Genomic DNA, 113,388 nt, shown 5'->3' with positions numbered 1-113,388 from the left:
CCGGCCGACCGGCGGCACCCCGGACGACGTTCCGCTGACCCCGCGCGAACTGGAGGTCCTGCGCCTCATCGCGGACGGCTTCTCCAACAGCGAGATCGCGGTGACCCTCCTGATCAGTCCGGAGACCGTCAAGACCTTCGTGTCACGCATCCTCGCCAAACTCGGGCTCCGCGACCGCGTCCAGGCAGTCGTCTACGCCTACCGGCAGGGTCTGGTGACCTGAATTCGCCCCTTGTGGGGCTCCCCTCAGTGCGCCACCATGCGCATGTCAAAACCGGAAGAACTTCGGTCGCAGAGGCTTCCCACGCTCTGCGCAGGTCACTTGAGGGGACCCCCACATGAAAAAGCCTCTCGTCGGTGCGCTCTTCGCGGTGCTGCTCCTCGGAGCCGGCACCGCGCCCGCGGCAGCGGCCACAAGCCACGACGCGGCAGTGCCCAGCACGGTCAAGGCGGCATCGGCCGCCGCGAGCCGCACCGCGGCGGACGCGGCGTCATCCGGCCACGCGGCCGTCCGGGCGAAGGTCAGGCCCAAGGCCGTCAACTTCGCCGGGACCGTGGCGCTCAGCAACTGCTCGGGATCGGTCGTGCGCACGCCCGGATCCCAGGCGGGCGACCCCGCGCTCGTGCTCTCCAACGGGCACTGCATGGAGTCCGGATTCCCGGGCCCGGGCGAGGTCGTGTTCAACCAGCCGTCCACCCGCAGCTTCACCCTGCTCAACGCCTCGGGCAGCGGCGTCGGAACCGTCCGGGCGAGCAAGATCGCGTACGGGACGATGACGGACACCGACATCTCGGTGTACCAACTCACCTCCACGTACGCCCAGATCGAGAGCACCTACGGCATCAAGGCGCTGGAGCTCAACACGGCGCACCCGGTGCAGGGCACCGCGATCACCGTCGTGTCCGGGTACTGGAAGCGCACGTACAGCTGCAACGTCGACGGGTTCGTCTACCGCCTCAAGGAGGGGGAGTGGACCTGGAAGGACTCGGTCCGCTACACCTCCGCCTGCCAGACCATCGGCGGTACGTCCGGCTCGCCGGTGATCGACAACGCCACCGGCAAGGTCGTCGCCGTCAACAACACCGGTAACGAGGACGGGCAGGAGTGCACGGACAACAACCCGTGCGAGGTCGACGAGAACGGGCAGGTGACGGTCCGCGAGGGCATCAACTACGCCCAGGAGACCTACGGCATCGTGCCGTGCATCGGCACCGGCAACGTCTTCGACCTCGACCGTGAAGGGTGTGCGCTCCCCAAGCCGTGACGCGGACGGTGGGCAGGGGCGGGGCGGTTCGTCCTCCCGCCCCTGCCCACCGGCCCGGGGTCAGATCCTGCGCCGGCGGGCGTTCGCCCAGGAGAACAGGCCGAACGCCATCAGGCCCACGGCGATCAGGGCCAGCAGCCAGGGACCGGCCGGGGTCGTGGCGAAGGACCGCAGGGTGTCGTCCATCCCCTTGGCCTCGCCCGAGCGGGCCTTCACCGCCGCGGCCACGGCGAAGCCGCCCGCGACCGCGAAGACGAGCCCTCGCGACACACCGCCGAAGACCCCGGTGATGTCCACGGCGCGCCGCTCCGCGGGCGACATCTCGCCCATCCGCAGATGCTTGTGGAACTTACGGAGTGCCGCCCGGCCGGCAATCCACAGGCCGGCGCCGGCGATGACCGCGCCGGCCGCCCCCACCAGCCAGCGCCCGCCCGACATCCCGAGCACCTCCGCCGTGACGTCCTTCGACTGCGAGTCGCCGGAACCGCTGCCGCTGCCCCGGTCGCCCGCCGCGAACATCAGGACCGAGTACGACACGAAGGCGTAGAAGACGGCGCGTCCCGCCGAGGCCAGGCGCTTGGTCGCCTTGCGCCCGTCCGGGCCCGCGGCCCCGAACGCCGCCTCGGACAGCCGCCACAGGGCCATGCCGGCCAGGGCGACCCCCAGGACCCACAGCAGGACCGAACCGAAGGGCTTCTGCGCGATCTCCGCGAGCGCCCCACCGCGGTCCGCCTGCTTCTCGCCGCTCCCGCCCCCGCCGAACGCGATACGCAGCGCGAGGACGCCGACCAGGACATAGATCACTCCGCGGGCGACGAATCCCGCCCGGCCGCCTGCCTCGACGGCCGAACTGTCACCCGCCCGTCTTGCCTTTCCGTGACTTCTCCGGGCTGTCGCAGAGATATTCATGTCCAGCCGGTTGCCCCGGCCGCGAGACGGGAAACTACCGGGCCCCGGCAGTCGCCGTGCTGCCGGACCGTACCGAGCGGCCGGCCAGCACCTGTGTCCGCTTCCCGTCCTCGATGACGAAACGGCCGTCGATCAGTACGTGCGGAATGCCGGCCGGCAGGGTGCGGGGTTCCTCGAACGTCGAGCCCGCCGCCACCGTCGCCGGGTCGAAGAGCACCAGGTCGGCGCGGTAGCCCTCGCGTACGTACCCGCGGTCGGCCAGCCGCAGCCGGGCCGCCGGGCGCGAGGTGAGATGGGCGACGCACTCCTCCAGGGAGAGGATGCCCAACTCCCTCACGTACCGGCCGAGATACTGCGGGAACGTGCCGTACGCCCGGGGGTGCGGCTTGTCGCCCTGGAGGATGCCGTCGCTGCCGCCGGTGTGGACGCGGTGGCGCATGATCTGCCGGACGTTCTCCTCGTGGCCCACGTGCTGGAGGATCGTCGTCCCCAGCCGGTCGTCCACGAGCAGCCGCCGCGCGGTCACCCAGGGCTCCTCGCCCCGCAGACGCGCGGACTCGGCCACCGTACGGCCGACGTACGCGGCGAGGTCCGGCACGCTGACGCCGGAGATCTCGATGGTGTCCCACTCCATCGGTACCCCGTGGCAGCCGTCCGATCCCACGACCTCCAGGTCATGGCGGATCCTCGCCGCCGTGGTGTCGTCGGCCAGCCGCGTCAGAATCGACTCGGGGCCGCCCTCGCTCGCCCAGCTGGGCAGCATGGCGACCAGGGTGGTACAGCCCGGGGTGTACGGGTAGGTGTCCAGGGAGATGTCGGCGCCCGCGTCGACCGCGCCGTCGAGCAGGGCGAGCAGCTCAGGGGCGCGGCCCTCGTTCACACCGAAGTTCATGGTGGCGTGGGCGAGGTGGAGGGAGCAGCCCGCGGCGCGGGTGAGCCGCACCATCTCCTCGTACGCCTCCAGAGCTCCGGCGCCGTACGAGCGGTGGTGCGGGCAGTAGTAGCCGCCGTGCTCGGCCACCACCCGGCACAGGGCGGTGAGTTCGGCGTCGTCCGCGTACATGCCGGGGGTGTAGGTGAGGCCCGATGACATGCCGACGGCTCCCTCCGACATGCCCTGGGCGACGAGCTGCCTCATCCGGGTCAGCTCGGCGTCGGTGGCGGGCCGGTCGTCCCAGCCGACCGCGTACATCCGGACGGTGCCCTGCGGGATCAGATAGGCGGCGTTCACCGCGATGCCCCGGCCGCCGAAGTTGCCGTCGAGCCGGTCGAGGTACTCGCCGACGGTGCGCCAGTCGAAGTCGATGTCACTCCCGTCGCCGTTCCAGCCGGTGATGGAGCGGCGGACCTCGGCGAGGGTGCGGTCGTCGACGGGGGCGTACGACAGGCCGTCCTGGCCGAGCACTTCGAGGGTGACGCCCTGCGCCGCCTTCGCGCTGTGGTCGGGGTCGCGCAGCAGCGCGAGGTCGCTGTGGGCGTGCATGTCGACGAAGCCGGGGGAGAGGGCGAGACCGTCGGCGTCCAGGGTGCGGGCCGCGGTGGGGCGGGGGCCGGGGGATCCCTCGCGGTGGATCTCCGCGATACGGCCGTCGGAGAGGGCCACATCGGCGCGGTAGGAGGGGGTGGCGGTGCCGTCGATGACGCGGGCGTCGCGGATGACCAGGTCCATGGGGGGTGTGCCTTTCAGGGCCGGCCGGGGGACTGCCCCGGCCCGCGCTCATCGGTGGGGCTCAGAAGAAGGTGCGGATGTAGTCCGTGACCGTCCCGTCCGCCGCTACGAGCGGGATCAGCTGCCACTTGTCGAAGCTCGTGCAGGGGTGCGAGAGCCCCATCCCCACCCAGTCCCCGACCTCCAGCTCGGCCGCCCCGTCCGTCCGCACCCACGCGTGCTGGTCCGACAGGCCGGTGACCTCGATCCCCGTCGCCTCCCGCAGCGAGCCGTCGCGCCCGGACCGCACGACCTGCGCCTGGGGCAGGTCGAGGTCGTAGGCGGCGTCCCGCTTGCCCGCGTTCAGGAACGCCTGCTCGCCGGTGGGGCGCGACACGACCTGGGCCCAGAGCCGGAAGGCGGGCTCCAGCGCGCCCTCCTCGGGGACCCGGTTGAAGGGGGTGAGGTGGCGGTAGTGCCCGTCGTCGTGCGAGACGTACGCCCCCGAGCGGAGCAGCTTCAGTACGGGGGAGGAGAGTTCGGGGATATCGGCGAACACGTCCGCGACCGCGTCGAACCACGCGCTGCCGCCCGCACTGATCACGATCGGCTCACCGGCGTCCACGGCGGCGAACCGCCCCGCCGCGTCGAAGTCCGCGGCGAGCGCGACGAGCCGTCGCAGCCAGGCCCGGACGCGCTCGCCGGTCGCGTCCGGCACCTCGCCCTCGTAACCGGCCACGCCCACCAGACGCAGCGTCCCCGCGTCGGCCACCGCGTCGGCGACGGCGGCGCAGTCGGCCTCGGTACGGGCACCGGTGCGGGCGCCGTCGCCCGCGCCGAGCTCCACGACGACGTCCACGGGGCGGGAGGCGCCGGCCTCGCTCAGGGCCCGGTCCATCAGCTCGACGCCGCGCGCCGAGTCGACGTAACAGATGAAGCGGAACTCCGGGTCGGCGTTCAGTTCGCCCGCGAGCCAGGCCAGCGCCGCCGCGTCGACGAGCTCGTTGGCGAGGAAGATCCGCTGGATCCCGAACGCCCGGTAGACGCGCGCCTGGTGCGGGACCGCCGCGGTGATGCCCCACGCGCCGTGCTCCAGCTGGCGGGCGAACAACTGCGGGGACATCGAGGTCTTGCCGTGCGGCGCGAAGGCGAGGCCGTGGCGCTCCGCGTACGTCTCCAGGAGCGCGAGGTTGTGTGCGACGGACTCGGCCGACAGGGCGAGCACCGGGGTGGTGAACCCGCCGGTGAAGAGGTTGCGCCGCTCGGCGGCCAGGTCGCCGACGGTCAGGCCTTCCGCGTCGGGCGGGAGCGCCTTGAACCGGTGGTCGACCCGCTCGTCGGCGAGTCCGGTCAGGCCGGCGAGTCCGGCGACGGGGCGTTCGTCGGCCATGGGGGTGCCTCCTCGATCGAAGTCATGCGGTAGGTGACGATCAGCGTTGCAACATATGCAACACCCATTGCGTATATCGCTCAGGGCTGTCTAACATCCGAGCCGACGCCCGGTCAATGGTGAGACCCGGCGCCGCCCGCCCGATCCCGAGGAGCCCCGAGTGTCCGGAACCCCGGCCAGGACCGATGCCGAAACGGCCACCGATGTCGTGTGCCTCGGCGAGTCCATGGTGACGTTCCTCCCCTCACGGCCCGGGCGCCTCGCCGACGTCCCCTCCTTCGGCCGCGGCATCGGCGGCGCCGAGTCCAACGTGGCCTGCGCCCTCGCCGGGGCCGGGCACCGCGCGGCCTGGGTGAGCCGGGTCGGCGCGGACGGCTTCGGCGACCACCTCGTCGACGCGATCTCCGCGTACGGAGTCGACACCTCCGCCGTGCGGCGCGACCCGGACCGGCCCACGGGCATCTACTTCCGTACGGCGACGGACCGCGGCACCGACGTCCACGAGGTGGCGTACTACCGGGCCGGGTCCGCGGCCTCGGCCATGTCGCCCGCGAACGTCACGTACGAGGCGCTGCTCACCGGCCGGGTCCTGCACCTTTCCGGCATCACGGCAGCGCTCTCCGCCGACTGCCTGGCCCTGCTGCACGAACTGACGGCCCCGCGCCCCGGGCGCCCGCTCGTCTCCTTCGACGTCAACCACCGCCCGGGCCTCTGGCGCGACGCCGACGCGTCCCCCGGCGTCCTGCTGGACCTGGCCCGCCGCGCCGACCTCGTCTTCGTCGGCGAGGACGAGGCGGAGGAGGCGTGGGGGCTGAAGGGCGCCGCCGCGATCCGCGAGGCGCTGCCGGAACCGGCGGTGCTGGTCGTGAAGCGGGGCTCGGAGGGCGCGACGGTGTTCTCCGCAGGGCCGGACCCGGCCGGCACCGTCACCGACGTCCCCGCCCTCCGCGTCGACGTCGTCGCCCCCGTCGGGGCCGGTGACGCCTTCGCCGCCGGGTTCCTCTCCGCCACCCTGCGCGGGCTGCCCGTCCGCGACCGGGCCCGGCACGGGCACCTGATGGCCGCCGCCGTCCTCACCGTCCCCGGCGACCTCACCGACCCGCCCGCCCGCGACCGGGCGGACCGCCTCGTGGCCCTCGACGACACCGACTGGGGGAGACTGCGTCTCGGCCCCGGGTGGACGGGGGACGACACGGAGGTACGTACGACATGAGCGAGCGCAGCGAGCGATTCGACAAGAGGGGCGTCACCGGCGAAGGCCGGGCCGAGGGCCGCGAGGCACGCGCATGAGTCAGACCGTCGACCGGGCGCTGAGCATCCTGCCGCTGCTCGCCCAGGGACCCGCCGACCTCGGACAGGTCGCCGAGCGGCTCGGCGTCCACAAGTCCACGGCCCTGCGCCTCCTCCGTACGCTTCATGAGCACGGGCTCGTCTACCGCCAGCAGGACCAGCGCTACCGCCTCGGCGCTCGGCTCTTCGCGCTCGCCCAGGAGGCCGTCGAGAACCTCGACGTACGGGAGATCGCCCACGCGCACCTCGTCGAGCTCAACGCGAACTGCGGCCACACCGTCCACCTCGCCGTGTACGAGGAGAACGAGGTCCTCTACATCGACAAGGTCGAGAGCCGCTACCCGGTCCGGATGTACTCCCGCATCGGCAAGCCCGTCGCGATCACCGTCGCCGCCGTGGCCAAACTCCTGCTCGCCGACCTCTCCGAGACCGAGCGGCGCTCCCTCGCGGAGAAGCTCGACTACCCCATGTACACGTCCCGTTCGACCCCCGGCCCCGGCGCCTTCCTCAAGGAACTCGCCACCGTGCGCGAACAGGGATGGGCCACCGACCTCGGCGGCCACGAGGAGTCCATCAACTGCGTCGGCGCCCCCATTCGCGGCGCCGACGGGCGCGTCGTCGCCGCGATGTCGGTCTCCGCACCGAACGTGGTCGTCACGGCCGAGGAACTCCTCACCCTGCTCCCCCTGGTCCGTCGCACCGCCGACACCATCAGCCGGGAGTACTCCGGCACCAACCGACCCAAGAAAGTCTGATCAGCGATGACCGACAGCACCGACAAGACCGTGAAGACCCCGCTCACCCCGAGCACCCACACCGCCCCGCCCGCGAAGTTCTCGCACGGTGTGCGGAAGGGGAACATCCTCCAGGTCGCCGGCCAGGTCGGCTTCCTGCCCGCCGTCGAGGGCCAGGCCCCCACCCCGGCCGGTCCCACCCTGCGCGAGCAGACCCTCCAGACCTTCGCCAACGTCAAGGCGATCCTGGAGGAGGGCGGCGCGAGCTGGGACGACGTGATGATGATGCGCGTCTACCTCACGGACGTGGACCACTTCGCGGAGATGAACGAGATCTACAACACCTACTTCGGCGAGCAGAACCTCAAGGAGGCCCCCGCCGCCCGCACGACGGTCTACGTCGGCCTGCCCAAGGGGCTGCTCATCGAGATCGACGCCCTCGCGGTCCTCGGCTGAGCCTGATCCCCTTGCCGCACCCGCACCACCGCACCACGCACGGCACGGCGCCCCGCCCCACCGGGGCGCCCTGTCGCGCTCCCCCCTACCCACCCATCCCCATGGACGACAACGGAGTTACCCATGCAGCTCGCCGCCAGCCCCCCACCGGTCGAGACGCCACCCCACACCGGTGGACTCCTCCTCCTCATAGACGGGACGGCCGGTCTGCTGACCGTCGCCGTCCTCGGCATCGCGCTCCTCCTCTTCCTGATCATCAAGGTCAGGCTCCAGCCGTTCGTCGCCCTGCTCGCCGTCTCCATAGCCGTCGGCCTGGGCGCAGGGCTCTCCGTCACCGAGCTCTTCGGCACGGTGCAGAAGTCCGCCGCCGTCTCCGTCATCGAGTCCGGCATGGGCGGCATCCTCGGCCATGTCGCGATCATCATCGGCCTCGGTACGATGCTCGGCGCGATCCTCGAAGTCTCCGGCGGAGCAGAGGTGTTGAGCGCCCGTCTGCTGAACCTCTTCGGTGAGAAGCGCGCCCCGCTCGCCATGGGCCTGACCGGTCTGATCTTCGGTATCCCGGTCTTCTTCGACGTCGGCATCTTCGTCCTCGCACCGATCGTGTACGCGGCAGCCAAGCGCTCCGGCAAGTCGATCCTCCTCTACGCGATGCCGCTCCTCGCGGGCCTGTCCATGACGCACGCGTTCCTGCCGCCGCACCCCGGCCCGGTCGCCGCCGCCGGCCTCTTCCACGTCTCCCTGGGCTGGGTCATCCTGATGGGCGCCGTCGTCGGCATCCCGTCCGTCCTGGCCGCCTGGGGCTACGCCGCCTGGATCGGCAAGCGGATCTTCGTCGAGGTCCCGCAGGACATGGTCGAGGCCGCCGAGGAGGCGAAGGCCGCCGTCGTGGCTGAGCAGCGGGCCGCCGGGGTCACCCCGCACGAGGCCCCCGTCGCGCTCTCCACCGTCCTCGCGATCATCGGCACCCCGCTCGTGCTGATCCTCGCCGCGACGTTCTCCTCCATCGCGCTCGACCCCTCGACGCCCCGCTCGGTCATCGAGTTCTTCGGTAACCCGTTCGTCGCCCTGACGATCGCGCTGCTGCTCGCCTACTACCTGCTCGGCATCCGGCGCGGCTGGTCCCGCAAGTTCCTGGAGTCCGTGTCGACCTCGTCCCTCAAGCCGGTCGGCAACATCCTGCTCGTCGTCGGCGCGGGCGGCATCTTCGGCGCCGTGCTCAAGGCCAGCGGCATCGCGGACGCGCTCGCCGACACGTTCAACGATGTCGGCCTGCCCGTCATCCTGCTCGCCTGGCTCATCTCGGCGGTCCTGCGCATCGCCCAGGGATCGGCGACGGTCGCCATCGTCACCACCGCCGGCATCGTGGTCCCGCTCGTCGAGGACCAGGACTTCTCACAGCCGCACCTGGCGCTGATCATCATGGCGATCTCGGCCGGTTCGATCATCGCCTCGCACGTCAACGACGGCGGCTTCTGGATGGTGTCGAAGTACTTCGGCATCTCCGAGCGCGACACCCTGAAGTCCTGGACGGTCCTGGAGACGGTCCTGTCGGTCGCGGGCTTCGTGGTGGCGGCGCTGCTGAGCCTGGTGATCTAGGACCTCTCGTCCGGATCACGCCGGGCTCGCGGGGTCCGAACGAAAGACCCCAGGGCCCGCACTCGTATCCCTGCCGGTACGGGCAGGGTTCAGGCCGCCGAAGCGCAGATGATGCTCCGGCCCTTGTTCACCTGCCAGTACCAGAACTTCTCACCGCGCCCCGACGGACAGGTCCAGTTCTGGCCCGCCGTCGGAGCCCGGTAGAACCCGGTGATGCGCAGGATCGACTGGCCGGCCTTGGGCACGGTCGACGCGTTGCAGCGCCAGACCACGGTCAGGTCGGCGTTGGTGGCCCCGTTCACGTCCGCGGGGAAGCACTGGCCCACCTGGTAGACCCGGTCGAGGCAGAGCGTCCGGTCGACCCCGTCGTCACCGGATCTGCTCCACCAGGTGAAGCCCGCACCCGTGTCGCAGGAACTGGAGCCACCGGACCGGGTGCTGACACGGTTGACGCGCATGTACGCGTTCGAGGCGCTGCAGCTCACCCGGATCGGGCTGCTGGCGCTCATGTCGTCGTGTCCGTCGTTGTACACGTCGAGGCAGTCGCCGGCGTGCACGGCGGCGAAGGCACGGTCGGTGGCATCCGGGGTGGGGGTCGGCGTGGGAGTGGGCGTGGGGGTGGGCGTCGGATCGTCCGCTGTGTCGCTGTCGCTGTCGGAGTCGTAGCTGCTGTCGCTGTGGGAATCGGTGTCGGTGTCCGAGCCGGAGTCGTCCGTACGGGTGTCGCTGCCGTTGTCGGACCATGCCGAGCCGCTGCTGCCCGAGCTGGACGAACTGCCGCTGCCGCCCTTTCCGTTGCCCGTCGTCTCCCAGGGCTGCCAGACCAGCAGCGCGATGACGACGGCCACGGCTGCCAGCCAGCCCAGTGCGGAGGAGTTCCCCGAGGAGCCGGTCCGAGGAGGCGTCGGACGCGTCGTCGGACCGGGCGGCCGGGGCGGCCCGGCCGGGGCGGTGCTGGGTGAGGTCGTGCGCGCCCGGGCGGCCCGGGCCGCCCGGCGGGCAGCCTCCTGCTCGGCCCGCTCCCTCGCCGCGCGCTCGGCCGCCTCCCGTGCGGCACGCTCCCGCTCGGACTGCTCCCGCGCCGCCTGCTCGCGCTGGACCCGTTCCCGTTCGGCCAGCCTCCGCGCACGCTCCTGCTCGGCACGCGCGTGTTCCTGCGCCGCGCGCTCCCGTTCGCGGCGGGCGCGCTCGGCCTCCGCGCGCTGCGCCACCTGCCGCTCGGCCTCCAGGCGCGCCGCCTCGACACGCTCCCGTTCGGCGCGCTCCTGCTCGGCCTGCTCCGCGCGCTGCCGCTCCGCCAGTTCCGCGAGGGCCGCCATCTCCCGCCGGGTCCGCTCGCGGCGGTCACGGTCGCGGGCCGCGCGGGCCCGGCGCTCCGGCGGGTAGACCAGGGTCGGGGGAGGGGGCGGCACCGCGTTCGTGCGCTGGACGAGTGTCGGGGCCGCCGGGTTCACCGTCGGCGGCCTCGTCCGGCTCGCCCTCCCCGCCTGACCCGCCTGACCCGTGTGACCTGTGTGATCCGTCCTGTTCGTCCGGTGGTCGTTCGCGAGTGCCAGGCCCTGGGCCGCGTACGCCCCGATCAGCGCCGTCCACCGCGGCGGCAGCCACCGGGTGCCGCTGTGGGAGGCCGGCAGATGGGCCTGGGCCGCGCGGAAGCGGGCGAGCAGGTCGGCGGGCTCGGGGCGTCGCTCCGGGTCGACCGACAGACAGGGCCGGATCGTCGCGACGAGCTCCTTCGGCAGTCCGGCGAGGTCGAGTTCGCCGCGCTGGACACGGGCCAGCAGCCGCAGGGTGTCGCCGTCGGCGGCGTAGGGCGGCCGCCCGGTGGCGAGCAGGAACAGGGTCGCGCCGAGCGAGTAGACGTCGGACGCGGCGGTGGACTCCTCGCCGCGCGCCTGCTCGGGCGAGGTGAACGCGATCGTGCCGAGGGTGAGCCCGGTGAGCGTGAGGTCGCTGGCGTGCGAGATGCCGAAGTCGATGACCCGGGGGCCGTCCAGCGGCAGCAGCACGTTCTGCGGCTTCACATCGCGGTGGACGATGCCCACCCCGTGCAGCGTGACCAGGGCCTCCGCCGTGCCGGCGGCGATCCACCGTACGGCCGAAGCGGGCAACACCCCGCAGCTGCGTACCAGTTCGGAGAGCGGGGGTGCGGCTATGTAGTCGATGGCCATCCACGGCCGCTCCGCCGCCGGGTCGGCGTCGCGCACCCGCGCCGTGTAGGCGCTGGCCACCCGTTGCGCGACCGCCACCTCGCGCGCGAAGCGCCGCCGGTCGACATCGCTGACGTTGCCCTCGGCCAGCAGCGTCTTCACGGCGACGAGACCCCGCTCGCCCCGATCGCCGCCGCGGGCGAGATAGATCCGCCCCATGCCGCCGGACGCGAGCCGTCCGATCAGCCGGTACGGTCCGAGCGTCGCCGGATCGTCCCCTCCCAGCGCCTGAACCCGCGCCCCGGCCATGTCACTCCCCCTGTCGCACCCCCACCGAGCCCCCCAACCGTGCCACGAGGCTGCCCGAACAGCCATGGAATGCGGCAACTCCCTGACACTCTGTTGCGGGTCCGGTACATGCCCGGGACGCCGGTCGGACCCCGCACATGCAGCAGCGCCACCGGGGGAGCGGCGGCGCTGCTGGTCAGTGATGCGTCAGGCGCAACAGGGGCTGTTCAGACGGGAGTTACGGAAGGCCGTGGACGTGCGGGCCGACCGCGTTCGACCAGGCGTTGCCCGACGTGGCGTCCCAGTTGGTCGACCAGGTCATCGCGCCGCGCAGGCCCGGGTAGGTCCTCGACGGCTTGAAGGAACCGCAGCCGGTGCCCTTCGCGAGGCAGTCCAGGGCCGCGTTCACGACCGAGGGGGCCACGTATCCGCTGCCCGCGCCCCTGGTGGAGGCGGGGACACCGAGGCCGACCTGCGACGGGTCGAGGCCGCCCTCCAGCTGGATGCACGCCAGCGCGGTGAGGAAGTCCACCGAGCCCTGCGAGTAGACCTTGCCGTCGCAGCCGAGCATCGAACCGCTGTTGTAGTACTGCATGTTGACGACGGTCAGGATGTCCTTGATGTTCAGCGCCGTCTTGAAGTACTCACCCGAGGTGGACTGCATGTCGATGGTCTGCGGAGCCATCGTGATGACGAGGCCGGAGCCCGCCTTCTGCGACAGTGAGCGCAACGCCTTCGTCATGTAGGTGGAGTTGAGGCCGTTCTCCAGGTCGATGTCGACGCCGTTGAAGCCGTACTCCTGGATGAGGGAGTAGAGCGAGTTGGCGAAGTTGGTGGCGGAGGCGTCGCTGTTGACCGAGACGGACCCCTTCTCACCGCCGACCGAGATGATGACGTTCTTGCCGGCCGTCTGCTTCGCCTTGATGTCGGCCTTGAACTGGTCGACGGTGTAGCCGTTCAGGCCCGCCGAGTCCAGGTTGAAGGTCACGGCGCCGGGCGTGGTCGTGGCGTCGGCGAAGGAGACCGCGATGATGTCGTAGTTCGCGGGTACGTCGCTGAGCTTCTGCACGGTCGCGCCGTTGTTGAAGTTCTGCCAGTAGCCGGTGACCGCGTGCTTGGGCACGGAGGTCCCGGGGTTGGGCTCGCCGCCGCCGGACTTGGCCGTGCGGCCGCTGACGGTGGCGGACTTCACGGACTCGCCGGCCGCGTTGGTCGCGGTCACGGAGAACTGGTACGCCGTGTCGGCCGCCAGCCCCGTGATCGTCGCCGAGGTCCCGGTGGCGGTGGTGGCCTTGGCGCCGTCCCTGTAGACGGTGTAGCCGGTCGCGCCGGACACCGCGTTCCAGGACAGGGCGAGGGAGGAGGGTGTGGCCGTGCCGACGGCGAGACCGGCGGGGGCCGCGGGGATCGTCGGACCCGGGTCGGTACCACCGCCGCCGTCGGGCCCGCTGACCGAGACGTCGTCGACGACATAGGCCGCCTGCCCGTACCAGCCGTGCGTGTACACGGTGACGGAGGTGGGGCTGGGTCCGGTCTTGAAGCTGGTGGAGAGCTGGGTCCAGCTGCTGGAGCCGGGGGTCCAGGTCGATACGTCGGTGGTGCCCGTTCCGCTCGCGCCCAGGTAGGCGTACCCGCCCTGGACCCAGGAGCTGAGGGCGTACGTCGAGTTCGGCTTCACGGCGACGGTCTGCGTGCACTTGGCGTTGTCCTGGCCGGCCGGGGTCGCCTTGAGGGCCGCGGTACCGCCGTGCACGGGGGAGGAGACGGTGGCGCCGGAACCGCCGGAGCAGGTCCAGCCGGCGAGGCCGGACTCGAACCCGGCGTTCTTGGCGACGTTGACGTCGGCGGCCTCGGCGCTGCTGACGAGACCGGTGAGGGTCAGCGCGCCGGCGGCGACGACGGCCATGGCGGAACCGAGGAGCGGGCGGGTGTGACGTCTTCTGTGGCTGGTGGCGGGGGAACGTTCCACTTGCTGCCTCCGTGGGGGAGTCGGGGATGGCGGGGAAGCGACACGGGATGCCGGGGGTGCGGCACAGAGAGTGCTGGGGTGTGGAATCGAGGAACGGTGGCCACCGCTGGGCGATAAAACTGGTCCAGACCAATCGAGTTGTCAAGACCTCTGGCAGCGACCGGTCGCAAAGAGCGTCGTGATGGCGTTGGTGAGACCGTCGCGAAGGGCGTCGCGAAACGGCGGGGAGGCCGTCGCGAAGCCTGGCCCTGCGGGGGAACGAGGGGGAGCTGCGCATCTCGGTTCGTTCGCTCACGCGAAGGGTCGATCCATCGGTGCGGGCGCGTGTGCCGGTCGGATGCCGCCGTAGGGGCATGGCCGCACAGGACATGCGATCAGCGCGCATCTGCGGGCCGGAACGTTGCCCCACGCCGAGCCGGAGGCGGATGAGGAGCAGGCGCGACGAGTGAGCGCGGTCGACGGTGAGGTGGTCCGCGGATCGCGAACCTTAACGGCCGGGGCGCCCGGCGGCCGACGTGACGGCCCACCGTGGCGTGGTCCTGGCTCAGCGAGAGGTTGCCGGCAGAGCGGCGAGCTCCCCTCCTTCGCGCCCCGGCCGGACAGGGGCCTCCGCCGACGCCCAGTACACCCGGCTCAAGACCGCGGCGTTCCGCCGCCCTGCCAGGCGGGCCAAGCCATGCGGTGGCACCGCGACTTGAGCACGGCAACGCCTTGGAGCGAGCGCATCCATCTGATCGTCGGCGGGAGCGTACAGCCACCGCATCATCCAGGCGCGCATCCATCTGGTTCTACGCGACCGTACCGCCCGGACCGACTGTCGCCGGTCCGGGCGGGTACGCGGGTCACCTGCGGGGCGAGGACTCAGGACCCCGCGGGCCACAGAGTGGTGCCGGGAGCGAGGGCGCCGGTGCCGTCCCCCCGATACAGGCTGAAGTTGTGCTTGGGGAACATGACCGGGCCCGTCAGGTACCAGTAGGCGACCAGGTCGCCCTTGCCGTCACCGTCGAAGTCACCACCGGCGATGGCTTCCATGCCCTTCCAGCTGTTGTCGTGCCACATCTGCCGGGCCGGGGCGAAGGAACCGCTCGCGTTGCCGGCATACAGGTCGAGCCTTCCGGTGGCATTGACCGCCGCGATGTCGTCCCTGCCGTCGGCGTTGAAGTCCGCGGTGGCGAAGAGTGTCTTGGCGCCCCACGTACTGTCGGGCCATACCGCCCGCTTGCTACCGGTGAGAGCGCCGTTGGCACCGGTGGTGTAGGCGTACAGCGAACCGTCCTCCCAGACGGAGACCAGGCCGTCGCGCCCCGAGGCGTCGGCCTTGTAGCGGGCGATGTGCCGCACGGTCTTCCAGCTGGTGTCCTTCCACATCGGGATTCGGGCGCCGAGGTAACCGCTCGCGGAGCCGGGGTAGAGGTAGAACTGACCGTCGCTCGACATCGCGGCCACATCGCCATGGCCGTCACCGTTGAAATCACCCCCGATGATCCTGGAGAAGGTGCCCCAACTCCCGTCCTTCCACAGGGGCCGGCCGTATTCGAGGGTCCCGTCGGGGCCGGTGTAGAACGCGTGCAGGGTGCCGTTGGTCAGCACTACGGCGACATCGGTGCGGCCGTCACCGTTGAAGTCGGCGGAGGTGACGGTCTTGGTGGTCAAATGGGTCACGTTGGTCAGGCGGGTCTGCCGTATCCAGGAGTCGACGTTGTCGACGCGGGTGTCTACGGCACCGTCACGGGTTTCGTCGGAGTTGTAGCAGCCGGCCCCCCAGGACCGGGAGTGAATGCCCACCAGCTCCGGTGTGCCGTCCGCCTTCATGCGGAAGGTGGGGCCACCGGCGTCGCCCTTGCAGATGCCCGCGGTCTCCGGTGCCGTGCCGCTCAGGGAGAGGGTGGTCTCGTCGACGGCTGTGAGGGTCGGCGTGGCGGTGTGAGCGGCGTCCGTCACCCATTGCGTCTTCGTACGTCCGTAGCCGGTGACCCGGATGTCCTCACCAGCCGTCACAGGGGTGGAGGCGACCGCGATCGGGGCGACCTGAAACGCGGGGTCGATGTCGAAGGGAAACACCGAGTCCAGGCGGACCATGACCAGGTCACGGTCCGGGTGGGGAACGAGTTTGTCGGCCGTGACCGTGGTGGGCAGGGTCGGCGGCCCACCCGCAGTGACCGTTATTCCGTCCGGCACGTATCCGGATGGAATCTGGCCGGTCCCGTCGGCGAAACAGCTGGCGGCTGTCAGGACCCACACCGGGTCCACCAGCGCTCCCGAGCAGCTGCGCTCGCCGTTCGCGATGTCGAGCTTGACGGTGAAGGCGTAGTCACCCGTCTTGACCGTGTCGCCACTGATCGCGACCGCGGGGGCGGAGGAGAGCAGGCAGGCGGCCACAGAGGTCGCGAGCAGGCCGATCGTCCACGAGGTACGCGGATTTCTTTTGGGCACGATTTTCCTTGACTGATTCAGAAGGCGAGGGGCCGCGCAGGACAGATGTGCGCGCCGGTGCGGCAAGCGGGCAGTCGGGAGCGCGGCGTTCCCGGGATCGCTAGGTGCGTTCGGGGTCAGCCGGTGACGCGGATCTCGACGAGCACGGACTGGGCGCCGCCGACGGTGCCCTCGCCGACGGACTCGAAGCCGCCTTCGGGCAGGTCGATCGTGGCCGTCTGACCATTGGCGGTGAGGTCGGCGCTGATGGGGTGGTCCGCGGCTTCCAGAGCGAACACCCGGGGAAGCGAGAGCGTGATGAAGCCCGTTGCGGCCGTGGCCCGGAAGCAGTAGGTGCCGGCCCGGCCCACCGTGTCGTCCTTGACGGTCAGGACTCTGATCTGCTCGGCCGCCGGGTCGCAATCGGCCAGCAGGACATGCCCGTCGCCCTTCTTCAGCTCGATGCCCTTGGTCGCGAGGATGTTCGCGGCGCCGGGGTACGAGAAGTCCTCCACGGCGGACGGCGGTGTTTCCGCGGTGGCCTGCTGGGCGGGCTCATCGGCGGCAGAGGCCAAGGGTATTCCGACCCCCGCCACAAGTATCCCCACGGCTGCGGCAATCAGTGTTCTACGGGTGCGATGAGCCACGGCGAGTCCTTCCGGGCATGGCGCCTGCGCATCCGGAGGCCCCCGCCAAGATGTAATGATCAGGAAAAGATGTCGCTGGATGTTAAACGGCACCTTTAAGCCCGTCAAGGGCTGTCTGAAAACCCCCGGTTGGCGTGACTTCACCCGTGTCGGCTGTAGCTTTCCCGCCAGTTCGGCGGAATCCGGTCATGCGAAGCGACCTCTGGCGGGAGGAACAAAAGCCGCCCACCGGAATTTTCCTCAAGAAAACTCCGTGTGGAGGAAATACAACCGGCTTGTAAATAGCGGCAGTTATCATCACCGCGCCAGGATTCATCGCGTGCCAATACGAGTTGACGTGGAGACAAAACGCGTGAAATTGAAACGACGATTGCATGGGCCGGGTGGCGCAAGGAGAGCAGTGCGCGCGATGCGCGCACTGAGCTTCACCCTGTTGCCGCTCGCTCTGGTGGTGGGTCTGCTCGGGTCTTCACCGGCGGCAGCCGAGGACGTTCCGCCGGAGATCGTCCCGGGCACCATGTTGGTGGTGCCCACCGACCGGGGCATGGTCGTGGAGCTCTGGAAGTCGGGTGGGCCCGGTGTCAAGGCCGCCGCCGAAGCCGCGTTGACGGGAACCGACGCCGATGTGCAGACGTTCCTGAACGCCTTCTCGGACCTGGACTTCCAGGACAACAGGGTCCTGACGGCCCAACTTGCCGGCGTCGGCGGCACCCAGCTCCTGTCGGCCGCCCGCACGGCGCTCGCCGGGACGCCCGAGGAGCTGGACGACTTCCTGGCGGACGGCTGGCAGTCCCCGCTGGAGCAGGACCAGCGGGTGCTCGTGGCACAGGTCATGAGTGCGGGCGGCCCCGGTGTCCAGGAGGCAGGGCGGGCCGCGCTGAACGGCACGGCCGAGGATGTGAAGGCATTCCTGGACTCCGGCCAGTACAGCCAGCGTGAACAGGACAACCGGGTCCAGTTGGTGCAGCTCATGAGTGCGGGCGGGCCTGCCGTGCAAGCGGCCGGGCGGCTGGCGCTGGGCGGGACCGCGCAGGACATCGCGGAGTTCCTGGAAGTGGGCCAGTTCGTGGCGCGCTCGCGGGACCAGGAGCATGCCACGGTTGCCCAGTTGGCGGCGCAGGCGCAGAAGGCCGGGCGCCAGGCGGCCAGTGAGACGGCAGCCGCCAAGGAGGCGTCGGCGCAGGCGGTCGAGGCAGCCAAGCTGGCGAAGGAAGCGGCTCAGCTGGCTGCTGCGGAGGCGGAAGCGGCCAAGAACGACACGGAAAAGGCCGCACAGGCCGCGGGGCGTGCGTCCAAGGCCGCGTCCCAGGCCGCGGCTGCCGCGCAGAAGGCGATCAACGCGGCCAATGCCGCGAGCAACTCGGCGCGGATCGCGGCGAGTGCGGCGTCGCAGGCGGCGGCTGCCGCCGCTGGCGCGGCGCAGGCTGCGGCGAAGGCGCGCGGTGCGGCGGCGGACGCGGCTGTGGACGCGGGCAACGCGGCAGCGGCGCGTAAGGCGGCGGAGGACGCGCGTGGTGCCGCCAAGGGCGCGAACCTGGCGGCTGACGCGGCCGATCAGGCGGTGCTGGCAGCCACGGCGGCCGGGGATGCGGCGGCTTCTGCCGCAGGTGCCGGGGCGAACGCGAACCTTGCCGCGGACGCCGCGGTGGAGGCGAGCGGGTACGCCGGGCAGAGCAGCACGCAGGCCGCGGAGGCGCGAGCCGCGGCTGCGGCCGCACGTCGGCATGCCAGTGAGGCGAACCGTGCCGCAGGTGCCGCGGAGGCCCTGGCCCGTAAGGCCGCGACGGCGGCAGGGGAGGCGCGTGACGCGGCCAGGTCGGCCGCGACGCATGCGAACAACGCGGCGGAGGCGGCCGATGATGCCGCCGACCACGCAGGAGAGGCCGCCACGGCGGCGGCGAAGTCGACCGCGCACGCGAACGCGGCAACCACGGCCGCGAATGTGGCGTCCACCATGGCCGCCAAGGCCGAGGACGTGTACACGCTGGCCCGTGAGGTCGAGGCGGAGGAGCTGCTGGGCCGTACCAATGCGGGTATCGAGCGGGCCAAGGACGCCAAGGCCGAGGAAGAGGCACGACGGGCCGAGCAGACCCGTGTGGACCAGGAGAGCATGGACCGCGAGGCCGAGGCCCAACGCCTGGCCACCGCGGCCGCCCAGCCCGAGGCCGACCTCGCGGCCATCGCCGCCGACGGCCGCGAACTGGCCATGCTGACGATGTCGGGGGGCACCCCTTGGGGGCGGGCCGCCGCCGAGTCCGCGCTCACCGGCACGGATGAGGTGGTCATCGAATACCTGCGTAACGGATGGCGGCTGGCCGCGGAGCAGGACGACCGCGCCCATGCGGAGCGGCTTGCCGAAGACAGCTCCATCAAGGCGGTACGGGACGCTGCGGAGGTGGCCCTGGACGGGGGCGCCGCCGAGATCACGGCGTTTTTGACGCAAGGTCAGTACGAGGCGGGTGAGGAGGACTTCCGGCTCGCCATCGCCCAGGCCGTCTCCGTGGGCGGGCCCGAGGTCCAGCGGACGGGACGGGCCGCGATGTCGGCCGGGACGATCGCCGCCTACCGCACGTTCCTGACGAGCACGCTGGCCACGGCGCGCGGTGAGGACGAGCGGGTACGTGCCGCACAGCTGATCAGCAGTGGTGGTCCCGAGGTGAGGTCTGCGGCACGGATCGCCCTGGAGGGCTCGACGCAGATGCTGCACGCGTTCATCGAGTCGGGCCAGCACATGGCCCAGCGCAAGGACCTTCTCGCCGCGACCCACCTCGCGCTGATGCAGGAACTGATCTCGGAGGCGGCGAAGATCGCCGCGCTCGCGCAGAAGGACGCGGCCACCGCGCAGAAGGTGGCTGCCCTCGCCCGCAAGGCCGCCGCCGATGCGGACAAGTACGCGAAGCAGGCCCAGGATTCGGCCGACGACGCCGAGACCTATGCCGACCAGGCCGCGCAGCACGCCAAGGACGCCGAGACCTCGGCCGCCGCCGCGGCAGCGTCCGCGAAGACCGCCCGCACTGCGGCGGACAACGCGGACCGTGACGCCGACAACGCGGCCGCATCCGCCGCCACCGCCACCGTCTCCGCCGAGAACGCCCAGGCATCCGCCGCCCAGGCATGGTTCGACTCCGATCAGGCCCGCGCCTCGGCCATCGCAGCCGGCAAGGACTCCGCGGCGGCTCTCGCAGCAGCGACAGAAGCCTTCACCATCTCCGTGCAGAAGCGGAAAGAGGAGGAGGAGGCCCGACGCAGGGCTCTGCTCGAGGTCAAGGAGGCCGCGGAGAACGACCCGGGGGCGCAGGCTCGCAAGCTGTACCGATGCGGCGCTCTGGATCCCACCTGCGAGATGACCGACAATCCCGTCCGCTGGTGCGTGCAGAAGGCACTCCTGTGCCAGATCATCTCCGTGGGCCCCGCCTTCAACGACGCCATGCAGCAACTGTGGCAGGTCACCGCAACGCTCACGGGGCTCACCCAACTCGAGAACTGCGCCATCAAGAAGGACCTCTGGGCCTGCGCTGAACTCACGACAGACGTCATCGTCCAGTCCAAACTGAAACTGCTGACCCGGTCGTACGAGGCACTGCGCAACCTCAAGCGTGGTTGCAAAACCGTCGACAAAGCAGGCTTCGGCACGCTCCGGATCCTCGACCTGCCACCGCCCGCTTCGGCCGGGTGCGGCACCTTCTGGATGGAGTCGAACAGGGCCGCGCACCACTACATGAGGAAGGACACCAAGGGGGTCATGCACGCCGAGGCCTTCGGAGTGTCCGGCGACTACAGTCTGGCGAACGCGGAGAAGTTCCTCAAAGCTATCGAACGGCTGGTGACGAATCCAGGCACCCGCAGGATCGAGGGGACGTTCCGGAAAAAGCCCGCCACCCACTTCGTCGACGAAACCGGCCTGCATGTCTCGTTCGCCCGGAGCGGGCCGGATGTGGGCATGTATCTCGGCGGCTGGCGATCAGACGGCGATCAGCTCCTGTATTTGCTGCGGGACGGAGTACTGTAATGCCGGACAATCGCCGCGAGAAGGCCCGAATTCGGGAAGGTGCGGCATGAGGATCGAGTTGTCGCAGGACCAGGCGCTGGTCCTGTCCGACTGGATGGACCGGGTTCTGCACACGAAGGAGTTCGCGGCTCAAGTCGACGACCGGGCGGTATGGTCCGCTTTGTTCGTCATCAGCGGAGCCCTTGAGACGTCCTTGCCGGCCATCTTCGCCGCCGACTACGGCGAGCAGTTGGAGGCGGCGCGTGAGCGGTTGCTCCCTCAATTGGGTGACTTCGGGAAGTAGCACCGTGCGCTGAGCGCGCGCGGTGACGAGCGGCCGCCGGCCTTCTGCCGGCGGCCGCTGCGTTGGCCGGTCCGGGTGTCTTCGGCATCCGTCAGGGGACATTGCGCGATCAGGCTGCCCATGCCCCTGACCATGTGCGGGACCGCACGCGCTGCGGAGGCGACTCCCCGTGACCCCGTGTGGGCCCGGGGGCCCCAATCCGGGCCCATAGTTCACGCTGGGCCCATCAGGGGTACCGGAGGCGGCCGCGGGGGTGCGCTCCCACGCCTCTGACGTGCGCCGAAGTGGAAAAGGATCATGAATTGTCTCGGTACCCACAACTTAGTCGCCGAATGGTACGGAATTTAACTACCAGTCACTTGGGGTGATTTGTCAGGCGAACGCCCTGTGCGGACTTCGTGAGCCCTGCCTCACTGGGCCCCCAAAGGTGTTCTCTGCCTCCCCGGACGTGGATAAAGTGCTGAGGCAGGAGCGCCCGAGTAAGGAGCACCTGGCAGGAGCGATTGCGGCCGGCGGTACGCGGCGGCCGGAGCCGAACGGGGAACAGCGTGCCGACAGCAATAGCAGTGACCAGTGCTGACCTCGTGCTGCCTCCGACCGACCAGCAGACGCCCACGGCGGTGGTCCTGAGGGCGCCCGACGAGCAGCCGCTCGACCAGGCGCTGAGTGACATGCATCTGCTCCTGGAGCAGCACGGCTATGTCATCGCGGTCTATCCCGCCAGCATTCCGGTCGCCCATGAGCGTCGGCTGCACATGATCCGCTCGATGCTGGAAAGTGACCGCATTGCGCTGATCAAGGCCGATCTGCCCCCCTTGGGGGTGGCGGTACTGGTGCGTCAATTGCGGCAGTTGTCCATCTGTGACTTCAGTGCCGGAGTCGTCGCCTCGGCTGCGAGGCTGCTCTCGCACTACATCCACGCCGGGGCGCTGCTGAACTCGGTCACCAAGCTCGACCGCGTGCCCGTCAGCCTGAAGGCCCACGCGAAGTCATGGGTCCCCGGTTCGCAGTTCGGTGTGCTGGCCAATCCGAACCCCCAGCTGATCAAGATCGGCTCGGGAGACCTCACCGGCCCCGAGTTCTCCACCCATCTGCTCGTTGCCAAGGGGCAGTTGCAGTCCGACTGGGTGGCGTCCACGATCGCTCCGGCCTGGCAGGTGCAGGCCGTGCAGGAAGTCGCCTTGCCCGCGGATTCGCCCACTTGGTGGGGTACTCCGAAAATGATCGAATTCGCCGCCTTTCTGCCCGATATTTCACTGATTTATCAGCTGGTTTCTTCGGTTCGCAGGGAGGTCTGCACCTGGTGCGGAAATGAACTGATCGGCGACCGCTGCGGCCTGTGCTCGGCCCCGTTGAAACCGCCGGAGAACCAAACGCACGGTTCCGGTGTCCTGAACCAAGGAACACCCATGCACCACGGGTCGTGAGCCACCGCGACGGCGGTGTGCCGCTGCTGCACCCACAGCCCGGCGAACCGCGCACGGCACCGGCCCGCTTCCGTACGGGCGGACGCCGCAGCGTGACCCGCCTCGGCCCGACCCCGCTCCGCCCCTCTGTCCGCTCATCGGCCCACGTCTCTCAACGAGGTTGCTCCGCTCATGAACTCACGGCAACGCCGCGGCGTCATCCTTCTTCTTCTCTCGATCCTCTGTGCCTTCGGTGCGTTCGCCGGCGTGCTCTCGGTGATCAGTGATGTGAACTCGAAGGTAGGGCCGGAGGTGACTGCCTACCAGGTCAAATCGAACATAGCCCCCTACCGGCCGCTGGACCCCGGGCAGTTCGAGAAGGTCTCGATGCCGAAGCGCTGGCTCTCCAAGAACGCCGTCACCGACCTCTCGGTGCTGGACGGCAAGATCGCCGTCACCAACCTCCGCGCGGGTTCGCTGCTCCAGGAGGACATGCTCGTCAAGCGCCCGGCGCTGGAGAGCGGGCAGCAGGAGATCGCCATCATGATCGACGCCGCGACCGGCGTCGCCGGCAAGATCCGGCCGGGCAACCTGGTCAACATCTACGCGACCTTCGGCGGCCAGAACGACAAGGAACAGCCCACCTCGCGCGTCATCGTTCCCAACGCCAAGGTCATCGACGTCGGCCAGCTGACCTCCCTCGACCCGAAGGAGGACTCCCGCAGCGGCCCGACCGAGGCCGTGCCGATCACCTTCGCCCTGGACACCACCGACGCACAGCGCGTCGCCTACGCCGAGTCCTTCGCCGAGCACGTCCGACTGGCCCTGCTGCCCGACGACAGCCCGACCACCCTGCGTCCGGGCGAGGGCAGCTACAACCTCGACGAAGACAAGAACAAGTGAGGACTGGATGAGCACACGAATCCTCCCGGCTGTCGGCGACGCCGACGCCGCCCGATCCATCACCACACTGCTCAGCCAGCTCCCCGACGCGGAGCCGGCCGGACCCCTGGGTGACTCCACCGCGCTGCTCGACACCCTGGCCCGGCTCGCCGCCGAGTCACTGGACGAGCTGCCCGAGGTCGTGCTGGTGCACGAGCGGATCGGTCCGGTTCCAGCCCTTGAGCTGATCCGGGAGGTGGCCCTGCGCTTTCCGGCGGTCGGGGTCGTGCTCGTCACCGCCGACGCGAGCCCCGGGCTCTACTCGGCAGCCATGGACTCCGGCGCCCGCGGCCTGGTCGGCCTGCCCCTCTCGTACGAGGAGCTGGCCCAGCGCGTCCAGGCCGCCGCCGGCTGGTCCGTCGGGGTCCGCCGCCACCTGGGAGCGGGCGCCGAGGTCTTCACCGGCCCCGGCGGCACGGTCGTCACGGTCAGTGGTGCGAAGGGTGGCGTCGGCGCGACGGTGACCGCCGTGCAGCTGGCCCTGGCGGCCCAGGCCTCCGGCCACACGGTCGCCCTGGTCGACATGGACCTGCAGTCCGGCGACATCGCCTCGTTCCTGGACGTACAGTTCCGCCGCTCCATCGTCGACCTGGCCGCGATCAACGACATCTCGCCCCGCGTGCTGTCCGACGCCGTGTTCAGCCACAGCAGCGGGCTCGCCCTGCTGCTGGCACCCGGCGAGGGCGAACGGGGCGAGGAGGTCAGCGACCGGGCCGCCCGGCAGATCGTCAGCGCACTGCGTTCGCGGTACGAGATCGTGGTCATCGACGGCGGCAGCCAGATGAACGGCGCCAATGCCGCAGCCATCGAGATGGCCGACATCGCCCTGCTGGTCACGACACCCGACGTGGTCGCGGTACGCGGAGCGAAGCGCATCGTACGGATGTGGGACCGCCTCCAGATCCGTAAGGCGGAGGAGACGACGACGCTCGTCAACCGCTACAGCCGCAACACCGAGATCCAGCCTCCGCTGATCCAGAAGATCACGGGAACCCGGATCGCGGGAACGGCGATTCCCGCCAACTTCAAGGAACTTCAGGGCGCGGTCGACGCGGGCCGCATGCACGAACTCGACTCGAAGAGCGTCGTCAAGCAGGCGCTCTGGGCCCTGGCGGGCGAACTCGGTCTGGTGAAGGTTCCCGCCGGGGCGGAAGGCAGTGGCAAGTACAAAAACGACCGGGGTTCGATCGGGCGCTCGCGCAGGCGGGGCGATTCCGCGGGCCGTGGCAAAACCGACTGAGGGGGCAGGTTGATCCATGGTGACCACCGAGAGGGCGGAAACCCGGATAGGCAGGAGGCGTGACCGCGACCGCGGACAGACCGCGATCGAGTTCGTCGGGGTTACGCCACTGATCATCCTGATGCTCATCGCGCTGTGGCAGTGCGCGCTGTTCGGCTACACGTTCATCCTGGCCGGGAATGCGGCGGATGTGGCGGCGCGGGCCGGTAACGGATCGCAGTGGAGGCCGACGGCTGCGTGCGAGGAGGCCGGTAGGGAGGATCTGCCGAGCGCCTGGCAGGGCAAGGCCCATTTCGACTGCGGCGGGTACGAACCCGGCCTGTACAAGGTGAAGGTCGACCTCACCGTGCCCGTCCTGGTGCCTGGAGTACTCGACTGGGGGCCGACGGTCACCGGCGAAGCCGCCTCGGCGAAGGAGGGCTGATTCATGACGGGGAAGAAGCGAAGGTCTGCTCGCGACCGCGGGCAGGTCGCCTTCGAGTACATGGGGTTCGTCCCGCTGCTGCTGCTGGTAGGCCTCTGCGCCATCCAGCTGGGCATCGCCGCATACGCGGTGAACCAGGCAGGCACCGGAGCCCGGGCGGCGGCGCGTACGGCCAGCCACGACTTTCCGGAGACTGCGCCGAGGGTGGCAGGTCACCGGGCCATGAGCGACTGGATCACCACGAAGGGCGAAGCGTACTTCACGGATTCGCCCGGCTTGAAGACCGTGACCTACACCGCCCACGTCAAGATCCCTTCGATCATTCCGTGGGTCGACGACTTCGGTACCGCCACCCGCAGTTCCACCATGCCCCGCGAATAGCGAGGGAAGCCTCCCCACTCACACCCACCAGACCGGCAAGCCGGACCGAGGAGTCAGCACCATGAGCCTGCGGGCACGCATCACCGCCCCCGAGGAGCAAGCCGGGGGGCGGGAAGACGGCCACATGGTCGCCTCCTACCGGGCCAAGCTGCTTGAGGAGATCGACCTCGCGGAGATGTCCTCGCTGGCCGCCGCCGACCGGCGGGCCCGCCTGGAGCGCGTACTCGGGCACATCATCAGCCGCGAAGGCCCGGTCCTCTCGACCGTCGAACGGTCGCAGCTGATCCGCCGGGTCGTCGACGAGGCCCTCGGCCTCGGCATCCTGGAACCGCTGCTCGAAGACGCGTCCATCACCGAAATCATGGTGAACGGCCCCGACCAGATCTTCGTCGAGCGCAGCGGCAAGGTCGAACAGCTCCCGATGCGCTTCGGCTCGCACGAACAGCTGATGCAGACCATCGAGCGCATCGTCTCGACCGTCAACCGGCGCGTGGACGAATCGAACCCGATGGTGGACGCCCGCCTTCCCAGCGGCGAGCGTGTCAACGTGATCATCCCGCCGCTCGCGCTGACCGGCGCCACGCTCACGATCCGACGGTTCCCGAGGGCCTTCACCCTCCAGGAGATGATCAACTTCGGCTCGCTCGACGAGCAGATGCTGATCCTGCTCTCCGGGCTCGTCCAGGCGAAACTCAACATCATCGTCTCCGGCGCCACCGGTACCGGCAAGACGACCCTGCTCAACGCGCTCTCCGGGCTGATCCCCAACAACGAGCGCATCATCACCATCGAGGACTCCGCCGAACTCCAGCTCCAGCAGAACCACGTCATCCGGCTGGAGTCCCGGCCGGCCAACGTGGAGGGCAAGGGCCAGATCTCGATTCGCGACCTGGTCCGCAACTCCCTGCGTATGCGCCCCGACCGCATCGTCGTCGGTGAGGTCCGTGGCGGCGAGTCGCTCGACATGCTCCAGGCGATGTCCACCGGTCACGACGGTTCCCTCGCCACCGTCCACGCCAACAACGCCGAGGACGCGCTGATGCGTCTGCAGACGCTGGCCTCCATGTCCGAGATCAAGATTCCCTTCGAGGCCCTGCACGACCAGATCAACAGCGCCGTCGACGTGATCGTCCAGCTCACCCGGCACGCGGACGGTGGCCGAAAGATCACCGAGATCGCGATCCTCGACTCGCACGGCCGCGACAACTACCGCATCGTCAGCGTCGCCCGCTTCATTCCCCAGCCGATGGCCGCCGACGGGCGGATCTACGGCCAGTTCCAGTACCTTCCGCTCCCGCGCAAGATCGCCGAACGCCTCTACATGGCCAGCCAGCCCATTCCCCAGGCCTTCGGCGTCGCCTCGTCCGACGAACAGCTCGCCACCCGAGAGGCCAAGTAGGTACCGCGCCATGACCAATCTCCCCCTCCTCACGATCGGCGTCACGCTCGTCTGCGGCGTGCTCGGCGTCATGGGTCTGCACGCGTACGCCGGCGGCAAGGCCGACCGCGACGCCCTTGTCGACCGCCTCTCGCACACCGGCCAGATACAGGCCGCAGGACGCCACCGCCGTTTCCAGGGCGTCGACCGCAGGCTTCGTAAGACCGGGCTGGGCCGCAAGATCGAGCTCAAACTGGCCGCCACCGGCCTGGAGATCACGCCCGGCGAGTTCTTCGTCTACGCGCTGATCGCCATGGCGGGCCTCTGGATGGCCGCCTCGTCGATCCTGGCCTCCTTCTTCGGCCCGGTCGCCGCACTGGTCGGGCTCTGGGGCACCAACGCCTTCCTGAACTACCAGCGGACCAAGCGCACCGAGCGCTTCATCAACCAGCTCCCCGAGCTCTCCCGCATCCTCGCCAACGCCACCCAGGCCGGGCTCGCCCTGCGTACCGCGCTCTCCATGGCGGCGGACGAGCTGGAGGACCCCGCCGGTGAGGAACTCGCCCGGGTCGCCCGCCGTCTCAGTGTCGGTGAATCGCTCGACGACGCCATGAGCGAGCTGACCGAGCGGCTGCCGTCACGTGAACTCGTCGTGCTGGTCACGACCCTCGTTCTCTCCAACCGGGCCGGCGGTACGGTCGTCAGCTCCCTGCGCAACCTCACCGAGACGCTGGAGGAACGCAAGGAGACGCGTCGTGAGGTCAAGACGCAGCTCTCGCAGGTCACCGTCACGGCCTACGCGGTCCCAGGCTTCGGTATCGGCGCCATGCTCCTGATGAACGCCGTGATGCCGGGCGCTCTCGACCGCATGACCGGTGCGTTCATCGGCCAGGTCGCCGTCATCGTCTCGCTGGTCCTGTACGCGATCGGATTCATCGTGATCCGGCGCCTGTCCCGTATCGACGTCTGAGGGGAGGAGCGGACATGGACTTGTTGCTCGCACTCGTTGTAGGTCTTGCCGTGTACGGAGTGATCGCCGGCATCCGGATGTACCGTGCCGACGCCAAGCTGCCCGGGGACCTGGCCATCGCCCTGGAGGTCGGCTCCAGCCGTACCAGCGCGGTCGGCTCCGGCATCGACCGCATGGGCATGCGGTGGGCCCCTGCGGTGCTCAGGATGATGGGTCCCAAGGCCGTCAACAAGAAGCGCCACCAGATCGACATGGCGGGCAACCCCGGCGGACTCACCATCGACCGGTACGCCGCCCGGCGTGCGGTCTACGGTGCCCTCGGCGCGTTCGGCGCCCTGTCGATGCTCATGCGCGGCCAGGTCTTCGTCGCCATCCTGCTCATCGCGTTCGGCGCCTTCTGGGTGGAGGTCGGCATCTGGTCGGCCGTCCGCGTCCGCAAGGAGCACATCGAACGTACGCTCCCCGACTTCCTCGACGTCCTCGCGGTCGTCGTCTCGGCGGGACTCGGCTTCCGTCAGGCGCTGGAGCGTGTTGCTGAGAAGTACGAAGGCCCCTGGGCCGACGAACTCCGGATCACCCTCCGACAGATGGACATGGGCGTCAGTAGGCGGCAGGCGTTCGAGGAACTGCGCAAGCGCAACGACTCGGAGCAGGTCGCCATGTTCGTGACCACGCTCCAGCAGGGCGAGGAACTGGGTGCGCCGATCGTCGAGACGCTGATCCAGATCGCCAACGACATGCGCCGCACCGACGCGCAGAACGCACGACGGAAGGCGGCCAAGGCGGTTCCAAAGGCCACCTTCGCGGTCACCTCGTTCCTGCTTCCGGGAACGCTGGTCATGCTGACGGTCGGATTCGTCTACGGGGCCAACGTCGACTTCTCGTTCATGAAGTGATGATCCTGCATGCCGAGGATGATGAGAATGACGAGCCCGAGGAGGTGACAGGCGCATGGCATTTCAACTGAGCGACTCTCAACCAGGGTTGACGAGCGAAGTACGCCAGGCGCTCGCGAACCCGGGCGCGCAGCCGGCCTTCGCGATCCAGCTCAACGCGCTCCAGGCCATGTGCCGCCAGGTCTTCGGATTCCGCCTGGCGATGACCGCGATAGCGACACCGTTCGCGATCGACCGCACAGCGCCAGGCCTCGCCACCTGGCTGATCGGTGCGGCCATCCTCGTCACCTTCATGGGCTCCTACGTCCTCTTCCGGGACTGGGAGCGCTTCGGCCCGCTGTTTCTTCGCCACCCCTGGCTGCTCGGCGTCGATGCCGTTTTCGGTGCACTTCTGCTGATCACGGCCACGCCGGAATCCACCTTGGCGTACGTTACGGTCTGCACCCCGCTGCTCGCAGGGCTTGTTTATGGGTGGCGGGGCGCGGCAGTCTTCGCCGCTCTTCAAACGTTGATCATCTTTGGTGTGTACGGCACCGACGACCAGTTGCAAGCCAGCGAGGCCACAGCTCTGCTTCTCCCCGGCTTCTGCGTGATCGCCGGTGCGGTCGGCGTCACCTTGCGAAACTTGCTGCTTCGCTTCGGCACGGCGAGTCAAGCGCTCACGGAAACCCGCGCACGCCTCGCCGTGAGTGAAGCCATTGAGGGCGAACGCACCCGCCTGGCCAGGGAGATGCACGACTCCGTCGCCAAGACCCTGCACGGCCTGGCCATGGCTGCCGACGGCTTGGCGAGTTCCTCGGACCGGATGGACCCACTGACCGTCAAGCACCAGGCCGAGCTCGTCGCCCGATCCGCCCGCCGCGCGGCGGCGGAGTCGCGCGAGCTGCTGTCGGACCTGCGACGCGAGTCGGGACTCGACGGCGGAATCGACGTCGTAGCGGAACTGCGGGCACGGGCAGACGACTTCACGCGACGCCACGGCCTCACCGCGAGCTTCCGGCTGCTCAACGAGATTCCGGTCCCGACCGTGCCCCAGGTCGTGGCGCGGCAACTGCTCACCATCGCTTCCGAGGCGATGGAGAACGCCAACCGGCACGCGCACCCCACCTACCTCGTCGTCCTCGCCGGAGTGAAGGGCGACGTTCTGAGGATCAGCGTGTACGACGACGGGCGCGGTCTGCCCGCCGGTGTCACCCTCGACGACCTCAGACGCGCCGGCCACTTCGGACTCGTCGGCATGGTCGAACGCGCCGCGTCCATCGGGGCCCGCATCCGCATCGGCAAGGGCAAGGCGGTCACCGGCACGGAAGTCCGCCTGGAACTGCCCATGGCCGCCCTGTCCCAAGCACCACCCGCTCCACCGCTCGACTGACCCGCTCCCCACCCGTCCCCACAGATACATGAGAGGAGGTCGCAGAATGTCGGACGACGTCTCCCGTGCCTCGGGCCAGAACTGGGCCGCACAGCACCACGCCTCCCAGCACACGTCCTCGCATGGCACACCGGTCACTTCCGAATCCAGCTCTCCAGGGTTCCCCGTTCCTCAGCAGGCCGCGGCATCCGGAACCATGCCCGCCTTCCCCCCTGCCCCCGGCCTTCCCGCCCCAGGTCCGATGAGGGTCGTCATCGCCGACGACAACCCCGTGGTCCGGGCCGGGCTCGGCGCCCTGCTCTCCGGCCGCAACGACATCCAGGTCGTCGCCGAGGCCGCGGACGGCCGTCAGGCCTACGACATGGCCGTCCAGCACCGCCCGGATGTCGTGTTGCTCGACGTCCGTATGCCGGGGGTGGACGGCATCTCCGCGCTGCCGCACCTGGTCCAGGTCGCACCGGTGATGATGCTGACCTACAGCCGCGAGAGCGAGATCGTCCACGAGGCGCTGCGGCTGGGGGCGGGCGGGTACCTGGTGCACGGCGAGTTCACCGCCGACCAGTTGGTGCAGGCCGTACGCGACACGCAGAGTGGCCGGGCCCACTTCACCGCCACGGCGGCGAACGCGCTCCTGGCTCATATGCGCCAGGGTCCCGGGCCGCGGGGTGCGGCTCTGCCGGAGGGTCTGGGCACGGCCCTGACCTCGGGTGTTCCGTATCGCCAGCCCGGCTATGACGGCCGCCTCCCTGGTTCGCCACAGCAACACGATGCGTATGCACATCCGCCGATGCCCATGGCACCCTCTCAACAGGCCCCATCCGGGCCGCGAATGACTGTTTCTCCGCAAGGTCTTTCGCATTTGCAACCGAATGTGGGACAGTCTTCCGTAGCTGGGAGGCCGGGTGTGCCTCCTGACAGGCAGCAGTACGGGCTGAGCTCGAGGGAGGTGGAGGTCATGGAACTGATCGCGTCCGGCATGAGTAACCAGCAGATCGCCGCCACCTGCTTCATCAGCGAGAAGACGGTCAAGAACCACATCAACCGCATCTTCACCAAGCTGCACAGTGGCAGCCGCAGCGAGGCGATTGCTCGCTGGCTCGGCACGGCATCGCCTGCCGGACCTGCTGCACGGGGGGACAAGTAGTCATGGCTGATCGGGGGATCGAGCGAAGCGTGGCGAGTCAGGGCCTGGGGGCCCAGTCCCGGGCACGCAGGGCCCAACTGCTGGATTGGGCCCGGGAATGGGTCCTGGGACCCTCTGGTGGGCATGGTGTTCCGCCGTATGTTTCTCGTATCGCAAACGGCACCGGCCAGGAGGAAGCCGGTAACGGGAGCGAGAACAAGGGAACTTGCGAGTCGGCCGGCAGTCGGTCGGCCGAATCTGGAGGGGAACACCATGTCGAGCATCACCCTGAAGACCGCCGTCCGCGTCAACGGCTGGGCCAACACCGCCGTCTCCAAGATCCAGAAGCGCTACGAGACCGCGGACCGCGGCCAGACGGCCTTCGAGTACCTCGGCATCATCCTGGTGGTCGTCGCGATCATCGGTGGCATGGTGGCCGCGGGCATCGGCGGCGCGATCACGGACCGCATCACCGGTCTGGTTGGCTCCATCACCGCCGGCTAGTGGAACTGCCCAACCGCCGCGACGCAGGGCAGGCCTTCCCCATCTACATTGTGATGGTGGCGGGCCTGCTCTTCCTCGCGTTCGCGTTCTTTGCTGTCGGTCAGGCTTCTGCTACGCGCAACGGCGCTCAGGGCGCCGCAGATGCTGCCGCGCTTGCTGCCGCGCAGGAAGCCCGGGACGGGTTGACACCGCCGCTTCTCCAGGCGCTTCGGGAGCCAAACGGCCTGAACGAGTTCCTGGCGACCTACCAGTACTTCCAGGCGGGGCGCGGGCAAGCCATGCAGCTTGCATCTGACAACCGTTCGAACGTCATTGACTTCTATTGGCGGCCAGGCTATTGGCAGGACAAGGTCACAGCCAGGATCGAAACTCGCTACACCGTGGGGGATTCGGTCATCCCTGGCACGGAGAACAAGCGAGCCACGGCCACGGCGACCGCAGTGATCGAGTTCCGGTGCAGCCCCAAGGTCAAGGGTGTTCCGGCTACCGGACCCGGCGATGATGACGGGGCCGAGGAGGGCGGTGAAGCTAGTCTGCCCATAGTCACCCTCGATTGCGACGGACGGGACGTCCCGATCGACCTGGGCGCTAGCGACCCCCTGGCCGGCCTGAGCAAGTTGATCTTTGCCGTGCACTTGATCGACGACTGACAGCGAACGACGAGTAAAGGAATCTGAACCCATGAGCATTCGGCGCACCGCGAAGTCCCGAAGGGTGGCGGCAGCTGCCTCGATGGTGGCTGCTTTGGCCCTTGTCGTCACTGGTTGCGGTGGCGACGACGGAGGGAAAGGGAGCGACGACGCCGGAGCGTCGTCTTCCGCGAAGCCCTCTGAGGGAGACAAAGGGGCGCAGGAAGACACTGCTGCCGGGGACAAGGTGGACCCGAATGTGAAGCTCGCGGAAGTCAAGGGTCAAGGAGGGGTCACGCTCGTTGTCAATCAGGTGCAGCGTGACTCCGGAGGCTTCATCACGGTGCAGGGCGAGATCAAGAATGATAGTGACCAGGCGAGAAATTCCGGAGGGTGGGCTGGCTCCGAGATGCAGATCATCAATAAGAACCCCAATTCGATCGCTGGCGCAGCCTTGATCGACAAGGCCGGGAAGAAGCGCTACTACATTCTCCGGGACACTGAAGGGCGATGCCTTTGCACTACGGGAATTGTCCCGATCCAGCCAGGGAAGTCGACGCCAGTGTTCATGCAGTTCCCGGCGCCGCCTAGCAGTACTTCGGAAGTTGACTTCTTCCTGCCGACGTTTGCCACCACCACGCTGAAGATCTCTGGGTGATGGCCGTCATGAACAATCTGCGCACACGGCGCCGCCCAGGCCATCTCGCAGGGCGGTCCCTCGCCGTAGCAGTACTACTGGCCGGCACCACGGTCTTCGGCGCGACGACAGCCCTGGCGGACGACGGTCCCAGCGTCCCACCAGGCACCGAAGCGTCGTCCGAGCCACCCGTCAAACTGGACAGCAGCGACCCCGACCTCAGGATGCCCGAGGGCGGCACCCTCGCCCCGGGCAAGGTTCTCGACATCATCCAGGTCGTCGAGGACGAGGGCGGCGAGGAGCGACGCGAGGACACGAACGCGGACATCAAGTTCGCGCTCCAGGCCGAGGTTCTGTTCGGCAAGGACAGCGCCAAGCTGAGCTCCGCCGCCAACTCCCGAATCGCCGCGATCGGCGCCGAGATCAAGAAGCAGAACGCCACCAAGGTGCGCGTCTTCGGCTTCACCGACAACCTCGGCTCCTCTGCTCACGGCGACGTGCTCTCCAAGCAGCGCGCCAACGCGGTGCAGTCGGTTCTGGTGAAGTCCACGGGCTCAACTGTCACCTTCGAGATCCGCGGCTACGGCGAGCAGTACCCGATCGCCGACAACAGCACCGAAGAGGGCCGCAAGAAGAACCGTCGCGTGGAGGTGTCCTTCCCCCGCGGGGAGGGCTGATCAGCGCCTCGGCACGGCTTGCCGCGCTCGACCTCACGGCCGATGCCGTATGCACCCCGCATACGGCATCGGCCGTGAGCCGTGCGAGGCAGCGAGCCTGTCAGGGCCCTGGCGCTGCCACCCGGAAGCCGGACTGAGGGCGTGACAGGCCGCCCTTCAGGCCATCCCTGCGCGCATTACGAAGGCTGAACGAGCCCGGACTTGCCGTAGATGCTCGCCACACGCTCGCCTGGCTCTCCCGACGCGAAGCCCATGCCGATACTGAATACGCCGGGCCGGGTGGGGTCCGGAACGCGAACCCCGAGGCCTTCGGGTTCGCGATAGTCCAGTGTGTAAGCGGCCGCGGTGAAGGCGGGATTGACGTTCTGATTGAAGGGCGTGGGTGGCGCGGGTTCGAAGGCTCCTGTGGTGAGGTTCACCGAGCTGATGAACGTGTTGCCGACGCCGGGCTTGGAGATCACGACCTCCTGGTCATTGATCTCTTCCTTGGAGCCGTAGCTGTTGCCGTGCAGCATGTAGAGGTATTGACCCACGACCGCGTAACCCTGCAGGAACGGGTGGCCGTACGTGGTGAGCGGCCAGCCGGGGACGGAGGCGAGGCTCCGCTCGCTGACGCTCGCGAGCGGCTCGCTCCAGATGTTGAGGCGAGCCAGATCAAGGTCGTGGACCTGGAACTTCATCACGCCATCCGTGTCGCGGAAGCGGATGGCGAGTCGACCGTAGACCGGGTCGACGCTGGCGGTGTAGGTCGTGGTGCCCGGGACCGGGGTGTACTTGGCGAGCGTGGACGAGCTGGAGTCGAGTACCTGGCCGTCGACGAAGGGGAACCGGGCCAGACGATTGCCGCGGCTGGATATCTTGGTCTTGTCCGTCGGGTCCACTACCTCTTGACCGTCGACTTCCGTCCACAGATAGGCCGTGCTGCCGACCGGTTCGACGCCGATGCTCATGCCGTGCCCGAAGTTGCGCAGGTACATGTAGCCGAGCGTGTTGCCGGACGTGTCCCACTTGGTGAGGGTCAGGTCGCCACGCCGATTTCGATCGGCACTGCTGACCACGGCGGACTCGCCTGCGAGTCTCAAACCTCCCTGCGTCACCTGCGCCAGGTAGATGTGGCCGTTGGCGTTGTCGTAGCCGAACGACTGGAGGATGGTGGTGTCACGGGTGGGCTTCTGGCGTATCCAGTTCTCCGACGCACTGTTCAGGTCGAGCCGGGGGGAAGGTACCAACAGGGCGGAGCCCGGGGCCGGATAGGTGGCAGCCGAGGCTGCGCCGGTGCCGAGAGATACGGTCGCCGCGGTAAGTGCGCCGGCACCGCTCCAAGTGAGTAAGGAGCGGCGGCTGGGGCTTGAGGATCTCTCTTGACTCATGGGGCCTCATCTAAGCGGCAGGCGAGACAGCACTCAACCCTGCCGGCCTCGGAGAAGGCCTCGGGAAATCCCTCGGGAACGCCCCTTCCAGCAGCACCGTCGCATCCGGACACTGCTCCGCCACAGCCCCCGGTGAGCTGACCATAGGGTCCGTTCAGAGGGCGTAGCCGGCCGCGTGCGTCGTGGTGCGGTGCGGCAGTCGCGGCAGTGTCCGGGGTGGGCAGCGCGGAAGGCGCGGTCGCAGGTGTCGCAGTTCTGGAGCGGCAATACCGGAGCGCCGGAGCACCGGAGCGCCGCAATGCCTAAGGGCTGTCCCGCAATTCCTGGTGGATCAGCGCGCGGCGTCAGATGCGGTGCATCGCAAGGCGGAGAGGCGCCCGCATACTGGATGTATTCGGGCGTTTCGACAACGCGGCGAGGTGCCGTAGCTGTCGTCGTGCGCCCGCCAGGAATTGCGGGACAGCCCTTAGGGGCGGCGACGGCGTCGTCGAAGCAAAGGCGTTCCAGCAGGATCCTCGCTTCATTCCTGCGAGGATCGCGAAGGCCAAGAAGGCGTACGACGGGACGTATCAGTGAACTACAACTTCCTCACCGTCAGCCGGCCGGAGCCGCACGCGATGGGGCGCGCACTGGCCGAGGCCGTGGGCGTGGAGCTGTCCCAGGTCGACGTGGCCCATCTGGACGCGGACCCGGATGCACGGAACTGGGGAGCGGCAGTGCTCTGCGCGTACGAGCCGGTCCTGGGGGACCTGGCGCTGTCGTGGGAGGTCTTCGTCACGGATGGCGTACCGGATCCGCCGGCAGAGGTGACCGCGGCGGAGCGGGTCGCGAGGGCGACGGGGACGACGGTGCTCTGCCCGGCTGTGGGACTGGGGCTCCCTTCGACGCACTGGGCCGTGACGCCCGAGGGGCAGCGGACGCTTGTGCGCGAGTACGAGACGGAAGGCCCGGAACCGGTGTGCAGCGTCGAGGTCGTCGAGGAGCCGGTGTTCGACTTCCCGGGGGCCCAGGTCAGGCTTCTCCCCGAGGTGTACGGGGCGGACGGGTACACGTACCCCATCACCGACGCCTTCGTGGCAGCCACGGACCCGGGCCGGGAGGCCGAGCCGCAGAGCATGGCCAACCGGGCCCGCGAGACGCTGTCCGTCTGGGAGGAGTTCGCGCGGCGAGCGGCGGCCGACTGGGCACCGTTGGGGCGTTATCCCGAGGAGTCGTACGTGGACGACCTGCGGGCGAGGGACCGGCTCACCGACCGGTTGCGCGTGGCAGACCCTGCACTGCGCGGGCCCCTGGCCCGGGCGGTGGACGAGATCGACGCGATCTACCGTGTCCATACGGACGCCGACGACGGGGCGTTCCTGGGACGACTGACGCGCTCCGGCTCGGCGGTGAAGGACCGGGGATGGTGGTGGCAGCGGCGGCCGCGGCGCGTGCCGTGGGTCCGATAGCGGCGCCGGGTGCGCCGGCCCACTCGGCGATGGGCCGACAGCCTTCGCGCGGCAGCCCGCACGGCAGCCCGCACGGCAGGCCGAGCGCCAACTCCGCTACCCGGAGCCAGGGTTCGTCCCATACGGCCCGCCCAAGGGCGTCTTCCAAGCACACGGCGTCGACGCCCCGCTCGACGACATCGCCCGCGGGCCGGCGTCGGCAACGCCACGATGTATCGGCACTTCCCGACACGCCGTGAACTGATCATCGCCGTCTACTCCGGGGAAGTGACCGAGCTCTGCGCGCCGAGCCGGTCCCTGCCGGCCGAGGATCTCCCCGGCGACGCCCTCTTCGTGGTCCGCAGCTGGGCGAGGTGGTTCCGCGCCGGGTGCCGAAGCCGGGCGGGCGATGCGTCCCGCCGGCCGTCGCGATCGTCCCGGCGACCTTGGGCGGCCTCTTCTTGACGGCGCTCGGCATCCACTGGCTGGACCGGGTCACTACCGTCGGCAGGGCCGCCTGGCCGTACGGCGAGGGCTGGGATGTCCTCGCGATGACGATGAGCGGGCTGATGAACCTGTGGGGACCACTGCTTCTGATCCTCACGTATGCGTACTGCCGGCGCCGCCGGACCTGATCCGATCCCGTTGCTGACCACCCACGGGACCTTGAGGCCACGAACGGGCCATGGCAGGCTCATGCCGCATGATCGATGAATTCGCCAAGGACAATCTGCACGGGAGACTGCGGCGGGACCGCGAGGCGCTGCTCTGGAAACTCGACGGCCTGTCCGAATACGACGCCCGCCGACCTCTGACGGCGACCGGGACCAACCTCCTCGGCCTGGTCAAACACGTGGCGACCGTCGAGGCCAGGTACTTCGGCGAGGTCTTCGACCGCCCTTCCCCGGAACCGCTGTGCCGGTGGCAGGACTCCGACGGAAGCGATCAGTGGGCGGCGGAGGACGAGACCCGCGATCAGATCGTCGGGTTCTACCGGCGTACGTGGGAACACTCGGACGCGACGATCAACGAGCTTGCCCTCGACGCCCCCGGACACGTGCCGTGGTGGCCGGAGCCTTATCTCAACACGAACCTGTTCGCCGTCATGACCCATGTCCTCAGCGAGTCCGTCCGGCATGCCGGGCACGCCGACATCCTGCGCGAGGGCCTCGACGGCCGGACCGGGTTGCGCGCCGAGCACGAGAGGCAGATCGACGAGGAAGCCCGTGCGGCCCATCGCGCGAAGATCGAGCAGGCCGCCAGGTCGGCCGCCGGTTCGGCCGCACCGATCGGGGTGGAGAGCTCCTGACGAAATCCCGCGCCAGAGGGCAGCGAAGGTCTGGGGGCGCGGGCTCCGCGTCGGGGCCATGCCCGAGGACACCTGGTGCCATCACGTACTCCCCGATGCCGCCCGGGACGGACCCGTGATCGGTATCAACTGGAGCGGGCCACGCCTGGTCGGCTGGAGCTTCACCCCCAGCGAAGTCCTCAACCGGCTGACGGCCCCGTCTTCCGCGCCCCGTCACTCGATCACGGACTGACGTCAGGACATGAGCACGGCGGGGTTTCCCTCGCTCCAGATGTTGGTGATCCTGCGGTGGGTGAAACGCCAGCCGTCCGGGGTGCGACGCAGCCGGTCGTCGTAGCGGCCCCCGCCGAGGAACTTCTCGCCGTCGGGCACGCCATGGCGGACATGCTGGGCCTGGTAGTAGCAGGTGTGCTCGGCCTCGTCACCGTGCACTGCGGCGACATGGTTGCCGTTCAGGTGCTGGGTGGCGTCGATTCGCTCCAGGCCGGTCCTGATCCTGGCAACGATCGCCTCGGGCCCGCAGAGCCGTTCTCCCGAACCGCTGTACTCCCAGCAGGCGTCGTCCGTGAACAGCGCGCCCAGCGCCTCCCAGTCCCGGGTGTCCAGTGCCGTCGCGTACGCCACGACGGCATCCGCGATCGCAGCGCGGTCTGTGAGTTCCTGGAGCATCGAGCCGCCTTCCGGGTTGGTGCACGATTTGATACCGAGTACATGATTGGTAACGGTCGGGCCCGGCGGAAGAAGGCACTTTCATGTCCCAGAGTCACATCGATGTGTCAGTCCTGGCCAGCGAGGCGTGCCCGGTCTCGGAGGTCCTCGATCACGTCTCCGGGAAGTGGAGCATCGGCATTCTGGTGGCCGCTGCGCAGGGCCCGGTTCGGTTCACGGAGCTGGAACGTTCGATCAGAGGGATCAGCAGGCGCATGCTCACGCTCAATCTGCGCAAGCTGGAGCGTGACGGCTTGCTCGTACGCACCGTCCATCCGGTCGTCCCGCCCAAGGTCGAGTACGCGCTGACGGACATGGCCCAGGAGCTCCACCAATCGCTGCTGGAGCTCACCGACTGGGCCAAGCGCCACGGCGGCGCGGTCGCCGCAGCCCAGGCCGCCTACGACCGCGAACACAACGGCTGACGGCCGCTACCCGGAACAGGCCGGGCGGGTGGTCCAGCCTCAGCGGCAGCCCTTGCTCAACCTATCGACTTTCGATAGATTCCCATCGTAAGTCGATGGAAGGGTGGGTCATGGGCAAGCTGACAGTGGGTGCCTTGCGCGTCGTGCTCGTGGTGGTGCTGGCCGGCACCGTGTTCGTACAGGCCGGGATGGTGTGGGTGCTGGTCAGTGGCAATGACCCGGAGGACGGTTCGCTGCCGCTGACCCCGCTGCGGGTGTGCACGATCCTGGGCATGGTGGCGGTCCAGGTCGCCCTGGTCTGCGTCTGGCGGCTGGTGACGATGGTGCGCCGCGGGACCGTGTTCTCCCGCACGGCCTTCCGGTACGTGGACGTCATGATCGGCGCGATCGTGGCGGCTGCCCTCGTGTGGTTCACGGTCACGGCCGTCAACGCGCCGGGCCAGCGGGAGGATCCGGGTGTCACCGTCATCATGGGCGGGGTCGGTGTGGCCATCCTGGGGGTCGCGCTCATCGTGCACGTGCTGCGCACGCTGCTCGCCCAGGCCCTCGCGCGCGATGTCGAAGCGTCGCAGATGCAGGCCGAGTTGGACGAGGTGATCTGATGCCGATCACGGTCGACATCGACGTGATGCTGGCGCGGCGAAAGATGTCCGTGGGCGAGCTCGCGGACCGCGTGGGAATCACGCCCGCCAACCTGGCGGTACTCAAGAACGGCCGCGCCAAGGCGGTGCGCTTCGCGACGCTCGCCGCGCTCTGCGAGGTGCTCGAATGCCAGCCGGGCGACCTGCTGCGCTGGGAGGCCGCCGAGGACACCGCGGGCGGATGACGCGCCCCGGAGCGGGCGTGACGGCGTCGCCGTGTATCCGTGCCCGGTTGTATCCGTACCCGGGACCAGCAGGTCAGGGTGACCAAGAGCGCGAGGGGAAATCCGTTCAAGCGTTCGGGGAGCAGCCGCGGTGGCTGATCCCCGAACGGAGGCAACGGCCCTTGCCTGAAGCGGGTGAGAGCGGCGCCAGGTTCCTCTGCCTGAGGCGCGGAGGCGGATGACGTCTACATGATCGGCTCCAGGGCGAATTTGACGTTGTCACCGCCGGCCACCGGTGTGTGGCAGCCGCCGTTCGTGATCAGTACGCCGTTGACGTAGATGTTCCACTGGTGAGTGCTGTCCGCCTCGTCGACATCGATGGCGGTCACGATGAAGTCCTTGAGACCCTCGTCGTAGTTGCTCTGCACGTTGAACTCGAACTTGTCGGAGGCGTCGACCAGGGCGGTGATCGGCGTCGAGCTGTTGGAGCCTGCGTCGCAGAGGGTGCCGTCGAAGACCGGACGGGGCCCGGTGGTGATGGGGATGGTGCCCGCGAAGTCCCTCCCGGCGACTTCGAGGGTGACCTGCGTGCTCTCGGCTGCGGCCGGCGAAGCAGCCCCGAAGGTGAGAGAGAAGGCGAGTGCGGCCGCCCCGAGGGCGGACTTGCGGAGCAGGAACCGTGACGTCATGCGAAGACTCCCGACGAAGACGAACGTGATCAACGGGCCAACGAACGCGCATCGCACAGGTTGCGGCGGACGCGCCGCCGGGTCAGAGACCGCACTGCGGCGAACACCCAGGTGAGCGGCCTCGTTCGAGGACCGTTTCGACATCAGCTCTGCCGCGGTGCCGACAGCCAGGGATGAGGCCGGCCGGCAATCCGGTACCCGGCTGTCAGTGGTGACCGTCACCATGGAGCCATGACCCACGCGGACCTCAACCCCGGCACGGTCTGGCGCCTCCACCATGGTGACCAGGAGATCGCCCGGCTGAGCGTGACCGGAGCAGACATGCCATGGACGCACGCAGACATCGAAGAGCTACCGGGCTTCGCGGAGTTCCGCCCCGTCTTCATGGAGCAGGAACAGGCCGCCGACGCCGAGGACTGGGAACGGCTGGAGAACTGCTTCGAACGGATCCGCAGTGCGCTGACCATGACATTCCCCGACGGCACTCCGGTCGCCGAGTTCTGGCTACGCGTCCACGGCGACGGCACCGCCGGCTGGCGCTGGTACGGCGAACCGTTCGACCAGGTGAGTCCATGACTCTGATCAAGGGCCGGGCGGTGGAAGGCTTCTGGGTCGACACCTCGTACCACCTGGACGTGAAGGACTTCTGACCCGGCCGTACGTGCCCGGCACCGCGACGGGCGACTCGGTGCCGGGCACGTACGCTGTCGCAGCGGATGGTCGGCCTTGCCGGCCTTGGTGTCGCGGATCAGCTGCTGGAGCGGCTCACGGCTGTCGGTGAGACAGCGGTCCTCGGAGCCGGCGACAGCGATGCAGCTGGTGCCGTCCGTATCCGTTGCCGGCCTGAAGCAGTTGTCCCTCAGCTTCACCCTCCCCGGCGACATTCGCGGCGCACGCATCGCCCGTACGGCAACCGCCGCCGCACTGGACGCGCACGGCCTTGCCGCGATGTGGCTCCTGGCCGCGGTCGTCGACGGCTGGGGCGGGGAACGGGGCGGGTGCGATGCGGCGGCCCGCAGCATGGCACCAGGTCCTGGGCCGCTCTCCCGCGGTGAGGTGGGACCGGGCGGGCACGGGGCGCTGCCCCTGGTTTTCCCGACGGGGCCTTTCCTCCCGCATCGTCGGGCCTCAGCCTTGGTGACGAGGGCCGTCCGGCGACGGCCGGGAATATGGGTGACGTGATGTACGCGAGGCTGCCGCAGGCGCAGAGCCCGCTCCCCGAACGGGCAGCAGGGACGAGCAGGCGGCCCTCGGAACCGGTTCGCCGGCTGGCCTCCCTGCAACGCGGCATCGGCAATGCGGCGGTCACCCGCGCGCTGGCCGGCACCCCCGTGCAGCGCTACACCGAGCCGGACGCAGAGCGGGACATCGCAGACACCGCGTCGTACGACCGGATCTCGCAGAACGGCATGATCGCGGTCTCCGGCCGCCAGGAGGCCTACGCGGACGCCGCGTTGATCGCATCGGCGAGTGGGGCACTGGCCGCGTCGGAACGGGTCCGCATCCGCCTCGAAGCGGGCCGCTCGGTGGTGATCGCGGGCCGGGTGCTGCACCGGGTGCTGCCCGTCTTCGCCTCGACAGCGGCGGCCGAAGCCGCACAGGCGAACAGCGCACACGAGCCCATCGCGGGCGAGAGCGCGGAGGTCAGGGGGACGAAGCTCGATTCCTACCGGCGGAGCGTGGTTCAGCCGCCCGCCGCTCTCGGGCTGCTCCTCCAGGACGTCGCCAGGCTGGCGGGCAAGGGCCGTCCCGGCGACGGGAGCGTCAACGGCGTGCACCAACGGCTGCTCGCACTCGCGATGGAGAACCAGGGCGCGACGTGGGCCGCCGCGAACGTCCCGTTGAACCCGTTGCTCGACCCGGTCGAGTACCTGAAGACGGCGGGGCGGCTCATCGGCGTGATCGTGATGGAGTACGCGGGCTCCCGGGAGCCGGAGAGCGTGATGCGGGAGCTCCTCATCACGATGCCCAACGACTGCCAGGCCGCCGCGCAGAGGCTGCTCGGCACCAGGATGGGCGAGCTTCAGCAAGCACGGGCCGAACCCGGCGTCGGCCAGAACCACTACGTGAACCTGAGTGACGCGCCCGGTCGGTGGAACAACCATTTCGGCGCAGTGATCATGAGGGACGGCGACGACACCCTCACCTTCGAGGCGGCGGCGGACAGCACCAGCCGTATCGGCGAAGGAAAGTCCCTCGGCTACTTCGCGCTGTACGGGAAGCACGGTACCTCGCAGTCCTTCGACGAGGACCTCCGCCGGCAGAACGCCGCGACCTGAGCCTCGCGCCCCCATCACAGGATCGGCTCGACCTCGACGACCAAGGCCTCGGCGAGGAAGAGGAAGTCCGGGCGGAGGTACGGCCGGTCGGGGTGTGCAGGACGACCGGGGGCGCCCCAGGCACCCGGGTGATCGGCTGCCAGTCTCCTTGCCGTAGCCAACGGGTCGACCGACACCGTGTCCAGCCGGCTTCGATGGCCCGGGCGGAGGAGGGGGCTTCCTCCCCCAGGGCGAGGGCGGCCAACTGCTGTGTGCTCTGCTGCGTTCATGGAGCCACGCTCCCCAGTCGGCGCGGAGGTGGCGGGCCTGTGGACGAGTCCGTCGGCAACCAGGTGGAGTGCCCCGCGCGTCAGTCCTTGCGTGGGCGACGCGGTGACCACAACCGGCTTCCGGATACCAGTACTTGGCGCATTGACTGCGATTGCGGGGCTCGTAACGGCCGAGCGGTAGCCTGTCGAACGCAAGTTTGATGGGGCCTCTTGTGCGAACTGCCGGAACGGCAGCGATGAACCGATGAGTTGGGGGACTTCTCGTGTCTGGCGTCAGTGGCATCGCGTTCTCAGGTGGAGCGGGCGGAATCGGCGCAGCCATAGCCGCCGGCCCGGGGCGGCAGCCGCTTCCGGCGGCCCTTCGGGTGGTGCTGCTGCTGACCCGGGCGCTCTTCGTGCTCGCTGTCGTCGGCGGCATCGGCGTCCTGACCGTGGCGTCCTCGGTCAACGCGGTCGACGGCCAGTTGTTCGGGCTGCTGTTGTACGCGGCTCTGCCGAGCGTCATCGGGTTCGTGCTGTCGCTGTACGTGCGGACCGGCGGCACCGGGGTCCGGCGCGGTCTCCTGGCCGTACACGTCTGGTTCGTGCTCGGCGCGCTCGCGACGCTCGGCGGGGACGGCGGCGGGCGCGGGATCACCCAGCTGGTGATCCCGGTCGCTGTCATCGTGGCGCTGTTCCGGGCAAGCTCACGCGACTGGTTCGAACTCCCCCTGGACCAGAGGCTGTCGCCCCGCCCCTTCAGCGTCTCGCGGATGATCAAGTGGCGCCGGGACGGCGGGCAGACGGCCATGGAGTATCTGGGCCTCGTCCTGGTGGTGGTGGCCCTCATCGGCGGTCTGGTGGCGACCGGTATCGGTGCCGGGATCACCGGGGGAATCCAGAGTGCGATCTGCTCGCTGACCGGCAGCGCCTGCCCCGCACCCGGCACCGAGGTGGTGGCCGGTGACGACGGGGGCGCCGACGGGGCTGCCGACGGCGGAACGGGCGGTTCGACCGGCGGTGCCGATTCGGCCGGGGGCACGGATTCGAATGGCGCGGTGACCTCGGGCGGCAGCGATGCCGCAGGGGGATCGGGCGGTACGGAGACCGGGGGCACCGGGGGCGCCGGCGGCACGGACAGCTCAGGCGGCACGGACAGCTCAGGCGGCACGGACAGCTCTGGCGGTTCGGACGGTTCTGACGGCACGGGCGGGACCGGCGGCACGGGCGGGACCGGCGGCAGCGGCGGTACAAGCAGCTCCGGCGGCGCCAGCACCACCGGCGGTACCGGCACCGTCTCTCAGGACGACGAGGTCGACGACGGCGGCGACGACTTCGACCCCACCGCCGGCCCGGACGCCGACTACGGCGACTACGACGGCACCGAGGGCGAGAAGAAGGACGAGGGCTGCACATCCGGAGTCGGGGCGTTCTTCTCCTGCGTCGGGCATCAGACCGGTGGCTTCTTCAAGGGCCTCGGCGCGGACGGCTTCTGGGGAGATGTCACCGGAACCGTGGACACGGTCTTCCACCCGATCAAGGCGTGGAACGGCATCAAGGACTACGGCAAGAGCCTCGGGGATCAGTGGACCAAGGACTCCGAAGGCGCCGGTGACAAGTGGTCCAAGGGCGACTACCTCGGTGCTGCCTGGGACTGGACCAAGGCGTCCGGGTCCACGGGGCTCAAGGTCGCGGACGACATGTTCATCGGCGACGAAGTCCGCGACATGTGGAAGGAGGGCAACGAGGGCCAGGCGATCGGCACCGGCCTCTGGAACATCGGCTCTCTCTTCATCCCCGGCTACGGCGAAGCCAAGCTGATCGGCAAGTTCGGGAAGCTGGGCAAGCTCGGGAAGCTCGGCAAGCTGGGGGAACTGGCCCAGAAGGCCTCGGAAGCCGCAGCGAAGGCCAAGAAGCTGGCCAAGGCCGGCGACGTGGAGGGTGCGGAGAAGGCCGCGAAGGAGGCGCGGGAACACGCCGACGAGGCCGGGGAGAAGGTCAGGAACAAGGGGTGCCCGGTCGGCCTGGCGCCCTTCGGGCCCAGGCAGCCGGTCGCGGGGGCGATGAGCGCGGCCTCCCTGCGGACGGATGCGGGTGCCGGCCTCGTACGGACCGGCCACGGCGTGGCGGCCGCGGCCACCGCCTCCCTCGTACGGTCTTCGCCCCGAGCCGTGCCCGCCGGATTCCGCGCCGAGGGCGGCGACTGCGAGGCGACACCCGAAGAGGTCGAAGCCGCCCAGAAGGCGGACAAGGACGCGGACGACGCGGAGAAGGCGGCCAAGCAGGCCAAGCGCGAGGCGGAGAGGAAGCGCCTGGCGAAGATGGCGAAGCCTTCCTGGTACGACAAGCTCACGAACCCGCGTGCAGGCACGAAGGACCTGGGCGACGGGAAGTGGAAGGCGAAGAACCCCGCCACCTACGCCTATCCGCAGGAGATGGGTGCCCGCTACCAGGAACAGATCTCCGGGGTGCGGCGTGGCAAGGAGTACGAGGTCCCGCTCAACGAGCTGGAGGGCAAACCGGTCGAGTTCGACGGCTGGGACTCCGCGAAGCAGACCTTCATCGAGACGAAGTGGGGCTATCGCGGCCCGCGGTTCTACAACGAGGCGACCGGCAACCTCACCACGCTGGCCGGCAACCGCTGGGCGGCCCAGGCGACTCGGCAGCTCGACGCGGCACGGGGCAAGCCGCTCGTCTGGCACTTCGCGGACCCCGATGTGGCGAGGGCCGCCCAGGACATGTTCGACGACAGAGGCCTCGACGTCACGGTGGTCCACACGCCGGAGGTGCCGTGAGGCGAAGGCCGCCCGCGCGGCGAGTCCGCCGCAGTCCGCGGCCCGCCTGGGACACGGTCGGCGACGGAGCGGGCTCGACACTACTGTGATGCACACTCCGAGGACGCCGTGAACGGAACGAGCCGGCCCGGCCGATGAGAGGAGAACGAGGTGCTGAGCGTTGTGGTCCATGCGCTGTGGGGTGTCCGGGCGGAGGATCCCGGGCAGCTCGCGGAGCGCTGGGTGGGGGTCCTGGACGGGTTGGCGGAGTTCGGATCCGGTGACTGCACGACCTGGCGTGGGGCGGAGTCGGAGGACGACCTGTCCGCGGCGCCGGTGGAACGGGTCGCGTCCGGCGTACGGGCGTACGTGGAACAGACCAACACCGAGCCCGACGCGCCCTACATCGGCTACACCTCCTCCCTCTGGTCCGGGCGCCTCGAAACGGTGAAGGTGACCGTGGGGATCAATGCGGGAGGGTCCGCGAACCGGGTGCCCGACTCCTGCGTCGTGGCACTCGAGTCGACGGCCGCGCCGGGTTCCGTCGAGCTGATCAACCGGTCGTCGGACGTGCTGCGCCTCCTCGCCGGATGCTGGGGGCCCGACTGGGGAGAGGCCTACAGCAGGGAGGAGTTCCGAGCCGTGAAGGCGGAGTTCGGGCTCCGTGCCACGGCTCCGCGGGGCGGCCGGTCCGTGTACCTGTCGCCCGGCCGTGCGGCCCTCGCTCCCGAGGGGCTGCCGGGGACGTACACGCGCACCGCGGCGGATGGTCTGCTCATCGACCTCACGCGGGGCGGTACGGCCGAGCCGACCGTCGAGGCGATCGTCGAGGCGAACCGGAAGCTGCGCGCCGCCGGAGCCCTCGAACCGCTGCCCGTCCCGTTCGACCGCGACACGTTCTGACCCAGGTGGTGGAGGGAGATGCGGCCGCTCCCGGGTCGCTCCCGCGGCGCTTCCGGGGCGTTTCCGGGGCGCGAAGGCGCGCACATCGGATCTCCACTCCGTGCCACCCGGGGGGCTTGGCGTGGCGCGGTGCTGCCCGGGCGTCCCGGAAGGCCGTTGATCCCGAGGCGAGACGGTAGGCAGGCCGGACCGGTGTTGCCTCGAACCTGGCGGAATATACCGGGAGATGTACCGCGACCAGCACGGCGCCGCCGACTCAGGCGGGCTCCCTGCGGCCCGGGGGGAATTCGTTGCCGTCGAGGTCGGAGACCGTCGCGAACCAGGACGTGGCCCAGACGGTGAGACAGTCGGTCTCGTGCACCGTCTCGAACGGGTGGCCGTCCCACGTTCCGTACGAGGTGACGTACGCGGCTTCCCCGGGCTTCAGCCAGTAGTCCTGCCCGAACGGCTCGAGCCACAGCTGCAGAAGCTCCTTGCCGTCGTTCTGCACCAGGAGCGGCACCGGGTTCCCCAGCCGCTGGATCGCCTCGAAGCCAAAGTCCCCGGCCTCGGGCATGTTCGTCTTCAGCGGACCGATGATCCGGTCGATGTCCGCCCGCTGAACCGAGTCCTGTTCGTCCACGTGAGCATGGTGACACCGCCGCGCGGCCGAGAACAGCCCGGCCAGGCATGAGGGCCGGCCCGCAGTTCCTGGCGGGCGCACGACGACAGCTACGGCACCTCTCCCTAGTAGCCTCAAGGGCACGGGGGGACCCCCTCCGTTGTCGAAACGCCCGAATATATCCAGTATGCGGGCGCCTCTCAGCCTTGCGACGCACCGCATCTGACGCCGCGCGCTGATCCACCAGGAATTGCGGGTCAGCCCCTATCCCTCCAGTTCCGGGATGGGCTGATCGGTGACGACCGCCGTAAGGATCATCGAGGCGTCGCCGTCGCACTGGCTGACGGAGATGCCGAGCCATCGCTGTCCGGCCGCCGCACCCGGGGCCGAAGGGTCGACCGGCCCCCACACCGCGAGGTCGCCGAGGAGGTCGTTGTCGCACAGGGTCCGGAACAGCGGCGGCATGGGTTCATTCGCGATCTTGCGGTTGATCGGCACCCGCATGCCGGCCCGCCGGTGCGGCCCCCATCGCCGTTCCAACTCGACGACCAGGCCGGCCAGATTGCCCTCGCCGGCCTCCGAGGCCGCGTCCCACTCGGAGCCGTGGAGGCCGGTGAAGCTGTCGCTCTCCCAGAGCGGTGCGATCAGGAGCCCTCGTCCCTTGATCAGGCTCCACTCCTCGGTGACCGGCAACCATTCATACGCCGTCGGCCCTGCCTCGGGCAGGGGGCGGGCCAGCAGCTCATCGATCTCGGAGGCGGCCCGAGCGACCTCGAACGCTTCGCCGCCCCGGGACGTCATGCTCACGGTGTGGCTCTTTCCGTCAGGCGGGGGAGGGGCTGGAAGAACTGGAAAGCGCCTTGTCCTCCGGTGCGTCCAGCATGCCAACGCCGCTCACACTGCCGAAGTCGGGGTGAGGTGTGTGCGCATAGGGTGTCGACATGTCGCTGAGCCGCATAGTCCTCTCGTCCGGCCGTTTGATCGAGCTCACCGAGCTGCGGATGTCTTCGACCTACGGGGGGATGCTGGAGGGTTACCCGTGCAGGCCCGTCAATGCCATGAAGATCAGCGGCCTCCAGCGGCAGGCGGAGCGCGCGTTCCCCTCCACGCCGGTCCATCTGGTTCCGCCTTCCTATGAGTACCCGGACCGGACCGCCCGCGCCTTCGGCCCTGTTGAAGTACTGCCTTCCGTGGCCTGTATGGGCGCCTTCCGCTCTACGCCGGTCGCTCCTGAGCTCGAACAGGTCCTGCACCGATCCGCCCTGACTGTGGTCTGGTTCCAGACGGTCCCGGACGTCCCGTCGGGCGAGGACGCCGACCCTGCGCTGCGCGGCATTCTCTGGGAAGAGCTGGCCCGGGACCACGAGCTCTAGAAAGGGGCGCCGCTCACTGCCACTCGGCGATGTCCGCAGCACCGCGAGCCGTTCCCGGGACGGGACGCCGACATTGTCACGGCAGCGCTACCACCTGGCACGGCGCGACGATTCCGGCCTGGCGCTGGATAGCTTGAGCCCGCAATCGCCGGAGATCTGAAGGGATTCTCATGAGGTTCAAGCGTCTCGGCCGGATGGGTGCCACGGGCGGACTGGTGGCAGCCGCCCTCGCCACCTCGATCGTCGTCACCCCGTCGTCGGCCTCAGCGGCCGACGACGGCTGGCTGTGTTACGGCAAGGAGGTCAAGCGGTGCGCGATGGTCTACTGGGACAACTCGAACAGGACCTTCCGGGCCAAGGCGAAGATCACTGATGTCGCCGGCGGCGGGAACTACTCCGTCAAGGTCACCAACGTGAAGCTGGAGCGCTATCCGGCCGGCAAGCGGGTGACCATGCACACCACGAAGGACTACGACGGATGGCACAGCACCGAGGACTCGGCCGCCACCAGCAGCGTCAGCGCCTGTAAGTACCCGCACGACAGCTGGCGCGTACTGGCGACGTTCAGCTGGCGGAAGGGCACAGCCTCGGAGGACAAGGCCTGGCGCCCCGACATGTCATGGGTTGGCTGCTGACCCGATCGAGGCGCTGATCGTCCCGTACCGACGCGGTGTCCGCCCCGTACCGACCGGTGCGGGGCGGACACCGCGTCGTCCTGGTCCGCTGTTCACGCGTGGGGCGAACGCACAGCCGCGCGAAACTGCTTGCCGGCGATGTCAGTGCCCGGTGATAGGAAGACGGGATGCCTCAAATACCCGCCTTCGAAGAACTGGTGGTCCTGGTCGAGGACCGCTCCGCTGCTCTGCGCGGCTGCGTTGCGGGCCCCCCTGATCTGGATGCCCGCGTTCCCAGCTGCCCCGACTGGTCGCTCCGCGACCTCGTCGAGCACCTCACCGAGGTACAACGCTTCTGGGCGGCGGCCGTATCGGCAGGCCCGAGCGAGAAGCCCCCGGCACCGGCGCCGGCGCCGGTCGATGAGACGTCGCCGACCGGCCTGCTGGAGCGATCGGCCGCAGCCACCCGAGAACTGGTCGCCGCCCTTCGCGCCGCCGGCCCAGGAAGGGGCTGCTGGGCCTGGTGGGGAGACTCCGACGTGCCGATGACCAGCGGTGCCGTGGCCCGTCACCAGGTCCAGGAGGCCGCTGTCCACGCCTTCGACGCCCAGCTGGCCACCGGAACTCCCCAGTCGGTCCCTGCGGTTGTGGCACTCGACGGCATTGCCGAGTTCATCGGGATCAGCCATGGCACGGCCGGCCCCTGGCCGCACGAGCCGGCCCGGATCGGTCTGCACGCCGCCGAAGGCGAGTCGTGGGTACTCGACCTGACGGCATCCGGATCACATGTCCTCGACGGCCGGCCCGAGTCGGCCACCGGCCTGCACGGTCCGGCAAGCGACCTGCTGCTCACGCTCCATGGCCGTCTCTCCCCGGACCGCCTGCGGATCCAGGGTGACCGCGCCGTGCTGGAGAACCTCCTGAGCTGGCCCGACCTGGGCTGATCTCCCGGCCCGGGGCGTCGCCGGGGCGTCGAATGAGGTGATGCGGGAACCTGGTGTCGCACATCCGAGGTGAGCCACCCATCACCACCCGCCACCACGCATCAGCGGAGGACTACGGCCATTGACCGGACATCTTCTGACCCGGGCCGCGCGTGCACGGCCCACCCCGTGGTGCGACACGACGTACTTCCGAAGCAGGGAGACCCGGGGCGGCCACGTCTCGGCACCGCCCCGGGCGTACTTCACAGCGGAGGGGTCAGGCCCAGGCCGTCCCCAGGTTCATTTTCTCGACGCCGGTGATGTTCTGTACGTCGCTGTCGTAGTCGAACTCCTTGTAGGCGGCGCCCCCGAAGTGCGGGCAGGCCATCACGGAGTTGTCGAGTTCGGTTCCCGAGGTGGTCCGGAAGGTGACCCACCAGGTCACACAGCCGCCGTCCGGGGCTCCCCAGCCTCCGCCCGGAAGGAGATCTTCGAGCCAGCCCGTCACCCGTGCCTGGCCGTTCTCCACGCAGATCTTGATCTCGCCCCTGCCGTACGTGTGGGTCTGGCTGTCGGTGACGCACTCGGGCGCCGCCTGGCCGGACCCCGAGGCGGTCGGCGTGGCCGATGCGGTCGGTACCGCGAGCAGGGCGGTCGCTCCCATTACTCCGGCAACGGTTGCGGTGCGTATGAATCCACTCATGTCCGTGTTCTCCCCTGTAGACAGATGATGGGTTTCGTGAAAGGTGTGACGGTGTTTCAGTCATCCGGCCAGGGATATTCCTGGCCGGATGGCGCGCAAAGCCCTCGACGGCCGGGTCCCGAAGGCCGGAACTCGAAGGTGGGCGCGGCGCGGACGCGGTTTCCGTCCGTGCTGATGGAGTTGTCTGCATTTCGACCGTGCGAAATCGATCGGGCGCACCTCATCTCCCCGTGCGGCGCACTGCCGTGGCGTCGGCCCGTGGCATCGAACCGAACTTCCGCCGCGATTACCGTACAAGGTCCATTCAGGCGCGCAGAAGATCGAAAAGAGCCCCCGACTGACCGAACGTGCACTTTTCAATGGGCGACCGGCATGCATGCGAGGGCCCGTGTGTCAGTGGCTTGGTGCATGATCGGGGCGTTCGGTGACCCACACCATCACGCAGTCGGGACAGGAGCCTCGTGGCCGGGATCGAGCAGGAGAAGCAGCCGGTCTCGGACGGTCTGTCGATCATGCACGCGCTTGAGCGGGTTCTCGGCCACAGGAACTCCGAGAAGACTCCGCAGTGGACAGAGCTCGGCTTTCCCGTGATCGACCGGGGCCCGTATGCGATCTTTCCGCTCGCGGTGGCCCGGGTGCACGAATGCGGAGGCGCGGATCGCCTGTCGGACATGAAGCACACCCTGCGGCGCAGTTGCGTCCATTTCTTCGGAGGCGACGATTTCCATGCGGAGATGGAGCTCGATGCCGAGGACGGGTACGGCCGGAAGCTCGCGGACGCCGGAGCCGTCGACTCCGAATCGCCCTGGAGGTGCTTGTGGTGTATCCAGCGCTTTGCCGTGGTGCTCGCGCACTCGGTCGATCAGCAACGCGTATGGGAAACCCTGGCTCTTCACATTGTCCCGAAGGACTGGGTTCGGTATCGCCCGATCAACTCGGGAACAAAGCGCGAAGCGTCACGCTACCGGCGGATCCTCAAGGAACGGGACGCCGCGGATGTGGTCTGGTCGTGGCCGCTTCCGGATCGGGATCCTCCGTCGTGAACCGGAACCCACGCATGCGATGTTCAGGAACGAAACCCAGCCCGATAAACTACCGAGGATGCCCATGAGGCCCATGAGGCCACTGACCTTCGGCGACGACAAGGGCAACGAGCAGGAATGGCTCCCGGGTGGTCCTCGGGCCCGCCCTCGACGCAGAGGCCACGCTCAATGTCCCGCATCCTGACGGCGGCACCCTGGTGGCCGCCACCGGCGTCTTCCATTTCTCCGGCCCCTGCGCCATGGCGGACGGGCCGGTGACCCGCCTGCGGGGGACCGGGCTGGGTATCGAGGCCACGGGGTCGGCCGACTGCTGGAGGGATTCGCCATGACGGACTTCGATCCCGCCGCGGTCGCGGAGGCGGCGGAGTGGTGGAGCGCCGAGGATGTCGCGAGAGGGTTCGCCGCGACTGCCGGGTCCGGCCAGGAGCAGTCCGTGACCGCGCCCCTCGGCCAGGAGACGGCGGACCGTTTCTGCAAGATCTGGGCCGACTCGGGTACAACGACCGCTGGGATGTGCACCACGTGTGCATGAGGGCCACACGCGGGGCGGGACTGCGCAGCCGTCCGTCGAGTCGATCGTGGAGATGAACCGGGAACTGCGCGCCGCCGGAGTGCTCGAATAGCTGCCCGCACCCTTTGACCGCGACACGTTCTGACGGCTCGGAGGGCCCTCGCGTCGGGCGCGGGGAACGCCACCCGTGCCTTCCCGAACAGGCCCGACCGCAGGGCGATTTAGGTCTGTGGGCCCAATACGCCCGGGGCGCCCGTCGTTACCGTCGACGTATGTCACGGGTGGGGAAGTCGCAGCGTCGGTTCCGACGGTGGGCGCGGGGTGTCGTGCCGCGTACGGGTGTGCGGTTGCCGGTGGTGCGGCGGCGGGGTGACCGGGGTCAGGGTGCGTTGGAGTATCTGGGTCTGACGCTGGTGGTTGTGGCGATCGTCGGTGCTCTGGTGGGTACGGGGATCGGTGCTGATCTGACGGCGAAGATCGGTGTGCAGGTCTGCCGGATCGGTGGCGGCGGTAACTGTGGTGGTGACAGCGGGAGCGAGGCGCGGGGCGGGGACCGGAATGCTCCGGGGCAGGGGGATCCGGCGTCGGACCGGAATCCTGATGGTTCGCCGAAGTCGCCGGAGCAGATCGCGTACGACAAGGCGCTGAAGGATCTCCAGGACGCGCAGAAGGACGAGAAGTCCAACAGTGACAAGGCGATCGACGCGGCGAAGGAACTCGCGAAGATCCTTGCCGATGAGCTCGGGATCACCGATGCGCTGGACTGCATCACGAAGGGTGACATGGGTGCCTGCACCGAGACCCTGATCAATGTGCTGTTGAGTCTGGTGGGTGGTGCGGTCGGGAAGCTGGCCGCGAAGTACGGGGCGCCCTGGAAGTGGAAGAAGGCCTACAAGCTCATCCAGAGCCTGAAGAAGCACGGCGGGGATCTCTACGACGGGCTCAAGGGGCTCATCAAGAGCCGTGGGAAGGTCAAGGACGCCCAGAAGGCCCTCGACGACGCGGCGAAGAAACTCGACGACGCCAAAAAGCCGCCCAAGAAGGACGAACCCAAACCCGACGAGAAGAAGCCTGACGAGCCGAAGACCTGCCCCGCCCGGCACAGCTTCCTCGCCGGTACGCCGGTGCTCCTCGCCGACGGGCGGCGTGTGCCCATCGAGCGCGTCGAGGTCGGCGACAAGGTCTTCGCCACCGATCCGGGCAGCGGACGCACCCGGGTGCGCAAGGTCGAGCAGGCGATCACCACCTACGACGACAAGCACTTCACCCGGCTGACGTTCCGGACGCCGACCGGCCCGGGCGTGGTGACGGCAACGGACACCCACCCGTTCTGGGTCGTCGACCAGCGTCGCTGGACGAACGCCGGCGACCTGGCGCCGGGGGCGCGGCTGCGGACTCTGGACGGCCGGACCGCCGTGGTCGCGGGGATCACCCGCTACGACCGGCGGCAGACCACCTACGACCTGACGGTCGCGGGCATCCACACCTACTACGTGGCCGTCGACTCGACCGGCCTCCTGGTCCACAACAACGACCCGGCGATCATCCCGAGGGTCGACAACGCCCGGCTGCAGCAGACGGTCGATGCCCTGTACCACGGGGTCGGCAATGCGAAGCTGGTCGGTGACGGAAGCGCGATGGCCGCGGCGAGCGCCGAGTTCAACGGAGCCGACGGGGTCGAGGGCAGGAACCACCTGAAGAGCACCGCCCAGCTCAAGGCGGCCCTCAACAACTTCCTCACCAAGGACGTCATCCGCCTCAAGGGCGGTAAGAAGGAGACCGTGGTCAGGAGCGAGAAGGACATCAAGACCGCGAAGGCGCTCATCCAGGCGATCGACGACGCCCAGATGGGCAAGTACAAGGGGTACAAGAACTACCCCGGGCTCGAGGAATGCTGATGACCCCAGACATGACCCCGGACGCGACCGGGAACGCGACCCCGGATATGACCCCGGACGCGACCGGGAACGCGACCCCGGACATGCCCCCGCACGCGTCCCCGGACGTGCAGCTGGTGAAGGACCTCGTGGCCGGGATCCCCGCCTTCGAGGACCTCTACGAAACGCATGTGTTCAACCAGGACGGGGTGCTGCCCCACGTCTTCTTCTGGGACGTCACCCAGGAGACGGTGCAGTCCTACCTCGGCCTCGACGCGGACGCGCCGGACTGGCGGCGCACCCTGCGGTTCCTGGAGGAACAGAGCGCACGCGACGTACCCGAGATCGACGAGGTCGTGGTGACGTCCTTCCTGGAGTACCTGCCGTTCCCCGGGAAGCCGGGGCACGAGATCGTCGGCGAGCTGGGGCCCGTCATGGCGGCGAAGTTCGCGAAGGTACGCCCTGCCGGATGACGAAGACGGGCGGGCCGCCCTCCCGTCGGGGAGAGCGGCCCGTCTTCGTCATCCGTCCGGCTCGCCGGCCTGCCTACAGCAGGTTGTAGATCTGGAAGCCGTGGCCGATCTTGGCCGGGCTCCCGAACACGTTGCCGGCGTTGCCCGTGCCGGAGTACCGGAACAGGTCACCGTTCGGCTTGCGCGCGACCAGGTCCGCCACGCCGTCCGCGTTGAGGTCGCCGACCGACAGCAGACGGTCGTACGTGTTCCAGCCGGCGCCGATCCGTGTGCGGGTCGCGAACGGCACCTTGTAGTCGCCGGTGCCCTTGTACAGCCACAGGACGCCGGACGTGTCCCGGGCGACGATGTCGGGCTTGTTGTCGCCCGTCAGGTCGCCCTGGCCGGCGAGCTGGGTGTACTGGCCCCAGCCGCCGCCGATCCGCATGCGCGGGGTGAGGGTGCCGTCCGCGTAGCCGAGGTAGCTCCACAGCACGCCGGCCTTGTCCAGGCCGATGAGGTCGGCCTCCTGGGCTCCGCCGATGCTGCCGGGGGAGAGGACCGTGGGGTAGATGTTCCAGCCCTTGCCGACCTGGGCGTTGTGGTACTCGAGGTCGTCGTCGACCCAGCTGAAGGTCAGCTTCCCGTCCTTGTGGACGGTCCAAGTGTGGTCGCTCCATCCGTCCTTGTCGTTGTCGACGCTGATCGAGTCGGCGAACGCGTCGAAGCCGGACGTCACGAACTCCCGGGGCTGGAAGCCCCCCTGGTCGTCCGTCCAGTACATGTACAGGTCGCCGGTCTGCTTGGTCACGCCCTCCATGGCGAAGCTGGGCGTTTCCACCGTGCCGACCGCACTGGCGGCCGGAGCCGCCCCCTGGGCCTTTCCGGCCTGCTGCTCGGCACCGGCCGCTGCCTGTGCCCGCTCGGCCGCACCGACGGGGTCACCGGAGGCGAACGACGTACCAGCTGTGGCGGCCATGGCCACCGTGACGGCGACGGCGGCGAGAGCGCCGCGAACCGTACGGCGGCGTCGATTACTGATCATGGAGAAGCCCCCCTGGGATCTGCTCTGCGTGCTCAACAGCACATGGTGCGTGCTGTCGTTGATCGGAAGCCTCTCACGGGGGTCTGACAGCGCCCCGACCGGTGCCGGGTGCCTGTGCCTGCCCTGCCGGAGCCCGTCGGTCAGTGCCCGTTCGGACGAGTGCCGCATGCGGTGGACGGCGAGTTCGTCGTGCTGCACTCCGACGACTAGCCGAGCCGCCCGGGGATCTTCGGGTGAGGGCTGCGGCGGCGAGTGAGCGCGTTGCTCACCTTGGCGTTTCGGCGTTTCGGCGAGACGCGGGGCACGGGCCGCCGCGTTGACAGCTCGCCGGACGCGTGTCTGTAATGGACGCGGCGCCACGTGACGCCGGCCAAGAGCAGTGGGCCGGCCGGTAGTCGGGTGAGCGTCATTCTTTGAGGGGCCCGTTATGAGTTCATACTCCGCGCTCTGCATCTGAGCACCTGAGCATCCGACGCAGCGCAGCCGCGCGTCGCTGCTCGTCCTTCCCGCCGCTTGCTGCGCGGGTGGCGTGCTGTTCGTGCTGTCCGTCCGCCGGGTCCGGTGGCGGCGCGTGCGGAGCCTGCGTCCTCACTGGCCATGGCCGCGGCCTCAGCGGCCCCATCGCATTCTCATGATCTTCCGGAGACAGAAATCCGTATGCCCACGCATGACAACGCAACGCTCGACGCATCGGCCGACGCCACGGTCATCGAGGAGTTCCGTGCCCGCCGGGGGAAGGTCGGCGGCCCCTTCGAGGGCCGGGACCTGGCCCTGCTGACGACCACCTCCGCGGCGTCCGGGACGCCTCGGACCACCGTGCTCGGCTACGTACGCCGCGGTGACTCGCTCATGATCATCGGGTCGGGGTCGGGGTCGGGGTCGGGGTCGGGGTCAGGGTCCGGGACCGGGACCGGGTCCGGCACGCCGAACCACCCCGACTGGTACCACGATCTGCTCGCCCACCCGGTGGTGGGAGTGGAGATCGGCACCCGGAACCAACAGATGCTCGCCGTCCCCGACCAGGGTGCGTACAGCGAGGAACTGCTCGACCACGCTCTTCCGGCCGTGCACGGAACGGGCGGCCGTCCGGGGGCGGCCGTCCGCGTTCCGCTGGTCGTCGTGCTGGAGGCTGCCGACCCCGAGGTGTGGGAGGGGCGGCCCCGCGAGATCAGGACCCTCGCCGACAAGGTCATGGAGGTCCACACCTGGCTCCGCGGGCAGTTGCGGCAGGTGAAGGCGGAGACCGATGTGCACTTCGCCGCCCGCGCGGCCCACCAGGGGCCCGGCGAGCCGCCGCCCCCGGGGCTCGGGCTGCAGATCCGGCAGCGCTGCCTGGCGTTCTGCCAGGCTCTGGAGTTCCACCACACCAGCGAGGACGACCACCTGTTCCCGGGCGTCGCGCGGTACCACCCGGAGCTGGGCGCCGTCTTCGGCCGGCTGCGCGACGAACACCGCACCGTGGCCCGCATCCAGAACGATCTGGCGGTCCTGCTGGCCGGTGTCGGCATCGCCGACCCTCAGCGCTTCCGGAGCGAACTCGCCGTGATGTCAGCCGAGTTGAACACGCACTTCGACTACGAGGAGAACGAGATCGTGCCCCTGCTGGCCGACATCCCCTGGCCGCCCGCGCCACCGGCCGGTACGGAAGGGAACACAGCCGCCGGTACGGAAGGGGGCGTGGACGCCGGCACGGCGAAGTGACCTGACGGCGTCGGGCCGGGTGCCATGGCAGCACTCGGCCCGGCCGGGCCGACTCCGCCGGGGCGGTCTCCAGCTAACCGAACCGCTCCACGGGCGTGCGCGCGCCCGCCCGGAATTCGGTCAGGGCGACTCCGATGTCGTGCGCCGACCCGGCGAAGAGCACCGACCGGTCGGCCGCCACGATGATGGTCCCGCCGCCGCGGACCTGGTGCACGACGGCCACCGCGCCGTCCTCGGGCAGCAGCACATGGCCGAGAGTGGCGTCGGGCGATATGCGGTGGTACAGCGCCTCACCGAACTCGATGAGCTGTCGCTGCTCGGGTGTGGGCGGGGCGACGTCCGCAGTCGTCCCTCTGTCCGTGTCGCTCATCCCGTCACTCCGTCGTCGTCGTGGACCGCCGCGAGCTCCGCGATCAGGTCCGCGTCCCGCATCCCCGGCAGGACGTACCCCTCGGCCTCGTCCCAAGGGACATCGAGATCGTCCATGTGCACGCGCCACTCCGCATCCGGCAGGGCCCGGCGCAACTCCGTGACGGAATCCAGCACATGGGCGATCACGGGCAGGAGGCGACCGGGATCGAACGGCATCTTGGTGGACCCGCCGACGATCTCCTGCGGCTCGGATCCGGGCGTTTCGTACAGGTACAGGCTTTCCTCCTCCTCGTACGGGAAGGACGCCATGTGCGCGGCGACGACGCGCTCGACGGACGCGGACTCGGCCTCGGTCAGTGGTGTCGCGCGCTGTGCGTTGTAGTAGAGGGAGACGCTCATGACGGGAGCGTACGACGCGGGTGTGACAACGCCGGCCGGGATCCGCGCGGGCCGGGATCCGTGCGGGCCGGGATCCGTGCGGGCCGGGATCCGTGCGGGCGGCCGGGACCTGCGAGGGCCGGGACCTGCGCGGGTCGGGACCTACGCCGGAGGCGCGGTACGTCCGAGACGGGCCCGGAGCTCGTCCCCGGCCCCGTCGTCGGACGCGGCGGGGAGGCCGGGAAGGAGGGCGAGGGCGGCGGAGACGAGTTCCGCCGGCGCCCCCGGGTCGGCCCGGACCGCCCGGACCAGCACGTCCGCCTCCATCGGGGCCAGCCGGTGGCGCCACGCGGGGTGGGCGTGCGTCGCCGCGTAGTGGGCGGTCAGAAGCTCGACGGGGGACAACGCGGCTCCGCACCGGCGCAGGAAGACCGCGAGGCCGTACTGGTTCACGAGGGCGCAGATCTCCTCGGCCTCGGCACGGTTGCGGTGATGGGCGTCGTGGGCCTCGTACACCACGGCGTACACGAGGGCCCGCTCCCGTTCCGTACGAGGTGCCGGAAAGGGCTCGTCCTCCCACAGCGCCTCCACGCCGGCCGGACGGACGGGGGAGGGAGGGCCCGTGCCGTCGGCGGCGGCGACCGTCAGGCGTACGGCTCCGAGTGCGACGGCGTCCTCCGAGAGCGTGCGCACGTACCGAAGCCCGGCGGCCTCCTCCGGTCCGGACTCCCGGCAGGCGGCCCGTACCTGCGCGACGGTCGGCCCGTCCGTCCATGCGCACGTCCATGCCCCCGAGGAAGGGGACCACCCGGCCTCGACCTCCCCGCGCCGATGGCGGTCGAGGCCGAACCGTACGGTGAGCACACGGGCGAGTCGGCGAAGGCGCGTCGCGCGGTCGGTAGCCATGGGTGCCCAGTATCCGTCCGAGGGTGCCGCACACGTCCGCCAACCGGAGGAATCGGGTGTACCGGGCGCGAACGGGAGCAGAAGAGGAAGGGCAGCACACGGCATCCCACGGGCCTTCCCGCGGGCCTCTCCGTCTGTCGTTCCCCCGTGAGGCACCCGACCGTGCCGGCCCTTCTACGTCCCCGGAGCCCATCCGTGTTCACCAAGCTCAACGGCGCCCTCGGCGGCGCGCCGGCCCGGGCGTCCGGCCGGACCGGAACGCCACGGCGCTGGCCCGTCGCGCTCCGGCGGACGCCCGTCTCCCTGTGGAACGACGACCTCTCCGACTGGGCGGCGGCCCTCACGTACTACGCCATCCTCGCGCTGCTCCCCGCGCTGCTGGTGACGGTGTCCGTCATCGGGCTGACCGATCCGGGGGCCACGAAAGCGCTGATCGCCGACATCACGGCCTTCGCCCCGGCGGAGTCCGGCGCCGCCCTGCGTCAGCCGCTGGAGGCGGCCACCCAGCAGCGCACCGCGGTCTGGCTGCTGGTCGCGACCGGGACCCTCAGCGCGGTCTGGTCCGCGTCCAGCTATCTGGCCGTGTTCCGGCGGGCGCTGCACGCGATGCACGGGGTGCCCGACACCCGGCCCGCCCTGCGGAAGGCGCACATCATCGTCGCCTCCGCGATCGGGCTGCTGCTGCTCCTGATGACCAGCGCGTTCGCCCTCGTGCTGTCCGGCCCGCTGGCCCGCTGGCTCGGGCACCGGATGGGGCTCGCGCACCTGGGGGACGCGGTGTGGGCGGTACTGAAGTGGCCCGTACTGCTCTGCCTGGTCGCCTGCCTGATCATGGTCCTCTTCCGGACCGGGCCGGCGTCCGCGCGCGGTACGCGGCAGGGGCTGCCGGGCGGGGTGCTGGCGGCGCTGCTGTGGCTGGTGGCCTCGGCGGGATTCGCGCTGTACGCGACGTACATCGGGTCCTACAGCCGGCTGTACGGGTCACTCGCCGGGCTCGTGGTGTTCCTGATCTGGGTGTGGTTCACCAACCTGGCGCTGCTGACCGGCGCCCAGTTCAACGTCGAACTGGACCGGGCGCGGCGCGGCGCAACGGAGAGCCCCGGGCGACCGGACGCGCCCTAAGGGCTGTCCCGCAATTCCCGGCGGGCGCACGACGACAGCTACGGCACCTCTCCCCCGTAGCCTCAAGGGCACGGGGGGACCCCCTCCGTTGTCGAAACGCCCGAATACATCCAGTATGCGGGCGCCTCTCCGCCTTGCGATGCACCGCATCTGACGCCGCGCGCTGGTCCACCAGGAAGTGCGGGACAGCCCTTAGCCTCCTGGTGTGCCGGACCCCGCGCGGCATTGGGGTCCGCCGTGGGCCCGTGGGCCCACGCACCGGGCGGTGGCGCTCATTACGCTCGTGATGACCAGGCGTGAGCCCCTCGCGACGCTGCCCGACCGGCGGTATGACGGGGCGCGCTCACGTGCGCAGGGATCTCCACGCTCTACCTGACCAGCAGGGCGGCCACCTCTCATCCGGCATGTGCCGGGGTGAATCCGGGGTGCCCGGATTCTCTTCATGAGGTGACGTGTCGATGAGTGACGGATTCTTCTACTCGTACCACCTGGGCTGGAGCCGCCCCGACGCCGAGTCGCTGCTCGGCGACCTGGAGGCGGCGGGCGTGCGGCCCGATCATCCGGTCACCCGGCGCATCACGCTGCTCGGGTCGGGGTCCCGGCCGTCCGTCACCCAGTCCTGGGTGACGCGGGATCAACTCGTACTCCTGGCCGGCCTGCAACGCCTGGACCAGGTCGACTTCCTGCTCTGGCTGACCGGCGGCTCCGAGGTGCCCGCCCGGGTCCGGCGGACGGACGACGGCACGGTGGTGCTGCAGTTCGCCCTCGGCGGCCTGAGACGGGACGAACGGGAAACGGTCGTCCGTGCGGTGCGGGAGGCGATCGGGAGGGCGTCGCTGCTGTGCGTCGGCTTCGTGGTCGACCGGGAGGGTGCGTCGGCGGCCACCGACTGGAGGGGGTTCATCGTGCGGGGCACGGTGTACTTCGACCACTGGCCGGACACGCTCGCGGTACGGCCGGAAATAGCGGCCCTGCAGCCGCAGTTGAGCGGGGTGAACTCGTTCGAGCAGTCGCCCTGGGTGGTGTACGGAAGTGACGTGCCCAACCGGTAGGCGCGGCGGCGGCGTGGCGGACATGCGGCGGGGGCCGGGGCCACTGCCGGCCCCGGCCCCCGCCCCCGTCGCGGTTCTAGCCGACGACCCCCGCCGTGGCGAGTGCCGCGACCATGCCGGTGGCCACGAGGATCCCCCCGACGTAGCCCGTGGCGGTGGCTCCGCCGTCACGCCAGTAGTACGGGGCGGCCTGCGGCGCCCCCGTTTCGCCGTCGTCCATCAAGCGGTCCACGGCCAGGCCCACCGCCGCTCCGGTCGCCAGGGTGACGACGGGCAGCAGGACCGCCTCCATGTCGGAGAGCTGCCACAGCACCGCGTACCCGTAGCCGAGCGCGGCCAGCGGCACGCCGAGGACGGCCGCCGGATACAGGGGGCGGGAGGTGCGCAGCTCCGCGGGCAGGACCCGGGCGGCGGCCAGCACGGTCAGCACGGTGGTGAGCACGGCGGGAACGTGCTGGAGCGCCAGCCGCCACGTGAACACGTCCAGCCGTTCGTCGGTGGCCAGCAGGTCGACGAGCCCCCGGGAGATCACGTATCCGGCGATGACGTGGACGACGGCCCCGACGGCCCAGCACCGGGCGAGCGCCGACAGCGCGCCTCCTCCGGAGCCGTCAGGTCTTCCCGCACGACCGGGTCCGTACCCCGGGGGCCGGTGCCCCGCGCTTCCGTCTCCCCAGCCGCTGCCACCGTTCACGGTTCTTCCTCTCCGACGTCTACTCGCCCGACTCCGTTCTGACATGCCCAGAACAGCGGGTGTGGCATGAGCGTACGGCGGCCCGAACGGGCTGACCTGGGCCTATGGCCCCAAACTCGGGCCCAAGTGCGCGGGGTGGGGTGGGTCCCGGGTGTCAGGCTCGGACGTGGACTGTGAACTGCCTTATGGCGCGGACATGTTGGGCCCAGAGGTCCATGTGGGACCGGCGGTATTCGCATTGGTGTACGAGCATGAATGGTGCGGTGGGGTTGGGCGGAGTCCGTCGAACGCGCGGTGCATGCGTGACCCAGCAGCTCGCCGTTGACGTAGGACCTGGACTCTGTACGGCGTGCACCATGCGGAGGACCGGAACGAGAGGACGGAGGGCAACCGACCGTGCCGGAGGACGAGGCTGAGCTGCGGCGGCTTGCGCGCAGCGAATCGCTGGGCAATGACGAACGGGACCGGGCGCGGGAGCGGCTGTGGCGCCTGCGCCGCGTCCGGGCGGAGATCGGGATGCGGGAGGGCGGCGAGTCGCTGCTGCCCGAGGTGTTCCTGAGTGTGCCGACGCCCTGGCTGTGGGAGGGCTGGACGCTTCCCTCCTCGGACCGCTACGCGGAGGAGAAAGCGGGGAACGTCGCCCTCGTGCGTACGGTCCTTGAGGCGTGTCTGCCGGCCGAACCCGTCCCGCGCGAGGTGCGGGCGGTCTGGGACGCGCCCGACTGGGACGCCGATACGGGCATCCGGCGCATCGGGGTGCCCGACGTGCTGCGGCGCCTGATGCCGGAAACCCGGCTGGTCACCCGAGAGCGCATGGCGGCAGCGCGCGCGGAGGCCGAGGTGCTGGCGATTCCCGGCGCGCCGGATGCGGTGGACTCCTTCGTCGCCCTCTGGCTGCCCTACGTGCGCGAGCAGTTCGCCGATGCCGCCTTCCGGTGGATCGCGCAGGTCGACGAGGTGGCCCGGATCGTGCCGTGGGCGATGGAGCTGGCACTCCGCTTCGTCGAGCGGCGCTGTGCGGCGGAGCAGGCGGTGTGGATGCTCCGCTGGACCGCGGAAGTACCGCAAAGCGAAGAGGCGTTGAAGCGGATCGCCGCAGATCCGGCAGTCGGTGCTGACGTGCGGGAGCTTGCCTCGGACGGGTTGCCCGGATCCTGACCGCCTGTGCCGCACGGGCGGATGTACGGCATGTGTGCAGCTTTGGGTCCGAGGGCCCATGACTGCGGGCCGGTGGCGGCTCTAGGGTCGAAACCATGTCATCCATGGGGGAGTTGCGTCGTCGGGTGCGCCGATGGTCTCGGACTTCGGTGCCGCGTACGGGTGTGCGGTTGCCGGTGGTGCGGCGGCGGGGTGACCGGGGTCAGGGTGCGTTGGAGTATCTGGGTCTGACGCTGGTGGTCGTGGCGATCGTCGGTGCTCTGGTGGGTACGGGGATCGGTGCTGATCTGACGGCGAAGATTGGTGTGCAGGTCTGCCGGATCGGTGGCGGCGGTAACTGTGGTGGTGACAGCGGGAGCGAGGCGCGGGGCGGGGACCGGAATGCTCCGGGGCAGGGGGACCCGGCGTCGGACAGGAATCCTGACGGTTCGCCGAAGTCGCCGGAGCAGATCGCGTACGACAAGGCGCTGAAGGATCTCCAGGACGCGCAGAAGGACGAGAAGTCCAACAGTGACAAGGCGATCGACGCGGCGAAGGAACTCGCGAAGATCCTTGCCGATGAGCTCGGGATCACCGATGCGCTGGACTGCATCACCAAGGGTGACATGGGTGCCTGCACCGAGACCCTGATCAATGTGCTGTTGAGTCTGGTGGGTGGTGCGGTCGGGAAGCTGGCCGCGAAGTACGGGGCGCCCTGGAAGTGGAAGAAGGCCTACAAGCTCATCCAGAGCCTGAAGAAGCACGGCGGGGATCTCTACGACGGGCTCAAGGGGCTCATCAAGAGCCGTGGGAAGGTCAAGGACGCCCAGAAGGCCCTCGACGACGCGGCGAAGAAACTCGACGACGCCAAAAAGCCGCCCAAGAAGGACGAACCCAAACCCGACGACAAGCCGACGACCTGCGCGGTGAAGCACAGCTTCCTGCCCGGCACCCCGGTCCTCCTCGCCGACGGCCGTCGCACGGCCATCGAGAAGGTGCGCGTCGGGGACCTGGTTGAGGCCACGGACCCGGTCAGCGGTCTGAGTCAGGCGCGTCCGGTCGCGCAGACCTTCACCACGTACGACGACAAGGCCTTCGTCCGGCTGACCGTGCGTACCTCATCCGGTACGGCACTCCTGGACGCCACCGGCACCCACCCGTTCTGGCTCGTCGACCGGGGCCGCTGGACGGACGCGGCCGACATCGCTCCGGGCGCCACGCTGCGTACGGAGGCCGGTGGCACGCTGCGTGTCCTCACCGTGCGCGAGTACACCGGGCGGCGCACCACCCACGATCTGTCCGTGGACGGCATCCACAGCTACTACGTGGGAGTGGGCACCCGGAACAGCGCCCTCGTCCACAACAACGATCCCTGCGACAACCCGGACTACGACCCCGATCCCAATTACGGCATCAAGGACGACGTCTACAACAAGATCGACACGAAGTACGGGCCGGAGACCGCCCGCGGCGTGGACTACCAGGCGCAGGTCATCAAGAGCATGCGGGAGACCGTCCCGGGCGAGACGCCGGCCGAGGCGGCGGCGCGCATCAAGCGGGCACAGGACCACATCCTCCCGGGAACCGACGGGGACCCGACGAAGATGGCCGCGTACCTGGCCAAGTACAAGAACCGGAAGTTCACCCATCACGACGCCAACCCGCCGGACCCGAACAACCCGAGCGCCCAGGTCGACGCCATCTGGGAGAATGGCGTGGTGATCGTCAAGGACGGCACGATGATCCACGGGTACAAGATGTCGGAAGCGGCGTTCAACGCCAGGTTCACGGCGGGAGCGAAGCGCAATTGACGCATGCTGAGGCGGAACCACTGGCCGAGGTCCGTATCCGGGCCGCTTCGGACGGACGGTACGTGCTGTACGTGAACGAGCGGCAGTTCCATCTGCTGCGGCGGGCAGCGATCACCCTCGCCCACCACGAGGAGTCCCCCGCCGTCCGGCAGCTCGTCCAGGGCACCGGCGGGGTCTCGTTGGACGAACCGCTCCAGCTGGGACTCTCGTACGACGACGCGGTGCCCGGACCGGTCACGCTGACGTTCGAGCAGCTGCACGCCCTCCACGCGGTCCTCACCACGCTTCCGGCTGCGACGATCTGGCCGGAACCGGAGTTCGTGGAGCGGGTGGGCGACTTCCGCGAGACGGTCCTCAAAATGGCCGGCCTGCTGCGATGGGCGTTCAGGGAACAGCCGGTGACGGAGAAGGAGCACGGGTGAGGGCGCGCGTACGGATCCGGCGGACGGACGAGGGGCCGGGGTGGGTGCTGATCCCGGGCACCGACCAGCTGGCCCTGCTGCGCCGCTGCACCGACGCGTTCCACGCCGAGATGCCCGACCGTGGACAGCGCGACTTCGTGCTGGGTGAGCACGGCGAGAGCCTGCCGGCGCTCTTCGCGGCGGATCCGGCGGCGGCCGCCGATGCCGGCCTTCCGATGACGGAGGGCGCGCTGCGGGCCGCACACACCCTCCTGGTCACCCTGCTCGCCCTCATCCCCTCCGAACGGGTCTTCATGGAGCGGACGGGGCACTACCGCGACCATGTGAAGGCGGTCGCCTACGGGCTCCGGCGCGCGGCCTCCGGCCAGTAGCCGCGCGGCCTCCGGCCAGTAACAGGGAGACGCCGAGGAGGGGCCGCGCCCGGCCGGGTACCCGGCGGCGGAGATAATCGGCCCCATGCCCCCCGGCCCTTCCCCCCAGGTCACCCCCGCCCGCCCGCGCCCGGAGCGTCCGCCGGTCCGCAGACGCGCCGCTGCCGCCCTCGTAGCGGCCGCACCCGCGCTCGGCGCGTACGCCGCCGTACGGATCGTCGGACTCGTCGTCTTCTGTGCCGCCGCGTCGGCCGCGGGGAAGGACGCGCTGCACCTGCTCTCCGAGCGCTGGGACTCCGTCTGGTACCAGCGCGTCGCGGAGAACGGCTACGGGTACACGGTCACGCTCCCGGACGGCGGCATCCACTCCGACCTGGCCTTCTTCCCGCTGCTGCCCGCACTGGAGCGCGGTATCGCGGAGGTGACCCCGCTCGGTCTCGCGGGCGCCGGACTGCTGGTCGCCTGGTCCGCAGGGCTGCTCGCCGCCTGGGGGATCTTCGCCGTCGGGGCACGGTTGTACGGGCGCCGGGCCGGGGTGGTCCTGGCGACGCTGTGGGGGGTGTACCCGACGGCGTTCGTCCAGTCGATGGCGTACACCGAGACCCTGTTCACCGCGCTCGCCGCCTGGTCGCTGTACGCCGCGCTGACCCGGCGATGGATCGTGGCCGGCGGACTGTGCGCCCTCGCCGGGCTGACCCGGCCCTCCGCCGCCGCGCTCATCGCCGCCCTCGCGATCACCGCCGCCGTCACCCTCGTACGGGAGTACCGCGGCGGCGCCACCGACGGCCTCGTGCGCCGCAACGCACGGATGCTCCTCGGGGTGGCCGTCGCGCCGCTGGGCTGGCTCGCGTACGTGGTGTTCGTCGCCGTGCGCGAAGGCAGCCCGTTCGCCTACTTCGACGTCCAGGCGCAGTGGGGCAACAGCATCGACGGCGGCGCGGCCCTCGCCTCCTTCATCCTCGGCCTGCCGCTGCCCGGCATGCTCGGCCTGTGCGCGGCGCTGGTGGCGCTCGGCTGGCTGGTGTCCCTGTGCGTGCGGCAGCGCCAGCCGCTTCCCGTACTCGTCTACGGCATCGCTGTCGTCGTCATCTCGCTGATCGGCTCCGGATACTTCGGCTCCCGGCCCCGGCTGATGATGCCCGCCTTCCCGCTCCTGCTGCCGCCCGCCGTCGCACTGGCGCGGCTGCGCTCCACCGCCCGTACGGCGACGGTTCTCGCGGTACTCGCCGCGGCCTCGGCAGCGTACGGGGCCTGGACGCTGCTCGGCTCCGGCCCGCCGTGACCGGGTTGGGCCCGTGGGCCCAAGCGTCCGGACCGCTCCGGTTGTTAGCGTGCAGAGTCCGTGCGGGAACGACGTCGGCGGTAGCGGTTCGCCGGTGAGGAGCGGTCAGTGATGAAGGCACGTACGGCAGCCATGGCGGCCACGACAGCAGTGCTCTGCCTGGCGGCCGTCGCCTGCGGGCCGGACGGCGAGAAGTCCGGGCAGGACGGCGGGAAGGCCGCGGGCGCGACCGCCGAGCCGAGCGGGACGCCCTCCTCGAACGCGAGCGACCCGGCCGCGAGCGACTCCGCCGCCCCGGCGCCCACCTCGACGCCCACCAGCAGCGGCGAGGTCCTCGACAAGGCCGGGCTGGCCAAGGTCGCACTGACCACCGGTGAGGTGGCCGCCTACGAGGTCACGCCGATGCAGGGCGGCGAGGAGAGCGGCACGGAGCGTTCCGAGAACAAGGACTGCGAACCGCTCGTCGCCGTGATCAACGGCGCGCCCCAGCCCACCCCGGCCGCCACCGTCTTCCGTACCGTCATGGACAAGTCGGAAGAGGGCAAGGACGACCAGACCGTCGTCACCGAGATCCTCACCTCGCACCCCAAGGACGCGGCGCAGCAGCTGATGCGCGGAGTCCGGGACGCGGTCCGGGCCTGCGCGGGCGGCTTCCGCACGTCGAGCGAGGACGGCCCCTCCACGTACACCGAGGTCAAGCAGCTCCCGCTGCCCCCGGCGGGCCAGGAGAGCATCGCCTACCAGGTGACCGGGAGCATCGAGGGGGACAAGGTGCCGCTGGTCTTCCAGCTGGTGCGTACCGGCTCGACCGTCGTCACCTTCTACGTGGCCGACTTCCTCACGGCGAAGACCCCGCAGCTTCCGGCCGAACTGGTCGCCGCGCAGGCGGCGAAGCTGCCCTGACGCAAGGAACGACGATGCCCTGACGCCGGCGGTCCGCCGGCGTCAGGGCATCTTTTCGTCAGGCGGGGCCGGAGCCGGGGCCGGGCTCACCGGGTTCCGTCAGCCGGCCGACCCCCTGCTGTGACACCCAGGTGAACTCACCCGGCCGGCACAGCTCCGCCCGTACACCGGGATCGGCGCCGCGGACGTTCAGATGGTGGCCCGTGCTGAACACCAGACGCAGCGAACCACTCCTGAAGGCGACGGCGGACAGCACCGTCGCCCCGATCAGCGCGTCGGTCTCCCCGGCCGGCAGGTCGACCGGCTCGGGAGCGGTGGCCGGGCCGTGCGTGATCCGCACCGGCCCGACGACCACGAGCCGGGTGCCGCCGCCCAGGGCGAGGTCGATCCGTGAGCCGTCCGGTGCGCCGGTGACGGCAAGCACCGGCGCGGACCTCAGACCACGCAGGACCCAGCGGTCCGGGTCGCTGTCGATGGACGGTTCGCTCACGGTTCCTCCGGAAGATGATCGAAGATGTTACCGATGCTGTCACCGGGGGAGCCGTCGGGCATCTGCGGGTACACCTCGCCGGTCTTCGGGTCGATGAGCATGTCCGGGTTCCGGTTGGCACCGTTGCCGCGCCAGCCGCCCTGAGCCTTCACCTTGTGGATCGCGTCCTTGATCTGTTTGACCGTGTACCCGGTCTTCTGCGCCAGGGCGTTCGGCTTGGACACCATGTCGCACGGGTCGTCGTTGTGGACCAGTACGGGCGTTCCGCCGACGACCACGTAGTAGGTGTGGATGCCGTTGACGGTGAGGTCATGGGTGGTCCGGCGCTGGGTGTAGCGCGACACCCCGGCGACGGTGAGCACGGATCCGTCGGGGGACCGGAGCTTCATGCCGGGAGCGATGTCGCCCGCGTCGGTCCAGCGCCGCTCGCCGGTGATCCAGAACGGGTGGGTGTCGGTCGCGGTGATCACCGCGGGGCCGCCGCCGGTGCGGAAGACCAGCCGGGTGAAGTGCTTGTCGTCGTAGGTGGTGATGGCGCGCTCGACGCGGCGGGCCTCGGTCCTCCCGGTCACCGGATCGGTGGCGGTCACCAGGTCGCCGGGGCGGACCGTCTCGATGGCCGTGCGACGGCCGTCGGCGAGGAGGACCGGGGTACCGGGCAGGAAGCTGTGCTTCACCGGGCACGTGGGCGGCTTCTTCTCGTCGGGTTTGGGTTCGTCCTTCTTGGGCGGCTTTTTGGCGTCGTCGAGTTTCTTCGCCGCGTCGTCGAGGGCCTTCTGGGCGTCCTTGACCTTCCCACGGCTCTTGATGAGCCCCTTGAGCCCGTCGTAGAGATCCCCGCCGTGCTTCTTCAGGCTCTGGATGAGCTTGTAGGCCTTCTTCCACTTCCAGGGCGCCCCGTACTTCGCGGCCAGCTTCCCGACCGCACCACCCACCAGACTCAACAGCACATTGATCAGGGTCTCGGTGCAGGCACCCATGTCACCCTTGGTGATGCAGTCCAGCGCATCGGTGATCCCGAGCTCATCGGCAAGGATCTTCGCGAGTTCCTTCGCCGCGTCGATCGCCTTGTCACTGTTGGACTTCTCGTCCTTCTGCGCGTCCTGGAGATCCTTCAGCGCCTTGTCGTACGCGATCTGCTCCGGCGACTTCGGCGAACCGTCAGGATTCCTGTCCGACGCCGGGTCCCCCTGCCCCGGAGCATTCCGGTCCCCGCCCCGCGCCTCGCTCCCGCTGTCACCACCACAGTTACCGCCGCCACCGATCCGGCAGACCTGCACACCAATCTTCGCCGTCAGATCAGCACCGATCCCCGTACCCACCAGAGCACCGACGATCGCCACGACCACCAGCGTCAGACCCAGATACTCCAACGCACCCTGACCCCGGTCACCCCGCCGCCGCACCACCGGCAACCGCACACCCGTACGCGGCACCGAAGTCCGAGACCATCGGCGCACCCGGCGACGCAACTCCCCCATGGATGACATGGTTTCGACCCTAGGGCCGCCACCGGCCCGCAGTCATGGGCCCTCGGACCCCATCCGTGCCCGGCCAGGACGGCTTCCGGAGGGCCGGCGCCGGAGTTCAGTCCCCCTGCTGGGCGATCCGTACCTGCATGCCGGGCCGCAGCCCCCACTTCGCCATCGCGCCGGCCTCCGACTCGATCACATGCCGGGCCCGCAGCCGGGGCAGACCGAGCCGCCCGGGCTTCATCGTGTGCACCGCCACCACGTTGAACTTCCGGTCCAGATAGGCCACATCGATTGTGAACCGCATCCGGAAGGAGTGCACACTCCCGCACGGAGTGATCATCAACGCCCCGTCGATCCCGTCCTGACCGAGCAGCCCACGGCTCCGGTGACGGTACGAGGCCGCGATCCGCAGCGGCACCTCGGTCTCGTCCTCCCCGTTCCGGTCCGTGATCGTCAGCGTTCCTGTTCCATTGCGCCATCGAGCCATGGCCATGACGGTAGCGCCACGTGACAGGCTCTGGGTCCCTCCTGGTGTGAAGTGGGCCCCAGGACCCATGACCGGTGCCCGCGAGCCGCCTAGGGTCGATGATGTGTACGCCATCCTGATAGGGGTCGCCGCCCTCTGGGGAGCCGCGACCGGACTGCTGGTGCCGCGCGCCGCCTACCGGTTCTCCGTCGAGCCGGACGACGCGTGGCGCGACGCCTGCCCCGCCGGCCACGCCCTGACCGGGCCCGCCCGCGGCTGGTTCGGCTCCACGCGCTGCACGACCTGCGCCGAGGTGGGCGCCGCCGTCGCCGTGCGGACGGCCGCCGGGCCCGGATCGGTGGCCGGCGACGAGCCGGAGCCGGCCGGTGACGCGGACGGCACCCAGGGACCGGACACCGCACCACCACCGCCACCCGCCGCACCGCGCCGCACCGGTCCGCGCTACGCCCCGCACCTCGTCGCGCCCGTCGTCACCGCCCTCGCCTGCGCCGTCCTGGCGGCGGCCACCGGCGCACGGCCCGAGCTCGCCGTCTGGCTGCTGCTCACCCCCGTGGGCGTACTCCTCGCGACCATCGACCGCCGGGTCCACCGGCTGCCCGACCAGCTGACCCTGCCGGCCGCTGTGGCAGCCGCCCTACTCCTCGGGCTCGCCGCCCTGCTGCCCGAGCACGGCGGAGCCTGGCTGTCCGCGCTGCTCGGCGGAGCCGTTCTGGGCGCCTTCTACTTCCTGCTCTTCCTCATCAACCCGAGCGGGATGGGCTTCGGCGACGTCAAGCTCGCCCTGTCCCTGGGCGTCGCCCTCGGCTGGTACGGCTGGGCCGTCGTGTTCGCGGGCGGATTCGCCGGGTTCCTGTTCGGTGCGGTGTACGGGCTGGGGCTGGTGGTGATGCGGCGTGCCGGGCGCAAGACGGGCATCCCCTTCGGCCCGTTCATGATCGCCGGTGCGCTGCTGGGCATCCTGTTCGGGGCACTGGCCGCCTGAGGCTCCCGGCTGTCCGGCCCTCGCCGGACGCGCGGGAAATGCGGTCGCGGCCGGTGGTGCCCGGCTGCCACCATTCCCGTATGACCGCACACCCCGATGACGCGCAGGCAGCCGCCACAGCGGAACGCGACCGGTTCGGGGCCCTGGTCGCCGAGGCCGACGCCGTGTCCGTGGCCGGCTGGGACTTCTCCTGGCTCGACGGCCGGGCCACCGAGGAGCGCCCGTCCTGGGGATACGCCCGCGCCATGGGGGAGCGCCTCGGCAGGGCGCGTGCGGCGCTGGACATCCAGACCGGGGGCGGTGAGGTGCTCGCCTCCGCGCCGAAGCTGCCGCCGCTGACCGTGGCGACCGAGGGGTGGCCGCCGAACATCGCCCGCGCCACCGCCCTGCTGCATCCGCGGGGAGCGGTGGTGGTCGCGGACGAGGACAAGCCTCCGCTGCCGTTCGGCGACGCGGCCTTCGACCTGGTGGTCAGCCGTCATCCGGTGACCACGTGGTGGGAGGAGATCGCCCGGGTCCTGGCCCCCGGAGGTACGTACTTCTCGCAGCAGGTCGGGCCGGCGAGCGTCTTCGAACTCGTCGAGTACTTCCTCGGCCCGCAGCCGCCGGAGGTACGCGCCGGACGCGACCCCGGCCAGGCACGTGCCGCGGCCGAGGCGGCCGGTCTCGACGTCGTCGACCTGAGGATGGAGCGACTGCGCACCGAGTTCCTCGACATCGGCGCCGTCGTCTACTTCCTGCGCAAGGTGATCTGGATGGTGCCCGGCTTCACCGTCGACGCGTACCGGACACAACTCGCCGCGCTGCACCACCGGATCGAGACCGAGGGGCCGTTCGTCGCCCACACCACCCGCTTCCTGATCGAGGCCCGCAAACCCGGGTGATCCCGAACACCCTTCCCGCGCCCGAAGGATGGCACCCTGGGTGCTGAACGCACGGGGAAGGAGCAGGCCATGAGGGTCGGCAACGACGAGGAAGCGGCGCGCGGCCCGCGGCAGGGGAACGCCGAATGGCTCGCAGGCGCCCGGATCGTCGGCGTCCTCGGCATCTTCTACCGGCCCGAGGGGCGCATGGGGGAGCCGGAAGCCGTCGCCTTCCTGCTGGACGACGGCCAGTCCGTACTCCTGACCTGCGCGTCCGACGGCAGCCTGCACGTGGGTGCCGGAACCTGGCCGCACCTTCCCGACTGGTGCGTACCGGCCGCCCAGTGGGAGTACGCCGCGATGGCACGGCTGCCGCAGCCGCCCGACGGCGGCTGGACGGTGCTGCGCACCGAGGAGCGCAGGGACGAGCGAGGCGAGGTGGACGAGGCCGTCATCCGCTGCGAGGGCGGCCGCTTCGTGGTGACCGGCGGCGACACCGTGGGCATCCGCTTCACCCGGGGCCACCGGGGCGCGGCCGCGACGACGTGACGACAGGCCCTAGAGGCGTACCGGACGCCCCAGCCGGACCTGTACGCCGGGGGAGTACAGCACGCTGACCGGGGCGCCGCGCGGGGCGGTCAGGCCCGCTGCCTCGATCAGGTTCTCCTCGCAGCGCAGGATCTCGGCGCGGTGCAGCGGCCAGCGGGGGTGGTCGTTGGGCAGGTAGGCCGTGGCGCCGAGGAACGGGTTGTGCAGGCCCCAGCGGGCGGTGAGGAAGTACTCCAACTCCGTCGGGTCCTCGATGCGTGCGCCGGTACGTACGGTGATACGGCTGTGGGCGCCGCGCGGGCCGGGCAGGCGTCGCGAGCTGGTGTAGGTGACGGTGGCGCCGGTCGCCTCGACGCTCATCCGGGACCACACGTACGGCAGACGGAAGCCGATCCGGCCCATGGCCACGGGAACCAGCCGCGACGCGTCCATCGAGCGGAAGACGACCCCGCGTCGCCCGTGGGCGTCCACCGAGTACAGCCGGACGTTGGTTTCGGGAAACGAACCGAGGTAGGGCACGCCCGGCAGCCCGAGCCATCCGACCCGGTGCATCCGGAAGGCCACCAGCCCGACGTAGGTGACCCCGTCGACCGTGTCGGGAACGGTCCCTTCGGGCAGCAGCCCCGCCACCTCTTCCGGATCGACCGCCCAGTGGAGGAAGCAGAGGTCGAGCCACTGCTGCGTGAGGAGGGGGCGGCGCAGGGCAACCGGGGCGTCGGGGGTGAGGGGTGCGGGCGTCGTCACGGGCCAAGAGTGACATGGGCATCGGCATCACGTCCGGCGTGCCGTGCGGGCTCCCGCGCACCCGGCGGAAACGGTGTCCGCCCGGACCCGGCCGTGCCCGCACGGACCGGCCGCTCTACGCGTGGCCGCCGACCGTCACCTCTCCCACCGTCAGCTCGGGCTTCCCCTCCATCACCTCGCCCACCCGCGCCACCTGCTGCTCCAGTTCCCGGAGCTGTCCGGCCGTCAGCGGGGACAACGGCTCCACCGTCACCGCGATCCGCCGGCCCGAGCGGCGCTGGTGCCACACCCCCGCCACGGTGCCGTTCACCAGCAGCACCGGGAAGTTCCCCGCCTGGCCGCCCGCCAGCGCGCGGGTGTACGCCGCGCCGGGGAAGAGCCGCTCGCGGGGCTGGGAGGCGATGACGAACGCGTCGAAGTAGGGGAGCAGCCGCACGCCGTGTACCGGCTGCGAAGGGAACGAGGTGTCACCCGCCACCACCCAGGCCGGGCCGCCGTCCTCGTACGCCACCTCTTCGATCTCCCCGTCCGCAGCGAGCCCGGTGAAGAGGTCCGAGGCCCAACGTGCGGGCGCGGCGAGCCATTTGGCGAAGTTCTGCGGGGTGGCCGGGCCGTAGGCGTGCAGATAGCGGCCGACGAGCGCGGCGAGCGCCTGCGGTCCGTCGAGCGGGGTGACGTCCGGGCGGGTGTACGTGACCTTGCGGCCGCGGTCCGGTCCGAAGCAGAGGACCCCGCGGTGGGAAGCCAGATGGGTGACCTGCCGCCAGCGCGGCCACAGGGTCTGGAAGGCGGGCATCACCGGCTCACCGGCCCAGGCCCCGGCGCGGGCGACGACCGCCTCGGTGAGCTCGTCGACGGTCAGCTCCGCCCCGGTCAGCGCGTCGGCGATCGCGGCGAGCACCTCCTCGGTCTGCTCCGGCGCCATCCGCACGCCTTCCGGCTGGGTGGTGCGGCCCGCCGGCAGGGCGGACAACGCTCCGGTCCACAGCGGTAGTTCGGTGGCCGACACGAGGTGGACCGTGCCGCGCGGCCCGAACGTCCTGATGAGCGTCCGGTCCGTCCACAGGGCCTTGCGCACGTCCGCGCGGGTCAGCTCGCGGCTCCGCAGCCCCACGGAGAGCTCGGCGGCGGACAGGACCTGCGCGTGCGCGGCGGGCATCGACTCGACCACGGCGGACGACGTGCCGGTGAGCGGGTCCGTCAGGCCTTGGCGTTCCAGCCGGCGGGCGTTCGCCCCGGTCCACGTCACGGTCGCGCTCGGCGTCGTCATGAACCGAAAGCTATCGGGCCGTCGGGTCAGGTCCTGTCCCCTTGGCCCGGACGTCCATGACCCTGTGTGAGACCCGTGGCCGGCAGTGGAGGACGCGGGGCCCGGGTCGCAACCGACCGGAATGTGCACATCCTGTGTACGTCCTGCGGGCGTGTTCGGCGTCAACGTGGCGCCTGCAGGCGTCTGTGCAGGTCACAGGGCTGTGAAGCACCGGAATCCGTGCCCGCAGCGGAGTTCCGCACATTCGGAGAGTAATTATTTCGCGGCGTGGCACGCAGTAGCACTTACGAAGGGTTATGGTGGAAACCCCCCCTCGGGCCGGTCCGTAACCCCCCCCACGGACCGGCCCGTTTTTTTGTGCCCCGGTACGGCCGGGCCCGACCGCAGACGCGGTCGCGCAGAGCCCCGGCCGCCTGTCCGGGCCGTTCCGTCAGCCCCGGCCGGCCCAGATGTTGGTGCCCGCGGTGTCCACGGCGAAGGCGTCGATCTCCTTCAACTCCTCGGCGGACAGCGGCGGACCGGCCAGAGCCGCGACGTTCTCCTCCAGCTGTCCCACGCTCGACGCGCCGATCAGAGCCGACGTCATACGGCTGTCGCGCAGCACCCAGCCGATGGCCAGCTGGGCGAGCGACTGGCCGCGGCGGCCCGCGATGTCGTTCAGCCCGTTCAGCCGGCGGACCACCTCGTCCGAGAGCAGGTCCGGGTCGAGGGACTTGCCCTGCGTGGCACGTGAACCCTGCGGGATCCCCTTCAGGTACTTGCCGGTCAGCAGGCCCTGGGCGAGCGGCACGAAGGAGATGCAGCCCATGCCGGCCGCCTCCAGGGTGTCCAGCAGCCCGTCGTCCTCGGTCCAGCGGTTGATCATCGAGTAGGACGGCTGGTGGATCAGGGCCGGCACACCCATCTCCTTCAGCAGCCGGGCCGCCTCGGCGGTCTGCTCGGAGTTGTACGAGGACACCCCCACGTACAGCGCCTTGCCCTGGTGCACGGCGGAGGCCAGCGCCCCCATCGTCTCCTCCAGCGGAGTGTCCGGGTCGAAGCGGTGCGAGTAGAAGATGTCGACGTAGTCCAGCCCCATCCGCCTCAGCGAGGCGTCGAGCGACGACAGCAGGTACTTGCGCGAGCCCCACTCCCCGTACGGGCCGGGGTGCATGTCGTACCCCGCCTTGGTGGAGATGATCAGCTCGTCGCGGTAGGGGGTGAAGTCCTGCCCGAAGATCTTCCCGAAGTTGAGCTCGGCGGAGCCGGGCGGTGGGCCGTAGTTGTTGGCCAGGTCGAAGTGGGTCACGCCGAGGTCGAAGGCGCGGCGCAGGATGGCGCGCTGCGAGCCGAGCGTGCGGTCGTCGCCGAAGTTGTGCCAGAGGCCGAGCGAGAGAGCGGGGAGCTTGAGGCCGCTGCGGCCGGTGCGCCGGTACTCCATGGAGTCGTAGCGCGCGGCGTCGGCCAGGTAGGGAGAAGAGGAATCAGTCACGTTCTCTCCTATCACGGACGTGCGACAGGCCGGTTATCACGGACTTGTGACAGGCCGGGTTGGGCCCGCGAGCCGCCTGCGCAGTAATGTGGCCGCTTCGGGACTGCCACGGCACGGCGGGGCGATCGCCCCCTTCCGGTGCGGTGATCCCCAGGTGGACGACCCCGGACCCCGGGCCAAGGGGCGGGCGTGCCCGCACGGAACCGAGAGGTGGACTCAGTGAACTTGCGCGACCTGGTGTACGGGCTCTACGCGCGCCGGGTGGAGGCCCGCCTCGATCACGCCCAGGTGCCCAAGCACATCGGTGTCATCCTCGACGGAAACCGGCGCTGGGCGAAGGCGTCCGGCGGCACCGCCGCGCAGGGGCACCAGGCCGGTGCGGACAAGATCAAGGAGCTTCTCGGCTGGTGCAGCGAGACGGACGTCGAGGTCGTCACGCTCTGGATGCTCTCCACGGACAACTTCGACCGGCCCGAGTCCGAGCTCATCCCGCTCCTCGGCATCATCGAGAACACCGTGCGGGACCTGGTGGCGGACGGGCGCTGGCGCGTCCACCACGTCGGCACGCTCGACCTGCTGCCCGCGCACACCCAGACGGTCCTCAAGGAGGCCGAACAGGCCACCGTGGGTGTCGACGGGATACTGGTCAACGTCGCCGTCGGCTACGGCGGGCGCCAGGAGATCGCCGACGCCGTGCGCTCCCTGCTGCTCGACCACTCCGAGAAGGGCACCTCCTTCGAGGACCTGGCGGAGATCGTCTCCACCGACCTCATCTCCGAGCACCTCTACACCCGGGGCCAGCCGGACCCCGACCTGGTGATCCGCACCAGCGGCGAGCAGCGTCTTTCGGGCTTCATGCTCTGGCAGAGCGCACACTCCGAGTACTACTTCTGCGAGGTCTTCTGGCCGGCGTTCCGCCGCGTCGACTTCCTTCGGGCCCTGCGCGACTACGCGGCCCGCCACCGCCGCTACGGCGGCTGACACCGCGGGCCCTCTCCGGCCCGCCGGCGTCCCCCGGCCGGTCCGGCAGCCCGGGGGCCGCCCATCCGGTGGGCGCCCACCCACGGTCTCGTACGACACTCCCCGCTCACCCCACCGGCCCAGGTCGGCATGGCTTGGCGTGTTCGAGGGCATATCCCTGACAGGTCGACGTCCGGTCACCAACCAGGCGGACGTCGTGTCCAAGTGAGCGGCATGGAGTCCGCTCGCCCGGGAGGCCCTTTGCACACGAAGGACCGTACATACAGTGCGGCCGACGCGGAGGGCCGGCGCTCGGCCCGCGCAAGGTGGCCGGAGCCCGGCCCGTCCTCTCCCATTGGGATGCTCCGCGACGCCGTCGCACCCCAACCTCGTCCGAGGGGGTACGTCCTTCCGTGGTGACCAGCACAAAGCGCCGCATGCCCGACAGGCGCACCTACGTTCTCGACACCAGCGTCCTGCTGGCCGATCCGAACGCCATGTCCCGATTCGACGAGCACGAAGTCGTGCTCCCGATCGTCGTGGTCACGGAACTGGAGGCCAAACGGCACCACCCCGAACTCGGGTACTTCGCCCGGCAGGCCCTGCGCCTGCTGGACGACTTCCGGGTCCGGTACGGCCGGCTGGATGCCCCGATCCCTCTCGGGGATCTGGGCGGGACGCTGCGCGTCGAACTCAACCACTCCGATCCCGGCGTCCTTCCCGCCGGCTACCGGTTGGGGGACAACGACTCACGGATTCTCGCGGTCGCACGCAATCTCCAGGCCGAGGGGTACGACGTCACGGTCGTCTCCAAGGACCTGCCCCTGCGCATCAAGGCCTCGTCGGTCGGCCTCCTCGCCGAGGAGTACCGGGCGGAACTCGCCATCACCGACTCCGGCTGGACCGGGATGTCCGAGCTGTCCCTCCCCGCCGAACAGGTGGACCTGCTCTTCGCCGAGGAGACGCTGTACGTCCCCGAGGCCGCCGAGCTGCCCGTGCACACCGGCCTGGTCCTCCAGTCCGAACGGGGCAAGGCGCTCGGCCGGGTGACACCCGAGGGCAATGTCCGGCTCGTCCGGGGCGACCGGGAGGCCTTCGGCATCCACGGCCGCAGCGCCGAGCAGCGCATCGCCCTGGAACTGCTCCTGGACCAGGACGTCGGCATCGTGTCGCTGGGCGGCAGGGCCGGCACCGGGAAGTCGGCGCTGGCGCTCTGCGCGGGCCTCGAAGCGGTGTTGGAGCGCGGACAGCACAAGAAGGTGATGGTCTTCCGTCCGCTGTACGCGGTCGGCGGGCAGGAGCTCGGCTATCTCCCCGGCAGCGAGGCCGAGAAGATGAGCCCCTGGGCCCAGGCCGTCTTCGACACCCTGTCGGCCGTCTCCGGCCGCGAGGTGATCGAGGAGGTGCTGGGGCGCGGCATGCTGGAGATCCTGCCGCTCACCCACATCAGGGGCCGGTCCCTCCACGATGCCTTCGTGATCGTCGACGAGGCCCAGTCGCTCGAACGGAACGTCCTGCTGACCGTGTTGTCCAGAATCGGGGCAAATTCCCGAGTGGTGCTCACGCATGACGTGGCCCAGCGGGACAACCTCCGGGTCGGCCGGTACGACGGTGTGGTCGCCGTCGTCGAGAAGCTGAAGGGGCATCCGCTCTTCGCGCATGTGACGCTCACGCGTTCGGAGCGTTCCCGTATCGCCGCACTGGTGACCGAAATGCTGGAGGAAGGCCAGATCTGATACGGCTTGGGACAGTTGATGCCGCCCGGCGAGCGAAGGAGCTTAGCCGGGCGGCATCGTGTTGCGGCACCATTTCCGTCATTCATGTGCTCCAAACGAGGTGTGAGCTTTCACACGCAACAGAGAATTGCTTCCCGGCGTCCCGTTCCGGCAGAGTCTTGCTTCCGTCAGGCCCCGCATACGGCACACCGGCACCTCCAGAGGTGCCACGCACCACACAACTCAACAACCGCCGTCCGTATGCCGCCCGCGAGCACCACGCGGCGCTCCCCCCGGGGAGTGCCCACCGGGCCCGTGCCTCCCGTGACCCAAGCAGTAGGGAGGCCAGTGTCCAGGGGCACGATTGCGCCCGCGAGGTCACCTAAGCGGGCGATGCTGGAAGGACACCGTGTGAGCCGGATCTCGGTCCGGGGGTTCGCCGTGGCATCAGCCACAGCGGTAACCACCGTTGGCGCCGTCGTAGGCGTTGCAGCAGGCAGCACTCCCGCTGCTGATGACAACAACTTCGAGGCGACCGCAGCCGACACCACGCTGCTCGCAGACATCCCCGCGGGCCAGCAGGCCCAGGTGCAGACCGCGTCGCTGACGCAGCAGGCCGACGCCCAGGCGTCCGCGGCCGACGCGTCCGCGAAGAAGTCCGCCGAGGAATCAGCCCGTGTGCAGGCAGCCAAGGACGCCAAGTCCAAGAAGGCGGCGGCCGAGGACAGGCTGGAGCAGGAGCGCAAGGAGAAGGCGGAGCGCGCCGAGCGCGCCAGCCGCTCCGAGGTCCGCAGCGCCACCGCGTTCGCGACCCAGGGCTCGTACAGCGTGGCCGACGTGCAGGCGATGGCTCGTCAGATGATCCCCGGCGACCAGTTCCAGTGCTTCAGCAACATCGTGAACCACGAGTCGAGCTGGAACTACCGGGCGAGCAACCCGTCCTCCGGTGCCTACGGCCTCGTCCAGGCGCTGCCCGGCTCGAAGATGGCTTCCGCCGGTGCCGACTGGCAGACCAACCCGGCCACCCAGATCAAGTGGGGCCTGAACTACATGGACAGCCGCTACGGCAGCCCGTGCGGTGCCTGGTCCTTCTGGCAGGCCAACCACTGGTACTAGAACCTTCCGAGGTTCGGATCTCAACCTCACGGAGCCCCTCACCGTCCTACGGTGGGGGGCTTCGCGCGTGTACGGTCGGGCGGAACCGTTCCCGGGGGGAGCGGTGGGGAGAACGGACGGGGGTAGAGGAACCGTTATGTCGAAACTGCCGGGGTGGCTCGGACAACTGGGTGGCGAACTGACCAGGCTGGGTGAGCGCCTGGACGAACGGCGGGCCGAATCGGCGGCCGAGGACGACGCGGCCGCGCGCGAGGAGACGCCTGTGACGGCCGCGCCGAAGGCGAGGGCCGGGAAGGCCGCCGCCGAGACCGACCACGTCCCGCCACCGCCCGCGTACGCCCCCTCCGTCTCCGCGCGCCCCGACCCGGTCGCGGCCATCCCCTGGGGGATGCGGGTCGCGGCCGAGGCGGGCTGGCGGCTGCTGGTGCTCGCCGGAACCCTCTGGGTGCTCATGCGGGTCATCAGCGCGGTGCAGCTGGTGGTGCTGGCGTTCGTCGCCGCGCTGCTCGTCACCGCGATGCTCCAGCCGACCGTCGCCCGGCTGAAGCGGTACGGGCTGCCACGCGGCCTGGCCACCGCGGTCACGGCGATCCTGGGCTTCGTCATCATGGGCCTGGTCGGCTGGTTCGTGGTCTGGCAGGTCATGGACAACATCGACACCCTCTCCGACAAGGTGCGGACGGGTATCGACGACCTGAAGAACTGGCTGCTGGACAGCCCGTTCCATGTGACCGACAAACAGATCAACGACATAGCGAAGAACCTCAGCGACACCGTCGGCACCAACACGGAGGCGATCACCTCCGCCGGACTGCAGGGCGTCACCGTGATGGTGGAGCTTCTCACCGGGATGCTGCTGGCGATGTTCTCCACGCTCTTCCTGCTGTACGACGGCAAGCGCATCTGGCACTGGGTGCTCAGGCTCGTCCCCGCGCAGGCCCGGCCGGGCGTCGCGGGCGCCGGCCCCCGGGCCTGGCGGACGCTGACCGCCTATGTGCGCGGCACCGTGATAGTCGCCCTGATCGACGCCATCTTCATCGGCCTCGGCATCTTCTTCCTCGATGTGCCGATGGCGGTTCCGCTGGCCGTCTTCATCTTCCTGTTCGCCTTCATCCCGCTCGTCGGGGCCGTGGTCTCCGGGGCGCTGGCGGTGGTCGTCGCACTCGTCACCCAGGGCGTGTTCACGGCACTGATGGTGCTGGCCGTGGTGCTCGCGGTGCAGCAGATCGAGGGCCACATCCTGCAGCCGTTCATCCTGGGCCGCGCGGTGCGGGTGCATCCGCTGGCCGTGGTGCTCTCGGTCGCCGCGGGCGGCATGATCGCCGGCATCGGGGGCGCCGTCGTCGCGGTCCCGCTGGTCGCGGTGACCAACACGGTGGTCGGCTATCTGCGGACGTACGGGCAGGAGGAGTCCCGCCGTCACTCGCCGCCCCCGCACGGCTCGACGTCACTGGACGCGGCGCCCAGGCCGGCCCCCGGCTCGCCGCCGGAGGACTTCGACGACGGCAGTGACGAGGAGCCGGTGGCGGACACGGACACGGCCGCTCCGAAGACACCCTGAGCGGGCGCACGGACGGAGACAGAAGAAGGGCCCCCCGGACGGTCGGTCGTCCGGGGGGCCCTTCTCGTATCCGGGGTACTACTCGGCGAGGACGGCCTCGGCTTCGAGGGTCACGCCGACCGCCTGGATCACCGAGGCGATCTTGACGGCTTCCTGAATGGTCTCACGGTCCACGCCGGCCTTGCGCAGCACCTGCTCGTGGGAGTCCAGGCACTGGCCGCAGCCGTTGATCGCGGAGACGGCGAGCGACCACAGCTCGAAGTCGATCTTCTCCACGCCCGGCTTGCCGATCACGTTCATCCGCAGGCCGGCCCGGAGGTTGCCGTACTCGGGGTCCGACAGCAGGTGCCGGGTCCGGTAGAACACGTTGTTCATCGCCATGATGGCGGCGGCCGACTTCGCGGCGGTGTACGCCTCCGCGGAGAGGTTGGCCTTCGCCTCCGGCTCCAGCTCGCGCAGCACCTTCGGCGAGCGCGAGGCGATCGCGCAGGCGAGTACGGTGCCCCACAGCTGCTGCTGCGGGAGCTCACTGTTGCCGATGACCGAGCCGAGGTTCAGCTTCAGGTCCTTGGCGAAGTCCGGAACGGCGGCCTTCAGTTCGTCGAGTGCCATGTCGGTGTCAGCTCACTCGCCCGAGAGGAGCGCGACCGGGTCCAGGGTGTTCTCGCCCTTGGTCCAGTTGCAGGGGCACAGCTCGTCGGTCTGCAGGGCGTCGAGGACCCGCAGGACCTCCTTGGGGTTACGGCCCACGGAACCGGCGGTCACCATCGTGAACTGGATCTCGTTGTTCTGGTCGACGATGAAGACGGCGCGCTGGGCGAAGCCGTCCTCGCCCTCGATGCCGAGGTCACGCATGAGCTCGTGCTTCGAGTCGGCCAGCATCGGGAAGGGCAGGTCGGTCAGGTCCGGGTGGTCCTTGCGCCAGGCGTGGTGCACGAACTCGGAGTCACCGGAGAAGCCGAGGACCTGCGCGTCACGGTCGGCGAACTCCTCGTTCAGCTTGCCGAACGCGGCGATCTCGGTGGGGCACACGAAGGTGAAGTCCTTGGGCCACGCGAAAACGACCTTCCACTGACCCTCGTAGGTCTTGTGGTTGATCTGCTCGAACTCCTTGCCGCTCTCCAGCGAAACACAAGCGGTCAGGTCGAACTCGGGGAACTTGTCACCGACAGTGAGCACGCGCTCTCCTTGCAGCGTAGGAATTCCCTTTTTGGGGGAGTTCCTGAGGGTTGGACGGTGTCCACCTTGGCACAGAGTGCATTGATCGCGGAAATAGCTACACTCGGTCGTGATGATCGGAGGTGCCTATCAGTGGCCCAGAGTAATCAGGGCATCAGGCCCAAACAGCCCAGCCTCTCGCAGCTGCGCGCCTTCGCGGCCGTGGCGGAGTATCTGCACTTCCGGGACGCGGCGGCCGCAATCGGGATGAGTCAGCCCGCGCTCTCCGGTGCCGTGTCGGCGCTGGAGGAGGCACTGGGTGTCCAGCTCATCGAGCGTACGACGCGCAAGGTACTGCTCTCGCCCGCCGGGGAGCGGCTCGCGGTGCGGGCGCGGGCCGTGCTGCATGCCGTGGGGGAGCTGATGGAGGAGGCCGAGGCGGTCCGCGCACCCTTCACCGGGGTGCTGCGGCTCGGGGTGATCCCGACCGTCGCCCCGTATCTGCTGCCGACCGTGCTGCGGCTGGTCCACGACCGCTACCCGGAGCTCGACCTCCAGGTGCACGAGGAACAGACCTCCTCGCTGCTGGACGGACTCGCCGCGGGGCGGCTGGACCTGCTGCTGCTCGCCGTGCCGCTCGGGGTGCCGGGCGTGACGGAACTCCCGCTCTTCGACGAGGACTTCGTGCTCGTCATGGAACGCGACCACTGGCTCGGCGGACGGCAGGACATCCCGCGCGAGGCGCTGCGGGAGCTGCCGCTGCTGCTGCTCGACGAGGGGCACTGCCTGCGCGACCAGGCGCTCGACATCTGCCGTGAGGCGGGGCGTACCGAGGGCGCGCCGGTGACCACGACCGCGGCCGGGCTCTCCACGCTGGTGCAGCTGGTGGCCGGGGGCCTCGGGGTGACGCTGCTGCCGCGGACCGCGGTGACCGTCGAGACCGCCCGCAACGAGGCGCTGAGCACCGGGTACTTCGCGGAACCGGCCCCCGCGCGGCGGGTGGCGCTGGGGATGCGGACGGGGGCGGCCCGGCACGAGGAGTTCGAGGAGTTCGCGGCGGCACTGCGTGGGGCGATGGAGGCGCTGCCGGTACGCGTGGCGACGGCCGGCCGGACCTGAACCACGGTCCGGCCGGCCGTCGGACCGGCCTACTCGCTGCGCAGCCCGTCGGGGCGCATCAGGCGCCACAGCACGGGCAGCGAGAGCAGGGTGACCAGCAGGATGAGCGAGGCGCCCGCCCCCGCCAGCGGCAGGAACAGCCACCAGCCGGCCACCGGTTTGCTGACCATCCAGCACAGCGTGGCCCCGAGCGCGAGCCCGCCCGCCACCGCCACCGCGAGCCCGATGACCACCGGGATCGCGGTCTGCCACAGCACCGACCAGCCGAGGGTGACCCGGCGGGTGCCGAAGGCGACCAGGACCGACAGCAGTCGCTTGCGCTCCCGCAGTTGCTCCAGCTGGGAGACGAGCATGGACGCGGCGATCAGCAGCAGGGTGGCGGTCGCGCCGACCTGGAGACCGGTCTGGATGCTCGCGTACTGCCGGTCGCGCTCGACCGAGTTGAGGGTGACCAGGCGCATTCCGGGATCGATCCGGGCCGCCGTGTTGCGTACGTACTCGGCGGCGTCCGGAACGTTCTCGTCGATGCGGATCTGCGAGACGGTCTCGGCTCCGGGCAGGGTCCGGGCGTCGATCGCCCCCGGCGTGACCAGGATGCCCGAGTGCTCCTCGCCGTACGGGTCGGTCCGGGCCGCGACGGTCCGGGAGCCGGCCGGCAGCGTCCAGCGCAGCGGTTTGCCGGGGCCGTAGGAGTCGAACTCGATCACCTCGCCCTTGCGGGCGGTCGCGTCGACCCAATCGGCCTGTCCCTTGTCCTCGGGGTGCGAGACGAAGGTGTCGCCGTCCCGGCAGGACGTGATCCGGGCGAGCTCGCGCAGGGTCGCGCAGTCGCCGACGGTGAACGAGGTGGTGGGCTGGATCTCGTCGTCCGTGTACTTTCCCGGCTTGGTCGCGTAGGCCTCGACCGTGCCGATGACCTGGGTGACACCCTTGGTGGCACGGAACTCCTTGATCGTGTGCAGGGCGGCGTCGCCCCGGACGATCTCGGAGTGGCTGTAGAACTGGGCGCGGGACGGGTCCTGGTTGGTGATCCTGTTGAAGTCGTCGTTCATCGCGGCGAACAGCATCTGCAGGGCCACCGCACCGGCCACGGCGACGGTGACGCCGCTGACCGCGCGGGAGGCCGCCCCGCTGCTCAGCTGGAGCCGGCGGGTGGCCAGCTGCCAGGGCACCGGGCCGCCGCGCAGCCGCCCGACACAGGCCTCGACCAGCCAGGGCAGGAGCAGGGCCAGTCCGACGAGGACGAGTACCGCGCCTCCGGCGACCGGATACGGGTTGACGACGCTGTACTCGTCGATCCTGCCGCCGAGTCCGAAGACCGCGAGTCCGGCGACCGGCAGCAGCAGACGCCACCAGAGGCGGCGCCCCCGGTCGCGGCCGTTGCGTACGACGCCGAGCGGCTCGATGACCACGGAGCGCATCGCCGCCAGGGTGACGAGCACCGCGGTGAGCGGAACGGCGAGGGCGATCAGGACGCAGAGCCGGGCGTCGGGGGCCAGGTCGGCGGGGAAGGCGCTGACGTCCCAGATCTCGACGAGGCCGGCGAACCGGCGCCCCGTCAGGAACACGGCCAGTCCGATGACGAGACCGAGCACCGCGCCGAAGAGTGCCTCACCGGCCGCGATCCGGCGGGTCATCCGGATGTCCGTACCGACCAGGCGCAGGGCGGCGAGCCGACGGTCGCGGCGGTCGCCGCCGAAGCGTACGGCGGTGGCGATGAAGATGGCCACGGGGGCCAGCAGCACCACGCAGACCATGATGATCAGCACGATGAGCAGCGGTGACAGCGGATCGGTCGGGCCGGGCTCGCCGTATCCGGCGATCCGGTGGCCGCCCGACGCGCTGGTCAGGGTGTCGCTGCCGACGTAGAACCAGAGTTCGCCGGGCGAGCGCAGTCCCGCGTCCGAGATCGTGCCGGTCACCTTGTAGGGCAGGCGCTCCCTGAGCAGCTCGTTGTCGGGGGAGTCGAGGATCTTCTTGAGAGCGGGTGAGACCACCATCTCGCCGGGGGCGGGGAAGGAGCCGATGCCCGGGGGGATGACCGGGTGGTCGCCGTCCGCGCGCATCAGGAAGCCCGTGATGGAGCGGTCGTGGTACTCGGTGCTCGCCTCTATGCGCAGGACCGTGCTGTCGGACTTCTTCGCGGAGGCGTCGGGGGATTCCGAGATCTTGCTCTCGGAGCGGGCCTGGTCGCGGGCGGACCGCTCGTCGAGCATGTGCGGAACGGAGGCGGCGGTGAGCAGCAGCGCCACGCCCAGGCCCACGCCGACCGCGGTGAGCAGCGTGCGGATCCAGCCCTCGCGGCCGCCGCCGGCGGCGAACCGGATGCCGAGTCCGAGGTCGCGCAGCCAGGAGGCGGCACGCGACGGGGGTTCGGGAGGATGCGCCGGGCCGGCCGCCGGGGTCCGCTTCTGGTCGAGCAGGGTCATACGGCGTGCTCCAGGTCGCGGGCCCGGCCGTCGCGGACGGTGATGTCGCGGTCGGAGTAGGCGGCGACGCGGGCCTCGTGGGTCACGAGCACCACGGCGACGTGGGAGGAACGGGCCGCGTCGGTGAGCAGTTGCATGACGCGCTCGCCGTTGAGCGAGTCCAGGGCGCCGGTCGGCTCGTCGGCGAAGATCACCTTCGGGGACGCGGCCAGGGCCCGGGCCACGGCGACGCGCTGGCCCTGGCCTCCGGACACCTCGCCGGGACGCTTGGCGCCGATGTCGTCGACCTCCAGGCGCTCCATCCACTCCAGGGCGATGCGCTCGGCGGCCTTGCGGCGGGTGCCGTTCAGCCGCATCGGCAGGGCGACGTTCTCCACGCAGGTCAGCTCCGGGACGAGCTGGCCGAACTGGAAGACGAAGCCGAACTCGCTGCGGCGCAGGGCGCTGCGCTCGGCGTCGGACATCGTGGAGAGCTCGCGTCCGGCGTAGGTGATGCTGCCGGAGTCCGGGGTGATGATGCCGGCGAGGCAGTGCAGCAGGGTGGACTTGCCGGAGCCGGAGGGGCCCATCACGGCGACGACCTCGCCGGGGTGGACGGAGAACGAGGCGCCGTCGAGTGCGGGGGTCGGCCCGTAGGCCTTGTGCAGATCGTGGGCGGCGAGCAGGGAGCCGGCGGGAATCACGGGGCCACCACCTTCGCGAGCTGGCCGAGTCGCGCGGCGGTGAGCTCCAGCCAGCGCAGATCGGCTTCGAGATGGAACAGGGCGTGGTCGCAGATCAGCTGGTCGGCGAGGTCGCCCCGGCGCTTGCGGTCGGTGAGGATACGCATCATGCGCAGGTGCTCGGAGCGCTGGGCGTCCAGCACGTCGGCGGCGCTGCGGCCGGTCAGCATGGCCAGGACGACCTTGGTGTACAGGGTCGACTGGAGGTACGGCTCCGGCTTCTCGGGCTGCGCGAGCCAGGCGGCGACGTCGGTGATCCCGGCGTCGGTGATGGCGTAGCGCTTGCGTTCCGGGCCGCCGTCGCTCTCCACGCCGTCGACCTCGACGAGGCCGTTCTTGAGGAGGCGGGACATCGTCGAGTAGACCTGTCCGTAGTGCAGGGGACGGTCGTGCCCGAACTTCTCGTCGAAGGTCCGTTTGAGGTCGTAGCCGTGACGGGGGCCGGACTCCAGGAGCCCGAGCAGGGTGTGGCCGATAGACATACCGAGGACTGTACACGGTGTGTATACCTGGTGTGTATACCGGTCGGCGGGGCGACGGGGCAGTGGCCGGGGCCGCGGCGGGGCCGGCGGATCACTCCGCCTCCGGCGCCTCCGGTGCCTTCGGGGGGCGCCCGCGGCGCGGGATCGGCGCCGCGCCGCCGGGCAGCCGGCCCGCCTCGGCGAGCGCCCGCCGCAGCAGGAACTCGATCTGCGCGTTCGCGCTGCGCAGCTCGTCCGAGGCCCAGCGTGCCAGCGCGTCGTGCACGGCGGGATCCAGCCGCAGCAGCATCTGCTTGCGCTGCTGCGGCCCGGACTGCGGCGCGCGGCGCCGCGGGGTCTGATCCGTCACTGGTAGAGCGTGCCCGTGTTGAGGACCGGCTGCACCGCGCGGTCGCCGCACAGCACCACCATCAGATTGCTGACCATGGCCGCCTTCCGCTCGGGGTCGAGCTCGACGAGGTCCTGCTCGGTGATCCGGGTGACCGCCATCTCGACCATGCCGACCGCTCCCTCGACGATCAGCTGCCGGGCCGCGACCACCGCTCCGGCCTGCTGGCGCTGAAGCATCGCGGAGGCGATCTCGGGGGCGTACGCGAGGTGGCTGAAGCGGGACTCGATGATCCGTACGCCCGCCGCCCTGACCCGTGCCGTGAGTTCCACGGCCAGCTTCTCGGTGATCTCCTCGGCGTTGCCCCGGAGCGACAGGCCGCCCTCGTCGTGGGCGTCGTACGGGTACTCGATCGCGATGTGCCGCACCGCGGCCTCGGTCTGGGTGGCGACGAACTCGAGGAAGTCGTCGACCTCGAAGAGCGCCTGTGCGGTGTCCTCGACCTTCCAGACGACGATCGCGGCGAGCTCGATCGGGTTGCCGTAGGCGTCGTTGACCTTGAGGACCGCGGTCTCGTGGTTGCGGACCCGGGTGGAGATCTTGCGGCTGGAGGTCAGCGGGTTGATCCAGCGCAGCCCGTCGGTGCGGATCGTGCCCACGTAACGGCCGAAGAGCTGGATCACCCGCGCCTCGCCCGGTGCGACCATCTTCACACCGCCCATGCAGAAGAACGAGGCGATGACGAGCAGGACGCCCAGGATGCACAGCGGGATGCCGAGGCCGTTGTTCCCGTTCGATCCGATGACGCCGCCGAGGATGGCGAGGCCGACGCCGACGATCACCCCGATCACGGTCAGCAGGAGGCCGAGGCCGCCGGCGATGCTGTGCGCCCTCGTCTCGCGGACCTGCGGTTCCGGCATCTCCGGAGCGTCCGGAGTGAGGTCGGCCCGCGGTTCGGCCGAGGCGTTCGTGTTGAGCGGTTCAGTCATGGAATCCCCCGTTTCGACTGGCTAGCCGTGCGCTAGCAATGTGATTACACATTAACGGTTGTCGCAACCCTGCGCACCCCTCGTGAGTCGGTTCCCATGGGAACGGGTGCTGATTGTCACGTCCGGAAAGTGCGGGATCGCTCGCTTTTTGACCTTGTGGACGGTGTTAGCTGGCAGGTCCGAGCTGATCCGGTCGAGCAGAGAAACGGGAGCAACACAGCAATGGGTCGAGCGGATGCGCGACGAGCCCAGCGGCGCGGGTCGCGGCGGGCCGGGAAGAGCGGCGGCATACGCGGACTCTTCACCTGGCGGAAACTACTGGGCACGGCCCTCGGTATCTGCCTGCTGGGCATGGGCGCCTTCGCCGTGCTCTACATGATGGTGAGCGTGCCCGAGGGCAACGCCCAGGCCAAGCTGCAGAGCAACATCTACAAGTACTCCGACGGGACCCTGCTGGCCAGGACGGGTGAGGTCAACCGCGAGATCGTGGACCTCGCGCAGGTGCCCAAGGAGGTCCAGATGACCTTCGTCGCCGCCGAGAACAAGTCCTTCTACCAGGACAAGGGCGTCGACTTCAAAGGCACCGCACGCGGCCTGCTGAACACCGTTTCCGGCAAGGGCAAGCAGGGTGGCTCGACCATCACCCAGCAGTACGTCAAGAACTACTACCTCGACCAGGACCAGACGGTCACCCGCAAGCTCAAAGAGCTGGTCATCTCGCTGAAGGTGGACCAGAAGCGGAGCAAGCAGGAGATCCTCGCCGGGTACATCAACACCAGCTACTACGGCCGGGGCGCCTACGGCATCCAGGCCGCGGCGCAGGCGTACTACGGCAAGGACGCCAAGGACCTGAACGTCGCCCAGGGCGCCTACCTCGCCGCCCTGCTCCAGGCACCCAGCCAGTACGACTGGGCCGTCGCCGGCCCGAAGGGGAAGGCGCTCGTCCAGGAGCGCTGGAACTACGTGCTGGACAACATGGTCGAGGAGGAGTGGCTGGACGCCGGCAAGCGCCAGGGCCTGAAGTTCCCGATTCCGCAGGATCCCAAGCCGCTGAACGGGGTCGCGGGACAGAAGGGCTACATCGTCGAAGCGGCCCGCAAGGCGGTGCTGGAGGAGACCGGCCTCAGCAGCGACCAGTTCGACCTCGGCGGCTGGACGATCACCGTCAACATCGACAAGAAGAAGCAGCAGGCGCTGGAGAAGTCGGTCGAGACGAAGCTCATCGACAACCTGGACACGAAGAAGCGCAAGCTCGACCAGGACATCCAGGCCGGTGCCGTCTCGGTGGACCCGAAGACGGGTGCGGTGCTCGCGCTGTACGGCGGACGGGGCCAGAACGAGCACTGGACGTCGAACGCCACCCGCCCCGACTACCAGCCCGCTTCCACCTTCAAGCCGGTCATTCTCGCGGCGGCCCTCGACCAGGAGTCGGTGACGCAGGAAGGCCGGGAGATCACCGCCAACACCCGCTACGACGGCACCAGCGAGCGGCCGGTCGTGGGGAGTGACGTCGCCTTCGCGCCGGAGAACGAGGACGACCAGAACTACGGCAGCGTCACCGTCCAGACCGCGATGAACAAGTCCATCAACTCCGTCTTCGCGCAGATGGGCGTGGACGTCGGCATGGACCAGGTACTGAAGACCGCCGGCGAGCTCGGCATGGACGTGAAGGATCTGGACCAGGGCCCCGCGCAGACGCTCGGCTCCATGGGCGCGAGCCCGATGGCCATGGCCGGCGTCTACGCCACGCTCGACAACCACGGCAAGAAGGTCACCCCCCAGATCGTGAAGTCGGCGGTGCACCAGGGCGAGGACCCGGTGCAGATGCCCGACGCGATCGGCGACCAGGTGATCAGCCGCCAGGCCGCGGACTCCGTGACCTCGGTGCTGACCGGAGTGGTCGACGACGGTACGGCCCAGGGCTCGGTGCGTAACGCCGAGGGGCTGGCCGACCAGGACATCGCGGGCAAGACCGGTACCTCGGACGACAACAAGTCGGCCTGGTTCACCGGCTACACCCCCGACCTCGTCACCTCGGTCGGCCTGTTCGGAGAAGCGGCCTACCCGCGTACCGACGACGACGGCAAGAAGATCCAGAAGGGTGCGCAGGTGACCCTGAAGGGCGCCGGCGGGGGCGGCCGCGTCAACGGTGGCGGCTTCCCGGCCCGGATCTGGGCGGACTTCACCGCGAAGGCCATGGGCGAACCGAGCGAGTTCGTGCTCGACACCGACATGGGCGCCGCGGTCACCCCGCCGCCGGACACCAGCTCCCCGAGCGCGACCACATCGCCCTCCGACGAGGCCTCGCCCTCCGACGAGCCGACCACCCAGGCACCGACGACCACACCGCCCGCCACGACCGAACCGCCGGAGACCACTCCGCCGCCCACCCCGACCGGGGACCCGACGACGGATCCGCCGACCGATCCGTCGACCGACCCGGGCCCGTCGGACAGTGCCGGACTCCCGCTCGACCCGGGAGGCAACAACCGGCCGGACAACGACAACGCCGTGACGCGCTGACGCGGCTGGTCGCCGGAACGGGCGGTGTGCGAGGGGGATCCCCCTCGCACACCGCCCGTTCCCGTGGTCCGGGACCGTGGGGCCCGTGAATCAGCCGCGATGGGTGTCCGGGTACGAGAAGGGCGGCGGACCGACGGTCCTGGACTGGTACTTCACCCAGATCCGCTCGCCGCCCGCGGTGACCCGCACAGAGGTGTGCGAGCTGAAACCGTTCATGCTGCGGCATGTCTTCGGGGTGCCCCGGCCACCCATCGGCCACGTCACCCGGAAGACGCCGTACGCGCCCGAGCGCTTGGGACACCCTCGGTGACCAGGGCTTCGGCGGCCCCGGTCACTGCCCCCGGGTGGGCATCTCGAACCAGACCACCTTGCCGGTCGACAGACGCGTCGCGCCCCACCGCCGGGCCAGCCGGTTCACCAGGAACAGACCGCGGCCGCCCTCGTCCATGTCGCGTGCCCGGCGCTGCCGGGGCAGCTGCGGGGCGTCGTCGCCGACCTCGCACCGCAGGATGTCGGTCCGCAGCAGCCGCAGGGTCACCGGCCGCTCCGCATACCGCACGGCGTTGGTCACCACCTCGCTGACCAGGAGCTCCACCGAGTCCGCGATGTCGTCGAGCCCCCACCGGCTGAGCGCCCGGCGGGCCAGCCTGCGGGCCTTGCCCGGGGCGGAGTCCTCCGGTTCCAGGAACCAGTACGCCACGTCGCTCGGCGCGATCCCGTCGAAGCGGGCGGCGAGCAGCGCGATGTCGTCGTCCCGGTCGCCCGGGCCGAGCATGTCCAGCACGTCGTCGCAGAGGGCCTCCAGCGGCGGCGAGTGGTCCGGGCCGGTCAGCCGGGCGGTGGCGGCGAGCCGCTCGCGCAGCTGCTCGATGCCCGTCCAGACGTCCCGCAGCCGCGACTCGACGAGCCCGTCGGTGTAGAGGAGCAGGGTGGCGCCCGCGGGCGCGTCCAGCTCGACGGCCTCGAAGTCCACACCGCCGACACCGATCGGGGCGCCCGGCGGCACCTTCAGTACCTCGGCCCGGCCGCCGAGGTGGAGCAGGACGGGCGGCGGGTGGCCGGCGTTGGCGATGGTGATGCGGTGCGCGACCGGGTCGTACACCGCGTACAGGCAGGTCGCCATGCGGTCGCTGCCGAGCCGCTGGGCCTGCTCGTCCAGGTGGTGCAGGACCTCCTGCGGGGGCAGGTCGAGCCCCGCGAGGGTCTGGGCCGTGGTGCGCAGCTGGCCCATGATCGCCGCGGAGGTCATCGAGTGGCCCATGACGTCGCCGACGACCAGGGCGACCCGGCTGCCGGGCAGCGGGATCGCGTCGTACCAGTCGCCGCCGACCCGGGCGGTCTCGGCGGCGGGGAGGTAGCGGGAGGCGAGCCGGACGCCGGTGGGCTGGGGGAGCGAGTCGGGCAGCATGGTGCGCTGCAGCTCGTCGGCGATGTACGCCTCGCGGCCGTACAGCACGGCCTTGTCGATGCCGAGCGCGGTGTGCGTCGCCAGCTGGGCCGCGACCAGCAGGTCGTTGGCCTCGAAGGGCGGGCGCTCGGTGCCGCGCAGGAACACCGCCGCGCCGATCACCCGGCGCCGGCCGCGCAGCGGGGCCAGGATCGCCCGGTGGCCGGACGGCACCACGCGGTCCGCGCCGAGCAGTTCGGGCAGCGCGACCCGGGCCGCGGCGGAGTCGCCGAACACCGGACGCACCCCGCGCAGCACCTCGGCCAGCGCGCCGCCCGCCAGGACCTCGCACAGTTCGGAGGCGGGCGTCAGATCGGCCTGCGGGTCGACGGCGGGCAGCCGCAGCCGCTCGGTCTCCGACAGGTTCTCGGTGTCCTCGTCGCTCAGCCGCAGCCGGTCGGAGCGGCGCAGCCGCAGCACGAAGGGGTTGACGGGCCGCTCGTCGCCGACCGGCAGCGGGTCGCGGAGGTAGACGAGTATGGCGTCGGAGAACGTCGGCACACTGGCCCGGCAGAGCCCCAGCACGATCTCGTCCAGGTCTATCCCGCGGGCGATCCGCCTGGTCGCGGCCCCGACGAAGCGCAGCCGGTCGCCCTCACGACGGGATGCTGCCTGCGGGTCGGGGCCGGCCGCGGGGCCCGTACCGGCCGCGGCCGGGTTCGGGCCCTTGGCCGGTGCCGGGATCGCCGCGGTGGCAGGGGCCGACGCCGACGCGGCGTCACGCTGCCGCGGCCGGGTGCGTTCCTGCGACCGGGCGGCGAGAGGCTGCCGGCCTTCGTGGGAGGTGGGATGCTCCGTCACGCGTGGGGTTCCGTCCGTCCGGGCCGGTTGTATGAGGCAATCACCTCGTGGAGCGCTACTGTGCCCCGGCATGAGCGGCAATCACAACGGCTGACATCTCGTGCCCCGGAACACGGGGCCGAAACCGGATGCCCGCGCGGGGCGTCGGTGACAACGTTTCCGGCGCCGGGGCGGCGGACAGCGAGCACGTCTCCACCCCCTCGTCGTGGCTCATGCGATGCGGACAACTCGTGCGACTCGCACGACTCGTACCACTGATGCGGTTCATGAAGTGTGCACGTGTGCGATGACTCGGTGACTTACGGTCAGGTCGTGTGCCGCGCCCGTCGGTTGGGGCGGAGCTGATCTTCTCGGGACGATCCTACGTTTGCCCCCCTGGGGTGCATCAAGGGTCTCACGACGGCATGGGGGAGGGGGTGCGGTCCCAGTCATCCGGCAACCGGTCCCAGTCGGCGGGCAGCGCGGGCACCCGCCAGTGCGGATCGGGCCGCCAGTCCTCCCAGCCGTCCCGGAACGGCGCCCCCCATTCGCGGATCACCCCGACGGCCGCGCGCCCCGCCGCCAGCACCTGCCGGGCGGCGTCCGGGCTCATCAGGCCGACCCGCTGGGCCTGGGCGAACTCGTCCTCGTCGCGCCAGAGCCAGCTGTGGTCCGGGTAGACCGAGATGTCGAGGAAGTGGTCCTCGGAGTCGATGCCGCCGGCCCACCGGGTCCGCGGTTCCTCCAGGTTCACGTACCAGCTGCGGAACTGCCAGCCCCGGTCCCAGAACAGCCAAACGGACCACGGTTCGCCCGGCCGGGCCAGCTTCAGCACCCCGTTGCCCAGCCAGGGCGAACGGGCGGTGGTGCGCGGGGCGGTGTACCGGGTGGCGAGCGGCTCGGCGTGCACGTCGGTGCCGTCGGCCAGCACCGGCTTCACGCACTCGGTGCCGGGGGCGACCCAGACGGCGAGCAGCTCGTCGGTGTCCTGGACGACGGTGACCGGACGGCAGATGTGCACGGGGTTCGGGGTCCGGGCGGGCGCGGGACCGCGTCGCCGCGGTCCGTTGCCGCGGTAGCGCCACAGGATCTGATCACCCGGCGCCCAGCGCTCGGTCTCTCCGGTACCTGTCATGGAGAGATCTTAGTGAGCGCGCCGCCCGGGGCGCAGCGATGCACGTCACGGCCGCGTCATACGCAGCACGTCCAGCGCCTCGTCGAGCTGTTCCACGGTGAGGTCGCCGCGCTCGACGTAGCCCGAGTCCAGTACGACCTCGCGGATCGTCCGGCGCTCGGCCAGGGACTTCTTGGCCACCTTCGCGGCCTCCTCGTAGCCGATGTACTTGTTCAGGGGGGTGACGACGGAGGGCGAGGACTCCGCGTACTCTCTGGCCCGCTCGACGTTCGCCGTGATCCCGTCGACCGTACGGTCCGCGAGCAGCCGGGAGACGTGGCTGAGGAGCCGGACGGACTCCAGCAGGTTCTTCGCGATGACCGGGAGCATGACGTTCAGCTCGAAGTTGCCTGCGGCGCCCGCGACGGCCACCGTCGTGTCGTTCCCCGTCACCTGGGCGGCGACCATCAGCACGGCCTCGGGAATGACCGGATTCACCTTGCCCGGCATGATCGAGGAGCCCGGCTGGAGGTCGGGGAGGCTGATCTCGGCCAGCCCGGTGCGCGGACCCGACGCCATCCAGCGCAGATCGTTGGAGATCTTGGTGAGGGAGACCGCGATCGTGCGGAGCTGGCCGGAGGTCTCGACGAGGCCGTCCCGCGCGCCCTGCGCCTCGAAGTGGTTCCGGGCCTCGGTGAGCGGCAGTCCGGTGACGCGGGCGACCTCGGCGATGACGGCGGCGGAGAAGCCGGGCGGGGTGTTGATACCGGTGCCGACGGCCGTGCCGCCCAGCGGCAGTTCGGCGAGGCGGGGGAGCGAGGCGCGCAGCCGCTCGACGCCGTAGCGGATCTGTGCCGCGTACCCGCCGAACTCCTGGCCCAGCGTGACGGGGGTGGCGTCCATCAGATGCGTACGCCCCGACTTCACCACGTCCGCGAACTCGGCGGACTTGCGCTCCAGCGCCACCGCCAGGTGGTCCAGGGCCGGGATCAGCTCCTCCGTCACCGCGCCGGTCGCGGCGATGTGGATGGAGGACGGGAAGACGTCGTTGGAGGACTGCGAGGCGTTGACGTGGTCGTTGGGGTGGACCGCGCGGCCGAGGCGTTCGGTGGCGAGCGTGGCCAGGACCTCGTTGGTGTTCATGTTCGACGAGGTGCCGGAGCCCGTCTGGAAGACGTCGATCGGGAAGTGCGCGTCCCAGCGTCCCTCGGCGACCTCCGCCGCGGCCTCCTGGATGGCCTCGGCGATGTCCGGGTCGAGCACCTCAAGTTCGGCGTTCACCTTGGCGGCGGCGGCCTTGACGCGCGCGAGGGCCGCGATGTGCGCCCGCTCCAGGCGCTGTCCGGAGATCGGGAAGTTCTCCACGGCACGCTGGGTCTGGGCCCGCCATTTCGCGTCGGCGGGCACTCGCACCTCGCCCATCGAGTCGTGCTCGATGCGGTAGTCCTTGCCGGTTTCCTCGTCCATGATGATCCAACCTCTCGAAAAAGATGAGCACTTGTCTTGTTCCATGTATTCCCAAGTCGCCTACCGACCAGTAAATACCGGGGGTAACAACAACCTCGGGAGGCGCAATGAGACGTACCGGATACCGACTCCGATGTACGGTCGCGGCCGTCGCGGCCATGGCGGCGGCGTTAGGCGGCATGACCGTCGCCGCCGGCCCGGCGGGTGCCGCCCAGCCCGGTACCAGCAGTACCGCATCCACCGCCCTGCCGCCGGAACTGGAGTCCCTGCGCGCCGCCGAGGCCACCCGGCTGTACGGCGACCCGGCCGAGCGCCCGCTCGCCGACCGCAAGACCGGGCTCATCTCGCTCGGCGACAGCGAGATCTCGGGCGAGGGTGTCGGTACGTACGAGGCGGGCACCAACGGCCCCGACAACTGGTGCCACCGCTCACCCGACTCCGCCATCCACCGCACCGGTATCCCGGCCGACGTCACGTACAACGTCTCGTGCTCCGGCGCGTACACCGGAAACATCGTCATCGGCGGCTCGAAGCAGTACGCCGACGAACTCGTGCAGAGCGACAACCTCGCCATCAAGGCGCGCAACACCCGCATCAAGATGATCGTGCTGGTGGCGGGTGCCAACGACGACCTCCAGTTCGGCCCGGTCATGACGGACTGCGTCACGCGCTGGGTCCTCGTCCAGGGAACCTGCGAGCCCAAGTACGACGGCGGCTGGCAGGCCCGCGTCGACGGCCTCGTGCCCAAGGTCGAGAAGACCGTGCGCGACCTGCGGACGGTGATGACCGGCGCCGGTTACGCCGACGCCGACTACAAGCTCGTCGTCATGGGCTACCCGAGCCCCATCGGCCCGGACTTCTACGACAACCCGAACTTCCCCGGCAAGCTTCCCGGCGGCTGCGCCGGATACGACTCCGACGCCGCCTGGGGCCGCAACGTCGCCGTCCCCGCCTTCGAGCGGGGCATGCGCAAGGTCGCCGCCGACACCGGAGCGGTCTACCTCGACAACTCCCGGCTCTTCCACGGCCACGAGGTGTGCAGCGAGTCCACCTGGGCCCGCGGCCTGTTCATCGACCTCTCGCACTTCCCGCCGGACTCCAACTCCCTGAGGCAGTCCTTCCACCCGAACGCGGCCGGCCACGGCGCCTTCGCCTCCTGCCTGACCCAGATCTACGACTCGGGTCTGCGCGAGGCGAGCTGCGCCGACCCGGCGAGCACCGGGAAGCCCGTGCTCCAGGCCGCGGCCTGGGACGACGCCTTCGCGCCCCTGCGCGGCGAGGCGACGGGCAGCTGCCTGGACGTCCCCGCCTCGGTCACCCGGAACAACACCGGCGTCACCGGCTGGGAGTGCCACGGCGGGCGCAACCAGGGCTGGTGGTACGACTCCGGCACCAAGAACCTCCGCACCGAACTGAGCCACGACCGCTGCCTGGACGTGCCGGGCGCGACCTACAGGGCGGGCGCGGCCCTCATCCTCTACAACTGCTCGGGCGCGGCCAACCAGCAGTTCGTCCGGCAGTCGGGCACCCTGCGCCCGGCCGCCTCGACCGGGCTGTGCGCGACCCTGGCGGGAGCCCATGACCCGCTGAGGCTGCAGCCCTGCGACGGAAGCGCGCAGCAGCGCTTCGCGTAGTAACCCGGAGCGTCCGGTACGGGGCGGGGCAGCCGGCCCCCCGCCCCGTACCCGCGTTCAGCCCGAGGTCACGAACTCGCTGAGGATCGCCGCCAGGTACCCCGGGTCGTCCGCCCCGCACAGCTCGCGCGCCGAGTGCATCGAAAGGCCCGGCACCCCCACATCGACGGTCCGCACACCCAGCCGGGCCGCGGTGAGCGGTCCGATGGACGTACCGCACGGCATCGCGTTGTTGGAGACGAACGGCTGCCACGGCGCGCCCGCCCGCTCGCAGGCCGACGTGAACATCGCGATCCCCGTCGAGTCGGTCGCGTAGCGCTGGTTGACGTTGACCTTGACGGTGGGGCCGCCGTTGGGCAGCGGGCGGTGGTCGGGGTCGTGCCGTTCCGCGTAGTTGGGGTGGACGGCGTGTGCCATGTCGGCCGAGACGCAGAAGGCACCGGACAGGGCCCGCGACCAGTCCTCCTGGCTGCCGCCGCGGGCGGTGACCGAACGGCTCAGCACCCTCTCCAGCAGCGGGCTCTGCGCACCCGTGTCCGAACCGCTGCCGACCTCCTCGTGGTCGAAGGCCGCCAGGACGGGGATGTACGCGGGTTCCCCGCCCGCCGTCGCCGCGCCGGCCAGGGCCGTGACGCCCGCGTGCACCGACACCAGGTTGTCCAGCCGCGAGGAGACCAGGAACTCCCTTTCGGCGCCCAGGTATCCGGGGGGCTGGATGTCGTGGAGCATCAGGTCCCAGCCGAGCACCTCGTCCGGTTCGGCCTCGGCCGCCGCGGCGACCCTGCGCAGCAGCGCCCCCTCCTCCGCGGCGCCGAGCGACCAGACCGGGGCGATGTGCCGCTGCCGGTCCAGCGAGAGGCCGTCGTTGACGGAACGGTCCAGATGGATCGCCAGCTGGGGCACGCGCAGCAGCGGTTCGTCGATCTGGACGAGTCGGGAGTCGGTCAGGCCGCCCGGTCCCCGCAGGGCCAGCCGGCCCGAGATGCCCAGGTCGCGGTCGAGCCAGGTGTTGAGCGGGACCCCGCCGTAGATCTCCACCGCGATCTGCCGCCAGCCGGCGGATCCGGTGTCGGGGGTGGGCTTGATCCGCAGGTTCGGCGAGTCGGTGTGGGTGCCGATGATCCGGAACGGGGTGGGGCAGGGCGTGCCCTCGGGGGCGTACCAGGCGATCAGGGCTCCGCCGCTGACGACGAAGCTGCCGCCCGTGGTGCCCGTCCAGTCGTCGGTGCCCCGCAGCTCACGGAAACCGGCCTTCTCCAGGCGTTGGGCCGCGCTCGCCACGGCGTGGTACGGGGAGGGGCTGGCCCTGATGAAGGAGAGCAGGTCGTCGGCGTGGCTGCGGTGAGGGACCGGCGTCATGCGGTGTCCGCCTTTCCGGATCGGGACGGTGAGGGTGGTTCGGTGTGGGTTCGGACAGCCGGGTGTCTGGTCCCGGCGTCCGGGCCGGGAGGCGGGGTGTTCCGGTGTGGGGGACCGGGAGTCGGGGCGGCGGAGGAAGAGGCACGGTTCTCCGGCCCAACGCGGACAACTCACCGCATCGGCACGGCTCCCCGCAAGCCGTACGGACGGCTCTCTGCGCGAAAGCGGTGGTGCGGGCGCGGTCCCCGCGGGTGATGCGGAACCGTCCGGGGCGGCCGTGCGCGGCCCGGTCCGCACGTCCGGGGCGAGACGCCTCGTGTGCGGGGGCCGTGGCAGGGGCGCGATCCGGACGCGGGAGAGGAGCGGGCGGCGCCGGGCAGCGCTGCGCGAGTTTGGCTGAATTTCGCCGTATGGGGACAGGCCGCGCGGACCGGCTCGTACGGAGCGGCCGTATGGGGACAGGCCGCGCGGAGCGGTCACACGGACCGGCCATGCGGCCGGTTCCCTGCCGCCGACGTCTCGCTCGACGCCGAAGGGCGCCCCGGCCGTGGCCGGGGCGCCCTTCGATGGTGCGGGTGCGGGGGGTCGGTCAGCCGAGGCCGGGACCACGCACCGGAATGCTGGTGAACGTCGGAGCGGGGGCCGGCTCGGTGAAGAAGTCGTTGCCCTTGTCGTCGACGACGACGAACGCCGGGAAGTCCTCGACCTCGATCTTCCAGACCGCCTCCATGCCGAGCTCCTCGTACTCGACGACCTCGACCTTCTTGATGCAGTCCTGTGCGAGACGGGCCGCCGGACCGCCGATCGAACCGAGGTAGAACCCGCCGTGCGCGTCGCACGCGTCGGTGACCTGCCTGGAGCGGTTGCCCTTGGCCAGCATCACCTTGGAGCCGCCCGCCGCCTGGAACTGCGCGACGTAGCTGTCCATCCGGCCGGCCGTCGTCGGGCCGAAGGAACCGGAGGCGTAGCCCTCGGGCGTCTTCGCGGGACCCGCGTAGTACACGGGGTGGTCCTTGAGGTACTGCGGCATCTCCTCGCCCGCGTCCAGCCGCTCCTTGATCTTGGCGTGCGCGATGTCGCGCGCCACGACCAGCGGGCCGGTCAGCGAGAGCCGGGTCTTGACCGGGTACTTCGTCAGCTCGGCGAGGATGTCGTCCATCGGCCGGTTGAGGTCGATCCTCACGACGTCCCCGGACTCGTCCAGGTGCTCGTCGGTGGTGTCGGGGAGGAAGCGCGCCGGGTCCTTCTCCAGCTGCTCCAGGAAGACGCCCTCGGCGGTGATCTTCGCGGTCGCCTGGCGGTCGGCCGAGCAGGACACGGCGATGGCGACGGGCAGCGAGGCGCCGTGCCGGGGAAGACGGACCACCCGCACGTCGTGGCAGAAGTACTTGCCGCCGAACTGCGCCCCGATGCCGATCTTCTGCGTCAGCTCGAAGACCTTCTCCTCCAGCTCCTTGTCACGGAAGCCGTGACCGGTGGGGGAGCCCTCGGCGGGCAGCTCGTCCAGGTAGTGCGCGGAGGCGTACTTCGCGGTCTTCAGCGCGAACTCGGCCGACGTACCGCCGACGACGATCGCCAGGTGGTACGGCGGGCAGGCCGCCGTACCCAGCGAACGGATCTTCTCCTCCAGGAACTTCATCATGGAGACCTCGTTGAGGACCGCCTTGGTCTCCTGGAAGAGGAACGACTTGTTGGCCGAACCGCCGCCCTTGGCCATGAAGAGGAACTTGTACGCGCCGCCGTCGGTCGCGTACAGCTCGATCTGGGCCGGGAGGTTCGAGCCGGTGTTCTTCTCGTCCCACATGTTCAGCGGGGCCATCTGTGAGTAGCGCAGGTTGAGCTCGGTGTACGCGTCGAAGATGCCGTGCGACAGGGCCTCCTCGTCACCACCCGAGGTCAGCACGTTCTGTCCGCGCTTGCCCATGACGATCGCGGTGCCGGTGTCCTGGCACATCGGCAGGACACCCGCGGCGGCGATGTTCGCGTTCTTGAGCAGGTCGAGCGCGACGAACTTGTCGTTGGACGAGGCCTCGGGGTCGTCGACGATCCGCCGCAGCTGCGCCAGGTGCGCGGGCCGCAGATAGTGCGAGATGTCGTGCATGGCCTCGGCGGCCAGGGTGCGCAGCGCCTCCGGCTCGACCTTGAGGAACGTCCGTCCGTCGGCCTCGAAGGTGGACACACCCTCGGCGGTGACCAGGCGGTACGGCGTGGTGTCCTCTCCCAGGGGGAGCAGATCGGAGTACGCAAACTCTGGCATTACGGCCATTCCTCACTCGGCAGACAGCGGCTGCCCTCCCTTGGGCAGCGCACCCACCAGGGTAGGACCCCGCGAGGGCGGCGGGTCTGTGAGGTAGGGCTCATCCCGATTCCGCCCCGGAGGCCGGCTCGCGACAGGGGCCCGCCGCGCCCGGCCACCCCCTAGTCGCGATCTATCGCGTTTGGGTACGCTGGGTCGGTGGACCTCGAAAAGCACCCCCAGCAGCCCACCGCGCGGGCGGAACCCGACGTCATCCGCGCCTCCGACGCGGACCGCGACCGGATCGCGGACATCCTGCGTGAGGCGATGGCCGAGGGCCGGCTGACCGCAGACGAGCATGCCGAGCGGGTCGACTCCGTCTACCGTGCCAAGACCGTCGGGGAACTCGAACCGCTGGTACGGGACCTGCCGGCGCCGGGCGGCACTCCCCGGCCCGTCGGCGCCTCGTACGCCCCGACCCCCGAGGTGCCCACGGGGCCCGCCGACAACCTGGTCGCGATCTTCAGCAGCGCCAGCCGCAGGGGCCGCTGGCGGGTCGGCGGGCGCACGAACGCGTTCTCGCTGTTCGGCAGTGTGGAAATCGATCTGACCGAGGCCCTTTTCGGACAGCGGCTCACGGTGATCAATGCGACTTCCGTCTTCGGAAGCGTGGACATCAGGGTTCCCGAGAACATCTCGCTGCGCGGAAGCGGAACGGGGATTTTCGGCAGTTTCGAAGTCACCACGCTGGAATCGGCGGATCCCGAGGCTCCCGTGGTGGCCGTCAACGGATATTCGGTGTTCGGCAGCGTGGAGGCGAGGCCCAAGCGGGGCAAGTTCATTGCTGACCTGCAGGACAGGCTGCGTAAACACCTCGGTCACTGACAACGGCGCGAGGTGCGACGGCGCGTAAGGGCGCGCGGAGGCGGGGCGTTGCGCGGGGGCGGATTCCGGGCGGAAATATGCTCGACCGCAATTCCGTGGACCGGAACTGAGTGCCACTCAGTGCATAGGCGCGCGCACAGCGGGTAGGGAGTGCTGCATCGCCTCTTGCTCGCGAAGCCGTCGTCAGGAGTGGACCGTGCTGCAACTGCCGCATCAGCCCCTGCAGGTCGCCGCCATCCCTCCCCAGCGGACCCCCGCTCGGGAGGACCAGGCAGGCCCCTGGCATTCGGAGGCGGTGTGCCGCCGGGATGAAGCCGGGCTGTTCTTCGCCCCGTCGAAGGAGCCGACTGCTGCCCGACTCTCGCGCGAGGAGTCCGCGAAGCGGGTCTGCGCGCGGTGCCCCGTGATGATCGAATGCCGCGAACACGCCCTGGTGCAACCGGAGCCGTACGGAGTGTGGGGCGGACTCACGGCTGCCGAACGCCGCGTGGCGCTCGCCCGCCGCAGGCGGCGCGAGGCGGAGCTCAAGGCATCCGGCGCCACCGGTCACATCGCCGCGGCCGGCTGACGGAAACACCGAACCATCTCCGTACGCGTACCCGTACGCGCGCCCGTACCCGTACCCGTACGCGCGCCCGTCCCGCTCTTCGCATCCGCTGACGCGAAGAGGCGCCCCCACCGCACATGGGGGCGCCTCTTCGCGGGGACGTACCTACGTCACTTCGCGCGGTCGAAGTCGATTGCGCTGTAGGCGCGCAGCTTCGACAGCCGGTGGGTGGAGTCGATCTTCCGGATGGTGCCCGACTTGGAGCGCATGACGATCGACTCGGTCGTCGCCGTCTCCGCGCGGTAGCGCACGCCGCGCATCAGCTCGCCGTCCGTGATGCCGGTGGCCACGAAGAACACGTTGTCGCCGCTGACCAGGTCGTCCGTGGACAGCACCCGGTCCAGGTCGTGTCCGGCGTCCAGGGCGCGCTGCCGTTCGGCCTCGTCCTTCGGCCAGAGCTTGCCCTGGATGACACCGCCCAGGCACTTTATGGCGCAGGCCGAGATGATGCCCTCGGGCGTGCCGCCGATCCCCATCAGCAGGTCGACGCCGGTGCCCTCGCGGGCGGCCATGATCGAGCCCGCGACGTCGCCGTCGGAGATGAACTTGATCCGGGCGCCGGTCTCCCGGATCTCCCTGACGATGCCCTCGTGGCGGGGGCGGTCCAGGATGACGACGGTGACGTCCTCGGGCATGGAGTTCTTCGCCTTCGCGACTCGGCGGATGTTCACCGAGACGGGGGCGTTGATGTCGACGAAGTCGGCGGCCTCGGGGCCCGTGACCAGCTTGTCCATGTAGAAGACGGCGGACGGGTCGAACATCGCGCCCCGGTCCGCGGCGGCCAGCACGGCGATGGCGTTCGGCATGCCCTTGGCGTTCAGGGTGGTGCCGTCGATCGGGTCGACGGCGATGTCGACCTCGGGGCCGGTGCCGTCGCCGACGCGCTCGCCGTTGAACAGCATGGGGGCCTCGTCCTTCTCGCCCTCACCGATGACGACGATGCCGTTCATCGACACGGTGGAGACGAGGGTCCGCATGGCCTTCACGGCGGCGCCGTCGGCGCCGATCTTGTCCCCGCGGCCGACCCAGCGCCCGGCGGCCATGGCGGCGGCCTCGGTGACCCGGACGAGCTCCAGGGCGAGGTTGCGGTCGGGGGCCTCCGGGGAGACCTCCAGCTGGGACGGCAGATGATGCTCGGACATCGGAGCGCACCTTTCTGTACGACGACGACCGGATGAGGGTGATGTGACTCTATCGTCAGGTCGATAAAATGAGCAGACCGGGTCACGAATGAGCGGACCCTCTCGATCGGGCGGCCGATCCGGCCGCCCGGCCGGGCCCCTCTCGCGAGACCGATGAGGCCCGTGTCGCGATCCGGTGTCCCGACGCGGTCCCGGGCTTCGGTGCCGCCGGGGCTGATGCGACGATGGACGCGTGGCAAGCAAGCGAAGCAAGCAGACAGTGCGGGACATGTTCCTGTCGTTGGCGGTGATCTCCGCGGTGGCGGGCGTCGCCTACATCTTCGTTCCGCACGACGACAAGGCCGATCCGGTCAAGGCGGTCGACTACCGGGTCGAGCTTCTGACCGCGCGGCGCGCGGCCCCGTATCCGGTGGTGGCCCCGAGCGGTCTGGCGCAGGACTGGAAGCCCACCTCGGTCGGTTACGACCGCGAGGCGGGCAACAGCTGGCACCTGGGATTCCTGGACCCGGACGGCAAGTACGTAGCGGTGGAGCAGTCCACGTCCGCCGCTGAGAAGTACGTCTCCGAGGTCAGCCAGAAGGCGAAGGACACCGGCCGCACGCAGCAGGTGGCGGGGGAGACCTGGCAGCACTGGGAGGGCCCGAAGTACGACGCCCTCGTGCGCCAGGACAAGGGCGCGACCACGGTCGTGACCGGATCGGCCTCGGCGGAGCGGCTGGCGGAGATGGCGGCGTCGCTCAAGACGTCCTGACGCCTGCGCTTCGGCGTACGGGGATGTCGGCGCACGGGTACGAGGAAGGCCCTGGAGTACATGCTCCAGGGCCTTCCTCGTGTTCATGTGCCCGTGGGGGCGGCGTGGCTCAGACGGTCTGGACGACCTCGTCGAACGCCAGGCGCGGCAGACGCGGGAACCAGGCGTCCTCGCCCGGCTTGCCGATGTTGACGACCATCAGCACGTTGTGGTCGCCGTCGAGGAACTCCTTCTCGATCCCGGCGGCGTCGTAGCCCGTCATCGGGCCGGCGGCCAGGCCGGCGGCGCGTACGCCGATGATGAAGTAGGCGGCCTGCAGGGCGCCGTTCAGCGTGGCGGCCGACTCACGGACCGGACGCTCGGAGAAGAACATGTCCTTGGCCTGCGGGAAGTGCGGCAGCAGGGCCGGGAGCTCCTCGTGGAACTCGTTGTCCGTGGCCAGGATCGCGACCAGCGGGGCGGTCGAGGTCTTCGGCTGGTTGCCCTCGGCCATGTGCGGGACCAGACGGGCGCGGGCCTCGTCCGAACGGACCAGGACGACGCGCAGCGGCGACTGGTTGAACGCGGTCGGGCCGTACTTGACCAGGTCGTAGATGGCCTGGACCTGCTCGTCGGTCACCGGCTCGTCGGTGAAGGTGTTGGCGGTGCGGGCCTCACGGAAGAGGAGGTCCTGGGCGGCGGGGTCAAGAACGAGGGACATCTTGCGTATTACCTTCCGGACGTACACGGGGGATCAAGCAACGCTGATCACGGTACGGGAGAGGTAGGTTAACTTTCAACTAAAACGGGAGGGGAGTGACTGACCCCACAACGCGGACACCTTGCGCCGCTGCGCCGGGCCTGTGTCTCTCAGCCCGCGTCGGCCGCCGTGTCCCCGGCGTCCCGCTCGGGGGCGGCAGGTCCCGCCAGCGCCGCGTCGAGACGGGCGCGCGCACCCTCCAGCCAGTGCCGGCACACCTTCGCCAGCTCCTCGCCGCGCTCCCACAGCGCGAGGGAGTCCTCCAGTGAGGTTCCGCCCGCCTCCAGCCGGCGCACCACCTCGATCAGCTCGTCGCGCGCCTGCTCGTAACCGAGCGTGCCCGTCGCCGCAGCCGTCGTCGTCCCGTCGTCCGTCATGTGATCCACCCTATGCGTCGGCATGTCCGTTCCCTGCGGCCGCGGCCGCTCACCCGTCGACCCGCACCGTGAACTCGCCCCCCGACACCCGGGCCCGCAGCGCGTCCCCGGCGGCGCCCGCGTCGGCCGGGTCCCGGACCACGTGCCCGTCCGCCCGCTGGAGCACCGCGTAGCCCCGCTCCAGCGTTGCCGCGGGCGACAGCGCGAGGACCCGGGCGCGGGTGTGGGCGAGCTCCGAGTCCGCGCGGTCCAGCAGATGGCCCAGCACCCGCCGGCCCCGCCCGATCAGCGCGTCGACCTCCGAGGCGCGCTCGTCCACCATCCGCTGCGGGTGCTCCATGGAGGGCCGCCCCAGCGCATGCGCCAGGCCTCGCTCCTCCCGGTCGAGCAGCCCCCGTACCGTCCGCAGCGCCCGGTCCCGCAGTTGCTGCACCCGGTCCAGCTCCTCGCCCACATCGGGCACGATCTTCTTCGCCGCGTCCGTGGGGGTGGAGGCCCGCACGTCGGCGACCAGGTCGAGCAAGGGGGAGTCGGGTTCATGCCCGATCGCCGAGACGACCGGGGTGCGGCACGCGGCGACCGTACGGATCAGCTCCTCGTCGGAGAACGGCAGCAGATCCTCCACGCTGCCCCCGCCGCGCGCCACGACGATCACGTCCACCTCGTCGAGGGCGTCGAGCTCCTTGACCGCGTGGACCACCTGGTTCACCGCGTGCACACCCTGCACCGCGGTGTTGCGCACCTCGAAGCGGACGGCGGGCCACCGGCGGCGCGCGTTCTCCAGCACGTCGCGCTCGGCCGCCGACGCGCGTCCGCAGACCAGCCCGATCAGCTGGGGCAGGAAGGGCAGCGGCCTCTTGCGGTCGAGAGCGAAGAGGCCCTCCGAGGCCAGGGACTTCTTGAGCTGCTCCAGCCGGACCAGCAGTTCGCCGATGCCGACCGGCCGTATCTCCGTGGCCCGCAGCGAGAGCTGGCCGCGTGGTGCGTACCACTCGGGCTTCGCGAGGACGACGACGCGCGCGCCCTCCGTCACCACGTCCGCGATGCGGTCGAAGACCTGCCGGAAGCACGTCACGCTCACCGAGATGTCGTGGGACGGATCGCGCAGGGTCAGGAACACGACTCCGGCACCCGGCCGCCGCGACAACTGCGTGATCTGCCCCTCGACCCAGACCGCGCCGAGCCGGTCGATCCAGCCGCCGATCAGCCGCGACACGTCACCGACGGGCAGCGGAGCTTCCGGGGAAGTTTGGAGAGCCATGCGAGCGAGCGTATCCGCCGGCACCGACACCAGGACCGGTCCGCGCCGCCCCCGGGCGCCGAGGACCGCCCCTCAGGTCACCGACCGGCGCCCCCGCTGCACCGCGAGCACCACCAACCCCACCGCCAGCCAGCACGCGCCCACCACCTGAGCGCTCGTCGTCGCCTCCACGATCACCGCGATCAGCACCCCGGCCCCCACCACCGGGACCAGGACATGGCGCCACCAGCTCGGCGGCCCCTCCATCCGCCGCACCGCGAACCAGCCGACCACCGACGCGTGGAGCAGGACGAACGCGGTCAGCGCCCCGACGTCCACCACCGACACCAGATGATCCAGACCGTCGTCCCGCCGGGCCGCCCACACCGCCGCCACCATCGTGACGGCCGCCGCGATCAGGATCGCGATCCTCGGCACCCCCGAACCCGGATCGACCTTGGACAGCAGCGCGGGCAGCCGGCGCTCCCGGGCCATCGCGAACAGCAGCCGCCCCGCCGCCGCCTGCCCGGCCAGCGCCGCGAACGCCGCCCCGATCGCCTTGCTGACCGCCACCAGATCGTGCAGCCAGGTCCCGACCGCGGAGTCCACCGTGTCGTAGAACGCCGAGCCCTGCGCCACCGGATCGGCGGCCAGCTCCGCCGACGTCATCGGTTCGAGCAGCGCGGCCAGATACGCCTGCGACACGAACAGCACCCCGGCCAGCACCAGACAGAACAGGACCGCCCGCGCCACCTTCGCCGAGCCGCCCGTCACCTCCTCCGCGAACGAGGCGATGGCGTCGAAGCCCAGATACGAGAGCACCGCCACGGACACCGCGCCCAGCACCGCCGCCATGGAGAAGCCTGAATCCCCGGTGAGCGGCGACAGCCAGCCGCGCTGCGCCCCGTCCCGTACGAGCACCACCACCGCGGACACCAGGAACACCAACAACACCACGATCTCCATCGCGAGCACCGCGAAGCCGACCCGGGCCGCCGCCCGTACGCCCCAGAGGTTGAGCAGCGTCGTGAGAACCACCGCCAGCGCCGTCCACACCCAGCGCGACACCTCGGGCACCAGCGCGTTCATGGCGATCCCCGAGAAGAGGTAGGCCACCGCGGGGATCAGCAGGTAGTCCAGCATCGCCATCCACCCGGCGATGAACCCGGGCCCTTCGCCGAGCCCCTTGCGGGCGTACGCGAAGACGGAACCCGCCAGCGGGGCGACCCGCACCATCTGGGCGTAGCTGAAGGCGGTGAACGCCATCACGACGGTCGCGGCGATGTACACCAGCGCCACGGCACCGTCGGATTTCGCGTCGAGGGTGCCGAAGACGCCGACGGGGGCCATCGGGGCGATGAAGAGCAGCCCGTAGACCACCAGGTCCCGGAAGCCGAGCGTCCGCCGCAGCCTCGCCTGCTCCGTGGAGCCGCCGGTGCCGGTTTCCGTGCCGCTGCCGGCCATGAGCCCTCCGTCGTTCGCGTCATCGGTCGCGTGATGATCAGTCTCCCGACCCCGCCGCCCCCGCGCCTGTTCGGTACGGCCTAACGGCCTCTCCCGGGGCAGGGAGCGGTCCGCCCCCTGCCCCGGGAGAGGCCGTTACGATGGGACGCATGACTGCTCCGACACCCCGCCGCGTCCTGCTCGCCGCTCCCCGTGGCTACTGCGCCGGCGTGGACCGTGCCGTGATCGCCGTGGAGAAGGCCCTGGAGCAGTACGGCTCCCCGGTCTACGTACGCCACGAGATCGTCCACAACAAGTACGTCGTGCAGACCCTGGAGAAGAAGGGCGCGATCTTCGTCGAGGAGACCGCGGAGGTCCCCGAGGGCTCGATCGTCATGTTCTCCGCGCACGGCGTCGCGCCGACCGTGCACGAGGAGGCGGCCGAGCGGAAGCTCGCCACGATCGACGCGACCTGCCCGCTCGTCACCAAGGTCCACAAGGAAGCCGTCCGCTTCGCGCAGGACGACTTCGACATCCTCCTGATCGGCCACGAGGGCCACGAGGAGGTCATCGGCACCTCCGGCGAGGCCCCCGACCACATCACCCTGGTCGACGGCCCCGAGGACGTCGCGAACGTCGAGGTGCGCGACCCGTCCAGGGTGGTCTGGCTCTCCCAGACCACGCTCTCGGTCGACGAGACGATGGAGACCGTCGGCGCGCTCAAGGAGAAGTTCCCGCTCCTGATCTCGCCGCCCAGCGACGACATCTGCTACGCCACGCAGAACCGCCAGATCGCGGTGAAGCAGATGGGCGCGGACGCCGACCTGGTGATCGTCGTCGGCTCGAAGAACTCCTCGAACTCGGTCCGCCTGGTCGAGGTCGCGCTCGGCGCGGGTGCGGGCGACTCCCACCTCGTCGACTCCGCCGACGAGATCGAGGAGGCCTGGCTGGAGGGCGTCTCCACGGTCGGGGTCACCTCCGGCGCGTCCGTGCCCGAGGTCCTGGTCGACGGAGTGCTGGCCTGGCTGTCCGAGCGGGGCTTCGAGGACGTGGAGATCGTGAAGGCGGCCGAGGAGTCGATCGTCTTCTCGCTGCCCAAGGAGCTCCGCCGCGACCTGCGCGCGGAGGCGGCGGCACTGTCGGCGGAATAGCACCCGGCGCACCGCCCGGGCTCGCTCTTCATCCGGTTTCCCGTTCCAGGAAGTGAGCGGGGCCCGGTGCCCGTACCGTGGATCACATGGAGATCTTCGGCGTGGACATCGGCGGATCCGGGATCAAGGGTGCTCCCGTGGACCTGGACCGCGGAGACCTGGCGCAGGAGCGCCACAAAGTGCTCACCCCGCACCCGGCCACTCCCGAGGACGTGGCCGGGTGCGTGGCCGAGGTGGTCGGCCACTTCGACTGGCAGGGGCCGGTGGGCATCACCTTCCCGGGTGTCGTCACCAGCGGTCTCACACGGACCGCGGCCAATGTCGACAAGGGCTGGATCGACCTGGACGCCCGCACCCTGCTCGGCGACAGGCTCGGCCTCCCGGTCACCGTCCTGAATGACGCGGACGCGGCCGGCATCGCCGAGATGACCTTCGGCGCGGGCCGGGGCCGCAAGGGCACGGTCATCGTGCTGACCTTCGGTACGGGGATCGGCAGCGCCCTCTTCATCGACGGCAGGCTCGTGCCCAACACCGAGCTGGGCCATCTGGAGCTGCACGGCCACGACGCGGAGAAGCACGCCTCCACGAAGGCCAAGGAGGACGGCGACCTGAGCTGGCACCACTGGGCGCACCGGGTGCAGAAGTACCTGGCCCACGTGGAGATGCTGTTCTCGCCCGAGCTGTTCATCATCGGCGGCGGTGTCAGCCGCAAGGCGGACAAGTTCCTGCCGCTCATCGAGCACGTGCGGGCGGAGATGGTGCCCGCGGAGCTGCAGAACAACGCGGGCATCGTGGGCGCGGCGATGGCGGCTGCGGGCCGCTGAGGCCCTGGCGCTTCCGCGCCCTAACGCCGGGACGGACGCCGCGGGGCCCGTCCCGCGGCCCGCGCCGCCGGTGACGGCTGCCCGGCCGGCCGCGCGGTCTGCGCGGCCAGCAGCATCCGCCGCTGCCGGGCCCGCATCAGGCGGACCTTGCGTACGGTCGCGATGAGCCCGGCGACGAGCGTGCCGCCGTACAGCCAGCCGGCGTGGACGGCGAGCGCGGTGACGACGGCCATGGTCTGCCCGCCGAAGCCGCCCGTGCCGCCGGAGATCGGGATGATGCCGACGGCGAACGCGATCGGCACGCTGATCGGCGCGGTCACCAGGTCGGCGGGCCGTACCCAGAGCGCGGTCAGCGCGCTGACCGGCAGGAACAGCACCCCGAACACGGCGGACGAGCCGTCGAACAGCAACCAGTCCGCGCAGCCGACGACGAACATGACGGCGGCGGCGAACAGCCCGGCGCCGATACCGGTCAGCCGGGGATTCGGCAGCCGCCGCAGGGCGAGCACGGCAGGTGCCACCGGGCGACCCCGGCCGGCCGGGGTGCTCATCACCCGATAGACGGTCGCGCCTTCGCCGACGGATCCCTCGGCTGCCTTGGCCCCCTTGGTCCCGAGCGGGGACAGCGGGGCCGGCCGGGTCTGCCTGCGCTGCGGGGGACGTGTCCTGTGCTGCTCCACCGGGACAACGTAGGTCGCGGGGCGGGCGGAAGCAGGTGCGGGACACGCGCTTTGGGCGACCTTGGCGATGAGTTCGATGCCACACGGCCCAACGGGAACCGTTTCGGCCTCCGATTCCGTCCCGGCCCCGACTCGAAGCACCACCCCGGTCCGGTCCTGGTTCCCCCGTCGATTCCCCCTCCCCCCGGACCCGTGACGGGCCACCCGCCCCCGCCCGTAAACTGGAGAATCGGCCCACCCGGGCCCGACGTCCATTCGAGCCCGTCCACCCCCTAGGGAAGTCGCCACCGTGTCGCTCACGATCGGAATCGTCGGTCTGCCGAATGTCGGCAAGTCGACCCTTTTCAACGCCCTGACCAAGAACGACGTGCTGGCGGCCAACTACCCGTTCGCCACGATCGAGCCGAACGTCGGCGTCGTCGGCGTCCCCGACCCCCGCCTGAACACCCTCGCGGAGATCTTCGGCTCCCAGAAGCTGCTCCCGGCGACGGTCGACTTCGTCGACATCGCGGGCATCGTGCGCGGCGCGAGCGAGGGCGAGGGCCTGGGTAACAAGTTCCTCGCGAACATCCGTGAGTCGGACGCGATCTGCCAGGTCATCCGTGCCTTCAAGGACGAGAACGTCGTCCACGTCGACGGCAAGGTCTCGCCCAAGGACGACATCGAGACGATCAACACCGAGCTGATCCTCGCCGACCTCCAGTCCGTCGAGAAGGCCGTCCCCCGCCTCCAGAAGGAGGCCCGCCTCCAGAAGGAGAAGGTCGCCGTCCTGGCAGCGGTCGAGGAGGCCCAGAAGATCCTGGAAGCCGGCGACACGCTCTTCCACGCGGGCATCACGGCCGGCACGGAGACGGGCCGCCTGCTCCACGAGCTCCACCTCCTGACGACGAAGCCCTTCCTCTACGTCTTCAACGTCGACGAGGACGAGCTGGTCGACGAGGACTTCAAGAACGAGCAGCGCGCCCTGGTCGCCCCCGCCGAGGCCATCTTCCTGAACGCCAAGATCGAGTCCGAGCTGATCGAGCTCGACGACGACGAGGCCCTGGAGCTCCTGCAGTCCATGGGCCAGGAGGAGCCCGGCCTCGCGACCCTCGGCCGCGTCGGCTTCGACACCCTCGGCCTGCAGACCTACCTCACGGCAGGTCCGAAGGAAACCCGCGCCTGGACGATCAAGAAGGGCGCCACGGCCCCCGAGGCGGCCGGTGTGATCCACACCGACTTCCAGAAGGGCTTCATCAAGGCGGAGATCATCTCCTTCGCCGACCTGGTCGAAACGGGCTCGGTCGCCGAGGCCCGCGCCAAGGGCAAGGCGCGCATGGAGGGCAAGGACTACGTCATGCAGGACGGGGACGTGGTGGAGTTCCGCTTCAACGTGTGATCGCGTATTCAGAAGGGCCTGACCTGCGAGGATGCAGGTCAGGCCCTTCTGCTGTCCACAATAGTCCGCAGCAGCGGGAGCAGCTACGTGTCGTAGACCGTGGAGCGGTGCCCGACGTGTACGACCCACACCACCAGCTCCCCGTTGTCGATCGTGTAGACGACACGGTAGTCGCCGACCCGTAGGCGGCGGCGCTCAGGCTGGGATACGAGGGCGGTGGTGTTGAAGCCGAAGGGGTCGCTTTCAAGCTGTGTCAGTTTGGCCAGGATACGAAGCGCCATGTCGCGCGGGATCTTGCGCAGCTCGGCTTGGGCCTCGGGCCGGAACACGGTGCGATAGTCACTCACTGCGGGCCAGCGTCTCCCTCATCACGTCCTCGATCGGGACACCGGCGGCCGGGCTCGCCATGCGCTCGTCGATGATGCGGTTGATCTCGCGCTCTTCCCACTCCTGGTACTTGCGCAGCACCTCGATCGAGACCACTGCGGCGACCTGCTTGCCACGACGGGTGATGACCGTGGGCACGTCGTCGCGGTCGGCCCGCTCGACGACTTCTGCCAGGTGGGAGCGTACGTCGCGGATGGACTCTATGGGTAGCGGCTGACTCATACTGCAAAGGTACCAAGTGTGCCATGTGTACACAACCGTGCGGGTCCCGGTCGGCGCTCAAGGTCAGCGGTCCACATCGACAGGTGCCGCCCGCGCGCCGTCAGCAGCTGGCGGACGAGTTTGCCGCCGTGCCGGGTCATGCGGTGCTGGTGGCGCAGATCGGGGCGGCGAGGGGAGGGCTCAACATGCAGGCTGCGTCCGTCACGATCATCTGTGAGCCTCAGATCAAACCGA

The 113,388-nt window shown here is 70.0% G+C and carries 111 protein-coding genes and 1 pseudogene (2 of these 112 running past the window's edge); 66 read left to right on the top strand and 46 right to left on the bottom strand.

Features of this window, described 5'->3' with window-relative positions:
• Together OG959_RS13070 and OG959_RS13065 are read left to right on the top strand one after the other, a co-directional pair.
• On the top strand, window positions 1-223 hold the final stretch of the coding sequence (locus OG959_RS13070; protein WP_326658346.1) for a response regulator transcription factor. It extends 437 nt beyond the left edge of the window; the window shows 223 of its 660 coding nt (coding positions 438-660); the start codon falls outside the window, past its left edge; the stop codon is at window positions 221-223.
• A gap of 115 nt (window positions 224-338) precedes the next feature.
• The gene (locus OG959_RS13065) at window positions 339-1,265 is read left to right on the top strand and encodes a S1 family peptidase (RefSeq protein WP_326658345.1); all 927 of its coding nucleotides are present in this window, start codon (window positions 339-341) and stop codon (window positions 1,263-1,265) included.
• 60 nt (window positions 1,266-1,325) lie between these two features.
• On the opposite strand, the gene OG959_RS13060 is transcribed toward OG959_RS13065, so the two are convergent.
• The 3 genes from OG959_RS13060 to OG959_RS13050 form a co-directional block, all read right to left on the bottom strand.
• A complete protein-coding gene (locus tag OG959_RS13060; protein WP_326658344.1) occupies window positions 1,326-2,174 on the bottom strand; it encodes a DUF1206 domain-containing protein in 849 nt (282 codons plus the stop codon).
• A gap of 34 nt (window positions 2,175-2,208) precedes the next feature.
• A complete protein-coding gene (locus OG959_RS13055) occupies window positions 2,209-3,843 on the bottom strand; it encodes an N-acyl-D-amino-acid deacylase family protein (protein ID WP_326658343.1) in 1,635 nt (544 codons plus the stop codon).
• A 61-nt stretch (window positions 3,844-3,904) separates the two neighbouring features.
• Window positions 3,905-5,212, bottom strand: a complete 1,308-nt coding sequence (locus OG959_RS13050) for an alanine racemase (RefSeq protein ID WP_326658342.1) — start codon at window positions 5,210-5,212, stop codon at window positions 3,905-3,907.
• A gap of 160 nt (window positions 5,213-5,372) precedes the next feature.
• Here OG959_RS13050 and OG959_RS13045 point away from each other — a divergent pair, with 160 nt between their 5' ends.
• The 4 genes from OG959_RS13045 (at window position 5,373) to OG959_RS13030 (ending at window position 9,291) form a co-directional block, all read left to right on the top strand.
• The gene (locus OG959_RS13045) at window positions 5,373-6,425 is read left to right on the top strand and encodes a sugar kinase (RefSeq protein WP_326658341.1); all 1,053 of its coding nucleotides are present in this window, start codon (window positions 5,373-5,375) and stop codon (window positions 6,423-6,425) included.
• 73 nt (window positions 6,426-6,498) lie between these two features.
• Entirely contained in the window at window positions 6,499-7,257 is a 759-nt protein-coding gene (locus OG959_RS13040) for an IclR family transcriptional regulator (protein WP_326658340.1), read from the top strand.
• Between the two features lie 6 nt (window positions 7,258-7,263).
• Entirely contained in the window at window positions 7,264-7,692 is a 429-nt protein-coding gene (locus OG959_RS13035; protein ID WP_326658339.1) for a RidA family protein, read from the top strand.
• A 123-nt stretch (window positions 7,693-7,815) separates the two neighbouring features.
• Entirely contained in the window at window positions 7,816-9,291 is a 1,476-nt protein-coding gene (locus tag OG959_RS13030; RefSeq protein ID WP_326658338.1) for a GntP family permease, read from the top strand.
• Between the two features lie 89 nt (window positions 9,292-9,380).
• Here the strand turns inward: OG959_RS13030 and OG959_RS13025 are convergent, their stop codons facing one another.
• From OG959_RS13025 to OG959_RS13010, 4 genes are all read right to left on the bottom strand, one after another.
• Window positions 9,381-11,750, bottom strand: a complete 2,370-nt coding sequence (locus OG959_RS13025; RefSeq protein ID WP_326658336.1) for a serine/threonine-protein kinase — start codon at window positions 11,748-11,750, stop codon at window positions 9,381-9,383.
• A 217-nt stretch (window positions 11,751-11,967) separates the two neighbouring features.
• Window positions 11,968-13,635, bottom strand: coding sequence for a chitinase (locus OG959_RS13020; protein WP_442805737.1), 1,668 nt, complete (start codon window positions 13,633-13,635; stop codon window positions 11,968-11,970).
• A 924-nt stretch (window positions 13,636-14,559) separates the two neighbouring features.
• Window positions 14,560-16,131, bottom strand: coding sequence for a trypsin-like serine protease (locus OG959_RS13015; RefSeq protein ID WP_326658334.1), 1,572 nt, complete (start codon window positions 16,129-16,131; stop codon window positions 14,560-14,562).
• Between the two features lie 116 nt (window positions 16,132-16,247).
• Window positions 16,248-16,685, bottom strand: a complete 438-nt coding sequence (locus tag OG959_RS13010) for a hypothetical protein (protein ID WP_326658333.1) — start codon at window positions 16,683-16,685, stop codon at window positions 16,248-16,250.
• A gap of 481 nt (window positions 16,686-17,166) precedes the next feature.
• Between OG959_RS13010 and OG959_RS13005 the strand changes: the two genes are divergently transcribed.
• The 16 genes from OG959_RS13005 (at window position 17,167) to OG959_RS12930 (ending at window position 33,628) form a co-directional block, all read left to right on the top strand.
• The gene (locus OG959_RS13005; protein ID WP_326658332.1) at window positions 17,167-20,766 is read left to right on the top strand and encodes an ALF repeat-containing protein; all 3,600 of its coding nucleotides are present in this window, start codon (window positions 17,167-17,169) and stop codon (window positions 20,764-20,766) included.
• Between the two features lie 46 nt (window positions 20,767-20,812).
• Window positions 20,813-21,049: a hypothetical protein gene (locus OG959_RS13000; RefSeq protein WP_326658331.1), complete on the top strand. Its 237-nt coding sequence runs from the start codon at window positions 20,813-20,815 to the stop codon at window positions 21,047-21,049.
• Window positions 21,050-21,615: 566 nt separating this feature from the next.
• Window positions 21,616-22,476: a hypothetical protein gene (locus tag OG959_RS12995; protein WP_326658330.1), complete on the top strand. Its 861-nt coding sequence runs from the start codon at window positions 21,616-21,618 to the stop codon at window positions 22,474-22,476.
• A gap of 171 nt (window positions 22,477-22,647) precedes the next feature.
• Window positions 22,648-23,358 (top strand): Flp pilus assembly protein CpaB, encoded by a 711-nt coding sequence (gene cpaB / locus OG959_RS12990; protein ID WP_326658329.1) that lies wholly within the window; start codon window positions 22,648-22,650, stop codon window positions 23,356-23,358.
• Window positions 23,359-23,365: 7 nt separating this feature from the next.
• Window positions 23,366-24,637 carry an AAA family ATPase gene (locus OG959_RS12985; RefSeq protein WP_326658328.1) on the top strand — a complete coding sequence of 424 codons (1,272 nt, stop codon included), beginning with the start codon at window positions 23,366-23,368 and terminating at the stop codon, window positions 24,635-24,637.
• A gap of 16 nt (window positions 24,638-24,653) precedes the next feature.
• Window positions 24,654-25,061: a TadE family protein gene (locus OG959_RS12980; protein WP_326658326.1), complete on the top strand. Its 408-nt coding sequence runs from the start codon at window positions 24,654-24,656 to the stop codon at window positions 25,059-25,061.
• Window positions 25,062-25,064: 3 nt separating this feature from the next.
• Complete coding sequence (locus OG959_RS12975; RefSeq protein WP_326658324.1) at window positions 25,065-25,442, top strand: TadE/TadG family type IV pilus assembly protein; 378 nt, start codon at window positions 25,065-25,067, stop codon at window positions 25,440-25,442.
• 61 nt (window positions 25,443-25,503) lie between these two features.
• Entirely contained in the window at window positions 25,504-26,841 is a 1,338-nt protein-coding gene (locus OG959_RS12970) for a CpaF family protein (RefSeq protein ID WP_326658323.1), read from the top strand.
• 10 nt (window positions 26,842-26,851) lie between these two features.
• A complete protein-coding gene (locus tag OG959_RS12965) occupies window positions 26,852-27,790 on the top strand; it encodes a type II secretion system F family protein (RefSeq protein ID WP_306071487.1) in 939 nt (312 codons plus the stop codon).
• A gap of 14 nt (window positions 27,791-27,804) precedes the next feature.
• Window positions 27,805-28,686, top strand: coding sequence for a DUF5936 domain-containing protein (locus OG959_RS12960; RefSeq protein WP_326658321.1), 882 nt, complete (start codon window positions 27,805-27,807; stop codon window positions 28,684-28,686).
• 55 nt (window positions 28,687-28,741) lie between these two features.
• Entirely contained in the window at window positions 28,742-30,058 is a 1,317-nt protein-coding gene (locus OG959_RS12955) for a sensor histidine kinase (protein WP_326658320.1), read from the top strand.
• 46 nt (window positions 30,059-30,104) lie between these two features.
• Window positions 30,105-31,202 carry a response regulator transcription factor gene (locus tag OG959_RS12950; protein ID WP_326658319.1) on the top strand — a complete coding sequence of 366 codons (1,098 nt, stop codon included), beginning with the start codon at window positions 30,105-30,107 and terminating at the stop codon, window positions 31,200-31,202.
• 252 nt (window positions 31,203-31,454) lie between these two features.
• Window positions 31,455-31,685, top strand: a complete 231-nt coding sequence (locus OG959_RS12945; RefSeq protein ID WP_326658317.1) for a hypothetical protein — start codon at window positions 31,455-31,457, stop codon at window positions 31,683-31,685.
• Window positions 31,685-32,335 carry a pilus assembly protein TadG-related protein gene (locus tag OG959_RS12940; protein ID WP_326658316.1) on the top strand — a complete coding sequence of 217 codons (651 nt, stop codon included), beginning with the start codon at window positions 31,685-31,687 and terminating at the stop codon, window positions 32,333-32,335. The genes OG959_RS12945 and OG959_RS12940 overlap by 1 nt, the downstream gene beginning before the upstream one ends.
• A 31-nt stretch (window positions 32,336-32,366) precedes the next feature.
• Window positions 32,367-32,972, top strand: coding sequence for a hypothetical protein (locus OG959_RS12935; protein WP_326658315.1), 606 nt, complete (start codon window positions 32,367-32,369; stop codon window positions 32,970-32,972).
• An 8-nt stretch (window positions 32,973-32,980) separates the two neighbouring features.
• Window positions 32,981-33,628: an OmpA family protein gene (locus OG959_RS12930; protein ID WP_326658314.1), complete on the top strand. Its 648-nt coding sequence runs from the start codon at window positions 32,981-32,983 to the stop codon at window positions 33,626-33,628.
• A gap of 176 nt (window positions 33,629-33,804) precedes the next feature.
• Here OG959_RS12930 and OG959_RS12925 read toward each other — a convergent pair whose 3' ends face one another.
• Window positions 33,805-34,998, bottom strand: a complete 1,194-nt coding sequence (locus OG959_RS12925; protein WP_326658313.1) for a phage baseplate protein — start codon at window positions 34,996-34,998, stop codon at window positions 33,805-33,807.
• Window positions 34,999-35,570: 572 nt separating this feature from the next.
• Here OG959_RS12925 and OG959_RS12920 point away from each other — a divergent pair.
• From OG959_RS12920 to OG959_RS12905, 4 genes are all read left to right on the top strand, one after another.
• Window positions 35,571-36,446 (top strand): hypothetical protein, encoded by an 876-nt coding sequence (locus tag OG959_RS12920; RefSeq protein WP_326658312.1) that lies wholly within the window; start codon window positions 35,571-35,573, stop codon window positions 36,444-36,446.
• Between the two features lie 368 nt (window positions 36,447-36,814).
• Window positions 36,815-37,060 carry a hypothetical protein gene (locus OG959_RS12915; RefSeq protein ID WP_326658311.1) on the top strand — a complete coding sequence of 82 codons (246 nt, stop codon included), beginning with the start codon at window positions 36,815-36,817 and terminating at the stop codon, window positions 37,058-37,060.
• Window positions 37,061-37,128: 68 nt separating this feature from the next.
• On the top strand, window positions 37,129-37,734 hold the full coding sequence (locus tag OG959_RS12910; RefSeq protein ID WP_326658310.1) for a DinB family protein: 606 nt from the start codon (window positions 37,129-37,131) through the stop codon (window positions 37,732-37,734).
• Between the two features lie 58 nt (window positions 37,735-37,792).
• Window positions 37,793-37,966, top strand: coding sequence for a hypothetical protein (locus tag OG959_RS12905; protein WP_326658309.1), 174 nt, complete (start codon window positions 37,793-37,795; stop codon window positions 37,964-37,966).
• Between the two features lie 2 nt (window positions 37,967-37,968).
• On the opposite strand, the gene OG959_RS12900 is transcribed toward OG959_RS12905, so the two are convergent.
• Window positions 37,969-38,403, bottom strand: coding sequence for a nuclear transport factor 2 family protein (locus tag OG959_RS12900; RefSeq protein WP_326658308.1), 435 nt, complete (start codon window positions 38,401-38,403; stop codon window positions 37,969-37,971).
• Between the two features lie 83 nt (window positions 38,404-38,486).
• Between OG959_RS12900 and OG959_RS12895 the strand changes: the two genes are divergently transcribed.
• From OG959_RS12895 to OG959_RS12885, 3 genes are all read left to right on the top strand, one after another.
• Window positions 38,487-38,867 (top strand): winged helix-turn-helix transcriptional regulator, encoded by a 381-nt coding sequence (locus tag OG959_RS12895; RefSeq protein WP_326658307.1) that lies wholly within the window; start codon window positions 38,487-38,489, stop codon window positions 38,865-38,867.
• A gap of 110 nt (window positions 38,868-38,977) precedes the next feature.
• Window positions 38,978-39,469, top strand: coding sequence for a DUF2975 domain-containing protein (locus OG959_RS12890; RefSeq protein ID WP_326658306.1), 492 nt, complete (start codon window positions 38,978-38,980; stop codon window positions 39,467-39,469).
• Window positions 39,469-39,693, top strand: coding sequence for a helix-turn-helix domain-containing protein (locus OG959_RS12885; RefSeq protein WP_326658305.1), 225 nt, complete (start codon window positions 39,469-39,471; stop codon window positions 39,691-39,693). Before OG959_RS12890 ends, OG959_RS12885 begins: the two co-directional genes overlap by 1 nt.
• A gap of 224 nt (window positions 39,694-39,917) precedes the next feature.
• Here OG959_RS12885 and OG959_RS12880 read toward each other — a convergent pair whose 3' ends face one another.
• Entirely contained in the window at window positions 39,918-40,361 is a 444-nt protein-coding gene (locus OG959_RS12880) for a hypothetical protein (protein ID WP_326658304.1), read from the bottom strand.
• Between the two features lie 231 nt (window positions 40,362-40,592).
• On the opposite strand from OG959_RS12880, the gene OG959_RS12875 reads away from it, so the two are divergent.
• Complete coding sequence (locus OG959_RS12875) at window positions 40,593-40,937, top strand: hypothetical protein (RefSeq protein WP_326666855.1); 345 nt, start codon at window positions 40,593-40,595, stop codon at window positions 40,935-40,937.
• Window positions 40,938-41,071: 134 nt separating this feature from the next.
• On the opposite strand, the pseudogene OG959_RS12870 reads toward OG959_RS12875, so the two are convergent.
• Window positions 41,072-41,260, bottom strand: a pseudogene (locus tag OG959_RS12870) (hypothetical protein); the annotation flags it as partial.
• A gap of 270 nt (window positions 41,261-41,530) precedes the next feature.
• Between OG959_RS12870 and OG959_RS12865 the strand changes: the two are divergent.
• The 3 genes from OG959_RS12865 to OG959_RS12855 all read left to right on the top strand — a co-directional run bounded on the left by OG959_RS12865 (window position 41,531) and on the right by OG959_RS12855 (window position 46,565).
• Window positions 41,531-42,640, top strand: coding sequence for a hypothetical protein (locus OG959_RS12865; protein WP_326658303.1), 1,110 nt, complete (start codon window positions 41,531-41,533; stop codon window positions 42,638-42,640).
• Window positions 42,641-43,172: 532 nt separating this feature from the next.
• Window positions 43,173-45,683 carry a Tox-REase-5 domain-containing protein gene (locus OG959_RS12860; protein WP_326658302.1) on the top strand — a complete coding sequence of 837 codons (2,511 nt, stop codon included), beginning with the start codon at window positions 43,173-43,175 and terminating at the stop codon, window positions 45,681-45,683.
• A 150-nt stretch (window positions 45,684-45,833) separates the two neighbouring features.
• Entirely contained in the window at window positions 45,834-46,565 is a 732-nt protein-coding gene (locus tag OG959_RS12855) for an Imm52 family immunity protein (protein WP_326658301.1), read from the top strand.
• Window positions 46,566-46,821: 256 nt separating this feature from the next.
• On the opposite strand, the gene OG959_RS12850 is transcribed toward OG959_RS12855, so the two are convergent.
• Together OG959_RS12850 and OG959_RS12845 are read right to left on the bottom strand one after the other, a co-directional pair.
• Window positions 46,822-47,187, bottom strand: coding sequence for a hypothetical protein (locus tag OG959_RS12850; protein WP_326658300.1), 366 nt, complete (start codon window positions 47,185-47,187; stop codon window positions 46,822-46,824).
• A 243-nt stretch (window positions 47,188-47,430) separates the two neighbouring features.
• Window positions 47,431-47,967, bottom strand: a complete 537-nt coding sequence (locus OG959_RS12845; RefSeq protein ID WP_326666356.1) for a hypothetical protein — start codon at window positions 47,965-47,967, stop codon at window positions 47,431-47,433.
• A gap of 140 nt (window positions 47,968-48,107) precedes the next feature.
• On the opposite strand from OG959_RS12845, the gene OG959_RS12840 reads away from it, so the two are divergent.
• The 3 genes from OG959_RS12840 to OG959_RS12830 all read left to right on the top strand — a co-directional run bounded on the left by OG959_RS12840 (window position 48,108) and on the right by OG959_RS12830 (window position 50,097).
• Window positions 48,108-48,539, top strand: coding sequence for a hypothetical protein (locus OG959_RS12840; RefSeq protein WP_326658299.1), 432 nt, complete (start codon window positions 48,108-48,110; stop codon window positions 48,537-48,539).
• 170 nt (window positions 48,540-48,709) lie between these two features.
• Complete coding sequence (locus OG959_RS12835; RefSeq protein WP_326658298.1) at window positions 48,710-49,174, top strand: hypothetical protein; 465 nt, start codon at window positions 48,710-48,712, stop codon at window positions 49,172-49,174.
• 167 nt (window positions 49,175-49,341) lie between these two features.
• Window positions 49,342-50,097 carry a maleylpyruvate isomerase family mycothiol-dependent enzyme gene (locus OG959_RS12830; RefSeq protein ID WP_326658297.1) on the top strand — a complete coding sequence of 252 codons (756 nt, stop codon included), beginning with the start codon at window positions 49,342-49,344 and terminating at the stop codon, window positions 50,095-50,097.
• A gap of 256 nt (window positions 50,098-50,353) precedes the next feature.
• On the opposite strand, the gene OG959_RS12825 is transcribed toward OG959_RS12830, so the two are convergent.
• Window positions 50,354-50,779 (bottom strand): hypothetical protein, encoded by a 426-nt coding sequence (locus OG959_RS12825; RefSeq protein WP_326658296.1) that lies wholly within the window; start codon window positions 50,777-50,779, stop codon window positions 50,354-50,356.
• A gap of 461 nt (window positions 50,780-51,240) precedes the next feature.
• On the opposite strand from OG959_RS12825, the gene OG959_RS12820 reads away from it, so the two are divergent.
• From OG959_RS12820 to OG959_RS12805, 4 genes are all read left to right on the top strand, one after another.
• Window positions 51,241-51,822 (top strand): hypothetical protein, encoded by a 582-nt coding sequence (locus tag OG959_RS12820; RefSeq protein ID WP_326658294.1) that lies wholly within the window; start codon window positions 51,241-51,243, stop codon window positions 51,820-51,822.
• 325 nt (window positions 51,823-52,147) lie between these two features.
• A complete protein-coding gene (locus tag OG959_RS12815) occupies window positions 52,148-52,354 on the top strand; it encodes a hypothetical protein (RefSeq protein WP_326658293.1) in 207 nt (68 codons plus the stop codon).
• A gap of 398 nt (window positions 52,355-52,752) precedes the next feature.
• The gene (locus OG959_RS12810; protein ID WP_326658292.1) at window positions 52,753-54,231 is read left to right on the top strand and encodes a Hint domain-containing protein; all 1,479 of its coding nucleotides are present in this window, start codon (window positions 52,753-52,755) and stop codon (window positions 54,229-54,231) included.
• The gene (locus OG959_RS12805) at window positions 54,231-54,683 is read left to right on the top strand and encodes a hypothetical protein (RefSeq protein WP_326658290.1); all 453 of its coding nucleotides are present in this window, start codon (window positions 54,231-54,233) and stop codon (window positions 54,681-54,683) included. The genes OG959_RS12810 and OG959_RS12805 overlap by 1 nt, the downstream gene beginning before the upstream one ends.
• A 73-nt stretch (window positions 54,684-54,756) precedes the next feature.
• On the opposite strand, the gene OG959_RS12800 is transcribed toward OG959_RS12805, so the two are convergent.
• Complete coding sequence (locus OG959_RS12800) at window positions 54,757-55,707, bottom strand: FG-GAP repeat domain-containing protein (RefSeq protein ID WP_326658289.1); 951 nt, start codon at window positions 55,705-55,707, stop codon at window positions 54,757-54,759.
• Window positions 55,708-56,364: 657 nt separating this feature from the next.
• On the opposite strand from OG959_RS12800, the gene OG959_RS12795 reads away from it, so the two are divergent.
• Window positions 56,365-57,408 carry a nitroreductase/quinone reductase family protein gene (locus OG959_RS12795; protein WP_326658288.1) on the top strand — a complete coding sequence of 348 codons (1,044 nt, stop codon included), beginning with the start codon at window positions 56,365-56,367 and terminating at the stop codon, window positions 57,406-57,408.
• A gap of 73 nt (window positions 57,409-57,481) precedes the next feature.
• Here OG959_RS12795 and OG959_RS12790 read toward each other — a convergent pair whose 3' ends face one another.
• The 3 genes from OG959_RS12790 to OG959_RS12780 all read right to left on the bottom strand — a co-directional run bounded on the left by OG959_RS12790 (window position 57,482) and on the right by OG959_RS12780 (window position 59,064).
• Window positions 57,482-57,778, bottom strand: coding sequence for a hypothetical protein (locus OG959_RS12790; RefSeq protein ID WP_326658287.1), 297 nt, complete (start codon window positions 57,776-57,778; stop codon window positions 57,482-57,484).
• The gene (locus OG959_RS12785; protein ID WP_326658286.1) at window positions 57,775-58,179 is read right to left on the bottom strand and encodes a hypothetical protein; all 405 of its coding nucleotides are present in this window, start codon (window positions 58,177-58,179) and stop codon (window positions 57,775-57,777) included. Before OG959_RS12785 ends, OG959_RS12790 begins: the two co-directional genes overlap by 4 nt.
• A gap of 141 nt (window positions 58,180-58,320) precedes the next feature.
• Entirely contained in the window at window positions 58,321-59,064 is a 744-nt protein-coding gene (locus OG959_RS12780) for a hypothetical protein (protein ID WP_326658285.1), read from the bottom strand.
• A gap of 195 nt (window positions 59,065-59,259) precedes the next feature.
• On the opposite strand from OG959_RS12780, the gene OG959_RS12775 reads away from it, so the two are divergent.
• Together OG959_RS12775 and OG959_RS12770 are read left to right on the top strand one after the other, a co-directional pair.
• Window positions 59,260-60,186 carry a YihY/virulence factor BrkB family protein gene (locus OG959_RS12775; RefSeq protein WP_326658284.1) on the top strand — a complete coding sequence of 309 codons (927 nt, stop codon included), beginning with the start codon at window positions 59,260-59,262 and terminating at the stop codon, window positions 60,184-60,186.
• Between the two features lie 458 nt (window positions 60,187-60,644).
• Window positions 60,645-61,238: a hypothetical protein gene (locus tag OG959_RS12770; RefSeq protein WP_326658283.1), complete on the top strand. Its 594-nt coding sequence runs from the start codon at window positions 60,645-60,647 to the stop codon at window positions 61,236-61,238.
• 76 nt (window positions 61,239-61,314) lie between these two features.
• Here OG959_RS12770 and OG959_RS12765 read toward each other — a convergent pair whose 3' ends face one another.
• Complete coding sequence (locus OG959_RS12765; RefSeq protein ID WP_326658281.1) at window positions 61,315-61,932, bottom strand: hypothetical protein; 618 nt, start codon at window positions 61,930-61,932, stop codon at window positions 61,315-61,317.
• A 396-nt stretch (window positions 61,933-62,328) separates the two neighbouring features.
• Between OG959_RS12765 and OG959_RS12760 the strand changes: the two genes are divergently transcribed.
• From OG959_RS12760 to OG959_RS12735, 6 genes are all read left to right on the top strand, one after another.
• Window positions 62,329-63,090 (top strand): hypothetical protein, encoded by a 762-nt coding sequence (locus tag OG959_RS12760; protein ID WP_326658280.1) that lies wholly within the window; start codon window positions 62,329-62,331, stop codon window positions 63,088-63,090.
• Between the two features lie 212 nt (window positions 63,091-63,302).
• Window positions 63,303-64,880 (top strand): Hint domain-containing protein, encoded by a 1,578-nt coding sequence (locus OG959_RS12755; protein ID WP_326658279.1) that lies wholly within the window; start codon window positions 63,303-63,305, stop codon window positions 64,878-64,880.
• Window positions 64,877-65,302, top strand: a complete 426-nt coding sequence (locus tag OG959_RS12750) for a hypothetical protein (RefSeq protein WP_326658277.1) — start codon at window positions 64,877-64,879, stop codon at window positions 65,300-65,302. Before OG959_RS12755 ends, OG959_RS12750 begins: the two co-directional genes overlap by 4 nt.
• Entirely contained in the window at window positions 65,299-65,673 is a 375-nt protein-coding gene (locus OG959_RS12745; protein WP_326658276.1) for a hypothetical protein, read from the top strand. The genes OG959_RS12750 and OG959_RS12745 overlap by 4 nt, the downstream gene beginning before the upstream one ends.
• An 85-nt stretch (window positions 65,674-65,758) precedes the next feature.
• A complete protein-coding gene (locus OG959_RS12740) occupies window positions 65,759-66,955 on the top strand; it encodes a hypothetical protein (protein WP_326658275.1) in 1,197 nt (398 codons plus the stop codon).
• A 111-nt stretch (window positions 66,956-67,066) separates the two neighbouring features.
• Window positions 67,067-67,858 (top strand): hypothetical protein, encoded by a 792-nt coding sequence (locus tag OG959_RS12735; RefSeq protein WP_326658274.1) that lies wholly within the window; start codon window positions 67,067-67,069, stop codon window positions 67,856-67,858.
• A 58-nt stretch (window positions 67,859-67,916) separates the two neighbouring features.
• Here OG959_RS12735 and OG959_RS12730 read toward each other — a convergent pair whose 3' ends face one another.
• The 3 genes from OG959_RS12730 to OG959_RS12720 form a co-directional block, all read right to left on the bottom strand.
• On the bottom strand, window positions 67,917-68,348 hold the full coding sequence (locus tag OG959_RS12730; protein WP_326658273.1) for a DUF6188 family protein: 432 nt from the start codon (window positions 68,346-68,348) through the stop codon (window positions 67,917-67,919).
• On the bottom strand, window positions 68,345-69,721 hold the full coding sequence (locus OG959_RS12725; protein WP_326658272.1) for a Hint domain-containing protein: 1,377 nt from the start codon (window positions 69,719-69,721) through the stop codon (window positions 68,345-68,347). The genes OG959_RS12730 and OG959_RS12725 overlap by 4 nt, the downstream gene beginning before the upstream one ends.
• A 214-nt stretch (window positions 69,722-69,935) precedes the next feature.
• Complete coding sequence (locus OG959_RS12720) at window positions 69,936-70,310, bottom strand: DUF192 domain-containing protein (RefSeq protein ID WP_326658271.1); 375 nt, start codon at window positions 70,308-70,310, stop codon at window positions 69,936-69,938.
• 103 nt (window positions 70,311-70,413) lie between these two features.
• On the opposite strand from OG959_RS12720, the gene OG959_RS12715 reads away from it, so the two are divergent.
• The 3 genes from OG959_RS12715 (at window position 70,414) to OG959_RS12705 (ending at window position 72,704) form a co-directional block, all read left to right on the top strand.
• Window positions 70,414-71,292, top strand: a complete 879-nt coding sequence (locus OG959_RS12715; protein ID WP_326658270.1) for a prepilin peptidase — start codon at window positions 70,414-70,416, stop codon at window positions 71,290-71,292.
• An 80-nt stretch (window positions 71,293-71,372) separates the two neighbouring features.
• On the top strand, window positions 71,373-72,176 hold the full coding sequence (locus OG959_RS12710; RefSeq protein ID WP_326658269.1) for a class I SAM-dependent methyltransferase: 804 nt from the start codon (window positions 71,373-71,375) through the stop codon (window positions 72,174-72,176).
• 69 nt (window positions 72,177-72,245) lie between these two features.
• Window positions 72,246-72,704 (top strand): hypothetical protein, encoded by a 459-nt coding sequence (locus OG959_RS12705; RefSeq protein WP_326658268.1) that lies wholly within the window; start codon window positions 72,246-72,248, stop codon window positions 72,702-72,704.
• Window positions 72,705-72,713: 9 nt separating this feature from the next.
• Here the strand turns inward: OG959_RS12705 and OG959_RS12700 are convergent, their stop codons facing one another.
• From OG959_RS12700 to mgrA, 3 genes are all read right to left on the bottom strand, one after another.
• Window positions 72,714-73,448, bottom strand: a complete 735-nt coding sequence (locus OG959_RS12700) for a YqjF family protein (protein WP_326658267.1) — start codon at window positions 73,446-73,448, stop codon at window positions 72,714-72,716.
• A gap of 115 nt (window positions 73,449-73,563) precedes the next feature.
• Complete coding sequence (locus OG959_RS12695; protein ID WP_326658266.1) at window positions 73,564-74,718, bottom strand: winged helix DNA-binding domain-containing protein; 1,155 nt, start codon at window positions 74,716-74,718, stop codon at window positions 73,564-73,566.
• A gap of 430 nt (window positions 74,719-75,148) precedes the next feature.
• Window positions 75,149-76,189, bottom strand: a complete 1,041-nt coding sequence (gene mgrA / locus OG959_RS12690) for an L-glyceraldehyde 3-phosphate reductase (RefSeq protein WP_326658265.1) — start codon at window positions 76,187-76,189, stop codon at window positions 75,149-75,151.
• A gap of 219 nt (window positions 76,190-76,408) precedes the next feature.
• Between mgrA and OG959_RS12685 the strand changes: the two genes are divergently transcribed.
• From OG959_RS12685 to OG959_RS12670, 4 genes are all read left to right on the top strand, one after another.
• Window positions 76,409-77,170 (top strand): isoprenyl transferase, encoded by a 762-nt coding sequence (locus OG959_RS12685; protein ID WP_148020469.1) that lies wholly within the window; start codon window positions 76,409-76,411, stop codon window positions 77,168-77,170.
• A 392-nt stretch (window positions 77,171-77,562) separates the two neighbouring features.
• A complete protein-coding gene (locus OG959_RS12680) occupies window positions 77,563-78,885 on the top strand; it encodes a PhoH family protein (protein WP_326658264.1) in 1,323 nt (440 codons plus the stop codon).
• A 390-nt stretch (window positions 78,886-79,275) separates the two neighbouring features.
• Window positions 79,276-79,980, top strand: coding sequence for a transglycosylase SLT domain-containing protein (locus OG959_RS12675; protein ID WP_326658263.1), 705 nt, complete (start codon window positions 79,276-79,278; stop codon window positions 79,978-79,980).
• 136 nt (window positions 79,981-80,116) lie between these two features.
• Window positions 80,117-81,541: an AI-2E family transporter gene (locus OG959_RS12670; RefSeq protein ID WP_326658262.1), complete on the top strand. Its 1,425-nt coding sequence runs from the start codon at window positions 80,117-80,119 to the stop codon at window positions 81,539-81,541.
• Between the two features lie 78 nt (window positions 81,542-81,619).
• On the opposite strand, the gene OG959_RS12665 is transcribed toward OG959_RS12670, so the two are convergent.
• Window positions 81,620-82,153, bottom strand: a complete 534-nt coding sequence (locus tag OG959_RS12665) for an alkyl hydroperoxide reductase (RefSeq protein ID WP_326658261.1) — start codon at window positions 82,151-82,153, stop codon at window positions 81,620-81,622.
• A gap of 12 nt (window positions 82,154-82,165) precedes the next feature.
• The gene (locus OG959_RS12660; protein WP_219571577.1) at window positions 82,166-82,720 is read right to left on the bottom strand and encodes a peroxiredoxin; all 555 of its coding nucleotides are present in this window, start codon (window positions 82,718-82,720) and stop codon (window positions 82,166-82,168) included.
• 132 nt (window positions 82,721-82,852) lie between these two features.
• On the opposite strand from OG959_RS12660, the gene OG959_RS12655 reads away from it, so the two are divergent.
• Window positions 82,853-83,818, top strand: coding sequence for a hydrogen peroxide-inducible genes activator (locus OG959_RS12655; RefSeq protein WP_326658260.1), 966 nt, complete (start codon window positions 82,853-82,855; stop codon window positions 83,816-83,818).
• A 29-nt stretch (window positions 83,819-83,847) separates the two neighbouring features.
• Here OG959_RS12655 and OG959_RS12650 read toward each other — a convergent pair whose 3' ends face one another.
• From OG959_RS12650 to OG959_RS12630, 5 genes are all read right to left on the bottom strand, one after another.
• Complete coding sequence (locus OG959_RS12650; RefSeq protein WP_326658259.1) at window positions 83,848-86,247, bottom strand: ABC transporter permease; 2,400 nt, start codon at window positions 86,245-86,247, stop codon at window positions 83,848-83,850.
• Window positions 86,244-86,930, bottom strand: a complete 687-nt coding sequence (locus tag OG959_RS12645; protein WP_326658258.1) for an ABC transporter ATP-binding protein — start codon at window positions 86,928-86,930, stop codon at window positions 86,244-86,246. The genes OG959_RS12650 and OG959_RS12645 overlap by 4 nt, the downstream gene beginning before the upstream one ends.
• Entirely contained in the window at window positions 86,927-87,451 is a 525-nt protein-coding gene (locus OG959_RS12640) for a PadR family transcriptional regulator (RefSeq protein WP_326658257.1), read from the bottom strand. The genes OG959_RS12645 and OG959_RS12640 overlap by 4 nt, the downstream gene beginning before the upstream one ends.
• Window positions 87,452-87,542: 91 nt before the next feature.
• Entirely contained in the window at window positions 87,543-87,800 is a 258-nt protein-coding gene (locus tag OG959_RS12635) for a hypothetical protein (RefSeq protein ID WP_219571582.1), read from the bottom strand.
• Window positions 87,797-88,768, bottom strand: a complete 972-nt coding sequence (locus tag OG959_RS12630; protein WP_326658256.1) for an SPFH domain-containing protein — start codon at window positions 88,766-88,768, stop codon at window positions 87,797-87,799. Before OG959_RS12630 ends, OG959_RS12635 begins: the two co-directional genes overlap by 4 nt.
• 222 nt (window positions 88,769-88,990) lie before the next feature.
• Between OG959_RS12630 and OG959_RS12625 the strand changes: the two genes are divergently transcribed.
• The gene (locus OG959_RS12625) at window positions 88,991-91,291 is read left to right on the top strand and encodes a transglycosylase domain-containing protein (protein WP_326658255.1); all 2,301 of its coding nucleotides are present in this window, start codon (window positions 88,991-88,993) and stop codon (window positions 91,289-91,291) included.
• Window positions 91,292-91,381: 90 nt separating this feature from the next.
• Here the strand turns inward: OG959_RS12625 and OG959_RS12620 are convergent, their stop codons facing one another.
• The 4 genes from OG959_RS12620 to OG959_RS12605 form a co-directional block, all read right to left on the bottom strand.
• Window positions 91,382-91,507, bottom strand: a complete 126-nt coding sequence (locus OG959_RS12620; RefSeq protein WP_326658254.1) for a hypothetical protein — start codon at window positions 91,505-91,507, stop codon at window positions 91,382-91,384.
• A gap of 115 nt (window positions 91,508-91,622) precedes the next feature.
• Window positions 91,623-93,539 (bottom strand): SpoIIE family protein phosphatase, encoded by a 1,917-nt coding sequence (locus tag OG959_RS12615; RefSeq protein WP_326658252.1) that lies wholly within the window; start codon window positions 93,537-93,539, stop codon window positions 91,623-91,625.
• Between the two features lie 394 nt (window positions 93,540-93,933).
• Window positions 93,934-94,653 carry a cytidylyl-2-hydroxypropylphosphonate hydrolase gene (gene fomD / locus OG959_RS12610; protein ID WP_326658251.1) on the bottom strand — a complete coding sequence of 240 codons (720 nt, stop codon included), beginning with the start codon at window positions 94,651-94,653 and terminating at the stop codon, window positions 93,934-93,936.
• 45 nt (window positions 94,654-94,698) lie between these two features.
• Window positions 94,699-96,099 (bottom strand): class II fumarate hydratase, encoded by a 1,401-nt coding sequence (locus OG959_RS12605; protein ID WP_442805565.1) that lies wholly within the window; start codon window positions 96,097-96,099, stop codon window positions 94,699-94,701.
• Between the two features lie 107 nt (window positions 96,100-96,206).
• On the opposite strand from OG959_RS12605, the gene OG959_RS12600 reads away from it, so the two are divergent.
• Window positions 96,207-97,733 carry a ricin-type beta-trefoil lectin domain protein gene (locus OG959_RS12600; RefSeq protein WP_326658250.1) on the top strand — a complete coding sequence of 509 codons (1,527 nt, stop codon included), beginning with the start codon at window positions 96,207-96,209 and terminating at the stop codon, window positions 97,731-97,733.
• 57 nt (window positions 97,734-97,790) lie between these two features.
• Here OG959_RS12600 and OG959_RS12595 read toward each other — a convergent pair whose 3' ends face one another.
• Window positions 97,791-99,092, bottom strand: a complete 1,302-nt coding sequence (locus tag OG959_RS12595; protein ID WP_326658249.1) for a M18 family aminopeptidase — start codon at window positions 99,090-99,092, stop codon at window positions 97,791-97,793.
• 589 nt (window positions 99,093-99,681) lie between these two features.
• Window positions 99,682-101,358: a fumarate hydratase gene (locus OG959_RS12590; RefSeq protein WP_326658248.1), complete on the bottom strand. Its 1,677-nt coding sequence runs from the start codon at window positions 101,356-101,358 to the stop codon at window positions 99,682-99,684.
• Window positions 101,359-101,547: 189 nt separating this feature from the next.
• Between OG959_RS12590 and OG959_RS12585 the strand changes: the two genes are divergently transcribed.
• Together OG959_RS12585 and OG959_RS12580 are read left to right on the top strand one after the other, a co-directional pair.
• Window positions 101,548-102,213, top strand: coding sequence for a DUF1707 SHOCT-like domain-containing protein (locus tag OG959_RS12585; protein ID WP_326658247.1), 666 nt, complete (start codon window positions 101,548-101,550; stop codon window positions 102,211-102,213).
• A gap of 196 nt (window positions 102,214-102,409) precedes the next feature.
• On the top strand, window positions 102,410-102,781 hold the full coding sequence (locus tag OG959_RS12580; protein WP_219571593.1) for a WhiB family transcriptional regulator: 372 nt from the start codon (window positions 102,410-102,412) through the stop codon (window positions 102,779-102,781).
• A 149-nt stretch (window positions 102,782-102,930) separates the two neighbouring features.
• Here OG959_RS12580 and glpX read toward each other — a convergent pair whose 3' ends face one another.
• Window positions 102,931-103,962 carry a class II fructose-bisphosphatase gene (glpX, locus tag OG959_RS12575; RefSeq protein WP_148020488.1) on the bottom strand — a complete coding sequence of 344 codons (1,032 nt, stop codon included), beginning with the start codon at window positions 103,960-103,962 and terminating at the stop codon, window positions 102,931-102,933.
• Window positions 103,963-104,194: 232 nt separating this feature from the next.
• Between glpX and OG959_RS12570 the strand changes: the two genes are divergently transcribed.
• Window positions 104,195-104,713: a DUF4245 domain-containing protein gene (locus tag OG959_RS12570; RefSeq protein ID WP_326658245.1), complete on the top strand. Its 519-nt coding sequence runs from the start codon at window positions 104,195-104,197 to the stop codon at window positions 104,711-104,713.
• A 109-nt stretch (window positions 104,714-104,822) separates the two neighbouring features.
• Here OG959_RS12570 and OG959_RS12565 read toward each other — a convergent pair whose 3' ends face one another.
• The 4 genes from OG959_RS12565 to OG959_RS12550 form a co-directional block, all read right to left on the bottom strand.
• Window positions 104,823-105,413, bottom strand: coding sequence for a malonic semialdehyde reductase (locus OG959_RS12565; protein WP_326658244.1), 591 nt, complete (start codon window positions 105,411-105,413; stop codon window positions 104,823-104,825).
• A 149-nt stretch (window positions 105,414-105,562) separates the two neighbouring features.
• Window positions 105,563-105,829 (bottom strand): exodeoxyribonuclease VII small subunit, encoded by a 267-nt coding sequence (locus OG959_RS12560; protein WP_326658243.1) that lies wholly within the window; start codon window positions 105,827-105,829, stop codon window positions 105,563-105,565.
• A gap of 49 nt (window positions 105,830-105,878) precedes the next feature.
• Window positions 105,879-107,090 carry an exodeoxyribonuclease VII large subunit gene (xseA, locus tag OG959_RS12555; protein ID WP_326658242.1) on the bottom strand — a complete coding sequence of 404 codons (1,212 nt, stop codon included), beginning with the start codon at window positions 107,088-107,090 and terminating at the stop codon, window positions 105,879-105,881.
• A 72-nt stretch (window positions 107,091-107,162) separates the two neighbouring features.
• The gene (locus OG959_RS12550) at window positions 107,163-108,533 is read right to left on the bottom strand and encodes an APC family permease (RefSeq protein ID WP_326658241.1); all 1,371 of its coding nucleotides are present in this window, start codon (window positions 108,531-108,533) and stop codon (window positions 107,163-107,165) included.
• Between the two features lie 140 nt (window positions 108,534-108,673).
• Between OG959_RS12550 and OG959_RS12545 the strand changes: the two genes are divergently transcribed.
• Together OG959_RS12545 and ppgK are read left to right on the top strand one after the other, a co-directional pair.
• Complete coding sequence (locus OG959_RS12545) at window positions 108,674-109,663, top strand: 4-hydroxy-3-methylbut-2-enyl diphosphate reductase (RefSeq protein WP_326658240.1); 990 nt, start codon at window positions 108,674-108,676, stop codon at window positions 109,661-109,663.
• 86 nt (window positions 109,664-109,749) lie between these two features.
• The gene (ppgK, locus tag OG959_RS12540) at window positions 109,750-110,487 is read left to right on the top strand and encodes a polyphosphate--glucose phosphotransferase (protein WP_326658238.1); all 738 of its coding nucleotides are present in this window, start codon (window positions 109,750-109,752) and stop codon (window positions 110,485-110,487) included.
• A gap of 20 nt (window positions 110,488-110,507) precedes the next feature.
• Here the strand turns inward: ppgK and OG959_RS12535 are convergent, their stop codons facing one another.
• Window positions 110,508-111,038, bottom strand: coding sequence for a DUF6542 domain-containing protein (locus OG959_RS12535; RefSeq protein WP_326666352.1), 531 nt, complete (start codon window positions 111,036-111,038; stop codon window positions 110,508-110,510).
• Window positions 111,039-111,456: 418 nt separating this feature from the next.
• Here OG959_RS12535 and ychF point away from each other — a divergent pair, with 418 nt between their 5' ends.
• Entirely contained in the window at window positions 111,457-112,545 is a 1,089-nt protein-coding gene (gene ychF / locus OG959_RS12530) for a redox-regulated ATPase YchF (RefSeq protein ID WP_326658237.1), read from the top strand.
• A gap of 83 nt (window positions 112,546-112,628) precedes the next feature.
• Here the strand turns inward: ychF and OG959_RS12525 are convergent, their stop codons facing one another.
• Window positions 112,629-112,892, bottom strand: a complete 264-nt coding sequence (locus OG959_RS12525) for a type II toxin-antitoxin system RelE family toxin (protein ID WP_326658236.1) — start codon at window positions 112,890-112,892, stop codon at window positions 112,629-112,631.
• A complete protein-coding gene (locus OG959_RS12520) occupies window positions 112,885-113,154 on the bottom strand; it encodes a type II toxin-antitoxin system Phd/YefM family antitoxin (protein WP_326658235.1) in 270 nt (89 codons plus the stop codon). Before OG959_RS12520 ends, OG959_RS12525 begins: the two co-directional genes overlap by 8 nt.
• A gap of 23 nt (window positions 113,155-113,177) precedes the next feature.
• On the opposite strand from OG959_RS12520, the gene OG959_RS12515 reads away from it, so the two are divergent.
• Window positions 113,178-113,388, top strand: partial view of a hypothetical protein gene (locus OG959_RS12515; RefSeq protein WP_442805564.1) — the 5' portion only. It continues 119 nt past the right edge of the window; only the first 211 of its 330 coding nucleotides appear in the window; it begins with the start codon at window positions 113,178-113,180; its stop codon lies beyond the right edge, outside the window.

Origin of the sequence: Streptomyces sp. NBC_00385 (genome assembly GCF_035917155.1) — a bacterium.
GTDB classification, from domain to species: Bacteria; Actinomycetota; Actinomycetes; order Streptomycetales; family Streptomycetaceae; genus Streptomyces; species Streptomyces poriferorum.
Note: the sequence above shows the minus strand (reverse complement) of the source record. Positions and strands in the feature narration are given on the sequence as shown.

Coding starts and splice junctions, on each gene's coding strand:
- OG959_RS12535 (WP_326666352.1), bottom strand. CDS start 111,038: ATGAGCACCCCGGCCGGCCGGGGTCGCCCGGTGGCACCTGCCGTGCTC.
- OG959_RS12545 (WP_326658240.1), top strand. CDS start 108,674: ATGGGACGCATGACTGCTCCGACACCCCGCCGCGTCCTGCTCGCCGCT.
- OG959_RS12945 (WP_326658317.1), top strand. CDS start 31,455: ATGTCGAGCATCACCCTGAAGACCGCCGTCCGCGTCAACGGCTGGGCC.
- OG959_RS12985 (WP_326658328.1), top strand. CDS start 23,366: ATGAGCACACGAATCCTCCCGGCTGTCGGCGACGCCGACGCCGCCCGA.
- OG959_RS13050 (WP_326658342.1), bottom strand. CDS start 5,212: ATGGCCGACGAACGCCCCGTCGCCGGACTCGCCGGCCTGACCGGACTC.
- OG959_RS12910 (WP_326658310.1), top strand. CDS start 37,129: ATGATCGATGAATTCGCCAAGGACAATCTGCACGGGAGACTGCGGCGG.
- OG959_RS12900 (WP_326658308.1), bottom strand. CDS start 38,403: ATGCTCCAGGAACTCACAGACCGCGCTGCGATCGCGGATGCCGTCGTG.
- OG959_RS12955 (WP_326658320.1), top strand. CDS start 28,742: ATGGCATTTCAACTGAGCGACTCTCAACCAGGGTTGACGAGCGAAGTA.
- OG959_RS12670 (WP_326658262.1), top strand. CDS start 80,117: ATGTCGAAACTGCCGGGGTGGCTCGGACAACTGGGTGGCGAACTGACC.
- OG959_RS12600 (WP_326658250.1), top strand. CDS start 96,207: ATGAGACGTACCGGATACCGACTCCGATGTACGGTCGCGGCCGTCGCG.
- OG959_RS12550 (WP_326658241.1), bottom strand. CDS start 108,533: ATGGCCGGCAGCGGCACGGAAACCGGCACCGGCGGCTCCACGGAGCAG.
- xseA (WP_326658242.1), bottom strand. CDS start 107,090: ATGGCTCTCCAAACTTCCCCGGAAGCTCCGCTGCCCGTCGGTGACGTG.
- OG959_RS12710 (WP_326658269.1), top strand. CDS start 71,373: ATGACCGCACACCCCGATGACGCGCAGGCAGCCGCCACAGCGGAACGC.
- OG959_RS12565 (WP_326658244.1), bottom strand. CDS start 105,413: ATGTCCCTCGTTCTTGACCCCGCCGCCCAGGACCTCCTCTTCCGTGAG.
- OG959_RS13060 (WP_326658344.1), bottom strand. CDS start 2,174: ATGAATATCTCTGCGACAGCCCGGAGAAGTCACGGAAAGGCAAGACGG.
- OG959_RS12665 (WP_326658261.1), bottom strand. CDS start 82,153: ATGGCACTCGACGAACTGAAGGCCGCCGTTCCGGACTTCGCCAAGGAC.
- ppgK (WP_326658238.1), top strand. CDS start 109,750: ATGGAGATCTTCGGCGTGGACATCGGCGGATCCGGGATCAAGGGTGCT.
- fomD (WP_326658251.1), bottom strand. CDS start 94,653: ATGACAGGTACCGGAGAGACCGAGCGCTGGGCGCCGGGTGATCAGATC.
- OG959_RS12780 (WP_326658285.1), bottom strand. CDS start 59,064: ATGGCTACCGACCGCGCGACGCGCCTTCGCCGACTCGCCCGTGTGCTC.
- OG959_RS12800 (WP_326658289.1), bottom strand. CDS start 55,707: ATGATCAGTAATCGACGCCGCCGTACGGTTCGCGGCGCTCTCGCCGCC.
- OG959_RS12965 (WP_306071487.1), top strand. CDS start 26,852: ATGACCAATCTCCCCCTCCTCACGATCGGCGTCACGCTCGTCTGCGGC.
- OG959_RS12935 (WP_326658315.1), top strand. CDS start 32,367: ATGAGCATTCGGCGCACCGCGAAGTCCCGAAGGGTGGCGGCAGCTGCC.
- OG959_RS12590 (WP_326658248.1), bottom strand. CDS start 101,358: ATGGCCGTAATGCCAGAGTTTGCGTACTCCGATCTGCTCCCCCTGGGA.
- OG959_RS12770 (WP_326658283.1), top strand. CDS start 60,645: ATGAGTGACGGATTCTTCTACTCGTACCACCTGGGCTGGAGCCGCCCC.
- OG959_RS13020 (WP_442805737.1), bottom strand. CDS start 13,635: ATGGCCGTCGTCGCCGCCGGCGCGCTGACCCTCACCGGTCTCGTCAGC.
- OG959_RS12865 (WP_326658303.1), top strand. CDS start 41,531: ATGGGTGACGTGATGTACGCGAGGCTGCCGCAGGCGCAGAGCCCGCTC.
- cpaB (WP_326658329.1), top strand. CDS start 22,648: ATGAACTCACGGCAACGCCGCGGCGTCATCCTTCTTCTTCTCTCGATC.
- OG959_RS12735 (WP_326658274.1), top strand. CDS start 67,067: ATGAAGGCACGTACGGCAGCCATGGCGGCCACGACAGCAGTGCTCTGC.
- OG959_RS12695 (WP_326658266.1), bottom strand. CDS start 74,718: ATGACGACGCCGAGCGCGACCGTGACGTGGACCGGGGCGAACGCCCGC.
- OG959_RS13040 (WP_326658340.1), top strand. CDS start 6,499: ATGAGTCAGACCGTCGACCGGGCGCTGAGCATCCTGCCGCTGCTCGCC.
- OG959_RS12925 (WP_326658313.1), bottom strand. CDS start 34,998: ATGAGTCAAGAGAGATCCTCAAGCCCCAGCCGCCGCTCCTTACTCACT.
- OG959_RS13055 (WP_326658343.1), bottom strand. CDS start 3,843: ATGGACCTGGTCATCCGCGACGCCCGCGTCATCGACGGCACCGCCACC.
- OG959_RS12975 (WP_326658324.1), top strand. CDS start 25,065: ATGACGGGGAAGAAGCGAAGGTCTGCTCGCGACCGCGGGCAGGTCGCC.
- OG959_RS12950 (WP_326658319.1), top strand. CDS start 30,105: ATGTCGGACGACGTCTCCCGTGCCTCGGGCCAGAACTGGGCCGCACAG.
- OG959_RS12880 (WP_326658304.1), bottom strand. CDS start 40,361: ATGACGTCACGGTTCCTGCTCCGCAAGTCCGCCCTCGGGGCGGCCGCA.
- OG959_RS12595 (WP_326658249.1), bottom strand. CDS start 99,092: ATGACGCCGGTCCCTCACCGCAGCCACGCCGACGACCTGCTCTCCTTC.
- OG959_RS13030 (WP_326658338.1), top strand. CDS start 7,816: ATGCAGCTCGCCGCCAGCCCCCCACCGGTCGAGACGCCACCCCACACC.
- OG959_RS12960 (WP_326658321.1), top strand. CDS start 27,805: ATGGACTTGTTGCTCGCACTCGTTGTAGGTCTTGCCGTGTACGGAGTG.
- OG959_RS13025 (WP_326658336.1), bottom strand. CDS start 11,750: ATGGCCGGGGCGCGGGTTCAGGCGCTGGGAGGGGACGATCCGGCGACG.
- OG959_RS12650 (WP_326658259.1), bottom strand. CDS start 86,247: ATGACCCTGCTCGACCAGAAGCGGACCCCGGCGGCCGGCCCGGCGCAT.
- OG959_RS12720 (WP_326658271.1), bottom strand. CDS start 70,310: ATGGCTCGATGGCGCAATGGAACAGGAACGCTGACGATCACGGACCGG.
- OG959_RS12640 (WP_326658257.1), bottom strand. CDS start 87,451: ATGTCTATCGGCCACACCCTGCTCGGGCTCCTGGAGTCCGGCCCCCGT.
- OG959_RS12795 (WP_326658288.1), top strand. CDS start 56,365: ATGCCCACGCATGACAACGCAACGCTCGACGCATCGGCCGACGCCACG.
- OG959_RS13065 (WP_326658345.1), top strand. CDS start 339: ATGAAAAAGCCTCTCGTCGGTGCGCTCTTCGCGGTGCTGCTCCTCGGA.
- OG959_RS12705 (WP_326658268.1), top strand. CDS start 72,246: ATGAGGGTCGGCAACGACGAGGAAGCGGCGCGCGGCCCGCGGCAGGGG.
- OG959_RS12840 (WP_326658299.1), top strand. CDS start 48,108: ATGTCGCTGAGCCGCATAGTCCTCTCGTCCGGCCGTTTGATCGAGCTC.
- OG959_RS12905 (WP_326658309.1), top strand. CDS start 37,793: ATGCCCGAGGACACCTGGTGCCATCACGTACTCCCCGATGCCGCCCGG.
- OG959_RS12875 (WP_326666855.1), top strand. CDS start 40,593: ATGACCCACGCGGACCTCAACCCCGGCACGGTCTGGCGCCTCCACCAT.
- OG959_RS12620 (WP_326658254.1), bottom strand. CDS start 91,507: ATGAACGGTTTCAGCTCGCACACCTCTGTGCGGGTCACCGCGGGCGGC.
- OG959_RS12560 (WP_326658243.1), bottom strand. CDS start 105,829: ATGACGGACGACGGGACGACGACGGCTGCGGCGACGGGCACGCTCGGT.
- OG959_RS13035 (WP_326658339.1), top strand. CDS start 7,264: ATGACCGACAGCACCGACAAGACCGTGAAGACCCCGCTCACCCCGAGC.
- OG959_RS12890 (WP_326658306.1), top strand. CDS start 38,978: ATGGGCAAGCTGACAGTGGGTGCCTTGCGCGTCGTGCTCGTGGTGGTG.
- OG959_RS12785 (WP_326658286.1), bottom strand. CDS start 58,179: ATGAGCGTCTCCCTCTACTACAACGCACAGCGCGCGACACCACTGACC.
- OG959_RS12895 (WP_326658307.1), top strand. CDS start 38,487: ATGTCCCAGAGTCACATCGATGTGTCAGTCCTGGCCAGCGAGGCGTGC.
- OG959_RS13005 (WP_326658332.1), top strand. CDS start 17,167: ATGCGCGCACTGAGCTTCACCCTGTTGCCGCTCGCTCTGGTGGTGGGT.
- OG959_RS12825 (WP_326658296.1), bottom strand. CDS start 50,779: ATGAGTGGATTCATACGCACCGCAACCGTTGCCGGAGTAATGGGAGCG.
- OG959_RS12980 (WP_326658326.1), top strand. CDS start 24,654: ATGGTGACCACCGAGAGGGCGGAAACCCGGATAGGCAGGAGGCGTGAC.
- OG959_RS12630 (WP_326658256.1), bottom strand. CDS start 88,768: ATGACTGAACCGCTCAACACGAACGCCTCGGCCGAACCGCGGGCCGAC.
- OG959_RS12845 (WP_326666356.1), bottom strand. CDS start 47,967: ATGACGTCCCGGGGCGGCGAAGCGTTCGAGGTCGCTCGGGCCGCCTCC.
- OG959_RS12830 (WP_326658297.1), top strand. CDS start 49,342: ATGCCTCAAATACCCGCCTTCGAAGAACTGGTGGTCCTGGTCGAGGAC.
- OG959_RS12805 (WP_326658290.1), top strand. CDS start 54,231: ATGACCCCAGACATGACCCCGGACGCGACCGGGAACGCGACCCCGGAT.
- OG959_RS12815 (WP_326658293.1), top strand. CDS start 52,148: ATGACGGACTTCGATCCCGCCGCGGTCGCGGAGGCGGCGGAGTGGTGG.
- OG959_RS12970 (WP_326658323.1), top strand. CDS start 25,504: ATGAGCCTGCGGGCACGCATCACCGCCCCCGAGGAGCAAGCCGGGGGG.
- OG959_RS12740 (WP_326658275.1), top strand. CDS start 65,759: ATGCCCCCCGGCCCTTCCCCCCAGGTCACCCCCGCCCGCCCGCGCCCG.
- OG959_RS12835 (WP_326658298.1), top strand. CDS start 48,710: ATGAGGTTCAAGCGTCTCGGCCGGATGGGTGCCACGGGCGGACTGGTG.
- OG959_RS12625 (WP_326658255.1), top strand. CDS start 88,991: ATGGGTCGAGCGGATGCGCGACGAGCCCAGCGGCGCGGGTCGCGGCGG.
- OG959_RS12520 (WP_326658235.1), bottom strand. CDS start 113,154: ATGAGTCAGCCGCTACCCATAGAGTCCATCCGCGACGTACGCTCCCAC.
- OG959_RS12930 (WP_326658314.1), top strand. CDS start 32,981: ATGAACAATCTGCGCACACGGCGCCGCCCAGGCCATCTCGCAGGGCGG.
- OG959_RS13000 (WP_326658331.1), top strand. CDS start 20,813: ATGAGGATCGAGTTGTCGCAGGACCAGGCGCTGGTCCTGTCCGACTGG.
- OG959_RS12885 (WP_326658305.1), top strand. CDS start 39,469: ATGCCGATCACGGTCGACATCGACGTGATGCTGGCGCGGCGAAAGATG.
- glpX (WP_148020488.1), bottom strand. CDS start 103,962: ATGTCCGAGCATCATCTGCCGTCCCAGCTGGAGGTCTCCCCGGAGGCC.
- OG959_RS12790 (WP_326658287.1), bottom strand. CDS start 57,778: ATGAGCGACACGGACAGAGGGACGACTGCGGACGTCGCCCCGCCCACA.
- OG959_RS12605 (WP_442805565.1), bottom strand. CDS start 96,099: ATGGACGAGGAAACCGGCAAGGACTACCGCATCGAGCACGACTCGATG.